The sequence below is a fragment of the Mesorhizobium sp. M0437 genome, assembly GCF_040321335.1.
GTDB lineage: Bacteria > Pseudomonadota > Alphaproteobacteria > Rhizobiales > Rhizobiaceae > Mesorhizobium.
The window spans coordinates 108,810-211,181 of sequence record NZ_JAMYRK010000003.1; the positions used below are offsets into that span (position 1 = coordinate 108,810).

General features: G+C 63.4%; 97 protein-coding genes and 1 riboswitch (1 of these 98 cut by a window edge). Of the genes, 43 read left to right on the plus strand and 54 right to left on the minus strand.

The window, feature by feature from the left end:
- The 5 genes in view from NKI72_RS03190 to NKI72_RS03210 are tightly spaced (each overlapping or abutting the next) and all read right to left on the minus strand, a layout consistent with a single transcriptional unit that may run on beyond the window.
- Window positions 1-941, minus strand: the 5' portion of a protein-coding gene (locus tag NKI72_RS03190) for an NAD(P)/FAD-dependent oxidoreductase (protein ID WP_352849894.1). Its footprint begins 352 nt before the window's first position; 941 of the gene's 1,293 nt are visible here — the first part of the coding sequence; its start codon is at window positions 939-941; the stop codon falls past the left edge of the window.
- Complete coding sequence (locus tag NKI72_RS03195; RefSeq protein ID WP_352503013.1) at window positions 938-1,915, minus strand: branched-chain amino acid ABC transporter permease; 978 nt, start codon at window positions 1,913-1,915, stop codon at window positions 938-940. Before NKI72_RS03195 ends, NKI72_RS03190 begins: the two co-directional genes overlap by 4 nt.
- A complete protein-coding gene (locus NKI72_RS03200; RefSeq protein WP_352849895.1) occupies window positions 1,912-2,820 on the minus strand; it encodes a branched-chain amino acid ABC transporter permease in 909 nt (302 codons plus the stop codon). Before NKI72_RS03200 ends, NKI72_RS03195 begins: the two co-directional genes overlap by 4 nt.
- Entirely contained in the window at window positions 2,817-3,566 is a 750-nt protein-coding gene (locus NKI72_RS03205; protein ID WP_352502973.1) for an ABC transporter ATP-binding protein, read from the minus strand. Before NKI72_RS03205 ends, NKI72_RS03200 begins: the two co-directional genes overlap by 4 nt.
- Entirely contained in the window at window positions 3,563-4,360 is a 798-nt protein-coding gene (locus NKI72_RS03210) for an ABC transporter ATP-binding protein (protein WP_352502974.1), read from the minus strand. Before NKI72_RS03210 ends, NKI72_RS03205 begins: the two co-directional genes overlap by 4 nt.
- 125 nt (window positions 4,361-4,485) lie before the next feature.
- Here NKI72_RS03210 and NKI72_RS03215 point away from each other — a divergent pair, with 125 nt between their 5' ends.
- From NKI72_RS03215 to NKI72_RS03240, 6 genes are read left to right on the plus strand one after another with little or no spacing between them, the layout of a single operon-like run.
- Window positions 4,486-5,223 carry a GntR family transcriptional regulator gene (locus NKI72_RS03215; RefSeq protein ID WP_352502975.1) on the plus strand — a complete coding sequence of 246 codons (738 nt, stop codon included), beginning with the start codon at window positions 4,486-4,488 and terminating at the stop codon, window positions 5,221-5,223.
- Complete coding sequence (locus NKI72_RS03220) at window positions 5,220-5,708, plus strand: DUF3830 family protein (protein ID WP_352849897.1); 489 nt, start codon at window positions 5,220-5,222, stop codon at window positions 5,706-5,708. Before NKI72_RS03215 ends, NKI72_RS03220 begins: the two co-directional genes overlap by 4 nt.
- Window positions 5,709-6,068, plus strand: coding sequence for a TIGR04076 family protein (locus NKI72_RS03225; RefSeq protein WP_352472221.1), 360 nt, complete (start codon window positions 5,709-5,711; stop codon window positions 6,066-6,068).
- Window positions 6,065-7,120, plus strand: a complete 1,056-nt coding sequence (locus NKI72_RS03230) for an aldo/keto reductase (RefSeq protein WP_352502977.1) — start codon at window positions 6,065-6,067, stop codon at window positions 7,118-7,120. Before NKI72_RS03225 ends, NKI72_RS03230 begins: the two co-directional genes overlap by 4 nt.
- An 8-nt stretch (window positions 7,121-7,128) precedes the next feature.
- Window positions 7,129-7,557 (plus strand): DUF4440 domain-containing protein, encoded by a 429-nt coding sequence (locus NKI72_RS03235; protein ID WP_352472224.1) that lies wholly within the window; start codon window positions 7,129-7,131, stop codon window positions 7,555-7,557.
- Between the two features lie 48 nt (window positions 7,558-7,605).
- Window positions 7,606-8,865: an ABC transporter substrate-binding protein gene (locus NKI72_RS03240; RefSeq protein ID WP_352472226.1), complete on the plus strand. Its 1,260-nt coding sequence runs from the start codon at window positions 7,606-7,608 to the stop codon at window positions 8,863-8,865.
- Here NKI72_RS03240 and NKI72_RS03245 read toward each other — a convergent pair.
- The gene (locus NKI72_RS03245; RefSeq protein WP_352503014.1) at window positions 8,859-9,122 is read right to left on the minus strand and encodes a sigma-70 region 4 domain-containing protein; all 264 of its coding nucleotides are present in this window, start codon (window positions 9,120-9,122) and stop codon (window positions 8,859-8,861) included. The two genes, NKI72_RS03240 and NKI72_RS03245, sit on opposite strands and share 7 nt — an antisense overlap.
- A 202-nt stretch (window positions 9,123-9,324) precedes the next feature.
- A complete protein-coding gene (locus NKI72_RS03250) occupies window positions 9,325-9,864 on the minus strand; it encodes an Lrp/AsnC family transcriptional regulator (protein WP_352452390.1) in 540 nt (179 codons plus the stop codon).
- Window positions 9,865-9,912: 48 nt separating this feature from the next.
- Here NKI72_RS03250 and NKI72_RS03255 point away from each other — a divergent pair, with 48 nt between their 5' ends.
- Both NKI72_RS03255 and NKI72_RS03260 read left to right on the plus strand, forming a co-directional pair.
- Complete coding sequence (locus NKI72_RS03255) at window positions 9,913-11,088, plus strand: MFS transporter (protein ID WP_352542250.1); 1,176 nt, start codon at window positions 9,913-9,915, stop codon at window positions 11,086-11,088.
- A 49-nt stretch (window positions 11,089-11,137) separates the two neighbouring features.
- The gene (locus tag NKI72_RS03260; protein WP_352502980.1) at window positions 11,138-11,569 is read left to right on the plus strand and encodes a GNAT family N-acetyltransferase; all 432 of its coding nucleotides are present in this window, start codon (window positions 11,138-11,140) and stop codon (window positions 11,567-11,569) included.
- Here NKI72_RS03260 and NKI72_RS03265 read toward each other — a convergent pair.
- The 9 genes from NKI72_RS03265 to murA form a co-directional block, all read right to left on the minus strand.
- Complete coding sequence (locus tag NKI72_RS03265) at window positions 11,566-12,696, minus strand: anhydro-N-acetylmuramic acid kinase (protein ID WP_352849898.1); 1,131 nt, start codon at window positions 12,694-12,696, stop codon at window positions 11,566-11,568. The two genes, NKI72_RS03260 and NKI72_RS03265, sit on opposite strands and share 4 nt — an antisense overlap.
- A 5-nt stretch (window positions 12,697-12,701) precedes the next feature.
- Complete coding sequence (locus NKI72_RS03270; protein WP_352849899.1) at window positions 12,702-13,703, minus strand: serine hydrolase domain-containing protein; 1,002 nt, start codon at window positions 13,701-13,703, stop codon at window positions 12,702-12,704.
- A gap of 68 nt (window positions 13,704-13,771) precedes the next feature.
- Entirely contained in the window at window positions 13,772-15,520 is a 1,749-nt protein-coding gene (locus NKI72_RS03275) for an ABC transporter ATP-binding protein (protein ID WP_352502983.1), read from the minus strand.
- The gene (locus tag NKI72_RS03280; RefSeq protein ID WP_352502984.1) at window positions 15,517-16,356 is read right to left on the minus strand and encodes an ABC transporter permease; all 840 of its coding nucleotides are present in this window, start codon (window positions 16,354-16,356) and stop codon (window positions 15,517-15,519) included. The genes NKI72_RS03275 and NKI72_RS03280 overlap by 4 nt, the downstream gene beginning before the upstream one ends.
- Entirely contained in the window at window positions 16,356-17,315 is a 960-nt protein-coding gene (locus tag NKI72_RS03285) for an ABC transporter permease (protein WP_352502985.1), read from the minus strand. The genes NKI72_RS03280 and NKI72_RS03285 overlap by 1 nt, the downstream gene beginning before the upstream one ends.
- A gap of 34 nt (window positions 17,316-17,349) precedes the next feature.
- On the minus strand, window positions 17,350-18,870 hold the full coding sequence (locus NKI72_RS03290; RefSeq protein WP_352849900.1) for an ABC transporter substrate-binding protein: 1,521 nt from the start codon (window positions 18,868-18,870) through the stop codon (window positions 17,350-17,352).
- A gap of 100 nt (window positions 18,871-18,970) precedes the next feature.
- The gene (gene murQ / locus NKI72_RS03295) at window positions 18,971-19,894 is read right to left on the minus strand and encodes an N-acetylmuramic acid 6-phosphate etherase (RefSeq protein ID WP_352819165.1); all 924 of its coding nucleotides are present in this window, start codon (window positions 19,892-19,894) and stop codon (window positions 18,971-18,973) included.
- Window positions 19,895-20,078: 184 nt separating this feature from the next.
- Window positions 20,079-20,969: a glucosamine kinase nucleotide-binding domain-containing protein gene (locus NKI72_RS03300; protein WP_352472242.1), complete on the minus strand. Its 891-nt coding sequence runs from the start codon at window positions 20,967-20,969 to the stop codon at window positions 20,079-20,081.
- Complete coding sequence (gene murA, locus NKI72_RS03305; protein WP_352502988.1) at window positions 20,966-22,222, minus strand: UDP-N-acetylglucosamine 1-carboxyvinyltransferase; 1,257 nt, start codon at window positions 22,220-22,222, stop codon at window positions 20,966-20,968. The genes NKI72_RS03300 and murA overlap by 4 nt, the downstream gene beginning before the upstream one ends.
- A 187-nt stretch (window positions 22,223-22,409) precedes the next feature.
- Between murA and NKI72_RS03310 the strand changes: the two genes are divergently transcribed.
- The 3 genes from NKI72_RS03310 (at window position 22,410) to NKI72_RS03320 (ending at window position 25,522) form a co-directional block, all read left to right on the plus strand.
- Window positions 22,410-23,258 carry a MurR/RpiR family transcriptional regulator gene (locus NKI72_RS03310; protein WP_352472245.1) on the plus strand — a complete coding sequence of 283 codons (849 nt, stop codon included), beginning with the start codon at window positions 22,410-22,412 and terminating at the stop codon, window positions 23,256-23,258.
- A gap of 212 nt (window positions 23,259-23,470) precedes the next feature.
- Entirely contained in the window at window positions 23,471-24,580 is a 1,110-nt protein-coding gene (locus tag NKI72_RS03315) for a carbohydrate kinase (protein WP_352502989.1), read from the plus strand.
- A 12-nt stretch (window positions 24,581-24,592) separates the two neighbouring features.
- Window positions 24,593-25,522 carry a pseudouridine-5'-phosphate glycosidase gene (locus tag NKI72_RS03320; RefSeq protein WP_352502990.1) on the plus strand — a complete coding sequence of 310 codons (930 nt, stop codon included), beginning with the start codon at window positions 24,593-24,595 and terminating at the stop codon, window positions 25,520-25,522.
- A 35-nt stretch (window positions 25,523-25,557) separates the two neighbouring features.
- Here NKI72_RS03320 and NKI72_RS03325 read toward each other — a convergent pair whose 3' ends face one another.
- The 7 genes from NKI72_RS03325 to NKI72_RS03355 form a co-directional block, all read right to left on the minus strand.
- Window positions 25,558-26,949, minus strand: a complete 1,392-nt coding sequence (locus NKI72_RS03325) for an FAD-binding oxidoreductase (protein ID WP_352502991.1) — start codon at window positions 26,947-26,949, stop codon at window positions 25,558-25,560.
- 606 nt (window positions 26,950-27,555) lie between these two features.
- The gene (locus NKI72_RS03330; RefSeq protein WP_352502992.1) at window positions 27,556-28,836 is read right to left on the minus strand and encodes an amylo-alpha-1,6-glucosidase; all 1,281 of its coding nucleotides are present in this window, start codon (window positions 28,834-28,836) and stop codon (window positions 27,556-27,558) included.
- 32 nt (window positions 28,837-28,868) lie between these two features.
- Window positions 28,869-29,909 (minus strand): ABC transporter ATP-binding protein, encoded by a 1,041-nt coding sequence (locus NKI72_RS03335; RefSeq protein WP_352455248.1) that lies wholly within the window; start codon window positions 29,907-29,909, stop codon window positions 28,869-28,871.
- 21 nt (window positions 29,910-29,930) lie between these two features.
- Window positions 29,931-30,773 carry a carbohydrate ABC transporter permease gene (locus tag NKI72_RS03340; RefSeq protein WP_352502993.1) on the minus strand — a complete coding sequence of 281 codons (843 nt, stop codon included), beginning with the start codon at window positions 30,771-30,773 and terminating at the stop codon, window positions 29,931-29,933.
- Window positions 30,770-31,615: a carbohydrate ABC transporter permease gene (locus tag NKI72_RS03345; RefSeq protein WP_352472253.1), complete on the minus strand. Its 846-nt coding sequence runs from the start codon at window positions 31,613-31,615 to the stop codon at window positions 30,770-30,772. The genes NKI72_RS03340 and NKI72_RS03345 overlap by 4 nt, the downstream gene beginning before the upstream one ends.
- Window positions 31,616-31,690: 75 nt before the next feature.
- Entirely contained in the window at window positions 31,691-32,959 is a 1,269-nt protein-coding gene (locus NKI72_RS03350) for an ABC transporter substrate-binding protein (RefSeq protein WP_352612236.1), read from the minus strand.
- Between the two features lie 36 nt (window positions 32,960-32,995).
- Window positions 32,996-34,039: a substrate-binding domain-containing protein gene (locus NKI72_RS03355; protein WP_352542235.1), complete on the minus strand. Its 1,044-nt coding sequence runs from the start codon at window positions 34,037-34,039 to the stop codon at window positions 32,996-32,998.
- A 226-nt stretch (window positions 34,040-34,265) separates the two neighbouring features.
- Here NKI72_RS03355 and NKI72_RS03360 point away from each other — a divergent pair, with 226 nt between their 5' ends.
- From NKI72_RS03360 to NKI72_RS03405, 10 genes are all read left to right on the plus strand, one after another.
- A complete protein-coding gene (locus NKI72_RS03360; RefSeq protein ID WP_023676028.1) occupies window positions 34,266-35,240 on the plus strand; it encodes a sugar-binding transcriptional regulator in 975 nt (324 codons plus the stop codon).
- Window positions 35,241-35,284: 44 nt separating this feature from the next.
- The gene (locus NKI72_RS03365) at window positions 35,285-36,730 is read left to right on the plus strand and encodes an ABC transporter substrate-binding protein (RefSeq protein ID WP_352455241.1); all 1,446 of its coding nucleotides are present in this window, start codon (window positions 35,285-35,287) and stop codon (window positions 36,728-36,730) included.
- Between the two features lie 152 nt (window positions 36,731-36,882).
- Window positions 36,883-37,806 (plus strand): carbohydrate ABC transporter permease, encoded by a 924-nt coding sequence (locus NKI72_RS03370; protein WP_352452414.1) that lies wholly within the window; start codon window positions 36,883-36,885, stop codon window positions 37,804-37,806.
- A gap of 9 nt (window positions 37,807-37,815) precedes the next feature.
- Complete coding sequence (locus NKI72_RS03375; RefSeq protein ID WP_023676025.1) at window positions 37,816-38,673, plus strand: carbohydrate ABC transporter permease; 858 nt, start codon at window positions 37,816-37,818, stop codon at window positions 38,671-38,673.
- Between the two features lie 4 nt (window positions 38,674-38,677).
- A complete protein-coding gene (locus NKI72_RS03380) occupies window positions 38,678-39,796 on the plus strand; it encodes an ABC transporter ATP-binding protein (RefSeq protein WP_352502996.1) in 1,119 nt (372 codons plus the stop codon).
- Window positions 39,793-40,917, plus strand: coding sequence for an ABC transporter ATP-binding protein (locus NKI72_RS03385; RefSeq protein WP_352502997.1), 1,125 nt, complete (start codon window positions 39,793-39,795; stop codon window positions 40,915-40,917). The genes NKI72_RS03380 and NKI72_RS03385 overlap by 4 nt, the downstream gene beginning before the upstream one ends.
- Window positions 40,917-42,479 (plus strand): FGGY-family carbohydrate kinase, encoded by a 1,563-nt coding sequence (locus tag NKI72_RS03390; RefSeq protein ID WP_352849901.1) that lies wholly within the window; start codon window positions 40,917-40,919, stop codon window positions 42,477-42,479. The genes NKI72_RS03385 and NKI72_RS03390 overlap by 1 nt, the downstream gene beginning before the upstream one ends.
- Window positions 42,480-42,486: 7 nt before the next feature.
- Window positions 42,487-43,527, plus strand: coding sequence for a 2-hydroxyacid dehydrogenase (locus tag NKI72_RS03395; protein ID WP_352502998.1), 1,041 nt, complete (start codon window positions 42,487-42,489; stop codon window positions 43,525-43,527).
- A 19-nt stretch (window positions 43,528-43,546) separates the two neighbouring features.
- On the plus strand, window positions 43,547-45,064 hold the full coding sequence (locus NKI72_RS03400) for a glycerol-3-phosphate dehydrogenase (protein WP_352542233.1): 1,518 nt from the start codon (window positions 43,547-43,549) through the stop codon (window positions 45,062-45,064).
- Window positions 45,064-46,002, plus strand: a complete 939-nt coding sequence (locus tag NKI72_RS03405; protein ID WP_352503000.1) for a sugar phosphate isomerase/epimerase family protein — start codon at window positions 45,064-45,066, stop codon at window positions 46,000-46,002. The genes NKI72_RS03400 and NKI72_RS03405 overlap by 1 nt, the downstream gene beginning before the upstream one ends.
- A gap of 47 nt (window positions 46,003-46,049) precedes the next feature.
- Here the strand turns inward: NKI72_RS03405 and fba are convergent, their stop codons facing one another.
- A complete protein-coding gene (gene fba, locus NKI72_RS03410; protein WP_352503001.1) occupies window positions 46,050-47,114 on the minus strand; it encodes a class II fructose-bisphosphate aldolase in 1,065 nt (354 codons plus the stop codon).
- 255 nt (window positions 47,115-47,369) lie between these two features.
- Between fba and NKI72_RS03415 the strand changes: the two genes are divergently transcribed.
- Genes NKI72_RS03415 through derI form a run of 3 tightly spaced genes read left to right on the plus strand, consistent with a single transcriptional unit; the run spans window position 47,370 to window position 49,373 of the window.
- On the plus strand, window positions 47,370-48,134 hold the full coding sequence (locus NKI72_RS03415) for a DeoR/GlpR family DNA-binding transcription regulator (RefSeq protein ID WP_023676017.1): 765 nt from the start codon (window positions 47,370-47,372) through the stop codon (window positions 48,132-48,134).
- Between the two features lie 10 nt (window positions 48,135-48,144).
- Window positions 48,145-48,903, plus strand: a complete 759-nt coding sequence (locus NKI72_RS03420) for a triose-phosphate isomerase (protein WP_352472271.1) — start codon at window positions 48,145-48,147, stop codon at window positions 48,901-48,903.
- Between the two features lie 26 nt (window positions 48,904-48,929).
- Window positions 48,930-49,373: a D-erythrulose-4-phosphate isomerase gene (gene derI, locus NKI72_RS03425; protein ID WP_023676015.1), complete on the plus strand. Its 444-nt coding sequence runs from the start codon at window positions 48,930-48,932 to the stop codon at window positions 49,371-49,373.
- Here derI and dhaL read toward each other — a convergent pair.
- The 10 genes from dhaL to mtnK all read right to left on the minus strand — a co-directional run bounded on the left by dhaL (window position 49,370) and on the right by mtnK (window position 60,067).
- Complete coding sequence (dhaL, locus tag NKI72_RS03430; protein WP_352503002.1) at window positions 49,370-50,008, minus strand: dihydroxyacetone kinase subunit DhaL; 639 nt, start codon at window positions 50,006-50,008, stop codon at window positions 49,370-49,372. The genes derI and dhaL overlap by 4 nt on opposite strands.
- Before the next feature lie 9 nt (window positions 50,009-50,017).
- Complete coding sequence (locus NKI72_RS03435) at window positions 50,018-51,025, minus strand: dihydroxyacetone kinase subunit DhaK (RefSeq protein ID WP_352503003.1); 1,008 nt, start codon at window positions 51,023-51,025, stop codon at window positions 50,018-50,020.
- A gap of 69 nt (window positions 51,026-51,094) precedes the next feature.
- Window positions 51,095-51,568, minus strand: coding sequence for a 6,7-dimethyl-8-ribityllumazine synthase (locus NKI72_RS03440; protein WP_352503004.1), 474 nt, complete (start codon window positions 51,566-51,568; stop codon window positions 51,095-51,097).
- A gap of 77 nt (window positions 51,569-51,645) precedes the next feature.
- Window positions 51,646-51,792, minus strand: a riboswitch (FMN riboswitch).
- Between the two features lie 116 nt (window positions 51,793-51,908).
- Window positions 51,909-54,218, minus strand: a complete 2,310-nt coding sequence (locus NKI72_RS03445; RefSeq protein WP_352503005.1) for a xanthine dehydrogenase family protein molybdopterin-binding subunit — start codon at window positions 54,216-54,218, stop codon at window positions 51,909-51,911.
- 98 nt (window positions 54,219-54,316) lie between these two features.
- Window positions 54,317-54,787 (minus strand): nuclear transport factor 2 family protein, encoded by a 471-nt coding sequence (locus NKI72_RS03450; RefSeq protein WP_352503006.1) that lies wholly within the window; start codon window positions 54,785-54,787, stop codon window positions 54,317-54,319.
- Window positions 54,788-54,858: 71 nt separating this feature from the next.
- Window positions 54,859-55,845 carry an FAD binding domain-containing protein gene (locus NKI72_RS03455; RefSeq protein ID WP_352503007.1) on the minus strand — a complete coding sequence of 329 codons (987 nt, stop codon included), beginning with the start codon at window positions 55,843-55,845 and terminating at the stop codon, window positions 54,859-54,861.
- 3 nt (window positions 55,846-55,848) lie between these two features.
- Window positions 55,849-56,508: a 2Fe-2S iron-sulfur cluster-binding protein gene (locus tag NKI72_RS03460; protein ID WP_352503008.1), complete on the minus strand. Its 660-nt coding sequence runs from the start codon at window positions 56,506-56,508 to the stop codon at window positions 55,849-55,851.
- Between the two features lie 130 nt (window positions 56,509-56,638).
- On the minus strand, window positions 56,639-57,523 hold the full coding sequence (locus NKI72_RS03465; protein ID WP_352503009.1) for a helix-turn-helix domain-containing protein: 885 nt from the start codon (window positions 57,521-57,523) through the stop codon (window positions 56,639-56,641).
- A gap of 181 nt (window positions 57,524-57,704) precedes the next feature.
- Window positions 57,705-58,799, minus strand: coding sequence for an S-methyl-5-thioribose-1-phosphate isomerase (gene mtnA / locus NKI72_RS03470; protein ID WP_352503010.1), 1,095 nt, complete (start codon window positions 58,797-58,799; stop codon window positions 57,705-57,707).
- Window positions 58,796-60,067: an S-methyl-5-thioribose kinase gene (gene mtnK, locus NKI72_RS03475; RefSeq protein ID WP_352472279.1), complete on the minus strand. Its 1,272-nt coding sequence runs from the start codon at window positions 60,065-60,067 to the stop codon at window positions 58,796-58,798. Before mtnK ends, mtnA begins: the two co-directional genes overlap by 4 nt.
- 135 nt (window positions 60,068-60,202) lie before the next feature.
- Here mtnK and NKI72_RS03480 point away from each other — a divergent pair, with 135 nt between their 5' ends.
- The 6 genes from NKI72_RS03480 (at window position 60,203) to NKI72_RS03505 (ending at window position 65,014) form a co-directional block, all read left to right on the plus strand.
- Window positions 60,203-61,714: a sugar ABC transporter ATP-binding protein gene (locus tag NKI72_RS03480; RefSeq protein ID WP_352472280.1), complete on the plus strand. Its 1,512-nt coding sequence runs from the start codon at window positions 60,203-60,205 to the stop codon at window positions 61,712-61,714.
- An 83-nt stretch (window positions 61,715-61,797) separates the two neighbouring features.
- The gene (locus NKI72_RS03485) at window positions 61,798-62,793 is read left to right on the plus strand and encodes an ABC transporter permease (RefSeq protein WP_352472281.1); all 996 of its coding nucleotides are present in this window, start codon (window positions 61,798-61,800) and stop codon (window positions 62,791-62,793) included.
- 46 nt (window positions 62,794-62,839) lie between these two features.
- Window positions 62,840-63,895, plus strand: a complete 1,056-nt coding sequence (locus tag NKI72_RS03490; protein WP_352472282.1) for a substrate-binding domain-containing protein — start codon at window positions 62,840-62,842, stop codon at window positions 63,893-63,895.
- A gap of 201 nt (window positions 63,896-64,096) precedes the next feature.
- A complete protein-coding gene (locus tag NKI72_RS03495; protein ID WP_352503011.1) occupies window positions 64,097-64,282 on the plus strand; it encodes a hypothetical protein in 186 nt (61 codons plus the stop codon).
- Window positions 64,283-64,292: 10 nt separating this feature from the next.
- Window positions 64,293-64,568 carry a DUF4440 domain-containing protein gene (locus NKI72_RS03500; RefSeq protein ID WP_352503012.1) on the plus strand — a complete coding sequence of 92 codons (276 nt, stop codon included), beginning with the start codon at window positions 64,293-64,295 and terminating at the stop codon, window positions 64,566-64,568.
- Complete coding sequence (locus NKI72_RS03505; RefSeq protein WP_352472283.1) at window positions 64,565-65,014, plus strand: GNAT family N-acetyltransferase; 450 nt, start codon at window positions 64,565-64,567, stop codon at window positions 65,012-65,014. Before NKI72_RS03500 ends, NKI72_RS03505 begins: the two co-directional genes overlap by 4 nt.
- A gap of 18 nt (window positions 65,015-65,032) precedes the next feature.
- Here NKI72_RS03505 and NKI72_RS03510 read toward each other — a convergent pair whose 3' ends face one another.
- From NKI72_RS03510 to NKI72_RS03525, 4 genes are all read right to left on the minus strand, one after another.
- Window positions 65,033-65,305 carry a type II toxin-antitoxin system YafQ family toxin gene (locus NKI72_RS03510; protein WP_352502059.1) on the minus strand — a complete coding sequence of 91 codons (273 nt, stop codon included), beginning with the start codon at window positions 65,303-65,305 and terminating at the stop codon, window positions 65,033-65,035.
- Between the two features lies 1 nt (window position 65,306).
- Window positions 65,307-65,564, minus strand: a complete 258-nt coding sequence (locus NKI72_RS03515; protein WP_352472285.1) for a type II toxin-antitoxin system RelB/DinJ family antitoxin — start codon at window positions 65,562-65,564, stop codon at window positions 65,307-65,309.
- Window positions 65,565-65,636: 72 nt separating this feature from the next.
- Window positions 65,637-67,691 carry a bifunctional aldolase/short-chain dehydrogenase gene (locus NKI72_RS03520; protein WP_352502058.1) on the minus strand — a complete coding sequence of 685 codons (2,055 nt, stop codon included), beginning with the start codon at window positions 67,689-67,691 and terminating at the stop codon, window positions 65,637-65,639.
- Window positions 67,692-67,772: 81 nt separating this feature from the next.
- A complete protein-coding gene (locus NKI72_RS03525; RefSeq protein WP_352472287.1) occupies window positions 67,773-68,738 on the minus strand; it encodes a sugar-binding transcriptional regulator in 966 nt (321 codons plus the stop codon).
- Window positions 68,739-68,884: 146 nt separating this feature from the next.
- Here NKI72_RS03525 and NKI72_RS03530 point away from each other — a divergent pair, with 146 nt between their 5' ends.
- From NKI72_RS03530 to msuE, 9 genes are all read left to right on the plus strand, one after another.
- Window positions 68,885-69,130, plus strand: coding sequence for a type II toxin-antitoxin system ParD family antitoxin (locus tag NKI72_RS03530; RefSeq protein ID WP_352453248.1), 246 nt, complete (start codon window positions 68,885-68,887; stop codon window positions 69,128-69,130).
- A gap of 105 nt (window positions 69,131-69,235) precedes the next feature.
- A complete protein-coding gene (locus tag NKI72_RS03535; RefSeq protein WP_352849918.1) occupies window positions 69,236-69,463 on the plus strand; it encodes a type II toxin-antitoxin system RelE/ParE family toxin in 228 nt (75 codons plus the stop codon).
- Window positions 69,464-69,509: 46 nt separating this feature from the next.
- Window positions 69,510-71,150: an acyl-CoA synthetase gene (locus tag NKI72_RS03540; RefSeq protein ID WP_352830828.1), complete on the plus strand. Its 1,641-nt coding sequence runs from the start codon at window positions 69,510-69,512 to the stop codon at window positions 71,148-71,150.
- 238 nt (window positions 71,151-71,388) lie between these two features.
- A complete protein-coding gene (locus tag NKI72_RS03545; protein WP_352502064.1) occupies window positions 71,389-71,997 on the plus strand; it encodes a TetR/AcrR family transcriptional regulator in 609 nt (202 codons plus the stop codon).
- Between the two features lie 61 nt (window positions 71,998-72,058).
- Complete coding sequence (locus NKI72_RS03550; protein WP_352849902.1) at window positions 72,059-73,207, plus strand: efflux RND transporter periplasmic adaptor subunit; 1,149 nt, start codon at window positions 72,059-72,061, stop codon at window positions 73,205-73,207.
- Window positions 73,208-73,415: 208 nt separating this feature from the next.
- The gene (locus tag NKI72_RS03555; RefSeq protein WP_352849903.1) at window positions 73,416-76,556 is read left to right on the plus strand and encodes an efflux RND transporter permease subunit; all 3,141 of its coding nucleotides are present in this window, start codon (window positions 73,416-73,418) and stop codon (window positions 76,554-76,556) included.
- 70 nt (window positions 76,557-76,626) lie between these two features.
- The gene (locus NKI72_RS03560) at window positions 76,627-78,120 is read left to right on the plus strand and encodes an aldehyde dehydrogenase family protein (RefSeq protein ID WP_352849904.1); all 1,494 of its coding nucleotides are present in this window, start codon (window positions 76,627-76,629) and stop codon (window positions 78,118-78,120) included.
- A 133-nt stretch (window positions 78,121-78,253) separates the two neighbouring features.
- Complete coding sequence (locus NKI72_RS03565) at window positions 78,254-79,609, plus strand: LLM class flavin-dependent oxidoreductase (RefSeq protein WP_352849905.1); 1,356 nt, start codon at window positions 78,254-78,256, stop codon at window positions 79,607-79,609.
- Between the two features lie 115 nt (window positions 79,610-79,724).
- Window positions 79,725-80,285, plus strand: a complete 561-nt coding sequence (msuE, locus tag NKI72_RS03570) for an FMN reductase (RefSeq protein WP_352849906.1) — start codon at window positions 79,725-79,727, stop codon at window positions 80,283-80,285.
- A 147-nt stretch (window positions 80,286-80,432) separates the two neighbouring features.
- Here the strand turns inward: msuE and NKI72_RS03575 are convergent, their stop codons facing one another.
- The 16 genes from NKI72_RS03575 to NKI72_RS03650 form a co-directional block, all read right to left on the minus strand.
- A complete protein-coding gene (locus tag NKI72_RS03575) occupies window positions 80,433-82,142 on the minus strand; it encodes a trimethylamine N-oxide permease (protein ID WP_352768481.1) in 1,710 nt (569 codons plus the stop codon).
- Window positions 82,143-82,513: 371 nt separating this feature from the next.
- Window positions 82,514-84,883, minus strand: a complete 2,370-nt coding sequence (locus NKI72_RS03580) for a trimethylamine N-oxide demethylase (protein ID WP_352849907.1) — start codon at window positions 84,881-84,883, stop codon at window positions 82,514-82,516.
- Between the two features lie 273 nt (window positions 84,884-85,156).
- A complete protein-coding gene (locus tag NKI72_RS03585; RefSeq protein WP_352849908.1) occupies window positions 85,157-85,786 on the minus strand; it encodes a sarcosine oxidase subunit gamma in 630 nt (209 codons plus the stop codon).
- Window positions 85,779-88,763, minus strand: coding sequence for a sarcosine oxidase subunit alpha (locus NKI72_RS03590; protein WP_352849909.1), 2,985 nt, complete (start codon window positions 88,761-88,763; stop codon window positions 85,779-85,781). The genes NKI72_RS03585 and NKI72_RS03590 overlap by 8 nt, the downstream gene beginning before the upstream one ends.
- On the minus strand, window positions 88,763-89,038 hold the full coding sequence (locus tag NKI72_RS03595) for a sarcosine oxidase subunit delta (RefSeq protein ID WP_352849910.1): 276 nt from the start codon (window positions 89,036-89,038) through the stop codon (window positions 88,763-88,765). Before NKI72_RS03595 ends, NKI72_RS03590 begins: the two co-directional genes overlap by 1 nt.
- 17 nt (window positions 89,039-89,055) lie before the next feature.
- Entirely contained in the window at window positions 89,056-90,309 is a 1,254-nt protein-coding gene (locus NKI72_RS03600; RefSeq protein ID WP_352542209.1) for a sarcosine oxidase subunit beta family protein, read from the minus strand.
- Window positions 90,310-90,345: 36 nt separating this feature from the next.
- Window positions 90,346-91,653 (minus strand): type III glutamate--ammonia ligase, encoded by a 1,308-nt coding sequence (glnT, locus tag NKI72_RS03605; RefSeq protein ID WP_352849911.1) that lies wholly within the window; start codon window positions 91,651-91,653, stop codon window positions 90,346-90,348.
- A gap of 33 nt (window positions 91,654-91,686) precedes the next feature.
- Window positions 91,687-93,015: an FMN-binding glutamate synthase family protein gene (locus NKI72_RS03610; RefSeq protein WP_023673984.1), complete on the minus strand. Its 1,329-nt coding sequence runs from the start codon at window positions 93,013-93,015 to the stop codon at window positions 91,687-91,689.
- Window positions 93,016-93,021: 6 nt separating this feature from the next.
- Window positions 93,022-93,756 carry a GltB/FmdC/FwdC-like GXGXG domain-containing protein gene (locus NKI72_RS03615; RefSeq protein WP_352453795.1) on the minus strand — a complete coding sequence of 245 codons (735 nt, stop codon included), beginning with the start codon at window positions 93,754-93,756 and terminating at the stop codon, window positions 93,022-93,024.
- Window positions 93,757-93,760: 4 nt separating this feature from the next.
- The gene (locus tag NKI72_RS03620; RefSeq protein ID WP_352612295.1) at window positions 93,761-94,654 is read right to left on the minus strand and encodes a class II glutamine amidotransferase; all 894 of its coding nucleotides are present in this window, start codon (window positions 94,652-94,654) and stop codon (window positions 93,761-93,763) included.
- Between the two features lie 84 nt (window positions 94,655-94,738).
- Window positions 94,739-95,071: a hypothetical protein gene (locus NKI72_RS03625; protein ID WP_352814679.1), complete on the minus strand. Its 333-nt coding sequence runs from the start codon at window positions 95,069-95,071 to the stop codon at window positions 94,739-94,741.
- Entirely contained in the window at window positions 95,068-95,748 is a 681-nt protein-coding gene (locus NKI72_RS03630; protein WP_352849912.1) for a hypothetical protein, read from the minus strand. Before NKI72_RS03630 ends, NKI72_RS03625 begins: the two co-directional genes overlap by 4 nt.
- Window positions 95,749-95,794: 46 nt before the next feature.
- The gene (locus NKI72_RS03635; protein WP_352472309.1) at window positions 95,795-97,195 is read right to left on the minus strand and encodes an APC family permease; all 1,401 of its coding nucleotides are present in this window, start codon (window positions 97,193-97,195) and stop codon (window positions 95,795-95,797) included.
- A 15-nt stretch (window positions 97,196-97,210) separates the two neighbouring features.
- Window positions 97,211-97,372 carry a hypothetical protein gene (locus tag NKI72_RS03640; protein ID WP_023673991.1) on the minus strand — a complete coding sequence of 54 codons (162 nt, stop codon included), beginning with the start codon at window positions 97,370-97,372 and terminating at the stop codon, window positions 97,211-97,213.
- Between the two features lie 15 nt (window positions 97,373-97,387).
- Window positions 97,388-97,765 carry a hypothetical protein gene (locus tag NKI72_RS03645; protein WP_023673992.1) on the minus strand — a complete coding sequence of 126 codons (378 nt, stop codon included), beginning with the start codon at window positions 97,763-97,765 and terminating at the stop codon, window positions 97,388-97,390.
- An 11-nt stretch (window positions 97,766-97,776) separates the two neighbouring features.
- Window positions 97,777-98,064 (minus strand): hypothetical protein, encoded by a 288-nt coding sequence (locus tag NKI72_RS03650; RefSeq protein ID WP_023673993.1) that lies wholly within the window; start codon window positions 98,062-98,064, stop codon window positions 97,777-97,779.
- Between the two features lie 287 nt (window positions 98,065-98,351).
- Between NKI72_RS03650 and NKI72_RS03655 the strand changes: the two genes are divergently transcribed.
- Genes NKI72_RS03655 through NKI72_RS03670 form a run of 4 tightly spaced genes read left to right on the plus strand, consistent with a single transcriptional unit; the run spans window position 98,352 to window position 102,108 of the window.
- Window positions 98,352-99,485: an aminomethyl transferase family protein gene (locus NKI72_RS03655; protein WP_352849913.1), complete on the plus strand. Its 1,134-nt coding sequence runs from the start codon at window positions 98,352-98,354 to the stop codon at window positions 99,483-99,485.
- A gap of 14 nt (window positions 99,486-99,499) precedes the next feature.
- Window positions 99,500-100,096, plus strand: a complete 597-nt coding sequence (locus NKI72_RS03660; protein WP_352849914.1) for a dimethylamine monooxygenase subunit DmmA family protein — start codon at window positions 99,500-99,502, stop codon at window positions 100,094-100,096.
- Entirely contained in the window at window positions 100,093-101,058 is a 966-nt protein-coding gene (locus tag NKI72_RS03665; RefSeq protein WP_352849915.1) for a PDR/VanB family oxidoreductase, read from the plus strand. Before NKI72_RS03660 ends, NKI72_RS03665 begins: the two co-directional genes overlap by 4 nt.
- Before the next feature lie 9 nt (window positions 101,059-101,067).
- Window positions 101,068-102,108: a heme-dependent oxidative N-demethylase family protein gene (locus NKI72_RS03670; protein WP_352849916.1), complete on the plus strand. Its 1,041-nt coding sequence runs from the start codon at window positions 101,068-101,070 to the stop codon at window positions 102,106-102,108.
- Window positions 102,109-102,372 lie beyond the last annotated feature (264 nt).

The window sequence follows — 102,372 nt, forward strand, 5'->3', positions numbered from 1 at the left end:
TCGGCACCGGGGCCAAAAACATGCATGCCGCCGGTGATCAGCCTGTTTCCGCCGTCGAAGCGGAAGGTGAAGAGATTGCGTCTTGTGTCGCCGACGCCTTGCCCGCCAGGAAGCAGGCGAGTGCGTATTTCGCGCGGCAGCGGCGCTGTCGCGATCTGGAAGATTTTCAGCGGGAAATAGGTTCGCCGCAGCGCCCGATCCAGCGGCCCGCCATAGGCGTTGGTGGCGACCAGCACCTTTCCTGCGCGTACCGAACCGGAGGCCGTCTTCAAAGCCCAACCATCGCCTATGTGATCGATCGACGCGACACGCGTATTCTCGAAGATGCGCGCTCCGGCCTTTTCCGCCGCGTCGGCCAATCCGCGCGCATATTCGACCGGATTGAGGACGCCATCCGATCTGTCGATCCAGCCGCCGAGATAACCGCGAACGCCGGTCAGCTCTTCGACCGCCTGTCCGTCCAGCGCAACAGCCGGCCTTCCGCGCCTTGCCCATTGTTCGGCGCGCGATCTGGTCTTTTGCAAAGCGGCCGGTGAATGGGCTGGTTGTATCCAGCCGCTCTGGACAGAATCGCATTCGATGGCATGCCGCCTGATCAGGTCGAAGACGAGGTCGGCGCTGCCGGCGGCGAAATCGACAAGGCGTTCACCGCGTTCGGGGCCGAGCTGGGCAATGATATTGTCGGGGTCTCTTTTCGCGAAATTCGGCACGACGAAGCCGGCATTCCTGCCGGTTGCCCCCCAGGCGATGATTTCCGCCTCGAGGACGGCAACCGAGTTGCCTTTCTCGGCACTGTGCAGCGCGGTGGAAAGGCCTAAAAAACCGCCGCCGACAATTGCCAGATCGACATCGAGTGCGCCTTCGAGGGTGGGCCGGTCGCGGCGACTGCGGCTGACGGCATGCCAAAGGGAAACGCCGTGCGGCCCGGTCACGCCGTTCATGAGCCGCTCTCGCTCGGGGCCACGCGTCGACGTTTGCCGAACCTTGGACGCCGCGGCCTGTCGCCAAACAGGCCGTTCGGCCTGACCAGAAGGATGACGCACAGCATCACGCCGATGGCGACGATCTGCAGCGAAGCGGCGCGGGCCTGCTGTTCCGGCGAGAACAACATACTGGTCAAGGCTCCCGATCCGGCCCATATCGCCCAGACCAGGATGCTGCCGATGACGGCGCCGATGTTGCTGCCCGAGCCACCGACGATCAGCATCACCCAGACCTGGAAAGTCAGTGCCGGCAAATAATTGTCCGGGGCGATGAAGCCGGTGAAATGCGCCTGCAGCGCACCGGCAAGCGCCATGATGGCGCCACCGACGGCAAAGGCCTGGACGCGGTAGAACCGTGCGCTTTTGCCTAGGGATATCGCGGCCCGCTCATCCTCGCGAAGCGCCTTCAACACGCGCCCCCACGGGCTGCGCGACAGATGCTCCAGCGCGAGATAGACGATCAGCGTCACCACCGAGACGATCGCAAGGTTCGAAAGGTTGAACAGCAACGGCGTTTCGGCAAGGCCGCCGAACGGACGCGGAATAAAGCCGATGCCGAACGGCCCGCCGGTCAGCTTCTGGGCATCGAGCGCTACCAGTTGCACGACGACGGCGACGCCGAAAGTAGTGATCGCCAGATAGTCCGATCTCAAGCGTAGCGTGGCAATGCCGGTGATGGCGGCGGTGACGCCGCCCAATAGCATGGCGCCAAGCCAGCCGATAAGGATCGGCAGGTCGAAGCCGCCCAGGCGCGCGGCATCGTCGGGCGTGGTCAGCAGCGCCGAGGTGTAGGCGCCGATGGCAACGAAGCCGGCGACCCCGACATTGAAAAGCCCGGTCAGCCCCCATTGCAGATTGAGCCCGAGCGTGATGAGCGAAAAGATCAGCGCGGTGGTCAGGAAGAAGGCGCCGTAGCCGAGCAGATCCATCAGCGTTCCCTCACTCCGAAAAGGCCGATGGGCCGCACGAACAGCACCGCTATCAGGATGATGAACGAGACGGCTGCCCGCCATTCGGCGCCGATCAAATGCACGGCAGCCGCTTCGGCCATGCCGATGATCAGGCCGCCGAGAACGGCGCCAGGCACGCTGCCGATGCCGCCGAGGATGGCGGCCGCGAACATCGGCAGCAGCATCTCGAAACCCATGAACGGGCGGATCTGGATGAGAATGCCGATCATGACGCCGGCGACGCAGGCCAGCGCGCCGCCGATGATCCAGGTGACGCGCACCACCCTGGCGACGTCGATGCCGACGATGCGGGCAAGTGCCGCGTTCTGACTCAATGCCTGCATCGAGCGGCCGGTCTGGGTCCGCGTCATCAGGAGATGCACGCCGAGCACCAGCACGGCGGTCAGCAGCAGCAGCGCGATCTGGTCCGGGGTGATGCGGATGCCGAAACCTATCGGCATGGCGATCTGGATCGCCCGGCTGAAATAGGTCGGACGCGAGGTGAAGATGAATTCGAGCAGGCTTCTCAGCGCCATCGAGGCGCCGAAGCTGGCCATCACCACGATGATCGCCTGGCCCTTGGCCCGCAGCCGCGCGAACAGCACCATGTCGAGCACCAGCGCCAGCAGGCCGGTGGCCGCCATGCCGATGATGAGCGCGACGATCAGCGGCCAACCGAAGGAGAGGGGCGCGATCGGCGCGATCTTGCCGAAAATCGCGCCAATGGCGCCAACCACGGCGAGCGTCGCATAGGCGCCCCAGGCCATGAAGTCGCCATGGGCGAAGTTCGAGAAGCGCAGGATCGAATAGGTGAGTGTCACGCCGATGGCGCCGAGGCCGATCATCGAGCCTGCCAGCAGTCCGTCGACGACGAATTGCAGGTTCATGCCGCGCTTCCTTGTCCAAGATCGAGGCGGCGCTGGCCAAGATAGAGTTCAGCCACGACCGGGTCGCTCCAGAGCTCGGAGGCGACGCCTTGGTGCCGCTCCTTGCCCTCAACCAGCACATAGGCGCGGTCTCCAATGGCAAGCGCTGCCTTGGCGTTCTGTTCGACCAGCAGAATGGTGACGCCGGACTTTCGGATGCCGGCCAGCATCTCGAACACCATCGCCACGAATTTCGGCGACAGGCCGGCCGACGGCTCGTCGAGCACCAGCACCTTGGGATGGACGATCAACGCCCGGGCGACGGCCAGCATCTGCCGCTGTCCACCCGACAGATTGCCCGCGGCCGTTCTGCGCTGACGGGCGAGATCGGGAAAGGCCGCATACATTTCCTCGATGCGGGCTGGGACCTCGCGCGGCCTCAGGATGCCGCAGGCGACCCTGAGATTGTCCTCGACCGACATCAGCGGGAAGATGTTCTCTGTCTGTGGCACGAAGGCAAGGCCACGGCGGACCATGATGTGAGCGGGCGACGCCGTGATATCCTTGCCGTCCAGCAGCACCGTGCCGCCGGTGATCGGGACAAGGCCGGCGATGGCCTTGATAAGGCTCGACTTGCCGGCGCCGTTGGGACCGAGAACGACGACGATCTCGCCCTGGTCGACGGTGATCGAAGCGCCGCGCACGATCGGAACGCCAGGCTCGTAGCCGGCTTCGAGATCGCGGACATCGAGTACCTTTTGGCTCATGCCGTGCCTCCGAGGTAGGCCTCGATGACGCGCGGGTCGCGCGCCACCTCCTCCGGGGTGCCTTCGCACAGAAGCTGGCCGCTTGCCATGACCAGGACGCGGTGGCAAAGCCGCGTCACCATTTCGATATTGTGCTCGATCAGCAGGAAGGTGATGCCGCGCGCATTGATGTCGCGGATGCGATCGATAATGATCTCGAGCAGGGTTGCGTTGACCCCGGCCGCCGGCTCGTCGAGCAGGATGATCGCCGGGTCGGCCATCATCACGCGGGCCAACTCGAGCAGCTTGCGCTGGCCGCCTGAAAGCACGCGCGCAGGTTCGTGCGCGAGGTGAGCGATCGTGACGAGCTCGAGCAGTTCGACGGCTCTTGTCTCGGCAGCCCTTTCTTCGGCAGCGACTCGCCGGGGCGTCAGGAAATTGGCGAGCAGTTTTTCTCCAGTCTGTCCTTGCGCGGCCAGCATGACGTTTTCGATCAGCGTCAGGTTAGGCAAGGGCCGGGGGATCTGGAACGTGCGGCCAAGGCCGCGGCCGATGCGGCGATGGGCTGCTTCCCCCGACACCGATACGCCATTGAGGAGGATTTCGCCGCTGGTCGGCAGAATGCTGCCGGCGAGCAGGTCGAACATCGTGGTCTTGCCGGCGCCGTTCGGGCCGATGAGGCCGAGTATTTCACCCGGCCGGACGTCAAACGAGACATTGTTGACCGCGACGAGGCCGCCGAAGCGCTTGACGACGTTCCTGGCCGTCAGAACCGGCGTGCGGATCTCCTCCTGCCGTTCCGTCGTGTCGCCCATGAATCCCTCAGGCCGAAAGCGATCTTCGCCGCCTATGATTTGATTTGTGATCACACTTGCTTTGATCACGCTATTCGGCTTTAATTTCTTCCGCAAGCCGAAAACGGCCAAGACCGGGATTGCCCATGCAGAAGGCCGCCATCGAAAAGAACAATGAGGTGATCGCAGCCCAGCTTACGCCGGTCGGCCGCGAGACCGTGCAGGATCGCGTCTATTCGGAGCTGCGCCGCGCCTTGATCGGCGGCCTTTTCGAGCCGAGCCAGGTGCTAACCATCCGCGGCCTCGCCGACGCGCTGGTCACAAGCACCATGCCGGTGCGCGAGGCGCTCGGACGGCTGATCACCGAGAAGGCGCTGGAGGCGCTTCCCAACCGTTCGGTGCGCGTGCCGCCGATCACGCTGGAGCGCATCGACGACCTCTTGCGCGCCCGCTCCCTGATCGAGGGCGAAGCGATCGCCCTGGCCGCCACGCGCATGAACGCGCGCCAGATTGCTTCGGTCGAGGCCATGCTCGGCGAATGGGACGAGATGCGGGCGCTGAAGCACAAGAAGGATATCGACCGCGAGGCCACGCTCAACCAGAGCTTCCACTTCGAGATCTACCGTTGCTGCGGTTCCGCCGTGCTGATCCCGATGATCGAGAGCCTGTGGTTGCAATCCGGGCCTTGCATCCGCGTTGCCATCTACGCCTTCTCCGACGCCGGCGAGGTCGATACGGCCCACTACCACCGCAGCATCGTCGCAGCGCTTGCGAGGCAGGATGCGCAAGCGGCGCGCGAGGCGCTGGTGGCCGATATCAGCCGGCCCTTCGCCTTTCTGCGCGACAAGCTCCAATCCACAAGCAAGGAAGGATTGAGGGCATGACGGCGCCTGGCATCAGCATCACCGAGCCACGCTCGAAGCTTTCCGTGACCGCGCTTCTGTTGCCTGAAAAGGCGCCCGACAACGCCGCCTTCCTGCTGGCGTATCTCGAGCAGCCGCGCGTCGTTTCCGGCATCCATGCTATGTGGACGGGGCCGGAAATCTCCTGCCCGGTTCCATCAGCCGAACTTGAGGGCCAAACCTATGCCAGGCCCTTGCCGGCGGAGAACGCAACGCTGACGCCGCAGCCGGGCGACATCGTGTTGTCCTACGTGCCGCCGCGCATGTGGGGCGGCAACCCGAATGCCATCTTTGACGTCGGCCTGTTCTACGGAGCGGGTGCACGCCTGCTGTTCCCGATCGGCTGGCTTGCCGGAAGCGTCGTCGCGCAGGTGGTGCCTGAGGATCGCGACAAATTCGCAGCTGCTTGTGGCGGGATCCGCCGCAACGGTGCCTGCGACATCACCTTCACCCGGGTGGAGATCTGAATGGCTGAGACCGACGACAGTTTTGAGCTCTTCGACCTTCGCGTCGAGGCGGTTATCCCCGAGGGCAAGCCGATCTATTGCGGCGCCAAGCCCGGCGACTATTTCGAGTTGAAGGGCGAGATGCTGTCGATGCCAGCGGGGCAAGGTTTCTCGATCTATTCCATTGCGGCAGTGTTGCCGCTTCTGGCCGCAAAGCAGCGCCCGACCCACAGGAACGACTGGATGACGTCGGACGCCGAGATCGCTTGTCCGGATCCCAATTGTGCCAGCCGGCTGAGGATCGTCAGGACCGGCAAGCGGCGGTTCAGCCATGCCGAAACGACGGCGGTGCCGCTGCCGAAGGAGAATGACCGGAGATGACCGCCAAGGCTTTCGAGCTCAGCCCCGGCTATACGATCTCGCGCGTTATTCGCGGCGGCTGGCAGCTTGCCGGCGGGCACGGCGCGATCGACCGCCAACAGGCGGTAACCGACCTGATCGCCACCTTCGACGCCGGCATCAGGACCTATGATTGCGCCGATATCTATACCGGTGTCGAGGAGCTGATCGGCGCGGCACGCCTGCGCCTTGCCAATGAGCGTGGCCTTGATGCTGCCGCCAAGATGAAGGTGCACACCAAGCTAGTGCCTGACCTCGAACGGCTTTCCACGATCAGCCGCGACTACATCAGCAGCATCGTCGAGCAGTCGCTGCGGCGGCTGAAGACCGAGCGGCTCGATCTCGTGCAGTTCCACTGGTGGGACTATGCGCTGCCCGGCTATGTCGAAGCGATGGGCTGGCTCAACGAAATCCGCGGGGAAGGCAAGGTGCGCAACATCGGCACCACGAACTTCGACACGCCGCGGTTGGCCGAGATCCTGGCCGCCGGTGTGCCGCTGGTCAGCCAGCAATTGCAATACTCGGTGCTCGACCAGCGGCCAGCCAACAGCCTTGCAGCGCTCGCCAGCCGGCACGGCGTCAGTTTCCTCTGCTACGGTTCGGTGGCGGGCGGCTTCCTCAGCGAAAAATGGCTTGGCGCTGCCGAGCCGCAGACGCCGCTCGAAAACCGATCGCTGGTCAAATACAAGCTGATCATTGACGACTTTGGTGGCTGGGAGCTTTTCCAGGAGTTGCTTCGCACACTGAAGGCCGTCGCCGACCGCCACGGCGTCGATATCGCCACCATCGCCAGCGCCTGGGTGCTGGAGCAGCCGCAAGTGGCGGCCGTCATCGTCGGCGCTCGCAACCAGGCGCACGCCCTTGCCAATGCCAGAATCATGGACGTCGCGCTCGATGCCGACGACTGGGCGAGGATCGCTGCCGTGATCGCGCAAAGCCGTGGGCCGCTGGGCGACGTCTACACTTTGGAACGCGACCGTCACGGCCGCCACGGCTCGATCATGCATTACAATTTGAATGCAGGCAGGAAATGAACGCGGCCATGGACGAAAAGCCCTCCTTGCTTTCCCGCGCCAGCGCCGAGGTGGTCGATCTCCACCGCTTCTTCGTCGACTGGTTCAATGCGGCGAGTGCGGACAATTCAGATTTCAGGCGCTTCGAACGCGTCATGGGCGAAGGCTTCCGCATGGTTGTGCCGGATGGCCAGGTCCTCGATCGTGACGCGGTGCTCGACCATGTCAGGGCAAGCCGCGCCACTTGTGACGGCAATTTCACCATCTCGATCGAGGAAATCCGGGCCGGCTGGCAACAAGGCGACACGATCGTCGTCAGCTACATCGAAGCGCAGCAGCGCGCCGGCAAACATAGCCGCCGCCGCTCAAGTGCCGTTTTCACCACCAGTTCATCGGCGCCCAACGGCGTCGAATGGCGACATCTGCATGAAACCTGGCTGCAGATGCCGGAAGGCTGAACAGGCTCAAGACATCAATGAGAGTCGTGTAACGAAAGGGGAACAACAATGAAAAAGACCATACTTCAGATCACCACCGCGCTCGCACTGCTGACAGCGGCCGGCGCAGCGCAAGCCGCCGATTGCAAGATCACCGTCGGCCTCGTCATGGAACTGACAGGCCCGGCCGGCGAGTACGGCCAGGCCGGCGCCAAATCGGTCGAGATGGCCTTCCGCGACATCAACGATGCGGGTGGCGTCCGCGGCTGCGATCTCGCAACCGACACGCGCGACAGCCAGAGCCAGGGCAACATTGCGGTCGACGCCGCGACGCAGCTCGTGCAGGTCAAGAAGGTGCCAGTGATCATCGGCGGCATCATCTCCTCGGTGTCGATCCCGATCCTGACCTCGGTCACCGCTCCGGCCAAGATAGTCCAGGTGTCGCCTGCTTCCTCGTCGCCGACGCTGACGGCGCTCGGGCGCGACGGCAAGACCAACGGCATCTTCTTCCGCACCATCACATCTGATGCGCTGCAGGGCGTCGCCGCCGCCAAATATGCCATCGACAAAGGCTTCAAGAAGCTGGCGGTCATCCACGTCAACAACGACTTCGGCGTCAACATGGTGGCGGAATTTTCGCGCGCCTATAAGGCACTCGGCGGCACCATCGTCTCCGACACGCCCTACAATGAAAAGCAGTCGAGCTATGCCTCGGAAGTGACGGCGGCGATGGCCGGCGAGCCCGACGGGCTTTATCTCGTCAGCACGCCTGTCGACGGCGCAACCATCGCCCGCACTTGGATTTCGCAGGGCGGTGTCCAGAAATTCCTGCTCAATGACGGCATGAACAGCCCGGACTTCATCGAATCCGTTGGCGCGGATTATCTGAAGGATGCGTACGGCACTTCCTCCGGCACCAGCCCGACCGCATCGACCGAGTATTTCACCAAGAACTATAAGGAATTTTCGGGCATCGAACCGTCGAACCCGGCGGCCGACCGGTCGTATGATGCCGGCGCCATCGTCGGCCTGGCCATCGCCATTGCGGGCTCCGAGGATCCGGCCAAGATCAAGGAGGCGATGTACAAGGCGGTCGACCCGGCCGGCACGCCGATCTATGCCGGCAAGGATGAGTTCGCCAAGGCGCTCGGCCTGATCAAGGATGGCAAGCCGATCCGCTACGAAGGCGTCATCGGCCCGGTCGCCTTCGACAAATACGGCGACATCACCGGCCCGTTCCGCCTCTGGAAGATCGTCGACGGCAAGGTGACGACCGACGGCGAAATGACGACGGATGACGTCAACGCCCTGCAGGCGAAGCTTCAGTAAGCCGCCCATGTCTTGTCCGGCATCGATCCCATTCCATTGAGGTTGATGCCGGACACTTGCATGTCCTGTTGCTGGTCAGGCCGGCCTGGAAACGACCACCGCACCAGCCCAGAGCGGCCTCGGTTCAACGCAGCTTTGACACCACCCACGGTCGAGCCGACGAGATCGGCAATCTCTTCCAGCGAATAGTCGAAGACATCCTTGAGCAGGACGCAGGCGCGCTCCTTGGGCGGCAGATGGATCACCAGCCGCTCGATGGCGCGATCCGCGCCCTGGCCCGCCGTCCAGCGAAATGAAGCTGCCCACGATCAATTTTCTCATCGCGTGTCTCCGGTTGCGCAACAGGCATCCAGTCGGATCCAAGAACCGGCGCAAACGAACCGGCCCGACGGATGACCACAGGATGCTTGCCTGAGACGTTTCCGGTTCGACTTTGGATACGCGTGAGGACCGTTTGAGCTAATAAAGCGGCTTGGCCATGTGCCGGGGGGTCGGCCATTCCGTCGTTATCCCCGGCTGCACCGGCCGCTCGAGATAGGTCGACAGGACCACATAGCTTCGGGTCGAGGTGACGCCGGGTGTTTCGTAGAGGCGCGACAGCAGGCCCTCGAGCGCCCGCGTGTCCTCGGTGCGGACCTTGATCAGCATGCATGTGTCGCCGGCCACCGAATGGATCTCCTCGACTTCGGGGTGTTCGGAGATTGCCATCAGCTCCGGCGTCTTTCCCCACCCCTTTGTGTCGATATGGACGAAGGCAAGCAGCGGCTTGTGCACCGCCTTGGGATCGATGATGACCGCGGTGTTGCGGATGGCGCCGCTGCGCCGGAGGCGCTTGACGCGTTCATGGGCTGCCGGCGGTGAAAGGCCGACGCGGTCGCCGAGCTCGGCATAGCTGATCGTGGCGTCGTCGACCAGAACGCCTAATATTTTTCGGTCGGTTGCATCGATATCGCGGGCGGCGGGCCTGTTCTGCGGAATGCCATCTGTTTCTTCATCCATATTAAAATTCCCGATTGATGCAGAATTTAATACGGCCATTATTGCCATATGTCGAACACTGATCAAGTCGCAACATTTACAGCAAGGCCGCCTATCCCGGCCCTCGCTTACCTCCTCACCGGATGCATTGCCGTGATCGGCTCGAACTCGCTGGTGCTCGGTCCGATCGCACCGGCGGTGGCCGCGTCCTTCGGCACAAGCGTGCCGGCGGTTATGATCGCGTCCGCCGCGTTCGGGCTCGGTACGTCGGCGAGCGCCTTGTTCCTGGCGCGCTATATCGATCGGCTTGGCGCCCGTCGCATGCTGCAAGGGGCGTTGCTGCTGCTGGCGATAGCGCTCGTCGCCAGCGCCGCTGCGCCGACCGTGACGACGCTGGTCGCGGCCCAGCTTCTCGCCGGCATCGCTGCAGGTGTCGCCATGCCGGCAATCTATGCCAGCTCCGCCGCGATTGCGCCGCCCGGTCGTGAAAGCGGCACCATAGGCGTCGTGCTGACCGGCTGGACGCTGAGCATGGTCGCCGGCGTTTCGCTGTCGGCCGTACTTGCCGATCTGGTGCATTGGCGCGCCGTTTTCGCGGCGGTCGCGGTGCTCGCAGCACTCGCATTGGCAAGCCTGGCGCTGACGTCGCTGAGCGATGTCAGGAAGAGCGGTCCGGCACCGACGCCGCTGGGTGCGTTGGCCGTTCCGGGCATAGTGCCGCTGCTGGTCGCCTGCGCCGCCTTCATGACCGCGTTCTACGGCATCTACGGCTATCTTGGCGATCACCTTCACAACGGCTTGGGACGGCCGGTCAGCGCGAACGGGCTGGCCGCGCTCGCCTATGGTGTCGGCTTTGGCGCGGCGGCGCTCCTTGACGGCGTTATCGATCGCCTGGGTGCGCGGCGTGTCATGCCGTTTGCCTACCTGCTCGTCGCGGTCGTCTATGTCGCGATTGCCGCGGCAAGCAGTAGTTTTCATCTGACCATAGCGGTGATAGCCGTCTGGGGCCTTGCCAATCATTTCGGGCTGAACGTGCTGGTGATGCGCCTGTCGGCGCTCGACCCTGCGCGCCGCGGCACGATCATGGGTTTGAACAGCGCGGTGACCTATCTTGCGGTGTTCGTCGGCACCACGGCGTTCGGACCGCTCTATTCCACGTTCGGTTTTGCGGCATCGGCGGTGGTTGCAGCCTTGCTCATGCTAATCGCTGCTGCGGCAGCGGCGTGGCGTTCGCCGAAGCTATAGCACAGCAAGGCTTGCGTCTCGGTCCCGTCCTTCGATAGATGCTTGGTGGATGGACAATACAACGCTTGAGACAACCGCCGACCCCTTGCCGCACGAGCTGGCTTTTCTCGGAGAGCGGCTTGCGGCGTTCAACGACAGTGATGTCGGCGCCTCCTGCAGGAAGGCATTGGCCGTGTTCGTGCGCGATGAGCACGGCGCTATTGTCGCCGGCATCTCGGGATACACCGCCTGGGGCTGGCTCTATGTGCAATGGCTCTGGGTCAATGAAAAACTGCGCGGTCACCGCATGGCCGGCAGGATGCTCGAGGCGGCCGAGAGGGAGGCGATCGCGCGCGACTGTCGCGGCGCCTGGATCGACACGTTCAATCCCAAGGCCGCCAAGGCCTATGAGCGCCAGGGCTATCAGCCCTTCGGCGTGCTTGCCGATTTTCCCGTCGGCCGCAGCCGCATCTTCCTGCAGAAGAGGCTGAAGCCTGACTAGCCGGCAAGGCGTCCGCCGCACATCGGCTTTGGCACGCCGGTCGTACTGGGGAAGCTGATCGGCAAGCCCCTGAGCACGCGCACTGCCAGGAACGCAAAACACTCCGCCTCCACCGCATCGCCCTTCCAGCCAAGCGCCTCGGCCGGAACCGCTTCGACGCCAGCGCGGCTGGCAAGCATGGCCATGATCGTTGGGTTGTGTCGACCGCCACCGCTGACCACCAGCCGCTTCGGCCGGCGCGGCAGAAGATCGAGCGCCTTGCCGACGGCGGCCGCGGTGAAGGCCGTCAGCAGGGCTGCGCCGTCCTCGGCGTTCATTCCGTCCGCCATTGAGGCGCCGAAATCGAAACGGTCCAGCGATTTCGGGTAGGGTTTGGTCAAATACGGATGCTGCAGGAGCTTGGCCAGCCGCGCTTCGTCGACCGTGCCGGCGCGGGCAAGGGCGCCGTCGCGGTCCATTTCGCCGAGCCCCTTCGATTTGATGAAATCGTTCAGCGGTGCGTTGGCGGGCCCGGTGTCGAAGGCAACAACATTGTCCGTGCCATCCCACCAGGTGATGTTGGCGACGCCGCCGAGATTGAGCACCGCCGTGTCGCCGGTGGCGTCGGCTTCGCGCAGCAGCGCGGCGTGATAGGCGGCCGACAGCGGCGCGCCCTGGCCGCCGGCGCGCATGTCGGCCGAGCGGAAGTCATAGGCGACCCTGGTGCCAAGGATGGCATGCATCAGCTCGCCGTCGCCAAGCTGGCGGGTCTGGCCCAGTCGGTCCACTTGCGGGGCACGGTGCAGCACGGTCTGGCCGTGGAAGCCGACGACCCCTATATCGGCCATCGTCAGCCCGTGGCTTTCGACCAGATCCTTGACTGCCGCGGACTGGGCGCGCGTCAGCGCTTCCTCTGCCTCGTCGAAGATTGCCGGTTCCGGCCCTGTGAAATTCCAGCTCCTTGCCTGCCGCAGCGTCTCTTCCAGCAAGGTCCGGATCGACTGCGGGTAGGGGGCAAGCGTGTAGATGCCGAAGTCGTCAATCCGTTCGCCGTCGGTCTTGATCAGCGCGACATCGATATTGCCGTCCAGCACGGTGCCGGTCATCAGGCCGACGGCCCACATGGGTTCGCCATTTTTCGGATTCATGGTTGTCAGGCTCCGTTGGCGAGATCGCCGACCGCTTGGCGAAGCGCTACGATCCCGCTGTTGAAATGACGTGTCGGATGGATCCGGTTGGTGAGCAAGGTCCAGGCTCTGCCTTTGTCGAAGTCGACCCACAGCCCGACACCGGTAAAGCCGGTATGCCCGATGGTTTCGGGGCTGCATAACCGGCCGCCGGACCAGCCTTCGTAGGGTCGCTCCCAGCCATGGGTGCGGGTTGCCGACAAGGGCGTGCGCATTAGCGCGATCGAACGCTGCGACGCGCCGGTCCCGTCCAGCAGCCCTTGCGCAAAGTCGAGGACCGAAGCCGCCGTTCCGAACAGGCCGGCGTGACCGGCACCTTGCAAGGCCGAGCAATTGTCGTCGTGGACTTCGCCGCAGAGCACGCGATGACGCCATGTGCAGTCTTCGGTCGCCGCCGCTTGATCTGGTTCGGCGGAGAACGCGAAGCCCGGACCGGGATCCATCTCGCGAATGGTCTTGCCAGACAGGCGCTCTAGGACGAAGCCGAGCAGGATGAAGTTGATATCAGAATAGACCGGCTCGCCAGCCTGCCATTCGCGCTGCAGGATGAAGGCGCGCAGCAGGTCCGAATCGTGGCCATAGGTGTAGATCGGCGCGACGGCGGGAAACGGTGTCTGATGGCCGAGACACTGGCGAAACGTTACGTTCCGTTCCCAGGCTTTTTCGTCATATTGGCGAAGGTCGGACAGGACGGAAATCAGCGGCGCGTCGAGGTCGATGACGCCTTCTTCCGCCAGTGCCAGGATACGCGACGTGGTGAAGATGACTTTGGTCAGGGAGGCCAGGTCGAACCATGTCCCGACATGCATCGGCCGTATCTTGGGCACGACTTGGGCTGAGCCGATTGCCCGGACGATGCGTTCGCCGTCCCCGTCAACTATGCCGAGCACGCAGCCCGGAATGCGCGATGCGGCCACGGCCGCTTCGAGCGGGGCGAATGCGCGGGAGAAGAAATCATGGTCGATCAACTACGCCTCCGTTTGGAAGGCAGCGAGGGGCTGTCCGTCTGACTCTGCATGCTTTCGAGCGACAATCATCACGCTTCCACCCGTGCCCTATGATCCGGCCCGAATTGCTGCCAATTGGCCGGCCCCGGCTCAAACCCCAGCGGACGCACGAGCGAGGGGACCTGGCGCGTGTCCAGCTCGAAACGTTCATGCCGCCGGTCTATAGTAGGAACGGCCGCGATAAGCTGTTTGGTATAGGAGTGCTTCGGCTCCGAGAGCACCGATCTGGCATCGCCGATCTCGACGATCTGGCCGGCATAGATGACCGCGATGCGATGGGCGATCCGCTCGACGACAGCCATGTCATGCGAGATGAACAGATAGGCCAGCCCGAATTCACGCTGCAGCTCGATCAAAAGCTCCAACACCCTGGCCTGCACCGACACATCGAGCGCCGAAACCGCTTCGTCGAGGACGACAACCGAAGGATTGAGCATCAGCGCGCGAGCGATGCACAGGCGTTGCCGCTGGCCGCCGGAGAATTCGTGCGGATAGCGCTGCAGGCTGTTTTCCGGAAGGCCGACGCGTTTCAGCAGCGCGGCCATTTTCGCCCGCGTTTCAGCAGTTATCCGTCCGCCGGTAGCGATCACAGGCTCTGCGAGGATGCTTTGGATGGTGAGTCTGGGATTGAGCGAGCCATAGGGATTCTGGAACACCATCTGCATGGGAAGGGCGCTCTGCCCGGTGACGGGCTTGCGCGCGCTGGCCGAGATCGTGCCGCGCGTCGAGCGCACCAGCCCCAGAATCGCGCGGGCGGTGGTGGACTTTCCGGAACCGCTCTCGCCGACGACCGCCAATGTCTCGCCCGGCATTAGCTCGAAATCCACACCGTCCACGGCATGGACGGCACCGCTGGTACGGCTGAAAAACCCAGCCTTGACCGGAAACCGCACTACGAGGCCATCGACCTTCAGCGCCGGCTCGGCAGCTTTTTGCGTTTCGCGTTGCACGTCCTTGCGTGCGGCACTGCCGCCGGCGAAATGCGGCACCGCATGAAGCAGATGCCGCGTATAGGGATGCCGCGGATCGTCCAATATCTGGTTCAATGCGCCCTGCTCGACAGCTTCTCCGCCTTGCATCACCATCACCTTGTCGGCGATGCCTGCAACCAGACCGATGTCGTGGGTGATGAAGATCATCGACATCCCGGTTTCCTGCTTCAACTCGGCGAGCAGCGCCATGATCTGCGCCTGCACCGTAACATCCAGCGCCGTCGTTGGCTCGTCGGCAATGAGCAGGCGCGGGTTGCACGCAATCGCCATGGCGATCATCACCCGCTGCAGCATGCCGCCCGAAAGCTGGTTGGGCGTGTATTTCAGCCGCCGTGCAGCGTCGGGAATACGCACGCGGTCGAGCGCGTCCTTGGCCGCCGCCGTCGCTCGCCGGCCGGTCAGGCCGCGATGCAGGCGAAACGATTCCTCGATCTGCCTGCCGATGGTCAGCACCGGATTGAGCGAGGTCATCGGCTCCTGGAAGATCATGCCGATTTCGCCGCCGCGGATCTTCGTCAATTGCGGCTCGGCTGCGGCTGTCAGGTCGAAGGTGCTGCCGTCGGCCCGCCTCAGCTTGATCGACCCGCCGGTGATGCGGCCGCCGCCATAATCGACGAGGCGATTGATCGACAGCGCCGTGACCGACTTGCCCGAGCCGCTTTCGCCGACGATGGCCAGCGTTTCGCCGTCGGCGAGATCGAAGCTGACGCCGCGCACGACCTCATTGGCTTGCGGGTTGCGACCGAAGCCGACGCGCAATCCGCTGACGGACAGCAGCGGGATCATGCGATCGATCTCCGCATCTTCGGGTCGAGGACATCGCGCAACGCATCGCCGAGCAGGTTGAAACCGAGGATGCCGATCATGATCGCCACGCCCGGGAAGATCATCAGCCAGGGAGCTGTCTCCATCAGATTGCGGCTGTCGCTCAGCATCAGGCCGAGCGACGCGGCGGGCGGCTGCGTGCCGAGCCCGAGGAAGCTTAAGCCGGCTTCGGTCAGCAGTGCCCAGGCCAGCGCCAGCGTCACCTGAACCGTCAGTGGCGCCACCAGATTGAGCAGCAGATGCCGTGTTACGATATAGCCCGCACTGCTGCCGAACGTGCGGGCCGCGTCGACGAACTCGCGCGCCTTGAGCGACAGAGCCGGACCTCGCACGACGCGCGTGAAGATCGGTGTGTAGACGACGGCGATGGCAATGACGCTGGTCGAGGTTCCCGGTCCCGCAACCGCGACGATCAGCAGCGCCAGCAGGATCGCCGGGAACGCCAGCACAACGTCCATGATGCGCATCACCATGCCGTCCCAGCGGCGCCCGAACCAGGCTGCCGCCAGCCCGAGCACGGTGCCGGCCAGTGTCGCAAAGGCGACCGAAAAGAAGGCCACGATGAAGGACTGGTCGATCCCGGTCATCAGCCGACTTGCGACATCGCGGCCGAACAGGTCCGTGCCCATCCAGTAGATGCCGTCAGGCGCATGCAGTCGCTCGACCCGGTGCTGCGTCAACGGATTGTGCGGCGTCAGCCCCAGCATGCCAAGCACGGCAAGCAGCAGATAAAGCGCAACGATGGCACCGCCGATCCGGCCGCTGGGATGCGCAAATATAGCCCGCAATGTCGCCATCAGTGCTCGCTTAGCCGGATACGCGGGTCGAGCGCGACATAGGCGAGGTCGACGAGGAGATTGACGATCATGAAGTTGAAGGCGATGAATAGCACGCTTCCCTGCACCAGCGCGTAGTCGCGCTGCAGGATGGCATCCAGCACCATGCGGCCGAGACCGGGCAGCGCATAGATCTGCTCGACGATGACAGCTCCGCCCAGGAGGTAGCCGAACTCTATGCCGCTCAGCGTCACGACCGGGATGAGCGCGTTGGGCAAAGCATGCCGCCAGATGACGCCGCGCGCCGAAACGCCCTTGCTGCGCGCCGTCCTGACATAGTCGTCGCTGAGCACATCGAGCATCGCCGAACGCGATATGCGGGTCACCGAAGCCGCGAAGGCAAATCCAAGCGTGACCGCAGGCAGCAACAGCTGGCCGAGATTGCGCAGCGGATCCTGCCACAGCGGCGAAAACTCGCCCATCGCCGGCAAAACGCCAAACCCCGCCGACAGCGTGTAGATGATCAGCAGGGCAAGGACGAAGTTCGGCGTCGACTGCCCGATCATTGCGACAACGCGCACGCCGAGGTCGGATAGCTTTTCATTATGGGTGGCGGCAAAAATCCCGGCCGGCATGCCGACAACCAGGGCGATGATCATCGACAGCAAGGCGAGTTCCAGCGTTAGCGGGAAACGCTCGAGGATGACGTCGAGCACCGGCCTGCCATAGGTGGACGAAATGCCGAGATTACCTTGGAAAAGACCAAGCAGCCAGCGCCAGTATTGGATGAACCAGGGCTGGTCGATGCCGAAATAAGCTGCAAGCGCATCGCGCTGCTGCGGCGTCAGCAGGCCGGCTTCGGTCCCCAGCATTGCCGTGATCGAATCGCCCGGAACCATCCTGATCGCCAGGAACACCACGATGGACACGCCAAGCAGGACGAGAGGGAAGGTCGCCAGTCGCCGCATCAGATAGTTCACGCGAAGAATATCCTCTCGTCCGGCATCAAAGCAGCTACTGGATCGTCACCTTGGCGAGGCTGAACAGCGAACCTGTCGGCACCGGTTCGAATCCTGCGATATTCTTCTGCTGTGCCGTGTAGCTGTAGGACGTGTAGAGCCAGATCCAGGGCGACATCTCAGTGATGTGCTTCTCGAAGTCGGCGAAGATCGCTTTGCGCGCTGCCGGGTCGGTCTCGGTGCGGCCCTTCTGCATAAGACTGTCCAGCGTGTCGTCGATATAGTTCGCCACCTTCTGCAGATTGCCCGTCTTGGTCCAGTAGCGGTTGTACATAGTGTAGGGATCGGCCCTGCCGCCGTTCAGCGCGACGGCCATGTCGAAATCGCCCTTCAGCCAGGCGTCGACATAGACGTTGAGCTCCATCATCTTGATGTCGAGCTTGACGCCGATTTCTGCGAGTTGCGACTGGATCACCTGGGCTTCCGCCGCTGCCGTCGGCGGCTCGCCGGTGGCGCCGATCACGGTCGCCGAAAAGCCGTCGGCATAGCCGGCTTGGACCATCAACTGCTTGGCCTTCCCAATGTCGCGCTTATAGCAGAACAACTGCTTCGGATCGGTCGCCAGTGCCGGGATGGTCAGCGGGCCGGTGACCTTGCCTTCGCCGAGCGAGGCGGTGTCCAGCACTTCCTGCCGGTCGATGGCGCAGGAAATCGCCTGACGCACCTTGAGTTCGGTCATCGGCTTGCGGGAGGGATTGAGCTGCAGCACGTGATAGGCAAGCACCGGCACGCGGTTCAACTGCAGGCTGGCTTCCTTGGGCACCAGCGTGGCGACAAGCGGATCGTTGAGCAGGGCAAAATCGATCTGCTTGGTGCGCATCGCCGCCAGGATTGCCGTCTCGTCCGGCAGCACGCTGATATCGATGCCGTCGACGCCGGTCGCGCCGCCTGCCCAGTCCTTGTTGGCGACAAGCACTTCCTTGGAATTCGGATCCCATTTTTCGAGCTTGAACGGACCCGAGCCGATCGTTGTCGTGCCGATCGAGCCGGCCGCGATTTCGCTTGCCGGGACGATCGCCGCATTGACGTCGCTCATCGCCGTCAGGATCGGCACGTCCGGCTGCGAGAGGTGGAACACGACGGTGGCTGGATCGGGCGTGTCGATGCTGGCGATCGAGAGAAAGTTGGCGCGCGCCGCAGCACCCGTCTTCTCGTCGAGTATGCGCTCGAACGATGCCTTGACGTCGGCCGAGGTCACGGCGGCGCCGTTCTGGAATTTTGCTTTCGGATTGAGCTTGAAGCTCAGCTCCTTGCCGTCCGGCGAGAACTGCCATGAATCGGCAATCGCGGGCGTGATTTGCAGGTTTGCGTCGAGCCGCACCAGCGGTTCGTAGATCAGCTCCAGCAGCCGCAGTGAGGAGAATGCCGTCTGCTTGTGCGGATCAAGACCGGTGGCGTCCTGCGACCACGCCATATGCAGCGTCGCCGCACTCGCCTGCACCGGTAGCGCGGCGATGCCAACCATTGCCGCGAGCGTCATGCCGGAAAGCAGTTTCTTGCCAATGTGCCGTACCATTGTCGTTCTCCCATTATTGTTAAACCAGATGCCTTGCAGTTCCCCGGACCGCTTCAAAGGGACACACGCCCCGGAACATCGGCCCAGTATCCATGCGGTCTTACACCGTCTTTTCGCCTATCGCCTTGCGCAGGAAACCTCCCGCGTTGGCAAGCGCCTTACGTGCTTCTTCGACACCCATGCCGGTGATCGTCACCAGGATTGCCAGTTTTACATCATTGCCGGTCTGGTCGAGTGCCTGTCGTGCCTGCTGTGCCGCGCAGCCGGTCGTCTGCATCACGATCCTGACCGCCCTTGCTACAAGCTTCTTGTTGCTTGGATTGAGGTCAACCATCAGGTTCTGATAGCTCTTGCCGATGCGGATCATGCTGGCGGTGGACAGCATATTGAGCACCAGCTTTTGCGCGGTTCCCGATTTCAGCCGGGTCGAGCCGGTGAGGACCTCCGGGCCAACCACCGGAGAGATGCCAATATCGGCAATGCCGGCAATGGTCGATCGAGGATTGCAGGACAACGCCACGGTGGTGGCTCCCACTTCCTTGGCATAGGTCAGGCCGCCGATGACATAAGGTGTGCGTCCGCTGACAGCGATGCCGACCACCACGTCGTCGGCGGTCAGCTTGATGTCCTGCAGCGCCTTTATTCCCTGTTTCGGATCGTCCTCGGCGCCTTCCGCAGAGTGCACCAGCGCGTCGACGCCGCCGGCGATCAGGCCCACCACCATGTCCTCGGGTACGCCAAAGGTCGGCGGACATTCCGAGGCGTCGAGGACGCCGAGCCGGCCGCTGGTGCCAGCCCCCATATAGACAAGGCGTGCACCGTTCTGGAACGCGCTCACGATCCGGTCCACAGCCGCAGCAATGTCGGGGATGACCTTCTCGACGGCTGCCGCAACGCCTTTGTCCTCGTCATTGATCTTGCGCAGCACCTCGAGGGTCGGCAACAGATCGATATCCATGGTTTTCGGGTTCCGGTCCTCGGAAACCAGCCGCTCCAGCTCCGACATCAACCCTTGTTCGACCACTTCGCTTACTTTCAAGTGCGACTGCGAGCAGGACTGTGATGCCCGCAGCAAGCGGCGTCCAGTGCCTGCACCTGGCCGTCGGCTCCGTACCGGCTGCGCCGGTTCTGTTTCATTAACTTCTTAGAATTCGATATTCCCTGTGTCAACGGAAAGTAGGAATATTATATTCCTTGCGAGCAAGGCATCACTGGCGGCAGAGGGATTTTCTGGCCAGGATTATGGCTCCCGAAACCGCGTCGCCGTCGGCCGGCTTCAGCCGTCGGCGGACGTCGGGAGCGAGCCATGGCTCAAGCGGGCTGGACAACCCTCCGAGCAGCGTAACCCGCGGCGCGCCTTTTTCGAACAGCACCCGCACGAAGGTGTCGATCTGCTCGGCAGCGCCTTGCACGATCCGCCGACCGGCCGGATCGCCCTGATCGGCATGGCGGATCACCATCGGCGCCAGGGCGGCATAGTCCGTCGCACTGGCGCGGTCCATCCAGGCCACCGCCTCGAACGGATCGTCCTTGAAGCGCTGCATCACCTCGGCCAGCAGCGCCGTCCGCTCATGCCGACCGTCATGGGCTCGCAAGGCAAGCTGCACTGCCTTCAGTCCGAGATCGGCGCCGCTGCCCTCGTCGGAAATCGGAAAACCGTAGCCGCCGACGCGCAGGTCGCGCCCTTCGACAAAGCCGAGCCCGATCGAACCGGTCCCGGCTATGACGATGGCGCCGTCTTGACCCGAATGCGCGCCAAGGCAAGCCGCGACGCCGTCGCTGACGAAGTCGATGCTCGCAAAGGGTTGTTCGATGCCATGAAACGCCTCGAGCGCACCCTTACGGCCGATGCCGGCAACACCGATACCCGCGCGGATCCTGGCGATTTCCGCCGCCGTGAACCCTCCCTCTTCGATCGCCGCGCCAAAGGCTTTGGCAATCGAGGCCCAGGCCACCTCTATACCGAGTCGCGTTGTCGCCGGGCCCGACAGGCCTTGCCCGAGCACGGTTCCTGCCTCGTCTTCGATACGCGCCCGGCAGCCGGTTCCGCCGCCATCGACGCCCAGGAAATAATGCGGAGACGCCCGACCGGCACTCATTGCCTTATTCGTTCGATCTGGGCGCCGCACAGCCGGAGCTTGCGGTCCAACTGCTCGTACCCGCGGTCGAGATGATAGACGCGATTGATCGTCGTCTCGCCCTCCGACACCAGCGCTGCTAGCACCAGCGAGACGGAGGCGCGCAGGTCGGTCGCCATCACTTGCGCGCCCTTCAGCTTCTCGCCTCCGCGCACCAGCGCCATGGTGCCTTGCAGCTTGATATTGGCGCCGAGCCGCATTAGTTCAGGCACATGCATGAAGCGGTTCTCGAAGATCGTCTCGCGCAACAGCGAAGCGCCCTCGGCACAGCACATCAACGCCATGAACTGCGCCTGGAGATCGGTCGGAAAGCCCGGATAGGGCTCCGTCGTCACGTCGACCGCCTTGAGCGGCCCGTCTCTCGATACGATCAGCCCGCGGTCGCCCGGCCATATTTTCACACCGGCTGCTTCGAGCAGCTGGACGACGGATGCCATGTGCTCGAGCCGCGCGTGGGTCAGCTCGAGCTGACCGCCGGTGACGGCCGCTGCGACGGCATAGGTGCCAGCCTCTATCCGGTCCGGAATGATGTCGTGCGTGGCGGCGCGCCAGTCTGTGCTGCCCCCGATCAGGATGCGGTGCGTGCCGGCGCCCTCGATCCGCGCGCCCATGTCGTTCAGGCAGGCGGCAAGATCGGCCACCTCCGGCTCGCGGGCCGCGTTGAGGATCTCGGTCTCGCCGTTTGCCGTCGTCGCCGCCATCATCGCCGTTTCGGTCGCGCCGACCGACGGCGAGCTCAAAACGATGCGCGCGCCTTTCAGTCCGCCCGGCGCAGACGCGACGATCAGTCCGTTTTCGATCGCGATATCGGCGCCAAGTGCGGCAAGTGCGGCGACATGCATGTCGACCGGCCGTGCGCCGATCGCGCAGCCGCCAGGCAGCGAGACCCGGGCATGGCCGAAGCGGGCAAGCAGTGGACCGAGAACCAGCACCGTCGCGCGCATGCGCCTGACGGTATCGTAGCTTGTCTCCCTGGAAGCGGCAGCACTGGTATCGATTGTGGCGGCATGCGCCGATCTGGTGACTTCGGCCCCATGAAGGCCGACGACGCCAAGCATGTTGTCGATATCCGTCACCTCAGGCAGGTTGGTCAGCTGCAGCGGATAGGGGCTGAGCAACGCCGCCGCTATTTGCGGCAAGGCCGCGTTCTTGGCGCCGGAGATCGTCACCGCGCCCTCAAGCCTGTGCCCGCCGACGATCCGCAATTTGTCCATGGCTCTGACCTAATCCCGAGCTGTCGGCGAGTCTACGATCTTTTCATGTCCGAATCGTCGACATGCCCGAAGGCTGGGCCGCAACCGCACCAGTCGAGATTTGATGGTTCATTCTTGGCTGTCAATCAGAGGCGGAATAATTTATTCCTTGGCTTGGCGTTGTCTATGACAGGCAATGGGGGAACGCATGTCCGTCCTGAAGAAGATCGAGGCCAAGCTCGAAGTCATGGCGCCCGGCGACCGCGAGATCGGTCAGTATATCGTCGATAATCCCGACCAGATGCTCCGCCTGTCGACGGCGGCGCTTGCCGCCGAGATCGGCCGCAGCCAGTCGAGCGTCGTCAAGTTCAGCCAGAAGCTCGGCTATTCCAGCTATCAGGAGCTTAAGCTCGCCGTCAGCGAGGCCAAGTCGCAGGAATGGCACGTGCCGGCCGGCATGATCCACGGTTCGATCGAGGTCGGCGACAGCTATCTGGTCATCCTGCGCAAGCTGATCGGCAGCAAGCTTTTGTCGATGCAGCAGACCGTCGCGGCCAACACCGAGCAGGAAATCGGCAAGGCCCTCGAAGCATTGAATGGTGCGCGCCGCATTCATTTGGCCGGCGTCGGCGCATCCTCGCTGGTGGCGCGCGATTTTTCCTACAAGCTGATGAAACTCGGCCGCAACGTGCTGCACGACAGCGACAGCCATGTGCAGATGGCCAATGTCTCGACGCTTGGAAGAGGTGACGTGCTGTTCGCGCTCTCCTATTCCGGGGCGAGCATCGAAACCCTGCGGATAGCTGAACTTGCCCGCAAACGTGGCACCACCGTGATCGCCGTCACCGGACTTCGCGACAATCCGCTGAGCCGGGTTGCCGACATTCGCCTCCACACGATCGCCGATGAAGAGCGCGCGCGCTCGTCATCGATAACTGCGCGTGATGCACAACTGACGCTGACCGACCTGCTGTTCATCCTGCTCGTGCAGAAGCAGCCTGACGCCAACGAATACGTCCACAACAGCGAATTGGCCGTCTCGGTGCTGAAGGCTTAGTGGTGTTCGCAGTCTCGCGTTAAGGCTCCCTGTTCTCGGAGAAATGCCCGCGCCGTAGGGCCTTCAGCGCGAGCGCGTCCGATAGGTCGACACAAGTGGCCTGACCAAAATGTGGGCACCCGACCGGAAATGCCCAGGTCCAAACAACTGTTGACAACAGCATCTGTTGTTATATCAACATTCAGCCTCGAATTCGACGGCCGGGTGAGACAATGGACGACCTTGGAGCACAGGAACAAGCGGTTCTCGACCTCATTGCCGCGAACCCATTCGCCGGCCAGCAGGACATAGCAACGGTGCTCGGCATCGCCCGCTCGACGGTTGCGGCCCACATCGTGCAACTCGTCAACAAGGGATACATTCTCGGCCGTGGTTACGTCTTGCCGACGTCCAAGCGCATGGTCTGCGTCGGCGGCGCGGTGCTCGACCGCAAATACCACGCCAAGAAGGATCTGATTTTCGAGACGTCGAACCCGGTCGACGGCTATCGCAGCTTCGGCGGGGTTGCCCGCAACGTCGCCGAAAACCTTGCCCGCCTCGGCGTCGACATAAGCTTCGTCTCGATCGTCGGCGACGATGAAACCGGCCGCTCACTGGTCCGGCATCTGCGCGACCTCGGCGCCGATGTCAGCCAGATCATCACCACCACGGAACGGCCGACGGCGGAATACGCGGCCATCCTCGACCGCAACAACGACCTCGTGCTCGGCATTGCCGACATGGAGATCTTCGATCTGTTTTCGTCGTCCTATCTCGACCGCTTCTGGCCGCATCTGGCTTCGGCGACATGGGTGTTCATCGACTGCAATCTGCCGGCCGCGACCCTCGCGGCACTGATGTCGCGCAAGCAGGGTGCGCGCTTCAAGCTCGCCGTCGACACGGTATCGGCGCCGAAATCAGCGCGCCTGCCGAAGGACCTGACCGGCATCGATCTTCTGTTCACCAATCATGACGAGGCCAATACGATGCTCGGCATGACGGATGCCGACAGGCGGCTGACGCCGGAGGAAGCAGCGGCAGCGCTGCGCGCGGCCGGCGCCGGCGAGGTGATCGTGACCGTGGGCGCGCATGGATTTGCCGTTGCGACTGAGAGCGGTGTGACGACCATGCACTCCGTCCCGGCGCAGCCCGTCGATATCACCGGCGCCGGTGACGCGATGATCGCCGGCACACTGTACAAGGTGCTTTCGGGTGAGCCGGTCGCTCATGCCGTGCGCACCGGCGCGCTGCTTGCCACACTGACCACCGAGAGCGAAGCCAGCGTCCATCCCGATCTGTCGCCGCGCTTCCTTGCCGCCGGCATGTACCGCATTCCTGCCTGAAAGCGAGATGATATGAAACCTTTCCTTGTCCACCTGAACGATGAAGTCGCTGCTGCGCTTGATGAAGGCCGCGCGGTGGTGGCATTGGAATCGACGATCATCACCCACGGCATGCCCTATCCGGCCAATCTGGAAACTGCCCGTGGTGTCGAGACCGTGGTGCGTGAAAACGGCGCCGTGCCCGCCACGATCGCAGTGGTCGCCGGCAAGATCAAGGTTGGCCTCGACGACCGTGAGCTGGAAGAGCTGGCAGCGGCAAAGGGCGTGGTCAAGGCTTCCGGGCGCGATCTCGCCGCCATCATGGTGCGCGGCGGCTCGGCCGGAACCACCGTCTCGGCGACAATGCGGATCGCCGCTTTAGCCGGGATCGGCATTTTTGCGACCGGGGGCGTGGGCGGCGTGCATCGCGGCGCCGAAGCCACTTTCGATATCTCCGCCGACCTGACCGAACTCGGCCAAACCGGCACGACCGTCGTCTGCGCCGGAGTTAAGTCGATCCTCGATATTGCGAAGACGCTGGAATATCTGGAAACTCAGCGCGTGCCGGTGATCGCCTATGGGAGCGATGATTTTCCGGCTTTCTACACCCGCTCCAGCGGGCTCAAGGCCGATCATCGCCTCGACACGCCCGATGAGATCGCGCGAGCCATGCTGCTGCATGACGAGATGGAATCCGGCACCGGCATTCTCGTCGCCAACCCTATTCCCGAAGCGGACGCGCTCGATCCGGCGTTCATCGACGGCACGATCGCAGCGGCCGTGGCTGAGGCCGAGAAGCGCGGCATCGGGCGCAAGGAACTGACGCCGTTTCTGCTCGCACGCATCAATGAGCTTTCGCAAGGCCGCAGCCTGAAGGCCAACATCGCGCTGGTCCGCAACAACGCCGCGCTTGCTGCCCGCATCGCGGTTGCGCATGCGGAATTGAAGGGCGCGACCAGATAGAGACAGCGCCCGGCCAGCGCTACGCACCTTCGATTTCAGCCCGGCGCGAGGTCGAAGATGCGCCCGGCATTGAGGATGTTGTTCGGGTCGAAGGCTGCTTTCAGGCGCCGCATGGCCGCGATCTCGGCGTCGCTGCGCACAAGGTGCAGCCATTCCTTCTTGTCCAGGCCGATGCCATGCTCGGCCGAGACGCCGCCGCCAGCCGCGGCCACGCGCCGGTAGACGATGTCGTATGCGGCCGCCGGATCCCCGGTGCGAACCTGATAATGCAGATTGCCATCGCCGAGATGGCCGAAGACGTAGATGTCGGCGCCAGGGTCGACGGCCCTGATGACGGCTTCTGTTTCGCCCAGGAAAGTCGCCATTCTCGCCAGTGGGATGCTGATATCGACGCCGATCAGGCCTGCCATCGAAAACAGGAAACGGTTGGCCTCCTCGCGCACCGCCCAGAGCGCCCGGAATTCGCGCGGCGATTGCGAGACGACCACGTCGTCGATCACGCCATCTTCAACCGCCTGCATCAGCACCGCGGCAAAACGTTCGCGGTCGCGGTCGGGCTCGCTGCCCTGTATCTCGGCAAGCACATAGACGGGCGAGCCGACCGGCAGCGGCGCCGGCGCCTCCATGCCGGCGATCATGGCGCCATAGAGCGGTGCGAAATTCACCTCATAGGCCGATAGCAAGGGCCCGAGCTTCCGCCTGAGCAGCGCAAGCAACGTGATCGCCGCGTCCAGCGAAGCAAGCGCGCAGAAGGCATTGATCTCGGTGGCCGGCTTCGGATGCAGCCGCAGGCATGCGCGCGTGACCACGCCGAGCGTGCCTTCGCTGCCGATGAACAATTGGCTGAGGTCGTAGCCGGAGTTGTCCTTCGCCAAACCCTTGAGCGAGGTCAGGATACTGCCGTCGGCAAGCACCGCTTCCAGCCCAAGCACCTGCGCCCGGTACATGCCGTAGCGCAGCACACGGATGCCGCCGGCATTGGTGGCGACATTGCCGCCGACGGTGGCCGTGCCGCGCGCTCCGATGTCGACGCCGAACAGCAAGCCGGCCGCATCGGCGGCTTCCTGCACCGCTTGCAGCGGCGCGCCGGCCTCGGCGATGATGGTCGCCGCCTCGCGGTCGATAGCCTCAACGGAAGTCATGCGCTCCAGCGACAGCACCGCTTCGCCGCGCTGGATGCGCGCCGCGCCCGCAAGACCGGTGCGGCCACCCTGGACGACGAGCCTTTGCCCGACCTCGTTGCACAGGCGCAGAATGTCCGACACCTCGCCGGTCGTGCGTGGACGCAAGACGATCGCCGGCGGCGCGCCGTCCTTGCCGTCGGGGTCTTCCCGGTAGCGTGGTCCGGCCTCCTCAGCCGAGACAATCGCTGACCTGTCCAGCCGCTTTTCCAGCCGCGACAGAAGCTCGGTAATTTTCTGCGACATGTGGCTCAAGGACATGAACGGCCCGGGCGCATCGACGCGGCCGGGAGAGGGAAGGGCGAGGGCTGTGAAAGCGGCCGTGGCTGATTTCTACTGTTCAGCAAATGTGCGGAAAACCCGCCAAGAATACAGCCGGTTGTCTTCGCCATGCGTCGCTCCTGTAACAGGTCGACCATAGGCGCGGCCGGCTATTTGTCAAACCTTTGACCGCAAGCGCTTACCTGCGGGCGGCCCAGTATTCTGGACCGAGGCAAAACGCTCACTCACGCGTCCCAGGCGCCTCAGCCTCGGCGCAAATGAGCTTGATGTCGGCTCCCGCCGCCCAGGCGCCGATATCCTCCCGCCGCAGTGCCGCCGCCATCATGTCCGGAAACAGATCCGGGGTGCAGGCGAAGACCGGAATGCCAAGTGCCGCGAGCCGCGCTTCTCCCCGCCCCGACGCAGTATAGATAGCGGTTTGTGAAGAATTATTATAGCTCTGGCATGGTGAAGATTGGCATGCCTTGGCCCTGTTTTGATGGGCCAGGACATGCCTCAGACGCAAATGGGGTCGACTGTTATTCGGCAGACAGAACGGGCTTTGGTAGCCGGCGGCCTAGGCGGAAGCGTTCAGGCTCTGCCCTTCAGGAACTCGATCACCATTGCCGCGGTCCAGGTGAAGCGATTGCCGCCGAGCGGCTCGCCGCTGAGGGGATCGTAATATTCGGCAAAACCGCTCTCGGCGATCAGCTCGAGACTGGATTGCGTGATGCGTTGTGCGATTTGGCTGTGGCCGGCGGCGGCAAGGCCGTCGGCGATCATGTAGTTGACCACCAGCCAGACCGGGCCGCGCCAGTAGCGCTTTGGGTCGAAGCGCCCATCCTCAGGATCGTGCGACGGGACGATGTAACGCGTTTTGCCGGCGATGCGCTCGATCGTTGCAGCGATGGTCGCTGCCCGGCTTTCCGGGATGGCCGAAAATACCGACAGAATGCCGCCGACCGACGCGCTGTCAACATGCTTTCCGGCCACTCGGTCGAAACAAATGTACTGGCCATGCGCGTCGCTCCACAGCCGTTCCATTGCCGAAAGCCCCTTTTCGGCACGGGCGCGATTGGCTTCTGCGATTTCGGTTTCGCCAAGTGCCTCGGCGAGATCGGCAAGGTCGGCGGCGGAACGGATCAGGATGGCGTTGAAGCCGGGATCGACGACCTGGAATGGCGAGGCATCGTGCAGCCGGGCATTATCCCAGCCAAGCCCGCGGAAATGCTGCAACAGCCAGACATAGCGGTCATACTGTGCCTTGGTTGGACGATGCGCCGGATCGGCGTGCAGGATGTCGCGGCGGGTGTAGGGCTCGACGCCTTCGGTCGGCACGCGCTCGAACGCCTCGTCCCAGTCGATCGAGTTGTCGCGGCCGGACTCCCATGGGTGGATTATGGCGACCAGCCCTTCGCCGTCCGGGTCGCGATTTTCGTAGAACCAGCGGTGCCAGGCGTCGATTTTCGGCAACAGCGCGCGGGCGCGCTCGGCCGCCAGGGTGTTGTCCTTGGCCTGGTCGAACAAGCGGCGCACGGCAAAGCCGGCGACCGCCGGCTGGGTGATGCCGGAGGTGGCAGTCGGGCGATTGGTTCGCCAGACCTCCGGCCCGGGGAAATAGCCGTCGCTCCAGACATGGAAGACGATGTGCGGCACCATGCCGTCTGGCCATTGGTGGGCGAACAGCGTGTCGATCTCGGTCCAGGCGCGCGCCTCGTCATAGTGGGCAAGGCCGAGCGCGGTCAGGCAGGAATCCCAGTTCCACTGAAACGGGTAGAGGCCCTTGGTCGGTATGGTGTAGGTGCCTTGGTCATTTTCCCTGAGCACCTCGACGGCGCGGGCGATGGTTTCGTCGACAGCAAGAGATATCATCGGGGCGTTCGTACTTTCAGAATCGAAGGGGATCAAAGGGCGTTGGTGGTTTCGGGATCGAACCAGCGGATGCGATCGGGTTTGGGCGAAAGCCGCAAGTGATCGCCGACGGCGACCGTGGCATTCGATTCGAGGATGGCGCGGAACAGGCCGCCCTCGACGTCGCAGGTGACCAGCGTGTGCGGTCCGAGCGGCTCGACAACGCGCACGGTGGCGTTAATACCTTCGTTGCCGGCGTCCACATCCTCGGGGCGAATGGCGAATTCTATCGTCTGCTTGTCCGATTTGGGGCCGGGCAGCGTCAGCCCGGCGACGGTCCAACTGCCGTCGGCCGTCTTCGTCGCCGGGATGAAATTCATCGGCGGGTTGCCGATGAAGGAGCCGACGAAGCGGGCCGCCGGATTGCGGTAGACCTCTACCGGCGAGGCGGCCTGGACGATACGGCCCTGATGCATGACGGCGATGCGGTCGGCAAGGCTCATCGCCTCGACCTGGTCGTGGGTAACGTAGATGGTGGTGGTCTTGGACGCCGCGAGCACACCTTTGAGCTCGGCGCGCATTTCGAGCCGCAGCAGCGCGTCTAGGTTGGACAGCGGCTCGTCCATCAAGATCACGTCAGGCTCCATCGCCAGGGCCCGGGCCACAGCCACGCGTTGGCGCTGACCGCCGGAAAGCTGGCCCGAATAGCGCTTCAAAAGCTGTTCGATATGCATGAGCTCGGCGGTGCGGTTGACGCGCCCGTCGACCTCCTGCTGCGGCAGCTTCTTCATGCGCAGGCCGAAGGCGATATTCTCGAATACCGTCAGGTGCGGAAACACGGCGTAATTCTGGAACACCATAGCGATGCCGCGTTCGCGCGGCGGCAGATGGTCTACGCGGCGCCCCCCGATCCAGACTTCGCCCTGGCTTGGCGTTTCCAGGCCGGCGACGATCCTCAGCAGCGTGGTCTTGCCGCAACCTGAGGCGCCGAGCAGCACCATGAATTCCTGGTCGGCGATGGTCAGGTCAATCGAATGCAGCGCGGTGAAGCCGCCGAAACGTTTTGCCACCTGCTTGATGACGATCTCAGCCATCGGCGTTCTCTTTTGTGCGCGTCATCGATTGGCGATCCCCCACATGGCGAACAAATATTTGCGGACGGCAAAAATGAAGATCAGTGCCGGGATAACCAAGGCAGCACCGCCGGTGAATTTGAGGTAGAGCGGCGATTCGCCAAGGCTCTGCAGCAGGAAGGCGGTCAGCGTCCGGTTCTCGATGGTGAGCACGGCGGCGGCAAACACCTCGTTCCAGGAGATGGTGAAGGCAAACACCGCGGACGCCGCGATGCCCGGCAGCGCCAGCGGCAGAATGACTTTTCGGAATGCCTGCAATCTCGTGCAGCCGAGCGTCCAGGCCGCCTCCTCCAGCTCGACGGGAATGCCGGAGAACAGCGAGAAGGTGATCAGCACCGCAAACGGCAGCGCCAGCGTGGTGTGGACCAGCGCCAGCCCGATCGCGGTGTCGTCGAGGCCGGTGCGGATGAACATCACCGCCAGGGGCAGAGCCAGCAGCGGCAGCGGGAAGGCGCGGGTCATCAGCACGAGGAAACGGAACGTTTCCTTGCCTGGGAAATCGAAGCGCGACAGTGCGTAGCCCGCGGGTGCGCCGAAGCCGATCGAGAGGAGCATCGTCAGCGTGGCGACGAGAACGGAGTTCCACAGCGCCTTGGCGACGCCGGCGAAATTGATGAAGAAAGAAAGGCTGCCGAAATCGAATGACGGGAAGAAGCGCTTGGGGAAGGCGGTCACCTCTTCCGGCGACGACAGCGCGTTGACGATCAGCAGATAGATCGGCAGCAGCACCCAGACGCAAAGCAGGATGACCGTTGCGACCAGCAGCCAGTTGCCGGCTTTGCGGGCCGCAGGCGCGGCGATCGACAGCTCCGCGACGGTGCTCATATCCGCGCCTCCTTCGGCACACGCAGCACACGCAGGAAGAACAGTGTGAAACCGATCGAGATGGCGAGGATGAACAGCGCCATGGCGGCGGCGACATTGTGGTCCTGCAGCGTGAACTGCCAATTGTAGGTCTCGCCCATCAGCACCGGCAGATTGGTGCCGCCGAGTGCTGCAACCACGGCAAAGACCTCAAAGGCAAGGATGACGCGCAGGATGATCGCCGTCTGCAGGCTTGGGCGCAGCAGAGGCAGCGTGATCTTGATGAAGCGCTTCCACGGGCTAGCGCCAAAAACCTCCGCCGCCTCGTAGTATTCCCGGGGGATCAGCCCCATGCCGGCGACCAGAATGACCATCATGATGGCGGTCGCGCGCCAGATCTCGGCCAGCGCCACGGCGATGAAGATCGTCAGCTTGCTCTGGTAGCCGAGGAACATGACCGGGCTGTCGATGACGCCGAGATTGGAGAGCAAGGTGTTCAGGAAGCCGGACTGGTCGAAGATGGCGAGCCAGATCAGCCCGGCAGCGAGATCGGAGATGCCGAGCGGAATGGCGAAGATATAAAGCGCGGCGCTGCGTCCCGTTTCGAGCCGCGACACCGCGGTTGCCATCAGCAGTGCCATGACCAACTGAATCGGCACGACGACGACGCTCAGCAGTAGCGTATTGCGGACAGTGACCGGAAACTTCCAGCTGCCCGCCATGGTGCGGAAATTGTCGAGCGTAAAGCCGCCGTCGCGGGTGAACGCCTCGAAGGCGACCAACACGAACGGGTAGAGGAAGAAGACGCAGAGGAACAGCGTCGCCGGTGTCAGCAGCAGATAGGGCAGGGCCTTGCTGTGCATGGAGCGCTCTCTATTCGAAGCTTCAAAAGGGGTGGGCGCCCGGCGCGCTGGAAATCCGGACGCCCGGGAGGATTCTTAATCGACCGGGCAGGCGCCTTGCGAGGGCTTGTCGGGCGCCCAGCACGGCGCCTTCGCCTGTTCGATGATCGCTTTCAGCGCCGTCGCCTGTTCGTCGAGCACGCCGTGCACATCCTCGCCGCCGAGCACGATGCGCTCGAAGCTGTCGGTGTAGATCTGATTGAACTTGCCGCCGAGGCCGCCAAGTCCCATCGGCAGCAGCGCCGGCAACGCATCGGGAGCTCCGGTCATGGTGGCGATCACTGGGCTGAAGGCCTTCACCGAGGCCGGCATGTCGTCGGGCAGCTTGACGTCGACGATCGGGAAGAAGTTTGTCGCCTTCAGCGTCGCGATCTGGGTTTCCGGTTTCAGCATATAGGCGACCAGCGCCTTGGCCTTGTCCATGTCAGGCGAGGTCTTCGGGATAGCGACGCCGGCCACCACCGGCATGTAGCCGCGGCCTGACGGGCCAGCCGGCGCCGGGAAGGCGACGAAGTCATCGGGTTTCTGGTTGAAGGCGTCGGCGAGGCGCGCCACGTGATCGAATGCCACCCAGACTTCGCCGGTCAGCAGCGGCTCCTGCATGAAGGCATAGTTGGTCGAATTCGGGTTGGTGTATTGCCACAATTCCTTGAACTTGTTCCACGCCGTCTCGGCCTCCGCCGAGCGGAACTTCGTCACCATCGAGCCGGTATACGATGGAAGGAGAAAACCCTCGAAGAAACGGTGCTTCAGCCCTTTCGGGCCGGCCGGAAAACCGAATTTGGGCGAACCAGTCTTTTCAGCGATGTTTTTCGCCCACTCGATCAGTTGGTCATAAGTGATGGTGTTGAGATCGGTGCCGGCCGGCAGATATTGCAGCGCCTGTTTGTTGGCCGCCATCAGAAAGGTGGCCTGCATCCATGGCAGGTACTTCTGCTCGCCGGTGCCGAGCATGCCGAGCTTCTTGTAGGTCTCGTTGACCTTGACACCACCGAGATCGACGCCAGAGAGATCGACAAGGTTCGCGCCGACGGTGGAGAAGTCTCCGTGCAGGCCGCCGAGCACGCCTATGGTGCCGGCGCCGGCCTGCAGTTCGGCCTGAAGGCGGGTGAGCCAGGGCCCGTCCTCGGCGACCTGATAGTCGACCTGGCCGTCAAACCCCTTCAGCACTTCGCTGCGCATCTTCTGTGTCTCTTCCACTGGTCGCGCCTGTGTCGACCAGAACAACACCTGCTGGGCTTGTGCTGCGCCGGCAGCAAGCGACAACGCCAGCACCGCACCTGCCAATGTCCTCAACGCATTCATCGTCGTCTTCCTCCCTGGTTGTGCGCCGCTAAGGCGTCAGTTCCGTCCTGCGGGTGCCGGGCCATGACTTGCCCGCGAGACAAGTGTCGGCCGGACCAGCCGCGTCAGTGGCGCGTCCGGCCTGTCGCCGATGACGGTCAGCAGCATCTCGCCGATCTCGCGCGCGCACTGGCGGATCGAGGCGTCGAAAGTGGTCAGCCCCGGCGGCGCATAGGCGGAGGCGGCTATGTTGTCGAAGCCGATCACCGAAAGGTCGCGAGGAATGGCAAGTCCGGCGCGCCCCGCCTCTTCCATCACAGTCAGCGCCAGCTCGTCGAACAGTGCGACAATCGCCGTCGGCCGCTCGGTGGCGTGCAGAAGCCGGTTGATTGCCTGGATGCGGGCACCGCGATCGAAACGCGGCGCCGTCGCCACATCGAGGCTGACAGACGGATCGCCCCGGCGGGCGATCGCGGCGGCGAGCCCGTCCTGCCTGAGATGGCGAAATGTCATCGGCTCGGAAATCGTCACCAGGCCGAAATGGCGGTGTCCGAGATCGTAGAGCATGTCGAAGGCCTCGCCGAATGCGTGCGCGCCATCGGTATCGAGCCAATGGTAGGCAAAGTCGCCGTCGAGCAGCCGGCCATGCGCGACGAACGGGAAATTGCGCTGGCGCAGATAGGCAAGCCGCTCGTCGATCTCGGCGATGCGGGTGACGACGACCCCGTCGGCGCGGCCCGATTCGACGACATGGCGAAGCACGGAAAGTTCCGACTGGCCTTGCGCTGCTGCGGCCAGGATCAGGTCGGAGCCGTGCGAAACCAGCCCTTCGCCGAGCCCTGTGACGAATTCACCGAGGAAGGAGTCAACCAGATTGGGGCCGCGGATCGGAAGCACCATGCCGACAAAGCCGCTGCGGCCGGAGACCAGCGTGCGGGCTGCGGTGTTCGGCACATAGCCGGCCTGATGCGCAGCCTCGGCGACACGTTGGCGCGTTTTCAAGGCGATCTGCACGTGGCCGGCAAGGGCGCGCGAAACGGTGGTAATCGACAGGCCGAGCTGCGCAGCAAGTTCCTTGAGGGTGGTAACGCGGGCCGGCATCGTTTCTCCCGAACGAAGTTTGAAACGTTTGTAATGCGTCCAATCCAAATTGCAAACGTTTTAAACGCGCATGGTCGGTGTTGTTTCTTGCCCGTTGGTTAGCGCGGCCCAATTCGGCCCCGGCCGGCAAGCTCCTGGCCGGAGATTTAAACGCAGCGGTTGCTTGACTCGGGCGACGCCTTGTGAAAAATTTTGCAGCAACTGATAAAAATATCAAAGGGCGGAAATGGTTGGTTTTGGCAACGGCCTGCTGCGCGATGATGAGACAGGCATGGCAGCCCGTGCCGCCTGGCTTCACTATGCCGGCGGCCTGACCCAGTCGGAGGTCGCCAAGCGGCTCGGCCTGACCAGTCTCAAGGCGCATCGCCTGATCACCAAGGCCAATCAGGAAGGCCTGGTCAAAGTCTACATCGACGGCGAAGTCTCAGAATGCGTGGAGCTTGAGGATGAGTTGTCCGGCCGGTACGGCCTCGACTACTGCGAGGTGGTTCCGGACTTCGATGCCGAAGACCTGCCGCTCAAGGCGCTCGGCATTGCCGGCGCGCAGTTTCTCAAGCGCGAGATCGAACGCGGCGAAGAGGCGCTGATCGGCGTCGGCCACGGCCGCACGCTTGCCGCCTGCGTGGAATATCTGCCGCGCATATCGGCCGGCAGGATCCGTTTCGTCTCGCTGCTTGGCGGCCTGACGCGCAAGTTCTCGGCCAACCCCCATGACGTCATCCACCGCGTCGCCGAACGCACCGGTGCGGAGGCCTATGTGATGCCCGTACCGATGTTCGCCAACACGGTCGAGGATCGAACAGTATTGCTCGGGCAGAAAGGCGTCAGCGATGTCTTCGACCTCGCCAAGTCCGCCGACTTGCTCATCGCCGGCATCGGCACCGCCGAACGTGAGGCCTCGCTTGTCGCCACCGGTATGATCGAGAAGGGCGAGATGGAGGAGATCCGCCGCAACGGCGGTGTCGGCGAACTGCTCGGCCATTTCTTCGACGATGCCGGAAAGGCCGTTGCGACGACGCTTTCCGACCGGGCGCTGGCACTGGCGCGCGAAGACATCAGCAACCGCAGGATTGTCGCCGTCGCCGGCGGCAAGGTGAAGGTTCGCGCCATCAAGTCAGTGCTGGAGGGCCGTTATCTCAAAGGCTTGATAACCGACGAGCGGACGGCGCGATCGCTCGTGGAACAGACGCCGGTCGGGTAGCCGGCAACCATTTCGTTGAAACTACCCTGTGGAGGAGAAGAGAAATGCATGAGAAAGAGAAAGACCTCATCGACGCATTCCTGCGTGGACAAGTCGACCGCCGTGGGCTGATCAAGGGCCTCGGTGCAATGGGCCTTGCCGCCAGCACCGCCGGCACACTGCTCAATTTCGGGCAGACCCGCGCCCTGGCGGCTGATTTCGACTGGCAGGCGCATAAGGGCAAAACCATCAAGCTGTTGCTCAACAAGCATCCTTACGCCGATGCGATGATCGCCAACCTCGACAATTTCAAGAAGCTGACCGGCATGGAAGTCGTCTATGACGTGTTCCCCGAAGACGTCTATTTCGACAAGGTTACCGCCGCGCTGTCGGCCAGCTCGCCCGAATACGATGCCTTCATGACCGGCGCCTACATGACCTGGACCTACGGTCCGGCCGGCTGGATCACCGACCTCAACGAATGGATCAAGGATCCGGCCAAGACCAACCCGAAATATGCCTGGGACGACTTCCTGCCCGGCGTCAAGAACTCCTGCGCCTGGAACGGCCAGCCGGGCGGCGCCCTCGGTTCGGCGGACGCCAAGCAATGGTGCATTCCGTGGGGCTTCGAGCAGAACAACATCACCTACAACAAGGGCATGTTCGACAAGGTCGGCGTCAGCGTTCCCGGCAATATGGATGAGATGGTCGCTACGGCGGCGAAGCTCACCAAGGACGTCGGCGGTGGCGTCTACGGCATCGGCGTGCGCGGCTCGCGCTCTTGGGCGACGATCCACCCGGGATTCCTGTCGGCTTACGCCAATTTCGACCAGAAGGACCTGAACGTCTCGGCTGACGGCAAGCTGTCGGCCGCGATGAGCACCGCCGAATCCAAGGCTTTCCACAAGCAGTGGGTCCAGATGATCCAGGAGAGCGGCCCGAAGGACTGGTCGACCTACACTTGGTACCAGGTCGGCACCGATCTCGGTGCAGGTGCTTCGGCGATGATTTACGACGCCGACATCCTTGGCTACTTCATGAATGGCGGCGACAACAAGATGGCCGGCAAGCTCGCCTTTTCGGCATTCAAGGCCAATCCTGCCGCCAAGGCGCCGACGCCCAATATCTGGATCTGGTCGCTGTCGATGTCCAACTTCTCCAAGGACAAGGACGCCACCTGGTACTTCATGCAATGGGCATCCGGACCCGAGCATGCATTGTTCGGTGCGACCAAGATGGACTTCGTCAATCCGGTTCGTCAGTCGGTCTGGAACGACGAGATGTTCCGCGAGAAGCTGAACAAGAGCTATCCGGGTTATGTCGAGATGTTCGACGTCTCGGCGCCGGGCGCCAGCATCAAGTTCACCCCGCAGCCGCTGTTCTTTGATCTCACCACCGAATGGGCGGCGACGCTGCAGAAGATGGTGGCCAAGGAAGTGCCGGTCGACGAGGGCCTCGACAAGCTGGCCGAGAGCATCAACAGCCAGCTCAAGGAAGCCGGGCTTGGCTAAGCCGCGGCCAAGGCTGGCCCGTCCGCGGGCCAGCCTTTGAGATGTGATACGTTTGCGACGCGGTCCCGAAAGGTGCCGCCTGCTCGCCCGACCGGCCGCCTTGCTCCCTTGGGCGGCCGGGACGGCGAAGCAACAGGATGACGGAGCAGCCGATGACTGCGGCGACAATACAAAGAAACAGGCCGTCGGGCTTCAGGATCAGCAAGCGGGTGCTGCCCTATCTCCTCAGCCTGCCGGCTCTGCTGGTCTGCATCGGCATCCTGATCCCGTTCCTGACGTCGGTGGTCTATTCGTTCCAGCGCTACCGGTTGAGCCAACCCTGGGCGCGGCAGTTCAACTGGGGCGACAACTATATCTCCTTCTTCACCGACCCGAAGTTCTGGAACACGCTGGAGATCTCGCTGCTCTACGCCGGCATCACCGTTGTGCTTGAACTGCTTCTCGGTCTCGGCATCGCCATGCTGCTGCAAAAGCGCTCGACGCTGAACAACTTCATCTCGATCATGCTGCTGATGCCGCTGATGACGGCGCCGGCGCTCGCCGCGCTGATGTGGAAGCTGATGACCAATCCCGGTTTCGGCGTGCTCAGCTATCTCGCCAGCCTGATCGGGTTGCAGGATTTCCGCTGGGCCTCGTCTCCGTCGACGGCGCTGCTCACCGTCGTGCTCGTCGACATTTGGGTCTACACGCCCTTCATCATGATCCTGCTGCTTGCAGGTCTGCGCAGCCTGCCGACGCAGCCCTTCGAGGCGGCAGCACTCGACGGCGTGCCACGCAGCTTCGTCTTCTTCCGCATCACACTGCCGATGCTGACCCCCTACATCCTGACGGCGACCCTGTTCCGCCTGCTTGATTCCATCCAGCAGTTCGACATCATTTACGCCATGACGCAGGGCGGTCCGGGCGACACACTGACCGTGTTCCAGGTCGAGGCGTATCTCAATTTCTTCCAGTCGACCAATGTCGGCCGCTCGGCGGCACTGATGATCATCCTGTGGGCGATCACCTATTTCCTCTCGAACATTTTCATCAAGAACTGGCTGCGGCTGCGCGAACGCGCCCGCGGCCAGGCATAGGAGGCTGGCGTGGAACACACCTCGCTTCTCGAACGCATCCTGCGCGGCATTGCCCTGGCGCTGGTCGTGATCTTCTTCATGTTCCCGATCGTCTGGATTCTGATGATGTCGTTCCAGACCAACGAGACAATCCTGCGGATTCCGCCGCAGCTTGTCTTCGAGCCGACGCTCGCCAACTACACTGCCTTGATCACCGGCAAGCTGATGACGGCGGCCGGCACGCTCGACATCGCCTTCATGCGCAACCTCTGGAATTCCGTCTTCCTGTCGGTCACCTCGGTTGCCGTCGCGTTGCTGCTCGGCGTTCCGGCGGCCTACGCCTTTGCGCGGCACAAATTCCGCGGCTCGGAGGACATTGCCTTTACGCTGCTGTCGTTCCGGTTTGCGCCGGCGCTGCTGGTGCTCCTGCCGCTCACCCTCTATTTCCAGAAGCTCGGGCTGGCCAACACCTATATCGGGCTGATCTGGGTCTATCAGCTGATCTGCCTGCCGTTGATCCTGTGGATCGTGCGCGGCTATTTCGAGGACATTCCCGCCGACATCGAATACGCCTACCGCATTGCCGGACATTCCTGGTTTGCCACCTTCCGCAAGATCGCGCTGCCGCTCGCCGGCCCAGGCATTGCCGCTGCCGGTCTGCTCGCGTTCATCTTTGCCTGGAACAATTTCGTTTTTGCGCTGGTGCTCGCCTCGGCCGACAAGCAGCCGGTGACGGTCGGCGCGCTCGCCTTCATCACCTCCTCGGGCATCCAGTATGGCCAGATCTCGGCGGCGATCGTGCTGTCGATCACGCCAACGCTGGCGCTCGCGCTCTATGCGCAACGCTATCTCGTCGAAGGCCTGTCGCTTGGCGCGGTGAAAGGATAGTCCGATGGCAAGCCTCGAACTGCGAAACATCGTCAAGCGCTATAAAAGCCAGACTGTTCTCGACAATCTGTCGCTGACCGTCGCCGACGGCGAAACGCTGGTCCTGTTCGGGCCGTCCGGCGCCGGCAAGACCGTGCTGCTGCGGCTGGTGGCCGGCGTGATCGACCCCGACGAGGGAAAGATACTCATCGGCGGCGAGGACATGACCGATCTCGACGCCGAGTTCCGCGGCGTCGGCATGGCATTTCAGAACTTCGCGCTGTTCCCGCATATGACGGCGTTCGATAACATTGCGACGCCGCTGCAGGCGAAGCACTCATCGCAAGGCACGATAAAGACCGGCGTCGAGAGCGTCGCCAAGCTGTTGAAAATCGGCCATGTGCTCAGCCACAAGCCGCGGGCGCTGTCCAATGGCCAGAAGCAACGCACCGCGCTTGCCCGCGCCCTGGTCGGCTCGCCGCCGCTGCTGCTGCTCGATGATCCCTTGCGCAACGTCGATGCCAAATTGCGCTTCGAAATGCGGCTGGAACTGCCAAGACTGCTGGCGGATCGTGGCGCGACCGTTATCTACGTCACCCAGGACTACAAGGAAGCGATGGCGCTCGGCGACCGCATCGCGGTGATGTCGCAGGGCGTCGTCAAACAGCTCGGCACGCCCGAGCAGATCTATCGCGAGCCGGCCAATGTCGAGATTGCCCGGCTGTTCGGCGACCCGACCATCAACCTTCTGGACGTCAAGCCGGCGCGGGACGCCAAGGGCATCTATGTCGGCCTGTCCAACGTCCAGGTCCATCTTGCCGGCGCTCATGAGGCGGCGGTCGGCCGCGACTGCGTGATCGGTTTGCGGCCGGAGGCGCTGGCGTTTGTCGATGAACGCACGCTCGGCGCCATCCCGGTGACGGTCGAGGCTGAGACGCCGCTCAACGAGAAGATCGTCACGCTGGTGCGCACCGTGCGCGGCCGTGAAATTCTGGTTTCGCGTCCTTCCGGGACACCGGGCCAATCCGAGGGCAAGGTCTACATTGCCGTCGACAGTAAAAGCGCCCTTTTGTTCGATCGCACAAGCGGCGAGCGCATCGGCTCGAAAAACGTCGTCAATTTGCGTAGCGGAGAAGCGGCATGAGCCCGACCGCAATCACCATTTCGGGCGTCGACAAGTTCTACGGTCCGATCGACCGTGGCGTACACGCCGTCAAGAACCTGACGATGGAAATCGTCAAGGGCGAGATCGTGGCGCTGCTCGGCTCGTCCGGCTGCGGCAAGACCTCGACATTGCGCATGATCGCAGGCTTCGAAGAGGTCTCGCGGGGTAGCATCTCGGTTGCCGGCCGCAAGGTGCACACGTTGCCGCCGGTCAGGCGCAACGTCGCAATGGCCTTCGAGGGCTATTCGCTCTACCCGCCGCTGACCGTGCGCGAGAACATGGCCTTCGCCCTCAAGGCCGCCAGGCTGGCGAAGAGTGCGGTCGATGCAAAGGTTGCCAACATCGCCAAGCTGCTCGAGATCGAGGACATTCTCGAGCGCTATCCGAGCTCGATCTCCGGCGGCCAGCAGCAGCGCGCCAGCCTCGGCCGGGCGCTGATCCGCGAGGCCGACCTGCATCTGCTGGACGAGCCGATGGGCCAGCTCGAGCCGCAGCTTCGCGCCGTGCTGCGCGGCCGCATCAAGCATTTCATCAAGGAGCGTGGCCTGACCGCGATCCTTGTCACCCACGACCAGACCGAGGCCAATGCTCTGGCCGATCGCATCGCTGTCATGGAGGGCGGCGTGCTGCAGCAGTTCGATACGCCTGACAGGCTCAAGGAGCGGCCGGCAAACCTGTTCACCGGCACCTTCGTTGGCGAGCCGCCGATGAATGTCTTCGAGGCCTATGTCGGCACAGCTGCCGGCAAGATCAGTCTCAAGCTGCCCGACGGGCTTTCGCTCGAATACGACAAGGATGCGTTCAGCGGCCCGGTTCGCGACGAATTGCTCAACCGGCAGCGCGTCGTCATCGGCGTCAGGCCCTATGCGGTCCGCCGCTCGAAAGATGGTGTGCCGGCGACGGTTTCGGCCAATCAATGGCTCGGCGACCAGACCCATATCGCCGCCGATTTCGCCGGCGGTTCGCTGGTCCTGGTCGAACATGACCGAACCCGCTTGGAGCTTGGCGCGCCGATCAAGATCAGCATCGATCCGAAAAACCTTCACGTCTTCGATCAGGCGAGCGGCAATGCCATTTCGCACGGCACGGAGCTGGCTTGATGCAGGATGTGCTGATCGGCATCGACGCCGGCACGTCTGTCATAAAATCCGTCGCCTTTGACACGGCGGGCAGGCAGATCGCGTCCGCCGCGCTGCCCAATAAATACGAGACACTGCCGGGCGGCGGCGCCGAGCAGGACCTGACACGCACCTGGGCCGATACCGCGACGACCTTGTGCGAGCTTGCCGACAAGGTGCCGGATCTCGCCAGCCGGACCATTGCCATCGCCGTGACCGGGCAGGGCGACGGTACCTGGCTGATCGACAAGGATGGCGAGCCGGTTGCCAAGGGCTGGCTGTGGCTCGACGCGCGCGCTGCCGCGGTCGTCGAGGAGATCCGCGCGCGGCCGGAGGACCGGCTGCGCTTCGAAAAGACCGGCAGCGGGCTCGCTGCCTGCCAGCAGGGATCGCAGTTCGTGTTCATGAAGCGCCACATGCCCGCGATGCTTGCCAATGCAGCGACGGCGTTCCACTGCAAGGACTGGCTCTATTTCAAGCTGACCGGCCACCGCGCCACCGACCCGTCCGAGGGCACCTTCACCTTCGGCGACTTCCGCACGCGCGGCTATTGCGATGATGTGCTCGAGGTACTCGGCGTCACCGATCTCCGGCATCTGTTGCCGCCCATCGTCGATGGCACCAGGCAAAGCACCTCGCTGTCGGCGGCAGCAGCCGATGCGACCGGCCTGCTCGCCGGCACACCGGTCGTTCTGGCCTATGTCGATGTCGCCTGCACGGCGCTCGGCGCCGGCCTGTTCGATCGCGAACGCAAGCCGGGATGCTCGATCATCGGCTCCACCGGAATGCATATGCGGCTTGCCGAAACGCCGGACCAGGTTCTGCTCAACGAGGCTGCAACCGGCTACACGATGACGATGCCGGCACCCGGCGTCTTTGCGCAGATGCAGTCGAACATGGCGGCAACGCTCAATATCGACTGGGTCCTTGGCCTCGCCTCCGGCATTCTCGCCTCGCAAGGTATTACGCGGACCAATGGCGAGATGATCGCGCTGGTCGACCAGTGGATATCGTCGTCCGAGCCAGGCGCGCTGCTCTACCAGCCCTATGTCTCGGAGGCCGGCGAGCGCGGGCCGTTCGTCGATGCCAATGCCAGGGCCGGCTTCATCGGCATTTCGTCCAGGCACGGCTATGCCGACATAGTCCGCGCGGTGTTCGAGGGGCTGGCTTTCGCGGCGCGCGATTGCTACGCCGCCATGGGGCCCCTGCCCAAGGAAATCCGCCTGACCGGCGGAGCGGCCAGGAGCCCGGCTCTGCGCAAGATCCTGGGTGCTGCGGTCGGCGCCGACATTCGCACCAGCGAGCGCGAGGAGGCCGGTGCTGCGGGCGCCGCAATGATTGCTGCGGTCTGCGTCGGCCAATACGCATCGATGGACGATTGCGTCAGCGAATGGGTCACGCCTTTGCTCCATACGGCCGAACCCAGCGATCGGAAACTTGCCGCTGCCTATGAGGCGATGGCTCCGTCCTACACATTGGCGCATGAGGCGCTGCGGCCGGTCTGGCGCTCGATGGCCGCGTCCAGGCAAACCGACGTGAATTGAGAAGAGCATGCCCAAGAAAATTGCGATCATCGGCGACCGCTTCATGCTTCCGGAAGTGTTTCGCGAGAAAATCGAGGCGGCCTGCGGCGACAATCTCGACATCCGCAGCATTGAGACCGCTTGGCCCGACGAGCCGATGCAATTCGGCAATGCCGCGCTTGGTCTGGACAAGGTCAAGGAGTATTTCGGCGATCCCGACGAGGTGGTGGATTTCATCGGCGACGCCGAAATCTTCGTCACCCAGCTTGCGCCGCTCTCCGAAAGCATGATGCAGCGCCTGCCCACGCTCAAGCTGGTTGCGGTCTCGCGCGGCGGACCGATCAACATCGACATGGCCGCCGCCAAGGCCCACGGCATCACCGTGGTCAATGTGCCCGGCCGCAACGCCAGCGCCGTGGCCGAGTTCACCATCGGCGCCATTCTCGCTGAAACGCGGCTGATCCGCGTCGGTCACGAAGCCTTGCGCAAGGGCGAATGGCGCGGCGATCTCTACCGCGCCGATCGCACCGGCCGCGAGCTCAACGAAATGACCGTCGGCGTCATCGGCTACGGCAATATCGGCACCAGGCTGGTTCGCCTGCTGCGCGCCTTCGGCTGCCGCATCTTGGTTTGCGATCCCTATGTGCAATTGAGCGCCGAGGACCGCAATGCCGGCGTCGAACTGGTTGCGCTGGACGATCTGCTGTCGCGCTCCGATGTGGTCACGCTGCATTCCCGGGTCACCGAGGAGACGCGCGGCCTGATCGGCAAGAACGCCATCGCCCGGATGAAACCCGGCGTAATCTTCGTCAATACCGCGCGCGGACCGCTGGTCGACTACGATGCGCTCTACGATGCGCTCGTCTCGGGGCAGATCGGCAGCGCTATGCTGGAGACGTTCGCCATCGAGCCGGTGCCTGCCGACTGGCCGCTGTTGCAACTGCCGAACGTGACGCTGACGCCGCATATCGCCGGCGCGTCGGTACGCACCGTGACCTACGCGGCCGAGCAGGCGGCCCAGGAAGTGCGCCGCTACATCGCCGGGCTGCCTCCGGTCAATCCATGCTGACGACAGGGCATAGAGCGAGATGAACGGTGAAACCGAAATCGTCGACCTCTTCGTCATCGGCGGCGGTGTCAATGGCGCCGGAATCGCGCGCGATGCGGCGGGCCGGGGTCTGTCGGTCATTCTTTGCGAAAAGGACGATCTTGCCGAGGGCACCAGTTCGCGATCGGGAAAGCTCGTTCATGGCGGTTTGCGCTATCTCGAATATTACGAGTTCCGCCTGGTGCGGGAGGCGCTGATCGAGCGCGAGGTGCTGCTCGAATCCGCGCCGCACATCATCTGGCCGATGCGCTTCGTGCTGCCACACAGCCCCGATGATCGGCCGGCCTGGCTGGTGCGGCTCGGCCTGTTCCTCTACGACCATCTTGGCGGCCGCAAGCGACTGCCGGCCACCCGCACGCTCGACCTGCGCACCGCGCCAGAAGGCGCGCCGATCAAGGACAGCTTCAAGCGCGGCTTCGAATATTCCGACTGCTGGGTCGACGACGCCCGCCTGGTCGTCATCAATGCGCTCGACGCCGCGGAGCGTGGGGCCAGGATATTCACCCGCACTGCCTGCACCGCTGCCCGCCGCGAAAACGGCCTGTGGTCGGTGGAGATGCGCGACGGTCGAACCGGCGTCAGGACCACAGTCCGGGCACGGGCGCTGATCAACGCCGCCGGACCCTGGGTCAACGACGTCATCAACCGCGTCGGCGGCCAGAATTCCAGGCGCAACGTGCGCCTGGTCAAGGGCAGCCACATCGTTGTGCCGAAATTCTGGGAAGGGCGGCAGGCCTATCTCGTTCAGAACAGCGACAAGCGGGTGATCTTCATCAATCCCTATCAGGACGATCTGGCGCTGATCGGCACCACTGACATTCCCTATGAAGGGCGGCCGGAGGACGTGACCGCCGATGCGAGCGAGATCGATTACCTGATCAAGGCAGTCAATCGCTACTTCAAGCGCCAGCTCGCACGAAGCGACGTCGTCTACTCGTTTTCCGGCGTCAGGCCGCTCTATGACGACAATGCCGACAATCCGAGCGCGGTGACCCGCGATTACATATTCGAACTCGACGCACCGGCTGGGCAGGCGCCGCTGCTTTCGGTCTTCGGCGGCAAGATCACCACCTTCCGCAAATTGGCCGAGCACGCGCTCGACCGTATCGCCCCGTTCTTTCCGAAAATGGGCAAGCCGTGGACCTCGAAAGGGCACCTGCCGGGCGGCGATATCGCCAATGCCGATTTCGAGCAGTTCCTCGGCGACCTCGGCCATGAATTTCCCTGGATGCCGGCATCGCTGGTCAAGCATTACGGCAGGCTCTTCGGCACAAGGACGCGCGATCTGGTCGGCGCGGCCACCTCGCTCGCCGAACTGGGCCGGCGCTTCGGCAAGGATTTTTTCGAGCGCGAAGCCAATTACCTGTTCGAGCATGAATGGGCCGAGACCGCCGCCGATATTCTCGAAAGGCGCACCAAGCACGGCCTGCATCTGTCCGCCGCGGAAAGAACCGCCTTCGAGGACTGGTGCTCGAGCCGGCTGGCAAAGGCCGGCTGATGGCCTTTACGCTTTCGCTCAACACCAATCCGCTGGTCAACCGCTTTGCGGAGCCGGACGACCTGATCGACGCGATCGCCTATCAGATCGGTATCAGGGACGTCCAACTCACCCATGAATTCGTCAATCCCGGCTGGCCGGCGGCGACGATCGCCAAATTCGTCCGCCTGTTCCGCTCCGCGCTCGACCGCACCGGTGTGCGCGTGACCTCCGCGATGACCGGCCCTTACGGCCGGCTCAATCATTTCGGCCATCCCGATGCCGACGTGCGGCGCTACTACGTCGACTGGTTCAAGACCTTTTCAGAAGTTTCGGCCGAGCTCGGCGCCGCAGGCATGGGCACGCAATTCGCGATCTTCACTCGCCGGGATTACGACAATCCTGAACGTCGCGCGCGGCTTTTCGACATCGCGCTGGAATGCTGGCGCGAGGTCGCCGAGCATGCCAAAGCAGCCGGCTTGACCTACCTGTTCTGGGAGCCGATGTCGGTCGGCCGCGAATTCGGCCATACGATCGAAAGCTGCCGGGCACTGCAGCGCGAGATCGAAGCGGCCGGCATGGCCGTCCCGTTCAAGATGATGGTCGACATCGACCATGGCGACGTGACCTCGAGCAATCCGGCGGACACCGACCCTTATGCCTGGGCCGAAGCCTTTCCCAGGCAATCGCCGATCATCCACGTCAAGCAGTCGTCGATGAACAAGGGTGGTCACTGGCCGTTCATTGCCGCTCACAACAAGGACGGCCGCATCACGCCGGAAAAGCTGCTGGAGACGGTTCGCCGTGGCGGCGGCGTCGACAACGAGATCTGCCTCGAATTGTCGTTCCGCGAGCGCGAGCCCGTCGACCACCAGGTCATCGCCATGATCCGCGAGTCGGTCGACTACTGGGCACCCTTTATCGAGACCGGCCGGGCCGATCTCTTGCCGCGAGCATGATCGGATGAGCAGGAGCTGAGGCAGCTCCTGCTCAGAGCCGGAATACGTCAGCCAAATTTCGGATCGAGGCTTCCGGACTTGTAGCGCTTGGCCATTTCCGACAGCGGCAGCGGCTTGATCTTCGGTGCGTTGCCGGCGGTGCCGAATTGCTCGAAGCGCTCCTTGCACAGCTTCCGCATCGCGGCCATTGCCGGCGTCAGATATTTGCGCGGATCGAATTCGCTCGGGTTCTCGGTCAGCACCTTGCGGATTGCGCCGGTCAGCGCCATGCGGTTGTCGGTATCGATATTGATCTTGCGCACCCCGTGCTTGATGCCGCGCTGGATCTCTTCGACCGGCACGCCCCATGTCGGCTTCATCTGGCCGCCATATTTGTTGATGATCTCCTGCAACTCCTCCGGCACCGAGGACGAGCCGTGCATGACGAGATGCATACTCGGCAGACGGCGGTGGATTTCCTCGATGACGTTCATGGCCAGTACAGCGCCGTCCGGCTTGCGGCTGAACTTGTAGGCGCCGTGGCTGGTGCCCATGGCGACTGCCAGCGCATCGACACGGGTGTCGCGCACGAACTGTTCGGCCTGCACGGGATCGGTCAGCAGCTGGTCGTGGCTGATGACGCCCTCGACGCCATGGCCGTCCTCCTGCTCGCCGCCGCCCATCTCCAGCGATCCGAGAACGCCGATCTCGCCTTCCACCGAGACGCCGCCCCAATGCGCCATGTCGACGACGCGGTGGGTGATGCCGGAATTATAGGCGTAGTCGGCCGGCGTCTTGCCGTCTTCCTTCAGCGATCCGTCCATCATCACCGAAGTGAAGCCGTGCTGGATCGCGGTGACGCAGGTCGCTTCGTTGTTGCCATGGTCGAGATGCATGCAGACCGGGATATCGGGATGGATTTCGACCAGCGCTTCGATCAGCTTGGCCAGCACCACATCATTGGCGTAGGCTCGTGCGCCGCGGCTCGCCTGCAGGATAACCGGCGATTTGGTCTCCTCGGCTGCCTCCATGATGGCGAGGCCCTGTTCCATATTGTTCATGTTGAAGGCAGGCACGCCATAGCCGTATTCGGCGGCATGATCGAGCAATTGTCTCAGTGTGATGCGAGCCACTCAGTAGTCTCCCGTATCCGGTTTCGAGCCAGTGTTTGCGGGCCGTTCGGTTGTCGACGAGCCCCTGATGCTTCTGGCCGGATTTCCGCGGCACCGCAACCGCTGGGCGCTCGGCCGGCAGCAATTCTTGTTACAGGACGCGACCAGAAGCGTCATGATATCCCAAAGAGATATAACATTATCACAAAAATTTGGTGGCTTGTGCGACGTTTGCTGTTATATCTCGGAACCGGATTGCACAAGGATGCCGCGGAAATGAAGAGCGACGGCCGCCGGCAAGGCATCATGGATTTTCTGATGGACATCGGCACCGCCAGTGTCGACGATCTTGCCTCACGCTTCGGCGTGTCAAAGATGACTGTCCACCGCGACCTCGACGAGCTCGAGGAAAGCGGCTTCCTGCGCAAGGTGCGCGGCGGCGCCTCGATCCAGCCGAGCAGCCTTTTCGAGAGCGATTTCCGCTACCGCCAGCGGCTGGCCGGCGACGAGAAGAAGCGCATCGCCGCCGCTGCCGTGACGATGATCGAACCGGGTCAGACGGTGATCATCGACGATGGCTCAACCGCGGGCGGCGTTGCTCGGCATCTTGCCGATCTGCGTCCGCTGACGGTGATCTCGAACAATCTGGCCGTCATCCAGGATTTGGCGGGCGTTGCCGGCATCAACCTGATTGCGCTCGGCGGCCAATACAACAAGAAGTTTCACGGCTTCTTCGGCCTGCTCGCCGAGGACACGCTGAAATCATTGCGCGCCGATGTCGCGTTCCTGTCGTCATCGGCCATCCATGGTGCCTCTGCCTTTCACCAGGATCAGGAAGTGGTCCAGACCAAACGGCTGATGATGGCCGCAGCAGCGCGCAAATATCTGCTGGTCGATCATGGGAAATTCGGCCGCACTGCCTTGCACTTCCTGACAGATCTCAAGGCCTTTGACACGGTCTTCACCGGCCGCGAGCCGCAGCCGCAGATGCGCGCCGCGCTGGATGGTGCCGGCGTTTCGCTGACAGTGATCGCAGAATAGGAGGGCACGTATGGTTTATTGGGTCGGCACCAGCTGGAAAATGAACAAGACGCTCGCCGAGGCGATGGCTTTCGCCGAGGCGCTGGCGGAGTTCGTCCCCGGTTTCGACGAGCGCATCCAGCCTTTCGTCATCCCGCCCTTCACGGCGATCCGCGAGGTCAAGAAAGCGCTGTCGCCGACGCGCATCAAGGTCGGCGCGCAGAACATGCATTGGGCCGACGCCGGCGCCTGGACCGGCGAGATCTCGCCGGTCATGCTGAAAGACTGCGGCCTCGACATGGTCGAGCTCGGCCACAGCGAACGGCGCGAGCATTTCGGCGAGACCGACAACGCCGTCGGTCTGAAGACTGCGGCGGCGGTGAAGCATGGTCTCGTGCCACTCATCTGCGTCGGCGAGACCCTGGCTCAACGCGACAGCGGGCAGGCCGCTGCGGTGCTGGCCTTGCAGGTGCACGGCGCGCTGCAGTTTCTCGAAGGCGCGGCGAAGGCGGCGACGATCCTGTTTGCCTATGAGCCCGTCTGGGCGATCGGCGACAAGGGCGTGCCGGCCAGTTCGGACTATGCCGACAGGCAGCAGGCGCTAATCAAGAAAATCGCACGCGACCTGCTGCCGGTGGTGCCGCCGGTGCTTTATGGCGGCAGCGTCAATCCGCAAAATGCCGCCGAACTGGTCGGCCAGCCCAACATCGACGGCTTGTTCATCGGCCGCTCGGCCTGGCAGGCGGACGGCTATATCGACATCCTCAAGCGCGCCTCGGCGGCGATCTGAATCACCAAACAGGAAGGAAACGGAACATGAAAATTGCCATTGGAGCTGATAGCGCCGGTAAGCCGCTGCTCGACGTCATTGCCGCTCACCTCGCTACCAAGCCCGGCCTCACGGTTAGCGACCTCAGCCAGTCGGGCTACTATGCCGACCTGTCACAGAAGCTCGCCCAGACCATCCTGGACGGCGAAAACGATCGCGGCATCCTGTTTTGCGGCACCGGCATCGGCGTATCCATATCCGCCAACAAGGTGCCCGGCATTCGCGCCGCACTCACCCACGACACCTATTCGGCCGAGCGCGCGGCAAAATCCAACAACGCCCAGATCATCACCATGGGCGCCCGCGTCATCGGCCCGGAACTGGCCAAGTCGATCGTCGATGCATGGCTTGCATCGGAATTCGATGAGAAGGGACCGTCGGCCGGCAATGTCCAGGCGATCGACAGGCTCGACGCGGCGAAGCGGGGTTAAGCCAGACTGTTCCACATCGCTCTGATAATCGTCACGGCCGATGCGGCGCCGGGGTCCATATGCCCGAGCGAGCGCTCGCCGAGCCGCGATGAGCGGCCCTTGGCGGCGATCATGCCCTTGGTCGCCTCGGCACCTCGTTCGGCCGCTGCAAGTGCAGCCTCCAGGCTCTCGGACAGGCTCTTGCCGGCTTCCTGCGCGGCACCCGCTGCTTGCGCAGCCGGCAGCCAGGCGTCGACCATGGTCTTTTCGCCGAGCTCGGCCTTGCCGCGATCCTGGATGCCTTGCGCCATCGCCCGGAGCATGGCGATGGTGTCAGCGTCCTCCAGAATTGCCTTGCCTTTGACGGCGGCGGCACCGCGCATGAAGGCGGTCGCATAGAGCGGGCCTGACGAGGCGCCGACCGCGTTGAGGAAGGATTTCGCCGCAGTGTTGAGCAGCGCCGTCGGCTCGGTCGCCGCGAGGTCGAGTTGCGCTAGTGCATCGCGCGCAGCTGTGAAGCCTAGTGCCATGGCGATGCCATGGTCGGCGTCGCCGATGACGCCGTCGAGTTGGCTGAGCCTGTCCTTGTCGGCGTCGATCGCCGCCGCGATCTCATCGAACATTCTTTTCAAGCCGACTGAATCGATCGAGGTCATGATGCTTTCTCAGCCGGCGCGGAACATGGCGCCGTCGCAAGGATGGTCGAGCATCGCCTGCAACTCGCCGTCGAGATGCATCAGCGTCACCGAGGCGCCGGCCATTTCGAGCGAGGTGCAGTAATTGCCGACCCAGGTCGCGTGGACGGAAATACCGACGTCATCCAGCCTCTGCTTGACGCGTCGGTTCATGATGTAGAGCTCCATCAACGGCGTTGAGCCGAGCGAATTGACCAGAACGGCGACCTTATCGCCGCGCGCCGGCGCCATCTCGTCGAGGACCTTGTCCAGCATTTCGTCGGTGATCTCGTCGGCCGTTTTCAACTTTCCGCGCGCGATGCCTGGCTCGCCATGGATGCCCATGCCAATCTCCATCTCGTCCGGTCCGATCTCGAAATTGGGCCGGCGGGTCTGCGGCAGCGAGCAGGGCGACAGCGCCACGCCCATGGTGAAGGTGTGATCGTTGGCCTTCCTGGCGATACGCTCGCATTCATCGAATGACAGCATCTGGTCGCATGCGGCACCGGCGGCCTTGAAGATGAAGAAATTGCCGGCGACGCCGCGCCGCTTCTGCCTCTGGTCGCGCGGCGCCGAGGCGACATCGTCGGTGGTCAGCACGGTGCGCACCTCGATGTCGTCCATTGCCGCCATTTCGGCGGCCATGTCGAAGTTCATCACGTCGCCGGCATAGTTGCCGTACATGAACAGCACGCCGGCGCCACCGCTGGCCGCCTTGGCGCATTCGAGGATCGGGTCCGGCGGCGGCGAGGCGAAGACATTGCCGATCGCGGCGGCGTCGGCCAGCCCCTTGCCGACGAAGCCGAGGAAGGTCGGCTCGTGGCCCGAGCCGCCACCGATGACGAGACCGACCTTGCCTGGGCGCGGTCCGTCGCGGGCGATAATGGCGCGCGGACTGCCGTCCGCGCTTCTGAGATGGCGCGGATGCGCGGCCAGGATGCCCTCCAGCATCTCGTCGACGGAGCGGTTACCGTCATTGATGATCTTCTTGGTCTGCACCGGCATCCTCCCTGGTTTTCGTGAGATACTACAGCGCCTTACCGGGATTTCCACCCGGCGGTGGAGGTTTCACGCCGCGATGTGTTCGCGTGCCGCCAGCAGTTGCACGCAGGCACTGGCCGCCTCTTTGCCTTTGACCCTGAAATGCTCGAAGAAGAAGCGGTGATGGTCCGCGCTGTCATGGTAGTTGTGTGGCGTCAGCACCGCCGAAAGCACCGGCACGCCAGTCGACAATTGCACATTCATCATACCGTCGATGACCACGCTTGCAACAAACTCGTGCCGGTAGATGCCGCCATTGACGACGAACGCGGCGCCGAGGATAGCGGCATAGCGGCCGGTCACGGCAAGCGTCTTTGCATGCAGGGGAATCTCATAAGCGCCAGGCACATCGAAGACATCGACGGCAAAGCGTTTCTCTCCGAGAACCGCCAGTTCCGCCTCGAATGCTTCAACGCATTGGTCGACGATATCGGCATGCCAACGCGCGCGAATGACGGCAACGCGGATCGCTTCATAGTCGTTGTGGGAATGCTGATTCATGGGTCCATCCTTCCGTTTCGAACCAGAATCAGGACGCACGATACGGAGTCCGAACCGCGAAAGCGGACCGTCTTCCATTTCGTTCTCTTCCATCCGGACTGTGACCGTCGGCTCCGGAATCACACCGGATCTGCTGACCTCTCCGGCTAACCGGAAAGCGCTCGCGGGCTTGGGCCGAGACCCTTACCGCCGGTGGGGACTTTCACCCCGCCCTGAGAACATTGACGGCGTTTGTATGGAAGGGTCGGAAAGCGCTGTCAACCACCGGCGTCGTCGTCGATGGCGCAGAAATAGCGATCCGTTTCGACCTGGTCACCGTTGAGGGCGAGGGAGGAGAGCGTCAAATAGCGATCACAGGTAAGGCAGGCAGCACCTTGTCCAAGGTGATGGGAAATTCACGCACTCGCACGCCGGCCGCGTTGTAAACGGCGTTGGCGACAGCAGCCCCCGCACCGCACACGCCGAGCTCGCCGAGACCCTTTGCGCCAAGCGGGTTGGCCTTGTCGTCGTCTTCCTCGAGGAAGGCGACCTCCATATCGGGGACATCGCCATTGACCGGCACATGATACTCGGCAAGATCGTGATTGACGAAGTGGCCGTAGCGCGGGTCGAGCACCGTCTGCTCCATCAGCGCTGCACCGATCCCCCAGGTCATGCCGCCGATGATTTGCGAGCGCGCGGTCTTGGCGTTGAGGATACGGCCCGCGCCGATCACAGCCAGCATCCGGCGCATGCGGATTTCACCGGTATCGCAATCGACAGCGACCTCTGCGAAATGCGCGCCATAGGAATGCTGCGAATAGGTCTTGTATGACTGGGTGGTGGCGCCCGCGGCTACGGAGCCTTCGGCTTCGAGTCCATCGGGAGAGATCCCTCGGATAAGATCGGTCAGGCTCGCCGATCGCTGGCCGACCCTGACCTCGCCGTCGGCAAAGCTTGCCTCGGTGGCGTTCGCGCCGCGCAACGGCGAGGCTTCGTTCGACTGCGCCGCCTCCAGGATCCGTTCCTTGAGGACGTTGCACGCATTATACAAGGCCGAACCCGCGCTTGCTGCGCCCCAGGACCCGCCGGAGCCGGCGGTACGCGGGAAGCGGCTGTCACCGAGCTCCACCTTGACGGACGAGATCGGCAGGCCGAGGCTCTCGGCGGCAATCTGGGTCAGGATCGTATAGGTGCCGGTCCCAATATCGGTCATGTCGAGCCGCGCCGTCACCCGACCGTCCCGGTCGATCGCAACCCGCGCCGTCGCCGCGCCGATATAGTTCGGACGGATCGCCGCCGCCATGCCGTGGCCGATAAGCTTGCGGCCCTCCCGAGTTCGGCCCGGTGTCGGGTTTCTCCGCTCCCAGCCGAAACGGCGGGCGCCTTCCTCCATGCAGGCGACGAGATTGCGGGTGGAGAACGGCACGCCGCGCTCGGGATCCTGTGCCGGTTCGTTGCGGATCCTGAGTTCGATCGGGTCCAGACCGGCGCGCTCGGCGAGCTCATCCATGGCGCATTCGAAAGCCAGCATGCCGGGCGCTTCGCCGGGCGAGCGCATCCATTCGCCGCGGTTGATGTCCAGCGGAACCAGGCGATGGCGGGTGAGACGGTTCGGCGCCGCGTAGAGCGAGCGCGCAAAAACTGCCGTTTGTTCGCAGTACTCCTCGAAGCTGGACGTTGCCGACCAGACATCGTGTGCGATCCCGGTGAGCCGCCCGTCAGTGTCCGCGCCGAGACGTACCTGTTGGACCATCTCCGCGCGATGACCGGCATTGGCGAACATCTGTTGTCGCGTCAGCGCGATCTTCACGGGGCGCTGCAGCACCTGCGCTGCAAGTGCGGCCAGGATCGTGTCGGCATGGGCAATCAGCTTGGAGCCGAAGCCTCCGCCGATGAAGGGACTGACGATGCGCACTCGCTCGAGCGGGATGCGAAGCGTGCTGGCGACCCCGGCCCGGAAGTTCGCGAGGGTCTGCGCCGATGTACGGATCGTCAGCTCGTTGCCTGACCAGGCAGCAAGCGTCGCATGCGGCTCCATCGGATTGTGATGTTCGAAGGGGGTCCCGTAAGTGGAATCGATCTTGATCGGCGCCGTCGCAAAGGCGCGCTCGAAGTCGCCGACCACGCTGTCGGTCTCGAAGCCGGCATTGGTCCGCTTTGGCGCGTAGGCGTCGGCGATATGTCCCGGTAGATCGTAGAGGCCCGGCTCCTCGTCGTAACGTACTCTGATGAGGCCCGCAGCAGCGCGCGCCGCCTCGAACGTCTCCGCAACGACCAGCGCGACCGGCTCGTCGTAATACCGTACCTGATCGCTGTTGAGCGCGGGCCGGGGGCGCGTGAAGACCTCCGGCACCGTTGGCGTGACCGTTGGGCCGAAATCCGGCTGGGCCGGCGCATTGCGGTGCGTCATGACGAGCAGCACTGCCGGCGCCCGTTCGGCTTCGGTCGTGTCGATCTCGGCGATGCGGCCCTTGGCGACGGAGGCGCCGAGAATGTAGCCATAGGCTGTACCATCCAGCTCATTCTCGTAAGCGTATGTGGCGCCGCCCGTCACTTTGAGCGGACCGTCGATGCGGTCGATCGGCCGCCCGATGATGCCAGCATCGGCACGAGGTTTCACCCTTGAATGGGTGGCGGAGCCGGGCAGTCCGGGTATGGTCTCGTTCATAAGTCACCTAAAGATTTTTCATCTGGAGTTCGGAGGCATCGAGGCCGCGACGACGCCGCTTCCTCGCACCTTTATGTTCGTCGCGCGGCGGCCGGAGCTCACGCGGCGATCTCGCCGAAATACTCGCGAAACTCGACCAGCCTCCCTGTTGGGCCGGCTCGCATGAAGATCGCATGCAGGCCAGTGTAGGGCGCGCCACCGATTGTCCCGCTCCCGCGATCGCAGACGATGACCCAGTCGGCGGCGAAGAGCTTGAGATCGACGGTCGATTTCGTGATCCTGTTCCCCTGCGCTTGATGCGCGGCGGTCCAGGCTGCGAGTGCCCGTTTGCCCTCTGGCGGTCCGTGTCGGCCTCGTTGCTCGCCGACAGGGAATTGGAAGGTCATCGTCTCATCGCAACAGTCAAGGAATGCCGTCCAGTCGCCAGAGGCCCAGCCGGCAAAGAAGGCGTCTACGGCGGCCTCGAGCCCGTGACGAGCTCCCGGGTCGGATGTGGCGCCCCAGGCTGTGGCGGCAGAGACGAGAAGGCCGCCACCCGCGGCGGCAACGGCGCGTCGCGTGAGTTTCATATCGATCTCCTGCTCGGCGCCGGCATCTGGGAACAGCGGTTCGGGGTCGTCGTCTCTGTCATCGCATCGCCTCATGCACTCTCGGCGGCAGCAGCCAGCGTGTGCCGTATCGTCCGTTTCGCCAGCGGGATCTTGAAACCATTGGCGCCATGACCGACGGCTCCGGCGAGCGCGGCTTCGGCCGCGTCGCTAAAGGCACCGTCGGATGCCGCCGCGCCTGCCAGCGCGCGCTCCGCCTCCGTCGCGCGCCAGGGTTTCGCTGCCACGCCGCCCATGGCGATCCGAGTGCTTCGGATACGGTCGCCGCTTTTCTCGACGATTGCTGCCACCGACACCAGCGCGAAGGCGTAGGAAGCACGGTCGCGCACCTTGCGGTAAACCTGTCGGCCGGGTGGCGGCGGCGGCAGGGCAACCGAGACGACTATTTCGCCGTGGCCGAGCACGGTCTCCAGCTGGGGCGTCGCCTCGGGCAACCGATGGAAATCGCCGATCGGGATCGTGCGGGTCTCGCCGCCGGGCGAGACGGTCTCAATCCTGGCGTCGAGCCCGGACATGGCGACCGCCATGTCGGAGGGATGGACCGCAATGCAGGCTTCGCTCGCGCCGAGTACGGCGTGCATGCGATTGAAGCCCTGAAGTGCCGCGCAGCCCGAACCCGGCTGGCGCTTGTTGCAGGGCATGTTGCGGTCGTAGAAATAGGGACAGCGCGTGCGCTGCAGGAGATTGCCGCTGGTCGAGGCCTTGTTGCGTATCTGTCCGGACGCTCCCGCCAGCAGCGCTTGCGTGAGCATCGGATAGCGCGACCTTACCCGCGGGTCGGCGGCAAGATCGCTATTGCGGACCTGGGCACCGATCCGAAGCCCGCCTTCCGCCGTCTCCTCGATCCGATCAAGCGGCAGCCGGCTGATGTCGACGAGATGCGCTGGGCGCTCGATCTCGAGCTTCATCAGGTCGAGCAGGTTGGTGCCGCCGCTGATGAACTTGGCGTCCGGCCGGGCCGCAACCGCGGCCGCCGCCTGCTCAGCACTCGCCGCACGTTCATAAGTGAAGGACTGCATTGCTCATGCCTCCTCTGCCGCGTCGCGGATTGCGGCGACAATGTTCGGATAGGCGGCGCAACGGCAGATGTTGCCGCTCATCCGCTCGCGGATCTCGGCATCGGTGAGAGCGACGGAAGCCGCTGCCACGTCGGCGCTCGCATGGCTTGGCCAACCGGCCCGCGCCTCGCCCAGCATGCCAACCGCCGAGCAGATCTGGCCTGGCGTACAGTAGCCGCACTGGAAACCATCGCGGGCGACGAAGGCGGCCTGGACCGGATGCAGCCGGTCACCCTCGGCAAGGCCCTCGACCGTGGTGATCTCGTCGCCTTCATGCATTGCGGCAAGCGTCAGGCAGGAATTGATCCGGCGCCCATCGACGAGCACCGTGCATGCGCCGCACTGGCCGTGGTCGCAGCCCTTCTTCGAGCCGGTGAGGCCGAGATGGTTGCGCAGGGCGTCGAGCAGCGTCGTCCGCGGGTCGAGCTCGACGGCAAGATCCTTCGCGTTGATCCGTAACGACATCGTCATCGTCGGTAGCGGCGAGGACGATGCAGCCGCCGTGACGGTCTCGGCCGGCTCGGCGTCAACCGGTAGTCCGGTAGCCAGGAGCACCCCGGTCGCAACACCGCCTTCCAATACCATCCGACGCGTCGGCCCGCTCCTGTTGTCCGTTTTGGCCATGCATGATCTCCCAGTCGCAATGAAGCGCAGACGGCAACTTGACCCGAGCGAACCCTCGAGTTCTGTCACCCAACGACACTGGAGGTGGGAGTGCGGGCGGCGGCTTTCTTTCAAGAAACCGGCGGCACTATCAGGATTCTGGAGAAGAATTCACCCGATAGGCACGAGGCGTCATGCCCCTCAGACGTCGGAAGGTCGTGGTGAAGTGGCTCTGGCTTGAGAAGCCGAGCCGAAAGGCAATGACACCGATCGACAAACCCGTTTCGCGCAGCAGCGCCTCCGCTCGCCGCACCCGTTCCTCGATCACATAGGCGTAGGGTGCAAGGCCGGTCGTCGCCTTGAAGCGACGCGCAAAACTGTCGACGGCCATGCCCGCGGCGGCTGCCAGCTCGCTTAGCGAAATGTCGGAATTCATATGCGCATCGATGTAATCCCGAACGCGACCAAGCGCCCGGCGGCTGAGACAGCCGTGACGTACAAACCGCGGTTGCTCCCCGCTCAGGTTGGCCACGCGGAGACTGACGAGGGCGACCAGATGCTCGACATAGGCAGTGTCTGGCTTGTGGCCGAGTGCCATCTCGTCACGAAGCGAACTCAAGAGCGTGGCGACGACCGCGTCTTTCTTGTTTACCAGTATAGGCAGGTTCTTCAGGCGTTCGCATCCGGGAAGCCCGATATCGGGATCGATCCACAGGGCTGAATAGGAGAGGTTTACATCGCGATAGAAGCCCTGTCGTTCCGCGCCTGCCGGGACGAAGGTGAGGGCTCCGGGACGGTCCATTCCGTCGTAAAGGGATCGTGCCTCGTGCCGGATGGATGTATGGGACGTGCCGCCTTCTTCGGTCAGCACGATCAGATGATGAGGGGCTGTCCAGCGGAGCTCCGCCTCCCGGCACGCCCACCGCCGGTTGTCGAAGACGATCGAGGAGCTGACCCATGACGCGGTTTGCAGGGGCTCCGACTTCTCGTCCTGGCTCCGAACCCGTCCGTCACCAAGCAACGGTCTGAATGACATCGCGGTATCCCGCTGGTTCACTCGCCGAGCCGTGGGCAGCCCCGGCTTCGAGCGTTGGGCGCCGCCCCGCCGCTACGCATACGGCCGTCCATGTGGGACCGGCAACGGGCGTTTTTAACCGTGCCGTGTTCAAGAAATCGTGAGATCAGGCAAATCCGGAGCACCCTCCCGGAAAAGCCGATCATCCGCGCTCGGGAAACATCACCCTCAGGCCTTCGCGCGAGGCCGTAGCGACACCGCGTTCGGTGATCAAGCCGGTGACCAGCCGCGCCGGCGTCACGTCGAAGGCCGGATTGGCCGCCGGCGTGCCTTCCGGGGATACGCGGACCTGGGCGATCTCGCCGGAAGCGGTCTTGCCCCAGACCAGTGAGACCTCGTCGGGCGAGCGCTGTTCGATCGGGATGTCGGCCAGCCCGTCGCCCACGGTCCAGTCGATCGTCGGCGACGGCAGCGCGACATAGAACGGCACGTCGTTGTCGGCGGCCGCCAGTGCCTTGAGATAGGTACCGATCTTGTTGCACACATCGCCGTCGGCGGTGGTCCTGTCGGTGCCGACGACGACCATGTCGATCTGGCCGCGCTGCATCAGATGGCCGCCGGCGTTGTCGACGATCAGCGTATGCGGCACGCCGTGGCCGGCCATCTCCCAGGCGGTCAATTGGGCACCCTGGTTGCGGGGTCGCGTTTCGTCGACATAGACATGGACTGGAATACCGGCTTCCGTCGCCAGATAGATCGGCGCGGTGGCAGTGCCGTAGTCAACGGTGGCCAGCCAGCCGGCATTGCAGTGGGTCAGGATATTGACTGGTTCGCCCGGCTGCTTGCGCGCCGCGATCGCCTTGATGATTTCGAGCCCATGGGCGCCGATGGCGCGGTTGAGGCCGACATCCTCGTCGGCGATCTCGCCGGCACGCCGATAGGCAGCCGCGGCACGTTCTGCCAGCGGAAGCGTCAGCAGGAAGCGCTGCATTTCGTTCAGCGCCCAGCGCAAATTGATCGCCGTCGGGCGCGTTTCGTGCAAGGTTGCCCAGACGGCGTCGAGTGCTGCGTCCGACGGATCGTCGGCCATCTGCATGGCGACGCCATAGGCCGCGGTGACGCCGATCAGCGGCGCCCCGCGCACCCACATGTCGCGGATTGCCGTGGCGATGCCGACGACGGTATCGATCTTTTCGATACGGAAATCATGCGGCAGCCAGCGCTGGTCGATGATCTCCACCGAACGCCCGTCGTCACTCGGCCAGATGGTGCGGTAGTGGCGGTCGCCGACGTTCAAATCCTGCTCTCCCGTTCGATCAGCGCGGCCAACCGGTTGACCTCGTCGATGCTGTGGATCTGGCGCCGGTTGACGGCGAGATGACGGCCGAATTTCAGCGCCTTTGCCTCACATCTGGCGCGCAGATCCGGATCGGCAATGGTCTCGAAATCGGCATTGTGGGCAAGGCCGAGAATTCGCCGGTGAACCTCGACGCCGGCAAAGCCGAGCAGATCGGTCCAGATCGAATGCAGCATGTGGTCTAGCGCCTGCTCGGCGCCAAGCCTGTCGCCCTGATCTTCGAACAGGCTCTTCTGGTAGAGCATGCCGGTACGCTCGGTTCGCCACAGATGCGAGAACTCGGCGCGAAACACCGACCATGTCTCGACCGTAACGCCGATCAGATAGTCACGCATGGCGTCGCGGCTTCCGTCCTGTTCATGGCCGCGCTGCGAGAAGAACGCCATCCAGAAGTTGGCGAGCAGCATGCCGACGTCGAAGGCGATCGGCCCGTAGAAGGCGAATTCGGGGTCGATCATCCTCGTTTCGGTGTCGGTGACCATGATCGAGCCGGAATGCAGGTCGCCATGCAGCAGCGTCTCGGCATTGGCAGCGAAGATGTGCTTCATGCGCTGCGCCTCGACCTTGAGGTCGCGGTCGGCGCGCAGCTCGGCGACAATGCCGTCGAGCTGCGGGCTGGTGTGCCGGTTCATCTTGGCATCGAAATACGGATCCGAGAAAACCAGGTTCTCGGTGATGTCGCAGAGTTCGACATTGTCGGCGAACAGCGCCAGATCGGCCTTGCGGTCCTTGGTCGCCATATGCAGGTCGGAGCCGCGAAACAGCGTGCGGGCCATGAACAAGCCGATGTCTGTCGCGATGTTGGGCAATTGCCGGCCTTCGATCAGCGCCCGCCGCAGGATAATGTGCGGCGACAGATACTCCATGATGATCAGCGCCTGGCCTTCGTCGAAGTGATAGATATAGGGCACCGAACCCGGCGCCCGCGCCTGTTGCCGCGTCAGCGCATGGTATTCGAAGAAGGAGCGTTTTAGCGGCAGCGGCCAGCTGTCGCCGACCAGCCGGACGTAGGGCAGGGCCTGCTTGACGACGGCCGCACCCTCAGCACCCTCGACGATGAACACCAGGTTCAGATTGCCGTCGCCGACTTCACGAACCTTCCACTGGCTCGTATCCTTGCCGATCTGCGAACACAGGGCCTCGTTGGCACCGAGACGGCCCGCCAGTGTCTCGACCGACAGTGCTTCGAACGGCGATTTCCCAGTCATCCTCACCTCCCGCTCATGTGCTCCGATGATAGCGGAGCCAACGCGGTCGGGCCAAGCTAGGAAGCCTGCTGGCAATTGTCAATCGTGTTGACAATTGCCGATATAGCCCATAGCGTCATGTTCAGGGAGGAACGAATGGGCAATGATGCCGTGTTCCGCGTCGACGGCCTGAGGAAATCCTTTGGCCATATCGAGGTGCTTGGCGGCGTCTCGCTCGAATTGCGTGCCGGCGAAGTGACCGTGCTGATGGGCGCCAACGGCGCCGGCAAATCCACCCTCGTCAAGATCATCAGTGGTGTCTACGACCATGGCGGCGGCACGATGTCGCTTGCCGGTCACGTGTTCGACCCGAAAACGCCGGCGGAGGCGATCCGCGCCGGCGTCGTTACCGTCCACCAGAACATCAATGACGGTGTCGTCGCCGACCTCGACGTCGCCACCAACCTTACCCTCGACAGGTTGAGCGGCAGCGGCGTGCCGACCCTGTTCAATCCAGGCCGGGTGCGTCGCGAGGCAAAGGCGGTGGCCCACCGCATGGGACTGGCCATCGACCTCAAGGCCCGGATCAGCGATCTCTCTCTGGCCGACCGCCAGATGGTGGCGATCGCCCGCGCCATGGCGCATCGGCCGAAAGTGCTGATCCTCGACGAGCCGACCTCCTCGCTGTCCAGCGCCGAAGCCGACCGGCTATTCGCGCTGCTCGACCGGCTTCGCCAGCAAGGCGTGGCCATCCTCTACATCTCGCACCGTATGTCGGATATCAGACGGCTTGCCGATCGCATCATTTCGATGCGCGATGGGGTTATCTCAGGTATCTTCGACAAGAAGCCGCTGGATTACGAAGGTGCGGTCAACGCCATGCTCGGCCGCAAGATCCAGCTCGAGCGGATCGTCGCCAGGAATTCGGCCAAAGCAATTTTCACTGCCGACGCGCTGCGGATTGCTGAAGGCGCCAGGCCGATCTCGCTGACCCTCGGCGATGGCGAGGTCGTTGCCATCACCGGCCTTGTCGGTGTCGGCAAGACCGTGCTCGCCGAGACGCTGTTCGGCCTGCGCCAGCCGCTGGCCGGGACCATGGTGCTGAACGGGAAACCTTATGCTCCGGCATCGACCGGCGAAGCGATTGCCGCCGGTGTGTTTCTCGTCGCCAAGGACCGGGGCGAAAACGGCATCGTCGGCGACTTCAACATCCAGGAGAATATCAGCCTGCCGTTCCACAGCCGCATGTCGCGTCTCGGTGTTCTCAAACGCCGTATCGAACGCGCCATTGCCCGCCAGCAGATCCAGGAGCTCGGCATCGTCTGCCGCTCGGAGAGGGACGAGATGGCGTCGCTTTCCGGCGGCAATCAGCAGAAGGTGATGGTCGCCCGCTGGATGTCGCAGGCGGCAAGGCTTTTCATCCTCGACGAGCCCTTTCAGGGCGTCGACATTTCGGCTAGGCGCGACATCGCCGCCAAGCTGCGGGCCAGCGCCCACGGCCGCGCGACGCTGCTGTTCGTCACCGAACTCGACGAAGCCCTGGAGACGGCCGATCGCATCCTGGTGATGTCGGAGCAGACGATCGTCGGCGAGCACCGCAATACCGATGTCGATCTCGAGCGTCTGCTGGCCGAAGTGGCGGGCGGGCCGTTGCACAGCGCAGCCTGACGGCGGGATGACGATGAGAATTGGAATGGAGAGGGCATGAATTCGGGTTGGATAAAGACGGTGCCGGCGTGCGGGAGCGCTGAATGATCCTGCGCGACAATGCTATTCGCTACGGCTTCATCGTTCTGTTGTTCGGGCTGATCGGCTATTTCGCCGTCGCTGCCGATGGTTTCGTCTCGCCGCAAAGTGCTGTCTTCATCTTCCAGTCGGTCGCCATCACCGGCGTTCTGGCGCTCGGCGTCACCGCCACGCTGGTCGTCGGCGGCTTCGACCTGTCGATCGGCTCTGTCGCCACCAGCGCCATGATGGCGGCTGCCTATGTCATGGTGGTGCTGGGGCAGAACGCCGTCGTGGCGGTCGTCGTCTGTCTTGTGATCGGCGCCGTCGTCGGCCTGATCAATGGCTGGCTGATCGTCTATATGCGGGTTCCGGACCTTTTGGCGACGCTCGGCATGATGTTCCTGCTTGTCGGCCTGCAGCGCATCCCGACCGAAGGCCGTTCGATCGCCACCGGCATGACCATGCCCGACGGCTCGGTCGCCAACGGCAGCTTCGGCGCCGCGTTCCTGGCGCTTGGCCGCCATCGCTTCGATTTCTTCATCCCGAACCTCATTCCGGTGTCGGTCGTCGTTCTGCTCGTGCTGGCGGTGCTGATCTGGTTTTTTCTCGAATACACGCGTTTCGGGCGCATGATGTATGCGGTCGGCAGCAACGAACGCGCCGCAGAACTCGCCGGCGCGCCTGTCAAGGCATACAAAATCTGGGCCTACGTTATTTCGGGAGTTTTTGCCTCGATCGGCGGCATTTTGCTCGCTGCCCGGCTTGGACGCGGCGACATCGCCTCGGGTAATAATCTGTTGCTCGACGCGGTGGCTGCGGCACTCATCGGTTACGCGGTTCTCGGCGCCGCCAAGCCGAACGCCTTCGGCACGGCTGTCGGCGCGGTGTTTGTCGGCGTGCTGCTGCAAGGCCTGACGATGATGAACGCGCCTTACTACACGCAGGATTTCGTCAAGGGCGTGGTTCTCGTGGTCGCCCTTGTCTTTACCTTCGCCCTTTCCGGCAGGGGCAGGAGATAGGGTTCGACCGGGTCATATTTTGGGTTCAACAAGTGGAGGAAACGACGTGAACATCACAAGAAGGCTTTTGGGGAAGGCAGCGCTCGGGCTTGCCGGCGCAACATTGCTGATGCAGATGCCGGCAATAGCGCAGGACAGGCCGGCGCCGTTCGACAAGCCGGGTGCCGTCAAGATAGCGCTGGTCCGCTATCTCTCGACCGGCGACTTCTTCCAGGCCTACCTTTCCGGCGTCGAGGCGCAGGCCAAGGCGCTCGGTGTCGACCTGCGCGTGCTCGATAGCCGCCAGGACGCGGCGCTTCAGGCGGACATGGTCGACCAGGCTATCGCGCTCGGCGTCCAGGGCATCATCATCCAGCACGGACTGACGGAATCGATGAAGGACGCCGCCCAGCGTGCGGTCGACGCCGGCATCAAGGTTGTCGCCTTCGACGTCAATGTCGAAAACCCCAAGATCCCGCAGATCGAACAGTCCGACCGCGACCTCGCGCGCCTGGCGCTCGAACAGGCGGTCAAGGACAATGGCGAGAGCTGGAAGGCCGGCTATGTCTATGTCGCCGGCATCGCGCCGCTCGACCGCCGCAACGAGACCTGGGTCGAATTCAAGAAGAAATATTCGGGCATCAACGAAGCCGCCATGTTCGGCACGCTCGACAATCCGATCGCCAATTCGGTCGCCAACCAGGCCCGTTCGGTGCTATCGGCCCATCCCGACATCAAGGTGATGTTCGCGCCCTATGACGAATTCGCCAAGGGCGTGAAGATCGCGGTCGACGAGGCCGGGCTGAACAAGGACATCAAGATCTATTCGGCCGACATCTCGACCTCGGATATCGCCGCGATGCGCGAGCCGGACAGCGCCTGGGCGGCAACCGCCGCCACCAACCCGGCCGTCGTCGGCCAGGTCTCGGTGCGTGCGCTGGCGCAGCTCCTGGCCGGCGAGGATCCCGGCCACAACGTCATCGTGCCGCCGACGCTGATCACCCAGAAGGATCTGCTCGACAAGGACATCAAGAACATGGAGGACCTCTCGGCCAAGCTGCCGCAATTCGCCCATGCCGATGTCGCGATGCCGACCTGGATGCCGAACCCGAACGCGAAGTAGCGTTTCAAGCAAAAGGAAAGAGCGGACAATGCTATAAGCCTTTGGCGGACATGTGGAACTAGACGCGTACTCGGAACCAAGAGCCGCCTGCTGCAGGGTGTTGCAGGCGGCTCTTCTTGTCTTGCGGAAGATGTTTTCACCGCGGGTTTGCCGGATTTAATTGTCGCCAGTTCCGATTTTGCAACGTTGCAAAAATCATGCGTGAAAGTATCGGTTTATCGGGAGTTTTGCGAAAGGCTGATGATGTCAGCGAATGAGATTGATGTTGAAGTCTTTAAGCAGATCGAACAGCAATTGCACTGGCCAGAGGTTCGTTCTTCCCGGGACGCCGTCTCCCCATTTTTGGGGGAAATTTCTTGGATTTTGGCAGTTCTGGCGGGTTTATGACAAAGCTGTAGTGATTGATTCTCTGTTCCAAGAAACGCACTCGGGCAGACCCACTCTACCTGAAATCCGTGATTTCGCCGTCAAGCCCATCGCGGCGGATGCTGTCTTGGTTCTATATCGTAGTATCCGCCGATCAGATGGGGGGACGCCTGAGAGGAGGACTCTTCGGAGTTCGATCTGGAAGCTTTTTGATGGGCGATGGCAGATGCTCTTCCATCAAGGAACGATTGTTCCGTATGTGTCGTCAGTTTCGGATATTTGCGAACCTCGGAGAGGTAGCTTGTGAAGATTGAGGTTTTGACAGAGGCAACTCCGACCGTGACGGAAGCGATCTCCCAATTGGTGTCTCAACTATCAACGACGGCAGCCACCCCAACATTCGACAGCATCACTAGGGTCGTAAAATCGCCTGCTACTATTCTTCTCGTAGCCCGTTCGGAAGAGGGTGCCTACGTTGGCATGTTGACGCTCGTGCTCTTCGAAATCCCTACGGGGATCAGGGCTATAATTGAAGATGTCGTTGTTGACGCTGGTCATCGAGGTCAGGGCTTCGCGGAAGCCCTGACACGAGAAGCGCTGAGGCAGGCACAAGAGGCTGGCGCAAGAACAGTGGACTTAACTTCCCGCCCGTCGCGAAAGGCTGCCAACGCCTTATATCAGAAACTTGGTTTCGAGCGGCGGGAGAGCAACGTGTATCGCTTCTCGTTCCCTTTCCAGTCGCAGAATTCCTAAGTTTCGCGACAGCTTCGGCTATTCGTTGAACAGATCGGAATGGGAGCCGGTGCGAGCTAGCTGGAGTTCATCGCCGGCAACTCGGTAGATCAAGAGCCAGTCCGGTTCTATGTGAGCGTCACGAAAGCCTTTCCAATCGCCTTTCAGCGAGTGGTCCTTATAGCTCGCCGGTAGCTCATCTCCGGCGAGCAGGAGGCCTAGCAGTTCGCGCAACTTGCCAAGATCTTTGCCCCGCTTCTCCGCACGTTTCACGTCGCGACGGAATTGCCCAGAGCGAACGGGCGTCAGCACGTCACATTCCCAAATCCTTGAACAACTCATCGGCCGAGGCGAAAGGCTTGCCCTTGCCACGTTCCAATTCGGTCATGGCCTTTCGAGTCGTTGCGTTCGGCACTTTCACCGGGAAGGGAAATTCCTTGTCGGCGGCGACGCGGACCAGCAGCAGGCGAATGGCGTCGGAAACGGACAATCCCATTGCCGCCAAGGCCTCCGTTGCCTGATCCTTTGTCGCCGTATCGATCCGAGCGCGGACCACGGTATCCGTTGCCATGTTGTGACTCCTTAAGAGAGCCACAATGTAGCTACAAAATACCAATTACGCAAGTGTGATCCCCGATCGCGCCTACCTCAACGCCGCCGCGATGTTGCCGCCATCGACCGTCGTCACATCGGCGGTGGTCCGCTCGGCCAGCGCCTGATGCAGGAAGGCCTGGGCCACGTCTTCTGCCGTCACTTCCTGCCCGAGCAGGTTGCCCGACATGTACTCCTTCTCCGACACGCCGCGCGCGCCCGAGCGGCTGGCGATCATGGCGTCGGTCAACAGCCCCGAACGGATGCGGTCGGCGTTGACGGCATTGGAGCGGATGCCATGCGCGCCGTAGTCGAGGGCATATTGCCTGGACAAAAACAGCGTTGCCGCCTTGGGAATGCCATAGGCGCCGAATTTCGGCCCCGGATTGACCGCCTGCTTGGAGGTATTGAACAACAGCACGCCGCCGGTGCCCTGTTCCAGCATGATGCGCACGGCATTCTGCGCCGCCGACTGGTGGGCGAAGAAATTGAGTTCGAAACTCTTGCGCAAAGTGGCGTCGTCGAGCTCGCCGATCCGGCCCTCCCAGGCAGCACCGGCATTGGAGACGAGAATGTCGAGGCCGCCGTAGACGTCGACCGCTTTGTCGAAGGCGGCGCGCATCTGCACCGGATCGGTGATGTCGGCGCCAATGCCGATCGAATTGTTACCGGCCTTTTTTGCCGCCTCGGCAGCCCTTGACCCATCGAGATCGACGACGACGGCATGGGCACCGTTGTCGGCGAACAGCTTTGCCGTGGCAGCACCGATCGCGCCGGCGCCGCCGGTGACCAGCATCACCTGGCCGGTCAGCGGCTTCGGCTTGTTGGCGGCAAGCTTGGCCTGTTCGAGCGACCAGTATTCGAGCGGGAACAGGTCGGCTTTGGAGAGCGGGCGGAAATCGCCTACGGCTTCGGCGCCGCGTACCGCCTCGATCCACATTTCGCCGACGTCGGAGGCGATCTTCGCATCCTTGAGCGTGCGGCCGTGGCCGAACATGCCGAGGCCGGGCACCAGCGTCAGCCGCGGCATCGGGTCGAGCATGGTGCGCTTCACGCCGTCGAGCGCATCATTGGTTTCGAAATAGGCGCGATAGTCCTTGGCGAATTTCTCGACATGCTGGCGGATGACGGATTTGTAGTCGCCGACCTTGTCCGCGTCGGGCGCCGGCAGTGCCATCGGTCCGGTCTTGATGCGGATCGACAGGTCGGGTGTCGACACACCGCGGCCGGCATAGTCGGCAATTTTTGCCGAATTGATGAAATCGACGATCGCATCCGAGGTGCGGAAATCGCTGATCATCCGATCGAAGCGGCCTTCGCCGCGTGCCACCGCCACCGCGCCGCGCAGCATCGGCGCAATCTCCGCGGGCTTCGCCAGCCTGGCCGGCAGTGCCACCTTTTCGGTGCGCGGCTTGCCGTTCCCGGCGATGAAATCCTCGGCTACGTTCACATAATGGATCATCCGGTCATAGGCCTGCCTGGCATCGTCGCCGAAGGTGAAGATGCCGTGCTTGTCTAGGATCAGGCCTTCGACCGTCGGATCGGCGTCGAATACATCGGCGGCCGCCTTGGCCAGATCGAAGCCCGGCATGATGTAAGGCACGAATCCCATTTTCGCGCCGAACACCTTCCGGCTCAGCGCTTCGCTGTCCTCCTGGTCGACGATGGCCAGGATCGCCGTCGAATGCGTGTGGTCGACGAATTTGTGCGGCAGGAAGGCGTGCAGCAGCGTCTCGACCGAAGGGTTGGGCGAGGACGGATCGATGAGGTTCGCCCGCTGCAGCGCGACCATGTCCTCGTCGAAGAGCTTCTTGAGCGACCGCGCCTTCAACAGCGCGCCGAGCTTGACCGCCGGCAGGCCCTGCGGCTCGATGACGCCCATGTCCCAGCCGCTGCCCTTGACGCAGAGCACGTCCCATTCGTCGCCGACGAGATCAATGGCCTTGGTCTTGCACGATGTGTTGCCGCCGCCGTGGAGGACGAGCCGCGGCTCGCCGCCCAGCAGCCTGGTCGTATAGACGCGCAGCGCCAGGTCGCGGGCCACACCGTTCTTTGCATAGTCGGCGACCAGCTTCTCCGCCTCGCCGTCATTCCACAGGTTCTTCATGTCAGCTTCGTCCGATTTCTCTTTTGTTGTGAACAGGAATACCGCGACGCCTTGATGACAATGCGTCGGCGGCTCTAGGTATCAGGCGACCTCTTTTGCTGCTGCTCCGGCATGGTCGAGCAGCCGTCGCGCCATGCGCGCGCCTACGACCAGATGGGTGCAGAGCCCGCCGGCGATCGCCGCGACGAGCGGTTCGAACTTGCTGTCCTCCTGCACCACCACAAGGCGCTTTTCGATGCTGCGCAGCGATGACAGCTCTGCCGAAATCAGCCGGCGGTTGTAGCTGCAGTCGAGCGCCTGGCCTCGGGCGTCGATGATCTGCCCGGCAATGACGCCGGCCGCACCCGCCTTGCGCAATGCAGCCATTTCGCTCTCGGTCAGCGCGCCGCATTTGACCAGATGGCTGTCGGTGTCCACCGAGCCGACCGAATACAGCGCCAGGTCGCACTCACCGATGCCCGACAATTGCTCGCGGATCACCGGCTCGGCGCGCAGGCCGCGTGCCAGTTCTTCCGTCGTCAGCACCAGCGGCGCGTAGAAATTCAGCCCCTTGGCATTGAGCCGGCGCGCGATTTCCATCGTGCATTGGTCCGGCCGGTACGAATAGGGGGCGCCCAGATTGCCGCAGAGCTGCACCACGGTGACGTCCTGCAGATCGGCATAGGACATGATGTCGGCGATGGTGTAGATGGTCCGCCCCCAGGCGACGCCGATGCGGTCGCCCTTCCTGACCAGCTCGAGAAAGACGCTTGCCGCCAGCACCGCGATGTCAGTGGACGGGTCGGCGACATAGCCGTTTTCCGGCGCTATCCAGACGGCGTCGAGTTGCAGTGCGTCTTCGAGCTTGCGCGCCAGCACGTCGTCGGTGAAAAGCTGGGTCGAGGTCGAGATGTTGACGATGCCGGTCTCGCGCGCCTTGCGCAGATACATCGCCACCGAGGCACGGGAAATCTTGAGCTGACTGGCTACCTGGTCCTGGCGCAGGCCGTGTGCATAGTAAAGCCAGGCGGCCTTGTGGATAAGCTGTTCTGCCGGTCGGATCGCCATGCCATCTCCTTGCTGACATCATTCACGGCTCTCGACAAAAGTCAAACCTTAGGCTGCGCACCTGATCCGACACTTGGCATCCCGGATGTCAGTAATTGCGCATTTATTGTTATCTCGGTACAATAAACCGATCAGGAGGTCCGACAATGAACGTATCACTGGGAGAGCGTTGGGAAACCTTTGTTTCCAACATCGTCAAGCGCGGCCGCTACGGTTCTGCCAGCGAAGTCGTGCGCGAGGGCCTGCGCCTTGTCGAAGAGCGCGAGGAAAAGCTGAAGGCGCTCCGTGCCATGGTGGACAAGTCGTTTGCTGAAGGCGGCGAAGCCACCGAGCAGGATATTGACGCCGCCTTGGAAGCCAAGGCCAAGCAACTCGCAAGGGAAGGCTTTTAGGAGTGCCACGGCTGCGCATGCTGCCGTCGGCACAAGCAGATTTGGTCAATATCCTTGAATACCTCACTCGTGAAAGCGGCAGCCTGTTGATTGGCGGGCGTTTTTGTGGATGCTCTGCGCCAGAAATGCCGTGATCTGGCGAGCTTGCCGGCGACGATTGGTCGTGCTCGTCCCGAACTCCGGCCGGACGTCCGAAGTTTCGCTTTCAGGGGATACGTGATTTTCTTCCGCTATAATGGCGACTTTTTCGAAGTGGCGAATATCGTGGAAGGGCATCGGGACATCGACGCTTTGTGGCCGGAGGGTGAGGGCGGGGAGGGGCGTCCCAAGTAATGGGCGAAGGTGGTAAGAAGGCTCGACCAGACATTCGGAGGACGGGATGGGCAATCCCTACGAACAGGATCTCGACAGGAACCCGGCCAACCACCAGCCGCTGACGCCGCTGACCTATTTCGAGCGGGCGGCAAAAACCTTTCCCGACCGGACTGCCATCATCCATGGCCGCCAGCGCACGACCTATCGCGATTTCTGGAAGCGCTCGCTGAGGCTTGCCTCGGCGCTGGCGAAGCGCGGCGTCGGCAAGGGCGACACCGTCACCGTCATGCTGTCCAACACACCGCCGATGCTGGAAGCGCATTTCGGCGTGCCGATGACCAGGGCGGTGCTCCATTCGCTCAACACCCGCCTCGACGCCGCCGTCATTGCCTTCCAGCTTGATCACGCCGAAAGCAAGGTGTTGATCGTCGACCGCGAATTCGCCGGCGTGGTCCGGCAAGCGCTGGCGCTGGCCAAGGTCAGGCCGCTGCTGATCGATTACGACGATCCCGACTATGCCGCCGATGCGCCCTATGCCAAGGGGGAGCGGATCGGCACGCTCGACTACGAGGCGTTTGTCGCCGACGGTGACGAGGATTTCGCCTGGTCGATGCCGAACGACGAATGGGATGCCATTTCGCTCAACTACACCTCCGGCACGACAGGCAATCCGAAGGGCGTCGTCTGCCATCACCGCGGCGCGGCACTGATGGCCTATGCAAACACCATCCATGCCGGCATGGGCAAGCACCCGGTCTATCTGTGGACGCTGCCGATGTTCCACTGCAACGGCTGGTGCTTTCCCTGGACGCTTGCCGTGCAGGCTGGCACCCATGTCTGCCTGCGCTGGGTGCGGCCGAAGCCGATCTACGACGCCATCGCCGATCACGGCGTCACCCATCTGTGCGGTGCACCCATCGTCATGTCGGTGCTGATCAACGCCAGGGACGAGGACAAGCGGCAGTTCCCGCAGACCGTCACCTTCAACACCGCCGCGGCGCCGCCGCCCGAGGCGGTGCTGTCGGGCATGGCCGATGCGGGCTTTGCCGTCACCCATCTCTACGGCCTGACCGAAACCTATGGCCCGGCCGTCGTCAACGAATGGCATGGCGAGTGGGACCGGCTGGAGAAAGGGGCGAGGGCGGCGAAGAAGGCCAGGCAAGGCGTACGTTATGCCGCGCTCGAAGGCCTGACGGTGATGGACCCGCAGACGATGCAAGAGACGCCGGCTGACGGCGAGACGATCGGCGAGGTGATGTTCCGCGGCAACATCGTCATGAAGGGCTATCTCAGGAACCGCAAGGCGAGCGATGAGGCCTTTGCCGGCGGCTGGTTCCATTCGGGCGACCTCGGCGTCATGCACCCGGACGGCTACATCCAGCTCAAGGACCGTTCCAAGGACATCATCATCTCCGGCGGCGAAAACATCTCCTCGATCGAGGTCGAGGAGGCGCTGTACAAGAATCCCGCCGTCGCTTCTTGCGGCGTTGTCGCCCGATCCGACGACAAATGGGGCGAGGTGCCGGTCGCCTATGTCGAGCTGAAGCCGGGCAAGGCGGCGACCGAGGCGGAGGTAATCGAGCACTGCCGCGCGCTGCTCGCCCGCTTCAAGGTGCCGAAAGCGGTGATCTTCGCGGAAATCCCGAAGACTTCGACGGGCAAGATCCAGAAGTTCCGGCTGCGGGAGATGGCAAAGCAGCCTTAGGGCCTGATCCGAAAACGGAACCGATTTCGGAAAGCATCTTTTCAAGATCCTTCGCAAAAAAACACGGGGCGGCGTTGCAGGCGCGCCCGGCGGAAACCACATGCGTTTCGTGGGCCAACTCCGTCCGGGGATGTCACCATCTGTCACTAGTAGCCAAAATGGTGCCTTGACAGGTGATGGTTTTCAATTTACGAGTGACGAAATTCTAAATTCGTCAGTCGTAAATTTGGCCAACGAGATGCTTGAAACCCTGGACACCACCGCCGATTCCGCCCGCCAGGAAAATGTCACGCGCATCCTGGATTGCGCGGAGCGATTGTTCCGCCACTACGGCTACGGCAAGACCAACGTCGCCGACATTGCGCGCGAACTCGGCATGTCGACTGCCAACATCTACCGCTTCTTCGCCTCCAAGGTGGAAATCCATCAGGCGGTTTGCGGCCGTATGCTCGAGACCTGCTACCGGTTGAGCTACGAAGCCTGCCATGGTTCCGGCACCGCCAGCGAAAAGCTCCGCCGCTACGTGCATACGCACTATCAGTGGACGCTGGAAACCATGATCGACCAGGAGAAGGTGCACGAGATGGTCATCGTCGCCATCGAGCGCGACTGGCACGTCATCGAAAAGCACATCGACAGCATCCATGAACTGGTCGCGGAAGTGATCCGCGAGGGAATCGCTACCGGCGAGTTCATCGATCAGGATCCGGTGATCGCTTCCCGGTGTTTCGGCGCTGCCATTATCAGCCTCTCTCATCCGCAGATAATGGCCCAGTGCCTCGCCAAGAAGAACCGGGCGACGCCGGACGAGCTTACCGAGTTTGCCATCAGAGCCTTGAAGAAATGACCATTGCCGCCCGTCGGGCGGTGATGTCGGCAATTCATCTCCACAGTTCGGGAGTACAAAAGTGTCTTTGTCCAAGTCCATCACCTACAGGCGACCGGCCGCCGGCCTGGCACTGATTGTCGTTGCCGCTCTCGGCCTCGCCGGCTGCTCGCAAGAGAAAGCCGAGGTCACCGAGATCATCCGCCCGGTCAAGGTGGTCGAGATCACTAAGGCGAGCGATACCCGTCAGCTTTCCTATTCCGGATCGGTGCGTGCCCGCACCGAGATGAATCTCGGTTTTCGCATCAACGGCAAGATCACCGAGCGCCTTGTCGACATGGGTGACCGCGTCAAACCGGGCGACGTTCTCGCCCGCATCGATCCCACCGACTACGAGCTTTCGGTGAGAAGCGCTCAGGCCAGCCTCGATGCTGCCGACCGTCAGGTCGAGACAGTCGAGCTTACGCGCAAGCGGGCCGAACAGCTCTACGCCAAGAATTTCGCGCCGAAGTCGCAGCTCGAGCAGGCGACGCTCGCCTATAATCAGGCGGTCGCCACGCGAGACTCCGCCCGCTCGCAGCTTGCCCAGGCACAGAACCAGGTCCGCTATACCGATCTCAAGGCGGACAAGAACGGCATCGTCACTGCCGTTGCCGCCGATGTCGGCCAAGTGGTCGGCTCCGGCACGCCGGTGGTGACCGTTGCCATCGACGGCGAGAAGGAAGTCCTGATCGCTGTTCCGGAAACCGATATCGCCGAATTCAAGCCGGGCAAGACCGTCAAGGCTGGCTTCTGGTCCGATGAGGCGCTGACGCTCGACGGCAAGGTCCGCGAAGTCGCCGGCAGCGCCGATCCGCAGTCGCGCACCTTTGCCGTTCGCGTCAGCCTGCCCAACGATCCTCGCGTGCTGCTAGGCATGACCGCCTCCATCGAAGCCGCGGCGGACAACCGGCAGCAACTGGTGTCGATCCCGCTGGCCGCGTTGGCGCAAAAGGACAGCCAATCGATCGTCTGGACAGTCGACCGCAACGGCGGGACCGTCCATGCGCATCCGGTCAAGGTCGCCGCCTTCACCCCCGACGGCGTCAGTGTCGCCGATGGGCTGAAGCCGGGTGACGTCGTCGTCGCCGCCGGCACGCAGTTCATGACCGAGAATCTGAAAGTCAAGCTGACCGGTGATGCAGCGCAACAGTCGGCGTCGGCCGATGACGCTGCAAGGCGCTTGCGCTGACGGCCAGGCAATTCACGGTTTCCGGGCGGCAGGCGCCCCCGATTTTCGAGATCTCAGGTCGATGTAACCCCCACGTCGATCCTCGCGTCCCACCGCGATGTAGATCTCTCAACTCGGAAAGCCACGCCGCCCGGAAGCCCACATCGGAAGTTCCTTGGGCATGCGAAAGCGCGTGCTCTGTTGATCAAATTGAAACGGACTGACGCCGATGACCATCGACACCAATGAAAAGCGGTCTTTCAATCTTTCGCGTTGGGCAATCGGCCATCCGAGCATTGCCCGCTTCCTGTTCGGGCTGATCATCGTCGCCGGTGCACTCGGCCTGATGCGCATGGGCCAGAAGGAAGACCCCGATTTCACCTTCCGCGTGATGGTCGTCCAGGCGATCTGGCCAGGCTCCTCGATCAAGGAGATGGAGGACCAGGTGGTCAACAAGATCGAGCGCAAGCTGCAGGAAACGCCGCACCTCGATTTCGTTCGCTCCTACACCCGCGCCGGCAGCGCCATCATCACCTTGCAGGTCAAGGGCGACACCAATCCAGCGCAGGTCGCCGATGCTTTCTATCAGGTGCGCAAGAAGGTCGGCGATATCGCCAATGAGCTGCCACAGGGGCTGCTCGGGCCTTACTTCAATGACGAATTCGGCGACACGTTCATCACCCTGCATTCGATCAGCGGCGACGGCTACAGCTATCCCGAGCTGAAGAAATTCGCCATCCAGGCGCGTGACATGCTGCTGACGACGCCCGGTGTCGAGAAGGCCGTGATCATCGGCGACCAGCCGGAAAAGCTCTACATCGACGTTTCATCCAAGGTGCTTGCCGAACGCGGCCTGACGTTGACCGACCTGCAGAATGCGATCCAAGGCCAGAACAATGTCGACCCGGCAGGTTCGGTCGACACCGGCCAGCGTTCGGTGCGCATTTCGGTCGAGGGCGATGTCACCAGGGCGGCCGACATCCGCGAGCTTCGCCTGCGCGCCGGCAACCAGGTGACGCGCCTCGGCGACATCGCCACCGTGACCTCCGGCCTCGAGGATCCGTACCAGCGCAAATACCGTTTCAACGGTCACGACAGCGTCCAGCTCGGCGTCGTAATGGCCAAGGGCTTCAACGTCACCGACGTCGGCAAGGACGTCGAAGCGACCTATAAGCGCTTCGAAGAGGCGCTGCCCTATGGCGTTTCGGTCGATCAGATTTCCGACCAGCCGCATGTCGTGAAGGAGGCTGTGAGCGAGTTCATGGAAGCGCTCGGCGAAGCGCTGCTGATCGTGCTTTTCGTATCGTTCCTGTCGATCGGCTGGCGCTCGGGCCTGGTGATCGCGATCGTCATTCCGCTGGTCCTGGCCGCCACGTTCGCCATCATGTACGAGCTCGGCATCGACCTGCAGCGCATTTCGCTCGGCGCGCTGATCATCGCCCTTGGCCTCCTGGTCGACGACGCGATGATCGTCGTCGAAATGATGGAGCGAAAGCTCGAGGAAGGCTTGGTCAAGGTCGAGGCGGCGAGCTTCGCCTATTCCTCGACCGCCTTCCCGATGCTGACCGGCACGCTGATCACCACGGCCGGCTTCATCCCCGTCGGTTTCGCGGCCTCGACGGCCGGCGAATATGTGCGCACCCTGTTTTACGTCGTCGGCATCGCGCTGGTCGTGTCCTGGTTCGCGGCGGTCTATTTCACGCCGTGGCTCGGCCACATGATCCTGAAGCAGCGCAAGCACGCCGGCAACCATCACGATGTCTTCGACACGCGCTTCTACCGCCGTCTTCGCTCGACCGTTGCATGGGCGGTGCGCCACCGCATCATCGTCCTGGTGATGACGCTGATGACGTTTGCCACCAGCCTGTGGGCGTTCCAGTTCATCCCGCAGAATTTCTTCCCGCAATCGTCGCGCCCGGAAATCCTTGTCGACCTCTGGCTGCCGGAAGGCACCAGCATCAAGGAAGTCGAGACCCAGGCCAAGGCGCTCGAAGCCAGGATGATGGACGACAAGGACAAGCGCTTCATCGCCACCTATGTCGGCGAAGGCGCGCCGCGCTTCTTCCTGCCGCTCGACCAGCAGCTTCGCAACCCGAATTTCGCCCAGCTTCTGGTGATGGCCAATGACGAACCGGCCCGCGAGCGGCTGATTGTCAAGCTGCGCACCATCCTGGCCAATGATTTCCCATCGATCCGCGCCAAGGTCGACCGCCTGTTCCTTGGTCCGCCGACCGGCTGGCCGGTGCAGATGCGCGTCATGGGTCCGGATCGCCAGGAGGTGCGCCGCATCGCCGACGAGGTGAAGGCGAAGTTCCAGGCAAATCCGCTGCTCGGCGCCATCCACGACGACTGGCTGGAGCCGGTGCCGGCGATGAAGCTGGTGATCGACCAGGATCGCGCCCGTGCGCTCGGCGTCACCTCGCAGCGCATCCGCCAGACGCTGCAGGCGGCCATGTCGGGAGCGCCGCTCGATGACTTCCGCGACGGCGAGGAGACGGTTTCGATCGTCGCCCGTGAGCCGGAGGCAAGCCGTCACCTGCTGTCGGCGGTCGACTCCGTCTACATCCCGACCGATTTCGGCGGCTCCGTGCCGCTGTCGCAGGTCGCCAAGGTGGTCCCGGTGCTGGAGCAAGGCGTCGAATGGCGGCGCGACCGCTTGCCGACCATCAGCGTACGCGCCACGCTTCCGGACGGCGTGCAGCCGAACGATGTCGCCATGAAGATGTACAGCGACATGCAGGGCCTGCGCGCCAGCCTCGCACCCGGCTACAAGATCGAGATCCAGGGCGGCGCCGAGGATGCGGCCGAAAGCCAGGCCTCGATTGCGGCGAAAGCGCCGATCATGCTGGCCGTCATCGTCGTGCTGCTGATGATCCAGCTGCAGCATTTCGGCAAGGCCATGCTGGTGCTGGCGACCGGTCCGCTCGGCATCATCGGCGCGGCGGCGGCACTTTTGATCAGCGGCGCGCCGTTCGGCTTCGTCGCCATCCTCGGTGTCATCGCCCTGCTCGGCATCATCATGCGCAACTCGATCATCCTGGTCGATCAGATCGACCAGGACATCGCCGCCGGCGTGGAGCGTTCCGAGGCCATCATCGGCTCGGCGGTGCGCCGGTTCCGGCCGATCGTGCTGACGGCGCTGACGGCGGTGCTGGCGCTGATCCCGATCTCGCGTGGCGTCTTCTGGGGGCCGCTCGCCTACGCCATGATGGGCGGCATTCTCGTCGCCACGGTGCTGACCATCCTTGTCCTGCCGGCAGCCTATGCGCTGTTCTTCGGCAGGGAGCCCAAGAAGGTGGTGGCAACGGAAGAGGCGGCCAAGGTGGCAGAAGAAAGCGAAAGGCCGCAACTGGCCCTGGCGGCCGAATAGAGCTGTTGGCAAATGTGACCTCCGGCGGTTTAATCCGCCCACCAGGCGTAGGCGCCGGAGGAGGACAGTCATGACCATAGCTCAGACAAAGGCACCGCTGCGGCTGCCGATCGACGGGCGCCATCGCCGGATGTTCATCGGCGGCGGCTGGGTCGATGCCCGCTCCGGTCGGACCACGGAGAGCCGCAATCCCGCCACCGGCGCGGTCATCGCCACGGTGCCGCGCGCCGACCGCCAGGACATCGACTTGGCGGTGACTGCTGCGCGCAAGGCGTTCGAGGGCCCGTGGAGCCGGTTCAAGCCTTACGAGCGGCAGGTGCTGCTGCTGAGGATCGCCGACCTCTTCGAAAAGCACTGGGAAGAGATCAGCCGCTCCGACACCACCGACATGGGCATGCCGATCATACGCACCCGCGCCAATCGCAACCGGGTCATCGGCATGCTGCGCTACTATGCCGGCATGGCGACGGCGCTGCACGGCGAGACGATCGACAACTCGCTGCCCGGCGAAATCGTCTCGTTCACCCACAAGGAGCCGGTCGGCGTCGTCGGCGCCATCATTCCCTGGAACGCGCCAACGGCGGCGTCGATCTGGAAGATCGGCCCGGCGCTGGCGACCGGCTGCACCATCGTGCTGAAACCATCGGAAGAGGCGCCGCTGACGCCGCTTTTGATCGCCGACATCATGAACGAGGCCGGCGTTCCGGAAGGCGTCGTCAACATCGTCACCGGCACCGGCACCGAGGCAGGTGCCGCACTCGCGGAGCATATGGGCGTCGACAAGATCGTCTTCACCGGCTCGACGGCGACCGGCCAGTCGATCGTGCGGGCCTCGGCCGGCAACCTCAAGCGCGTCTCGCTGGAGCTCGGCGGCAAGTCGCCGGTCATCGTCTGCGCCGCTGCCGATCTCGACAAGGCGGTGCCGGTGGCGGCGATGTCGGTGTTCGCCAATTCCGGCCAGATCTGCATCGCCGGTTCGCGCCTTTTCGTCGAACGGCCCGTCCATGACGAGTTCGTCGAGCGGCTCGCGGCATACGCCAAGGGTCTCAGGGTCGGCGACGGCATCGACCCGGCGACCGAGATCGGTCCGCTCGTCTCCGAAAAGCAGCTGCAACGGGTCACCGGTTACCTCGAGGCCGGCACCGCGGAAGGGGCGAAACTCGTCACCGGAGGCACCCGGCTTGTGGAAGGCGCGCTTGCCGCCGGCAATTTCGTCGCGCCGACCGTCTTTGCCGGCGTCTCGGACGACATGAAGATCGCCCGTGAGGAGATCTTCGGGCCGGTGATTTCAGCCTTGCCGTTCGATACGCTGGACGAGGCGGTCGAGCGGGCCAACAACACGCCTTACGGCCTGGCTGCAGGGGTCTTCACCCAAAATCTCGCCACCGCCCACCAGCTGTCGCGCAAGATCCGCGCCGGCTCGGTCTGGGTCAATACCTATCACGCCATCGATCCGGCCGTGCCCTTCGGCGGCTACAAGATGAGCGGCTACGGCCGCGAGGGCGGCGCCGAGCACCTCGCCGAATATCTTAACACCAAGGGCGTGTTCATCAAGATCGATTGATCGGTCCGCCGCCCGCACAAAAAATGCTCCCCGACGCCGGTTTTGCAAAACAGAATTCCTTCCCATGGCCGCAAAGCCATCCCATGCTCGAGCAATTGGAGCGTTACGCTCGTCGTCATCGGTGCGTTTTTCCATGGCAGAAAATCGACAATTGCGGCTTGGCGCTTTCATGCGGCCCGTCAGCCTTCATACCGGCGCCTGGCGCTACCCGGGCGCCTATCCCGACGCCAACTTCAATTTCGCGCATGTCAAGCACTTCGCGCAAAGGCTGGAAGCGGCGAAGTTCGACGCCTTCTTCATGGCCGACCACCTGGCCGTGCTCAACATGCCGATCGAGGCGCTGCGGCGCAGCCACACGGTCACGTCCTTCGAGCCGTTCACGCTGTTGTCGGCGCTTGCTGCCGTCACCGATCGTATCGGGCTGATCGCAACCGCCTCGACGACGTTCGACGCCCCGTACCACATCGCCCGTCGTTTCGCCTCTCTCGACCATATCAGCGGCGGGCGCGCCGGCTGGAATATCGTCACCACATCCAATCCCGACGCCGCGCTGAATTTCGGCCTCGACGAGCATGTCGAGCACGACGAGCGTTATCGCCGGGCGCGGGAGTTTTACGATGTCGTCACCGGCCTGTGGGACAGTTTTGCCGACGATGCCTTCATCCGCGACGCCGAAAGCGGGCTCTATTTCGATCCGGCGAAGCTGCATGTGCTCGACCACAAGGGCGAATATCTTTCGGTGCGGGGACCGCTCAATATCGCGCGGCCGGTGCAGGGCTGGCCGGTCATCGTGCAGGCCGGCGCGTCGGAGGCCGGACGGCAGCTCGCGGCGGAAACGGCCGAGGTGATCTTCGCCGCCCATGCCGATCTCGCCTCGGGGCAGCGCTTCTTTGCCGACGTCAAGGGACGTGCGCAAAAACTTGGCCGGTCGCGCGACGACATCAAGATCCTGCCCGGCGCCTTCGTCATTGTCGGCGAGACTGTCGAGGAGGCGCAGACGAAGCGGGCCAAGCTCGACAGCCTCGTCTACTACGAGAGCGGCGTCGCCTCGCTGTCGATCGCGCTCGGCCACGACGCGTCGCGGTTCGATCCGGATTCAGTCTTGCCCGAAATCCCGGAAAGCAACGCCAGCAAGAGCGGCCGCGAGCGCGTCATCGAACTGGCGCGCAAGGAAAACCTGACCGTCAGGCAGCTTGCGCAGCGGCTGGGCGGATATTCCGGTCTTGCCTTCGTCGGCACTTCGAAAACCATCGCCGACAAGATGGAGGAATGGCTGGTCACCGAAGGCTCGGACGGGTTCAACGTCATGTTCCCCTATCTTCCCGCCGGATTGGATGATTTCGTCGAGAAAATCGTGCCCGAATTGCAGCGGCGCGGCATTTTCAGAAGCGAATACGAAGGATCGACCCTGCGCGAAAATCTTGGCCTGAAGCGGCCGCCAAACCGGTTCTTCCAACCTGAGACGGCAGCGATCCGCAAAGCTGGTTAGAACCGGCAATGATTTTAGACCGTGGCAAGCATCCGTTCTTTTCGTTCGGCCCGAATGTCCATGGGGTCATGAGCAGCGGGCTGGCAGCCCGAAATCATCGCGAGGGCTTTGCATCATGACCAATCCGGCCGTTGTCGGTTTCTCAGGCAATTTCACCCGGCCGTCCAAGACGCGCGGCTTCGTCGATCGTATCGTGAACGAGGTAGCCGGCAGATATGGCCTGGCCGCCAGCACGCATGACGTCGTCGACCTCGGCCCCAGCCTCAGTGGCGCCAAATGGGCGCGTGAACTGGATGCGCAAGCGGGCGATATCCTCAAGCGCGTCGTCGCGGCGGACGTGCTCGTCGTCGGCTCGCCCACCTACAAGGGCAGCTATACCGGCCTGTTCAAGCACTTCTTCGATCTTGTCGACCCAACGGCGCTCAGGGGCAAGCCGGTGGTGCTGCTGGCGACCGGCGGCGGTGACCGGCATGCGCTGATCATCGAGCACCAGCTGAGGCCGCTGTTCGGCTTCTTCGAGGCCTTTACGCTGCCGACCGCGATCTACGCTTCGGACAGGGATTTCATCGACGGCGTGCTTGCGTCCGAGACGATCCAGGCGCGCGTCGGACAGGTGCTCGAGGATATCGGTGCAGCGCTTGGCGGTCGCTCCCGCGCCGGCACCGCTGCCGAATAGCCCCTAAAAAGAAAAACCCGCCTCGGCGGCGGGTCTCGGGGCGAATCAGCACCATACCGAAATTAGTAGCATAGCTGCCGGCACAAAGCAAGAACAAAATGCAGGGACCGAGCGCGCCTTGCGCGCCCGATCCCTCAAGGCAAGCCGTCAGATGACGAACAGCCAGTTGGCGAGCAGCATCACCACGACGCCGGCGACGAGCGTCAGATAGGGCAGCATCCCCGCCTTTTTCACCGCAAGGTCGGACGAGCTCATGCCGAGATCGGCCAGCATGTGGTCGGGGAATTTGCCCTTGTCCTGGATGTAATGCCGGAAGCAGAACACCGGGATGATCAAGGCTGCCGTGATCAGCCCGGCCCACAATGCCATCGGGTTCCAGACCTTGGCTCCGGCGCCCATGAAGACCGCGTTGACGTAGGCAAAGATCGCGCCGAGGCCGAGCAGCCAGCTCGGCGCCTTCCATGGCCGCGCGATGTGGCCATTGTCGATGCGGTGAATCCAGCCGGCATTGAGATTGAGGAAGTTGAAGATGATGTAGCCGCAATTCGACACGGCGAGGATGAAGAAGAAGCTCGTCGCGTCGGCCGAGGCGATGGCCAGCACGATCAGGTTGAAGATCAGGTCGGTCCACATCGCCCGCGTCGGGGCGCCGTGCTCGTTGACATGGCTGAGATAGCGCGGCAGCCAGCCGTCGACCGAACCTTGATAGAGCGTGCGCGAGGAGCCGGCCATCGCCGTCATGATGCATAGCACCAGGGCTAGGATCATCAGCATCACCAGCAGGCTGTGGATCAGCTGTCCGCCGCCGACCATGCCGGCCAGCGCATCGGCAACGCCGGAGCCATCGACGATCGGCGTCGCCAGCATGCCGTTCAAGCCGAGCACGCCCTGGAAGGTGAACGGCACCAGGATGAACAGCAGCATACACAGCAGGCCGGAATAGAAGATCGCCTTGAAGGTATCGGTGCCCGGGTTCTTGAACTCGGAGGTGTAGCAGACCGCGGTCTCGAAGCCGTAGGTCGACCATGCCGCGATGAACATGCCGCCGAGCACCAGCGTCCAGCCGGCGATGTTCCATGCGCCGGGCTCCGGCGCATAGGCTGCGGCGAGCGGCACCAGCGGCGAAAAATTTGCCCAGTTGATCTGGCCGGTGACGATCGGCACCACGCCGACGATGAGCATCGGGATGATGACCAGCAGGCCGATATATTTCTGCACGTTGGCCGTGCCCAGGATGCCGCGATGCTGAATCGAGAAGATGATCAGCATCAGCACCGCGCCGATGAAGAAGGTGGCGTTGAAGGTGAAGGAAACCGGGCCAAGCGTGTGACCGTAGAGCGTCCAGTTGCGGATCGCCGGCGTCGCCGCCGCGGTGACCGCGGTGATGGCGTCGGCGGCGCTGGTTCCGGCATGGGCCGCGATATAGGCGGCGACCTCGGGCGAAGTGTCGGTGAACAGCGGCACCGGTGCCAGCGCGTTGAGGATATAGGCGGCGGCGATCGAGCAGCCGAGCGACAGCACCGGTGACCAGGCGAACCAGTTGCACCACACCGAAAGCGGCGCGATGAATTTCGAATAGCGCAGCCACGCGGTGGCGCCGTAGACCGAGGCGCCGCCGGATTTGTTCGGGAACAGCCCGGCGATTTCCGCATAGGTGAAGGACTGCAGGAAGCCCATGACCATGGATACGGCCCAGATCAGGAAGGCCAGTGTTCCGGTGGTGCCGGCGATGCCGCCGATCGAAAACAGGACAAGGGCCGGAACGCCGCTTGCCACCCAGAAGGCGCCGCGCCAGTCGATGTTCCGGTGCAGCTGCCCTTCGGCAGGCGGCACCAAGGTGGTGACTATCGTGCTCATTTACGTGGATTCCCCATTTTTGATGTTCCCCATCGGCAACAGCCGCAATCTCGCGAGGCGTCATCGACGCTCACGTTGAACGGCCCCAGGCGTTTTCCGCTCAGTAGTATTTTTTTCTTAGCAGTGAAGATTGACCCAACGCGCTTTCACGTCAAGCGCTTTGTGACGCTGTGCACATTGCGCTTGTGAAACAGTCGAGCTTCGCTGGCGCTGCCAACGGGTGCGGTCTTTCCTTCTCCCCTTGTTGTGGGAGAAGGTGGCCGAGCGAAGCTCGGTCGGATGAGGGGCGTTCCAGATTGGCAACCGTCTTGGCGCTGCGTGCCAATCCACCTTCTCCCACAAGGGAGAAGGGAAGAACCAGGCAGCGTCGGTCAGGAGCGCGGCCTGGTCTTTTGCGGGTCGTAATGGGCGAAGGCGACGACGCGCGCCGGCAGCCGCTTGCTGTGACCATCGAGCTTGCCTATCTCGACCTCGGTGCCGATCGCCGAATGCGTGACGTCGAGCCTGGCCAACGCGATGGTCTTGTTCAGCACCGGCGAACGCATGCCGGAGGTGACGACGCCGATCTGCGCCCGGCCGATATGCACGCAATCGCCGTGGCCGACGGCGACATTGGCGTCGACGTCGAGGCCGACCAGCTTCTTCTGCGGGTTTTCCTTGCGCCGGATCAGTGCCTCGCGGCCGATGAAATCGTCGCTCTTGGTCTTCAGCGGTACGGTGAAGCCGATGCCGGCCTCGAACGGATCCGTCTGGTCGGAAAACTCGTGAGCAGCAAAGATCAGCCCGGCCTCGATGCGCACCATATCGAGCGCCTGCAGCCCCATCGGCTTCAGGCCGTGCGGTTGGCCGGCCTGCCAGATCGCGTCGAACACCTTTTCGGCGTCGCGCGGATGGCACCAGATCTCGTAGCCGAGCTCGCCGGTGTAACCGGTGCGCGAGACAACGACCGGAATGCCGTTGCCGCCGCCGATGCGGGCGACGGCGAAACGGAACCATTCGAGTTCGTCGATCGACGGCTGCAGCGGCGAGGTCCAGATGATCTGCCGCAGGACGTCGCGGCTTTTCGGTCCCTGCACGGCAACATTGTGCATCTGGTCGGTCGAGGAGCGCACCAGCACGGTGAGGCCGAGTTTTTGCGCCGTTTCCCGCAGCCATTGGCCGGATAGATCGTCGCCGCCGACCCAGCGGAAATTATCCTTGCCGAGCCTGAGCAGCGTGCCGTCGTCGATCATGCCGCCATGCTCGTAGCACATGGCGGAATAGACGACCTGGCCGACGCCGAGCTTCTTGATGTCGCGGGTCAGCGTGTATTGCAGCAGCGCCTCGGAGTCCGGCCCGGTGACCTCGAACTTGCGCAGCGGCGACAGGTCCATGATCACGGCGTCCTGCCGGCAGGCCCAGTATTCATCGATCGGGCCTTGCTTGGCGAAGGAATTGGCCAGCCAATAGCCCTTGTACTCGACGAAGTTGCGGGTGTGCTTGGCAAAGCTCGAATGAAAGGCGGTCTCGCGGGTCATTTTCGGTTCCGAATCGGGCGTCATGCGTCTGGCGATCGCTCGCGAGAATTTGTGCTGGCCGGGATAGGTTCGCACATGGATGTCGGTCAGGTTCCAGCCATTGGCCGGCGTCGTATCGTCGGGGCAGGCGGACGAGACGCAGACGATGTCCGTGAGCGCCTTGAGTAGCACATAGTCGCCCGGCCGCGACCACGGCTCGTCCGATACCACGACGCCATGCGCGTCGATGGCCGTGTTGAAGAAGAAGTTGATCGCCATCCAGCCGGCGCGAGGCGTGACACCCTTGTCGGCCAGCGCGCGGTTGAAATTCTCCGAGCAGTTGGGATGGCCGGGATAACCGATGTCGTCGTAATATTTGGCCGCGCAGGCGAGCGCGAATGCATCGTGGCGGCCGCAAGTGTCCTGCACAACCTCGACCAGCGGCTCCATGTCCTGGTCGTAGTATTTTGAGTGCAGACCGGGCATCGGATAGCTCGAACCCATCAGCGTGCGCGTCGTCGTCACGTCGAGCGGATGATCGCGGCCCTTGTCCAGCTTGCGCGCCGAAAAGCACTGGAAGTCGGTGCATTGGCGCCCGTCGACATCGATGATCTGCAGATAGTCGCCCGCCTTGACGAAGTAGGCCTCCGCCGTCGCCGAATGGACGCGCAGGTCGAGCACGGGATCGGCCAGCGGGTCGGCAAGCCTGGATTTCGCTGCCGGGCGGATGGTGGCGCGGCGGACGATGACGCTAAGCGGCGTCGCCGTATCGTGGCCGTCGACCAGCATCGGCCCGCCGGGCGCGGCAATCAGCATCGACCCATCGCGGGCGACGGTAAAAGCCTGTTCGGTACCGGCAGGGGTGGCGCCGCCGAAAACGCGAACCGCCTTCGCCTGGTCGAGCTGCACCTGGCGCCGGTCGAGCCCCCGGCGCAAGGATGCGAGGCTGTGGTCGCCTTCGGCCAGCAGCGCCTTGATGCCGGCGGCATTGCTGTTCGATTTCTCGCCGAGAATGCCGGGATCGGCCGCCTCGCTGCTGTCCCATGCCAGCAGCTCGCAGGCCTGCCCGCCCTCGACATCGCGCACGGTGACAATGTCGCCGGCCTCGACCTCGATCAGCACCGCGCCATTGCCCTGAACCGTGTAGCGCTCCATTCCGGCCGGCAGCGTAATCTGGCCTGGCCGCAGGATCAGGCTCGGCCGGGGCGGTCCGGCGACGACGGCGGGGTAGGGCGACTGGCTCATCTCAACCTTGGTTTCGAGAAACAAGTTTGCCTGTGTGTGAAATTATTTTAGCGGGAAGAATAGGATAGAAGAGCCGGAGTTGGCAAGTGAAGGCGAGGCGCGCGCCTCTTCCTTCTCCCCTTGTGGGAGAAGGTGGATCGGCGCGCAGCGCCGAGACGGTTGAGGGGTGTTGGACGGAGTGCCGTCATAGCCAAGCTGGAGCACCCCTCATCCGACCGAGCTTCGCTCGGCCACCTTCTCCCACAAGGGGAGAAGGGAAGGTGGCGCACAATCCTACCCCCATTCCTCGGAATGCCCGATCTCGACGCCATACTCGGCGGCAGCGTCCAGTATCGTATGCGACAGGCTTTCGGCGAAGGTGGCGAACACCAGAAGATTGAACACCGCCTGTCCGTCCGGCCGGTCATTGCCGCGCCAGAGATTGATGCTGGTGTGATCGACCGAGGTCGCCGCAGCGGTGCCGGCCGGGAACACCGCGGGGTGCAGGTCTAGCGACGACAGTTTGGCCAGCATCGCGCGCGCCTTTTCTCCGGAAACGCTGATCAGCGCGCGAGCATGCGACTGGTCGGACAACGAGGCGGATTGCGCAAACGTCTGGCTCAGCGGTTCGCTCGCGTGCTTGCCGCCATTGGACAGGACCAGGAACTGATCCGGTCCCGACCAGATTAGCGTAGCGTCGGGAGTTCGGGTCGCCTTGGGCGTTTCCGGGGCGGCAACGCCGAAGCGGGTTTCGGCGGCCTTCGCCAGTTCTGCCGCTTTGCCGCGCCGCGCCATCACCTGGATCAGGTCGAAATTGCGGATCTCGGCGAGCGATACGCCGGCCGCCGTGCCACGCGCGCCATAGGCGCCGACAACAAGCGCTTTCTCCAGCGGACTGCGGGCAATCCAGGAAAACTCAGCCACGCTGGCGCCCTCCATCCGGATCGTAGAAGACCGGGCTGCACAGCTCGACGTCATAGTCTTCGCCGCGCAGCGGGTCATGCGCATGGACGATCTCGCCAATGCGCTCGCGGCCACGCTCAACAAGCGCCAGCCCGATCCACTGGTCGAGCATGGGCGAGAAGCAGACCGAAGTGACGTAGCCCTGGTCGTTATCGGGACCGGGCGTCTCGCCCTTCGGGATGATATGCGCGCCGGAACGCAGGCGGCGCGTCTTGTCGACCGGCTTGATGCCGACCACGACCTGGCGGTCCGGCGCAATCAGCGCCTCGCGCCCGGCCATGACGCGGCCGATGAAATCTTTCTTGCTGGACATCATCTTGCCCAACCCGAGGTCGGCGGCGGTCGTCGTGCCGTTCAGCTCCGGGCCGGCGACATGGCCCTTTTCGATGCGCATGACGCCGAGCGCCTCGGTGCCGTAGGGCGTAACGCCGAACGGCTTGCCGGCCAGCATCAAATTGCGCACCAGCGCCTCGCCATAGCGGGCGGGAACCGAAATCTCGAACGCCATTTCGCCCGAAAACGAGATGCGGAACAGCCGCGCCTTGATGCCACCGCGAAGCGCGACTTCCCGCGCCCCCATGAAGGGAAAGCCCTCGTTCGACAAATCCTCCGCCGGATCGACCATTTCCCGAAGCAGGTCCCGGGTCTTCGGCCCGGCGATCGAGAACTGTGCCCATTGATCGGAGACGGATGTCAGCTGCACGTCGAATTCGGGGAACAGCACCTGCCGGCAGAATTCGAGATGCTGCATCACCAGCCCGGCCTTGGCGGTGGTGGTGGTCAGGAAATAATGGTCTTCGGCCAGCCGCGACGTCGTGCCGTCGTCATAGACGATGCCGTCCTCGCGCAGCATCAGCCCGTAGCGGGCTTTGCCGACGGCGAGACTGGAGAAGGTGTTGATGTAGACGCGGTCGAGAAAGGCGCCGGCATCCGGGCCGTGCACGTCGATCTTGCCGAGCGTCGAGACATCGCAGAAGCCGACGCCGGAGCGCACCGCCTTGACCTCGCGGGCGACCGATTCCAGCCAGTCCTTTTCGCCGGCGCGCGGATACCATTGCGCGCGCTTCCACAGGCCGGTGTCGACGAACACCGCGCCCTGTTCGGCTGCCCAGTGATGCGACGGCGTCAGTCGTGTCGCATGAAAATTCTCGTCGCGATGATGGCCGGCGAAAGCGCCGATGGCGACCGGCACATAGGGCGGGCGGTAGATCGTCGTGCCGGTTTCGGGGATCGATTTGCCGCTGATTGCCGCCATGATGGCGAGACCGGCGACGTTCGAGGTCTTGCCCTGGTCGGTGGCCATGCCGAGCGTCGTATAGCGCTTGAGATGCTCGACCGATTCGAAACCTTCGCGCTGCGCCAGCTCGATGTCGGACGCGGTCACGTCATGCTGGTAATCGACGAAGGCTTTCCCTTTGCCGGCCACATACCAAAGCGGCGTCAGCGAAAACGCCTCGCTGTCGGCGACCGGCGATGTGCCGGCATTGCCGCCGCGTCCAGCACTCTGCGCTGCCGCAGCACCCGCGGCAAAGCCCTGGCGCAGGCAGTCGCCCAGCCCGAAGGCGCCGTTGGCGGCGCCGACGGCCATCATGCCGGGCGGCGCACCATCCGGCACGAAGGCTGCGATATCGTCCTGCCATTTCGGCCGGCCGCGATGATAGGAGGTCAGCCCGACCGCCGGATTCCAGCCGCCGGACACGGCAAGCCCGTCGGCTTCGACTTCCGCCCGTGCGCTGCCGGTCAGCGCCACCACGATTTTCCGGACCCCGTCCTTGCCGCCTTCGACCCCGCTGACCGAGCCGTTTAGCACGGCAAAGCCGCCCTTGGCGGCAAGCGCGCGATGCGCGGCGGAGACGTCCGGGCGCGCATCGACGACCGCCGCGATCTGCAAACCGGCGCCAAGCGCGGTCTCGACCGTGCGCCAGCCATCCTCATTGTTGGTGAACAGCGCGATCCTTCTGGCAGGGGTAACCGCGTAGCGCGCGACATAGGTCCGCATCGCCGAAGCCATCATCACGCCCGGCGTGTCGTTACCGGCAAAGACGATCGGTCGCTCGATGGCGCCGGCGGCGACGACGCAGCGCTTGGCCACGATCCGCCACAACCGCTGGCGCACCTGGTGCTCGGGCGGCGAGGGCAGGTGGTCGTTGACCCGCTCGATGGCGCCATAGGTGCCGCCATCATAAACGCCGAACAATGTCGTGCGGGTCATGACGCGGACATCGGGCAGTGCGGCGAGTTCGGCCAGCGTGCGCGTAATCCATTCGGCCGCCGGCGCGCCGTCGATCATGCCGCCGTCGGCGAGCAGACGGCCGCCAAGCGCAAAATCTTCCTCGCATAGGATGACGCGGGCGCCGCCGCGCCCGGCCGCCAGTGCCGCAGCCAGCCCGGCCGGGCCGGACCCGGCAATCAGCACGTCGCAATGCGCCCACGCCTTGTCGTAATGGTCGGGATCGGCGACGCCTGCAGCGCGGCCGAGGCCGGCGGCGCGGCGAATCGTTGGCTCGTAGATCGTTTCCCAGAATTTCGCCGGCCACATGAAGGTCTTGTAGTAAAAGCCGGCGACGAAGATCGGCGCGAACAGCTGATTGACCGCCATCAGGTCGTGGCGCAGCGACGGCCAGCGGTTCTGGCTGGCGGCTTCGAGCCCGTCATAGAGTTCGGCCGTGGTCGCCTTGGTGTTCGGCTCGCGCCGCGCTCCGCTGCGCAGTTCGACCAGCGCGTTGGGCTCCTCCGAACCAGCGGTCAGGATGCCGCGCGGCCGATGGTATTTGAACGAGCGGCCGACCAGCTTGACGCCATTGGCGATCAGCGCCGAGGCCAGCGTGTCGCCTTGGAAGCCGGCAAAGCTCTTGCCGTCGAAGCGGAAGGCCAGCGGCGCGGCGCGATCGATGAGACCGCCGCTCTCCAGCCGGTGTATCTGCGCGGGGCCAACCATCAGGCGCCAACCTCGGCAGCACCAACGCCTGCAGCCGGTTCGACCGCCGAAATCTCGTGCGTCAGCGTGTTGCGGGCGACCTTCAGCCAGGCCCGGCAGCCGCCGCCATGGTACCAGTATTCGCTCATCGGCCCGGCGATGTTGTCGCGCAGATAGACGTAGTCGAAGACCTCGTCGTCGGTGGCGCCGGCCGCCGGACGCACCGGCTTGGCGTCGCCCAGATAGGTGAACTCCCCGAGTTCGCGTTCGCCGCAGAAGGGACAGACAATGCGCATGCTTCTTCAGCCAGCCTTTAATGCAGGTTCGGTTGGGCGCCTTGGCCCTTTTCGTCGATCATCGCACCTCGCCGGAAGCGGTCGAGACGAAAGCGGGCAGCCTCCTTGTGCGGCTCGTCGCGCGCCAGCAGATGGGCAAAGACCAGGCCGGAGCCGGGCGTCGCCTTGAAGCCGCCATAGCACCAGCCGGCGTTGAGATAGAGCCCGTTGACCGGTGTTTTGTCGATGATCGGCGAGCCGTCCATCGACATGTCCATGATGCCGCCCCACTGACGCAGCAGCCGTATCCGGCCGATCATCGGCATCAGCGCCATTCCGCCCTCGCACACGTCTTCCATGACAGGCAGATTACCGCGCTGGGCATAGGAATTGTAACCGTCTATGTCGCCGCCGAAGACCAGGCCGCCCTTGTCGGACTGGCTGACGTAGAAATGCCCGGCGCCGAACGTCATGACGTTGGGGATCAGCGGCTTGATCGCCTCGGAGACGAAGGCCTGCAGCACATGGCTTTCGATCGGCAGCCGCATGCCGGCCATCGCCGCGACGCGCGACGAGGAGCCGGCGACCGCCATGCCGACCTTGGCCGCGCCGATCCTGCCGCGGCTCGTCTCGACGCCGGTCACCTTGCCGCTGCCATCGCGGACAAAACCGGTCACCTCGCAGTTCTGGATGATGTCGACGCCGAGCGCGCTCGCCGCATGCGCATAGCCCCAGACCACGGCGTCGTGCCGCGCCGTGCCGCCGCGCCGCTGCAAAAGCCCGCCCTGCACCGGGAAACGTGCGTTGTCGAAGTTCAGGAACGGCATCATCTTCCTGACCGCCGTCAGATCGAGCAGTTCGGCATCGATGCCGTTGATGCGCATGGTGTTGCCGCGCCGCGCATAGGCATCGCGCTGCGCGTCGGAATGGTAGAGGTTGATGACACCGCGCTGGCTGACCATGGTGTTGTAGTTGAGGTCCTGCTCCATCCGCTCCCACAGCTTCATCGACAGCTCGTAGAAGCCGGTATTGCCGGGCAGCCCGTAATTGGAGCGAATGATGGTTGTGTTGCGGCCGGCATTGCCGGAGCCGATCCAGCCTTTTTCCAGCACGGCGACATTCCTGATGCCGTATTCGCTGGCGAGGAACCATGCCGTCGCCAGGCCATGGCCGCCGCCGCCGATGATCACCACGTCGTAGTGGCTCTTCGGGCTGGCGTCGCGCCAGGTGCGCTGCCAGTTCTTATGGCCGGAAAATGCCGCCCGGGCGAGGGAGAAGATCGAGTATTTCATGAACCTGTTTCGCGCCGGGCGTGCAACAATTCCGGATCAGATGTCGAGCGTGTGGTCGCGCTCCCACTGGGTGAAGTGGGAAGCATAGGAATTCCATTCCTGCTGCTTCAGCTTTAGATAGGCCGACGAGAATTCCTCACCCAGCGCCGCCTTGAGCGATTTGTCGTTGTCAAACTCGCGCAACGCGTCGAGCAGGTTGAGCGGCAGCTTCGGCGCGCCCTCGACCGTATGGCCGAACTGGTACATGTCGATATCGTAGCGCCGGCCGGGGTCGGCCTTCGAGCGGACGCCGTCAAGGCCGGCGGCGATGATGACGGCCTGCAGCAGATAGGGGTTTGCCGCGCCGTCCGGCAGGCGCAGCTCGAAGCGGCCTGGCCCAGGCACGCGCACCATGTGGGTGCGGTTGTTGCCGGTCCAGGTCACCGTGTTCGGCGCCCAGGTGGCGCCGGAGATGGTGCGCGGTGCGTTGATGCGCTTGTAGGAATTGACCGTCGGGTTGGTGATGGCGGCAAGCGCGGACGCATGTTTCATGATGCCGCCGAGGAAATTCCTGCCCTTGGCCGACAGGCCGAGCTCCATCGCATTATCGGCAAAGACATTGGTCTTGCCATCTTTGTCCCACACCGAGATATGCGCATGGCAGCCATTGCCGGTCAGGCCCTGGAAGGGTTTAGGCATGAAGGTTGCGCGCAGGCCGTGCTTCTCGGCGACCGATTTCACCATGAATTTGAAGAAGGAATGCTTGTCGGCGGTCGCCAGCGCATCGTCGAAGGCCCAGTTCATCTCGAACTGGCCGTTGGCGTCCTCGTGGTCGTTCTGGTAGGCGCCCCAGCCGAGCGCCAGCATGTGGTCGCAGATCTCGGCGATCACGTCGTAGCGGCGCATCACCGCCTGCTGGTCGTAGCAGGGTTTCGACGCCGTGTCATATTCGTCGGAAATCGTCTTGCCATCCGGCGAGATCAGGAAGAATTCGGCCTCGACGCCGGTCTTGATGTGCATGCCGTCGCCAGTAGCGTCCGCGATCAACCGCTTCAGCGTGTTGCGCGGCGCCTGCTCGACCGATTTGTCGTCCATGATGCAGTTGGCGGCGACCCAGGCGACCTCCGGCTTCCAAGGCAACTGGATCACCGAGGCCGGATCCGGCACCGCCAGCATGTCGGGATGCGCCGGCGTCAGATCGAGCCAGGTGGCAAAGCCGGCAAAGCCGGCACCGTCCCGCTGCATGTCGGCGATCGCCTGCGCCGGCACCAGCTTGGCGCGTTGTCCACCGAACAGGTCGGTGTAGGATATCATGAAATATTTGACGCCCTTTTCCTTGGCGAAGGCGGCGAGATCGTTCCCCATTATAGTTCCTCGCTTACTGGCATTTGGTTTGTCTTAGAAGCCGTTCTTGCCCGGTATCCAGTTGGTGCCGGCCAGCGGCACGCCGGCCATGGCGGCGGCTTCGATCGTCAAGGCCACAAGATCCTCGGGCTCGAGATTGTGCAGGCTGTTCTTGCCGCAGGCGCGGGCGATTGTCTGAGCCTCAAGTGTCATCACCTTAAGATAATTCGCCAGCCGTCGGCCGGCCGCAATCGGATCGACCCGTTTCATTAGCTCGGGATCCTGCGTGGTGATGCCGGCCGGGTCGCGACCCTCATGCCAGTCGTCATAGGCGCCGGCGGTGGTGCCGAGCTCGTTGTATTCCGCCTCCCAGCGCGGGTCGTTGTCGCCGAGCGCGACAAGCGCTGCCGTGCCGATCGACACCGCATCGACGCCGAGCGCCAGCGCCTTGGCGACGTCGGCGCCGTTGCGGATACCGCCGGAGACGATCAGCTGCACCTTGCGGTGCATGCCGAGATCCTGCAGCGCCTGCACGGCCGGCCTGATGCAGGCAAGCGTAGGCTGGCCGACATTTTCAATGAACACTTCCTGGGTCGCCGCAGTGCCGCCCTGCATGCCGTCGACGACGACGACATCGGCGCCCGATTTCACCGCAAGCGCGGTGTCGTAATACGGCCGCGCGCCGCCGACCTTGACGTAGATCGGCTTTTCCCAGTCGGTGATTTCGCGCAGTTCGAGGATCTTGATCTCGAGGTCGTCCGGCCCGGTCCAGTCGGGGTGGCGCGAGGCCGAGCGCTGGTCGATGCCTTTCGGCAGCGTGCGCATTTCGGCGACGCGGTCGGAGATCTTCTGGCCGAGCAGCATGCCGCCGCCGCCTGGCTTGGCGCCCTGGCCGACGACAACCTCGATCGCGTCGGCACGGCGCAGGTCGCGCGGGTTCATGCCGTAGCGCGACGGCAGATACTGGTAGACCAGCGTCTTCGAATGGCCGCGCTCTTCCTCGGTCATGCCGCCGTCGCCGGTGGTCGTCGAGGTGCCGGACAGCGTCGCGCCGCGGCCGAGCGCTTCCTTCGCCGGGCCGGACAGCGAGCCGAAGCTCATGCCGGCAATGGTGATCGGGATTTTCAATTCGATCGGTTTTTTCGCATAGCGCGAGCCGAGCACGACGCTGGTGTCGCAGCGCTCGCGATAGCCTTCGAGCGGGTAGCGCGAGATCGAGGCACCGAGGAACAGAAGGTCGTCGAAATGCGGCAACTTGCGCTTGGCGCCGGCGCCGCGGATGTCATAGATGCCGGTCGCCGCGGCGCGGCGGATCTCGGAAAGCGTGTAGTCGTCGAAGGTCGCGGATTTGCGCGGCGTCGTCGGCGGGTTGCGATAGGTCATTGAGCCTCAATACGCGTCGGCGTTGTCGATATTGAAATTGTAGAGGGTACGAGCCGAGCCATAACGCTTGAACTCCGCCGCCTTGACGCCGGTCACACCGGCGCGGTCGAGCAAGCCTTGCAGCAATTCGAGATGCTCGGGCCGCATCTCCTTGGCGATGCAGTCGGCGCCGAGGCTTTCGACCTTGCCGCGCACGAAAAGCCGCGCCTCGTAGATGGAATCGCCGAGCGCATCGCCGGCGTCGCCCAGCACCACGAGGTTGCCGGACTGCGCCATGAAGGCCGACATGTGGCCGATATTACCATGGACGACGATGTCGATGCCTTTCATCGAGATGCCGCAGCGCGACGACGCGTTGCCTTCGATGACGAGCAACCCGCCCCGGCCGGTGGCGCCGGCATACTGGCTGGCATCGCCTTTGACGACGATCTGGCCGGACATCATGTTCTCGCCGACGCCGGGCCCGGCCGAGCCATGCACGGTGATGGTGCCGCCGTCGTTCATGCCGCCGCAGTAATAGCCGACGCTGCCGCGCACATCGATGGCGACCGGCTGGTCGACGCCGACGGCGACCGAATGGCTGCCTCGCGGGTGGAGCACCTCCCAGGCGGTCTCGTTCGAACCGGGCGCCAGATCGTGCAGCGCCTGGTTGAGCTCGCGCAGCGACATTTCGGCCAGGTCGAAGACCCGTGACGCATGGCCCGGCTCGCGAGCCGCCTTGGAGAGGTTAATTGCCGGCATTGGTTCAATGCTCCCAGAAATAGACGGTTGCGGGCTCGGGTTCCCAGACCTTCGCATTGTCTATGCCGGGCAGTTTGGTGAGCGCACGATATTCCGAGCCGAAGGCGACATACTGGTCGGTTTCGGCCATTACGGCGGGCTTGCAGGCGATCGGATCGCGCACCACGCCGAAGCCGTTCTTGGTGCCGACGACGAAGGTGAAAAACCCGTCGAGATCACTCAGCGTGCCTTCCAGCGCCTCGCCCAGATTCTTGCCATGCGCCATCTGCGAGGAGAGATAGGCGGCAGCGACCTCGGTGTCGTTCTCGGTCTCGAATGTCATGCCTTCGCGGATCAGCTCGCGGCGGACATTGTTGTGGTTGGACAGCGAGCCATTATGCACCAGGCACTGGTCGGCGCCGGTCGAGAACGGATGCGCGCCCATCGTCGTCACCGCCGATTCGGTCGCCATGCGGGTATGGCCGATGCCGTGGGTGCCGGTCATCTCGCGGACGCCGAAACGGTCGACGACCGCTTCCGGCAGCCCGACTTCCTTGTAGATTTCGACGACGTCGCCGGCGCCCATGATGCGGATGTCGGGGCGCAGCGTCTGGATCGCCTCGCGCGCTTCGTCGATCTTGGCAGGCATCGTCCGGACCACGGCATGCGTCGACTTCGCAGCAATGCTCACCGGCGCGCCGATTGCCTTGGCAAGTTCGGCGTCGAGGCCGCGGAAATCGCGCTCCGGCTTGGCCGACTGGATGGTGATCTTGGCTTCATTGGAGGACGCGCCATAGATGGCGATGCCGGCGCTGTCGGGACCGCGATCGCTGAGCGAGATCAGCATCTCCGACAGCATCGCGCCAAGCTGGGGCTCGAGCGACTTGTCCTTCAAAAACAGTCCGACGATTCCGCACATGTCAGCCTCCGCGAGTTTGTTCCCTCCGAGATGTATCGAATGAGTCCCGGGAATTCAATTGGTATGAAAAAAATTTTCCTGTCGTTATATATCGGCTGAGGCGCCGCCGGCCGCACTATCGCTGCGCTGGCCGCCATTGTGAACCCATTTGGCATAGCGGATGCGGGCGATCTTGTAGGCATCCAGGATCGACAGGGCATAGATCAGGAAGCCGCCGGCATGGCGTCCGACGAAGCTGGCGTCGGGCGGCGCGATCTTGGCGGTGACCCAGGCAAGGATCACCATGAAGAACAGGAATTGCAGGCCGCGCACCGGCACGCCGAGCACGACATGCCCGCTTGCCGGCAAAACGATCGCAGCGCCCAGAACCAGATAGGGGCTCGGTGGTGTGGGGGAGGTGGTGATCTGGCTGGTCATGCCGCTTGCCGTTCGCTTTGATTGATGGCATCGCGCAGCGCCGAAGCCGACGACAGCAGCCTCTCGATCAGCACCGGATCGAGCCTGACCGTGCCGAATTCGGCTTGCCGGAATACGCCGTAGCGCGCCCGCTCGGCCTCGGCCCGCAGCCAGACGATGCGCACGCCGTTCGGCGTGATCAGCAATTCCTTGGCGCGCTCCTCGGCAAAGACATCGAGGTGGCCGGCGATGATGGCTTCGGGGAAGCGCACGCCCTTGCGGTCGCTCCGCAGCACCGCCTCGGCCGGAAACCCCGCCGCCTTCGGCAGCGGGTGGACGAGATGATCGAAATTGGAAAAAGTCGTCGGCGATCCCGGCCGCATCATCATATCGAAAGTGCCTGGTATCGCGACCTTTTCGGTGATCGAAACGCTAAGCCAGCGCGCCGGCAGCTTCCTGATCGCCAGCGTGTCGACGATGGTCCGCACCTGCACCCGCCGGCCGTTCCACGAGCCGGCGAAGGTGACGACGCCGGCAGTGCCGTCCGAGACGTTGGCCGCGTCGGGGACGACGACGCGGACGCCGGCTTCGTCGGCGGCAAGCCCGGTCGAAGCCTTGGCGCGGCTGGCCCGCGCAAGCCAGGCTATATGGAGGACGAGAGCCAGGGCAACCGCCCCGGCGAGCAATGCTGAGATCACCTAACGCACCTCGTCACGCAAATGCCCGCCCAGACCGGGCGCGCCGTCAGTAGCCCTGCGGCTTCGGCCACGGCATGGTGAACTGGGCACCACGGCGCACGAATTTGTAGCGGTAGAAGTGGAACCACAGCGAGATCAGGAAGTAGAAGGCGACCATGGCGATCAGCTGCGAGCCGAAGCCGAGGAAGATCGCAAAGAAGGTGACCACGCAAAGGCAGAACAAGACGATCGCCGGCAGCGGATGGAACGGATGGGTGTAGCCGCGGCGGATCGAGCCGAGCGGCCACTTTTTCCTGAACATGATGATGTTGATGCTCATGAAAGTGTATTGCAGCACGCCCGACAGGATCGAGAAGGTGATCGCCTGGTTGAGGTCGGCGATGAAGGCGAAGGCGAGCGCGATCGGCAGCAGAAACAGGATCGAGCGATAGGGCGTGCGGTATTTCGGATGCACCGCCGAGAACCAGGTCGGCAGATAGCGGTCGCGGCCGAGCGAAAACCAGGCGCGCGCGGCGTCGTTGATGCAGCCATTGGCGGAGGCGAGCGCGGCAAGCAGCGTCGCGATGAACAACAGGTTCTCCAGCAGCGCACTGCCGGTCAGTTTGCCTGCATCCCACAGCGGATAATAGGTGATGCCGAGATATTCCCAGGGCATCATCGAGGCGCAGACATACCAGGTCATGGCGGCGGCGATCAGAAGCGTGATCATACCGGCCATCGTGCCGTAGGGCAGCGAGCGCGCCGGCGAGCGCACTTCCTCGGCGGCCTGCGTGGTGCCCTCGATGCCGAGATAATACCAGATGCCGAACTGGAAGGCGGCGATGACGCCGATCCAGCCGTAGGGCAGGGCGTTGCCCGGGGTCACCAACTCGTTGAGCTTGAGCACGGCGCCTTGCGTCCACGGGCTGACCGAGAAGAACAGGATGACGATCGAGACATAGGCGATGGCGGTGATGACGAAGTTGACGTTGAGCGTCATCAGCACGCCGCGATAGTTCAGCCATGCCAGCACGACGATTGTCGCGGCGATGAAGGAATTGTGGTTGAGGCCCTCGACGCCGGCCTTGGCGACGATGGTGTCGCCGAGCAGGATCGCGTCCGACACTTCGAGCATGGTGTAGGCAAAGACCAGGAACAGCGCGACGTTGAAGGCCATCAGCGGCCCGACAATGTGCTTGGCCTGCGCATATTGGCCGCCGGCGGCGGCAACCGTCGAGGTCACTTCGGAATCGATCATCGCGACCGAGGTGTAGAGCAGGCCGACGATCCAGCAGACGATCAGCGCCGCCAGCGCGCCGCCCTTGTCCGCCGCGAAATTCCAGCCGGTGAATTCGCCGACCAGAACGATGCCGACGCCGAGCGCCCAGACATGGGCGGGGCCAAGCACCCTGAGCAGTGAAACCCTGTCGCCCTGCACTTGCACCGCTGGTTCGGCCGTGATCGTCATCGCTCAATCCCCCACTCAGATCCGGTGTTTTTCGGACACGGCTTCAAGTTCGCCTTCCCTGGACGAGGTCAGCATCTCTTCGGAATAGGTCGTGTCGATCTTGAACCAGTCGTAGAGCATCCACAGCGCGAGCACGATCGAGATGCCCCAGCATGCGTAAGAGAGTGCCACCCACATGACGATGCTTCCTATCTATTTGTCGCCGAACTTTTCGTCGATGACGTCGCGGTATTCGCGGTCCGATGCGCGGAACAGAAAGATGAAATAGCCGATCAGCACCGCCGCCATGATGATCAGCGTCGGCCAGTCGATGATGTAGTGGAACCGGTTCTGGATGATGTCGTGCGCGGTTTCCGGCGTGTAGCCGAGCTTTTCCCAGATCGAGGCCATGGTCGGGTTTTGTCCGAGCGCTTCCCACGTCTTGGCGTCGAGCGCGTCGATGGATTTTGCCGCCCCTGCCAGACCTAGTTTCAGCGGCAGCCATAGCGCAACGAAAATCGCGACCACGACGACGGCGATATCGAAAACCTGTCCGGCCTTGCTCTGTTCGGGCGGTGTATAGCGGGCCATGCGTCTCCCCCTCAGGACTTGCGGTTGCGGTAGGCGTCGGCGTTCTTGATGTCGAGGCCGTAGATGAAGTCCTTGTCTTCCTTGTAGTGGTTGACCATCGCCAGGATCGCGGCCGTGTTGAAGATCAGCACCGCGGCGGCGGCGACCGCGACGACGAGCTTGATGCCGGCGTCGGGGACGTATGGCCATGTCATGAACAGGACAAACAGGATCGTCGCCCACAGGCAGACGATCAGGAGCATGGATCCACGCACGTCGGAGCGGTACAACGCTTCCACGCGCTGTTGCAGGTCGGACATCGGCTTTCCCCTTTTTCAACGCCGGTCCGGATTGGCCGGTCATTGCCCTCTTTCAAGAGAGTGAAATTTTTTTCATAAAATCCGGCCGAATTCTGGAATTGTCAAGACGATTTTACGCGACGTTAACCGTTTGTTTTGGGCGCGCCGGATTTGCCTGACAATGAAATTATTTGCTTACGGGTATTGCAGGCTCCCGGCGTTTGCGGTCAATATTCAAGGCAAGGCTCCCGCCTGTGTGCAGGGAGCAGGGGAAAGCAAAAAAGTTTCTTTCTAACGGAGGACAGCGGATGACGGCATCCTGGAGATTTTCGACGCTTGCGGACCGCCATCGCGCGCTCGGCTCGAAGCTCGAGGACTGGAGCGGCATGGGCACCGCCTGGACCTACAACAAGGACGCCGACGAAGAGTATATCGCCATCCGCACCAAGGCCGGCCTGATGGACGTGTCCGGCTTGAAGAAGGTCCACATCACCGGGCCGCACGCCTCGCACCTGATCGATCTGGCGACGACGCGCGACGTCGAAAAGATCTATCCCGGCAAGTCGGCCTATGCCTGCATGCTCAACGAGGCCGGCAAGTTCACCGACGACTGCATCCTCTACCGCACCGGCCCGAATTCCTGGATGGTCGTGCATGGCTCGGGCACCGGCCATGAAGAGCTGCAGCGCGCTTCCGTCGGTCGCGACGTGTCGCTGCGCTTCGACGACAATCTGCACGACCTTTCGCTGCAGGGGCCGCTAGCCGTGGATTATCTGGCAAAGCATGTGCCCGGCATTCGCGACCTCAACTATTTCCACCACATGCAGACGCAGTTGTTCGGCTTTCCGGTGATGATCTCGCGCACCGGCTACACCGGCGAGCGCGGCTACGAGATTTTCTGCCGTGGCCAGGACGCCGGAACGATCTGGGACAGGATCCTCGACGAGGGCAAGAGCGCCGGCATCATCCCGTGCCGCTTCACCACGCTCGACATGCTGCGCGTCGAGAGCTACCTGCTGTTTTACCCCTACGACAATTCGCAGAAATACCCGTTCGAGAACGAAGGCCCCGGCGACACACTGTGGGAGCTTGGTCTCGACTTCACCGTCAGCCCCGGCAAGACGGGCTTTCGCGGCGCCGAGGAGCACTACCGCCTCAAGGGCAAGGAGCGCTTCAAGATCTTCGGCGTGCTGCTCGAAGGCAAGGAGCCGGCCGACGAGGGCGCGCCGGTCTATCGCGACGACAAAAAGGTCGGCGTGGTGACCTGCGCCATGTATTCGCCGTTGGTCAAAAAATCGATGGGCATTGCCCGGCTCGACGCCGACTGCGCGGTGCAGGGCACCAGGCTCGAGATCCGCAACAAGAGCGGCGCCATCAGCGCAACCGCCGAGCCGCTTCCTTTCGATGATCCGAAGAAGACCAAGCGCACGGCGAAAGGCTGAGGCATACTGCGGGTATGGCAGCGAAAAGCATCATCAGCCGCCCGGTCAATGGGACCCTGTCTCCGCAGCCCGGCAAGCATCATCTTTTCATAGCGGATGCAGAGGGAGCGCTGGCGATTGCCGATCTGGCCGCCAAGGCACCGGCGGATTTCTTCGGTGGCGCCCACATCATCTTCATTCCCGGACGCGATGGTAAATATGCCGATGCGCTCGAAGCCCTGAAGCCGGCACAGTTCTACCTCGGCCATTCCTTTGCCAGCGCCCTGCCGCGGCTGAAGCAGACGCTGGCCAACGCCCATATGGGCCTCAGGCTCTACCTTGCCGGCACCGAGGGGCTGATCGGCCAGGCCATGCAGGCGGCGCTCGAAGCCGGCATCGACCACACCTCGATCCAGACCGAGCATCGCGGCTCGCTGGCGCGCCGCATGCAATGCGTCCACTGCAAGGGCATCACCGAGAACGTGACGACGCAGCCGGCAGCCTGTTCGCATTGCGGCCTCTTGCTTCTGGTGCGCGACCACTATTCGCGGCGCCTCGCCGCCTTCCAGGGCGTCTGCATCAACGCCGAGGACCGCAGCGAAATTCCTCCGATCGAGGAGGTCTTTCGATGAGCACCGGCACCACCAAACTCGATGTCGTCGTCAGCGATGTCGTCCCGGTCAACGAGCTGGTGACGCGCTTTCATTTCCGCCGGCGCGACGGCGAGCTTTTGCCGACCTTTTCCGGCGGCGCCCATGTCGTCGTCGAGATGCGCGATGGCGAACGCACCAGGCTCAATCCCTATTCGCTGATGGGCTCGCCGCTCGACACCCGCGAATACACCATCTCGGTGCGCCGCGACGACGCCGGCCGCGGCGGCTCGCTGTTCATGCACAGGCAGGTCAGGCCGGGCACGGAGATGGTGGTGAGCTACCCCGTCAACCTGTTCTCGCTCGATCTGCGCGCCAGGAAGCATCTGATGCTGGCCGGCGGCATCGGCATCACCCCGTTCATGGCGCAGACCGCGCAACTGGCGGCGGAAGGCGGCAATTTCGAATTGCATTACACCTGCCGCACCGCCTCGCTAGGCACCTATGCCAACCTGCTCAGGGAGCGCTACGACCGCCGGGTCAGGCTCTATCACGACGACCGCGACGAGCGCGTCGATCTCGACCGGCTGCTGTCGTCGCAGCCGCTCGGCACGCATCTCTATGTCTGCGGCCCGTCCGGCATGATCGGCTGGGTGCGCGAGCGTGCCGCGGCCCTCGGCTGGCCTCCGGAGACCGTGCATTTCGAGCATTTCGCCGCACCCCAGCCCGGCGCGCCCTTCGACGTGACGCTGGCGCTCAGCGGCAAGACCATCCGTGTCGACGAGCAGCAGAGCCTGCTCGAGGCGATCGAGGCGGCCGGCGTCGATCCGCCCTATCTCTGCCGCGGTGGCGTCTGCGGCCAATGCGAGACCAACGTGATTTCGCATGACGGCAAATTCATCCACAACGACCACTGGCTGAGCGAGGAAGACCACCGTTCGGGCTGCAAGATCATGCCCTGCGTCTCGCGCTTCGAGGGCAGGTCGCTGGTGCTGGAAAGATAGGAGGCGAGCTTGGGCATCACCTTTCGCAAGGAAACGTTCCGCGACGACTTCACCTTCAGGAACAGCCCCGAGCACATCAGGCGGTTCCCGTTCCCGTTCCATGAAGACAGCTACATGTATGCCGTCAACATCGAGCCGCATGTCGTCGGGCCGAAGGGCAGCGTGCTGGAGAATTTGATCGACGTCGACGAGCACTATGTCGCCGAGATGCAGGACCGCGCTTTGGTGCTGGCCGAGGATCCGCTGCGCTGCCAGTCGCTGCCGCACATGACGCTGGCCGGCTGGGATCTGCTCGAGCTTTTGATGGAGCAGCAGGCGCTGGGCTATCCCGAGCATTTCACGCTGATCCGGGACGGCGATCGCTGGCGCTGGATCAACCGCCCGCTCGGCATCGACGACAGCTTCACCTTCGGCGACGTCTCGACGCTGCCCTATGGGCCGATGGAGTACATCACGCGCCAGAGCCAGGGCGATTTCTGCATTCTCGACCAGCGCGACGGCAATCTGTGGATGGATGCCGGCATGGTCACCACCCAGGCCGACTGGTCGCTCGATTTCGACATCGGCATGAACTTCTTCGAATGGCACGCGCCGGTGCCGCTGGCGCACGAGAAGGGAATCTTCGTCCGGGCGCTGAAGTTCCTCACCAATATCCAGCAGGGCAAGCCGGCACGGCGGCTGAACTGGACGATGACCATCAATCCGCGCCTCGATACCAGCCCGGAAAACTACCACAAATGGGGTCCGGACCGCGCCACGGTGACGCCCGAAAACGTCGGCGACAAGGTCCATCTGCGCGTCGAGCTGCAGAGCTTCTGGCGGCTGCCGCGCTCGAATGCGATCGTCTTCCCGATCCGCTGCTATCTGATCAAGATGGACGAGCTGGTGACGCAGCCGAAATGGGCACGGCGCCTGCACCGCGTCATCCGCGACCTTCCCGACGAACTCGCCAACTACAAGGGTCTGACGCGCTATCGCCCGACGCTGGTCGAATGGCTGTCGAAGCTGGATGACGGCAGTGCGACGTCGCCGGGCTTTGGGCCGGATTGAGGTTCTGTTTGCGAGGTTCGCGCTGCCCGTCAAGCTGCCAATCTCCCCCCAAGAGGGGGAGATGCCCGGCAGGGCAGAGGGGGGCGCCGTAGAGCGCCGGCCTTTAGCCCCCTTGCGACCAATCGAGGACGAGCTTGCCCTGCAGTTCAACGTAGCAGCGCGTGGAGTTACGGCATGATGGGGTGGACGGCGCCCGACGGCATCGGATGTGCCAGAATGAGTTCGTTGAGATCTCAAACAAGGGAGCCGTCCGTGGAACACCTT

Bases quoted from the DNA above. Each gene is read 5' to 3' on its own strand.
- NKI72_RS03200 (WP_352849895.1), bottom strand. From the start codon at position 2,820: ATGAACCTGCAATTCGTCGTCGACGGACTGCTGGCAGGCTCGATGATC.
- NKI72_RS03205 (WP_352502973.1), bottom strand. From the start codon at position 3,566: ATGAGCCAAAAGGTACTCGATGTCCGCGATCTCGAAGCCGGCTACGAG.
- NKI72_RS03210 (WP_352502974.1), bottom strand. From the start codon at position 4,360: ATGGGCGACACGACGGAACGGCAGGAGGAGATCCGCACGCCGGTTCTG.
- NKI72_RS03215 (WP_352502975.1), top strand. From the start codon at position 4,486: ATGCAGAAGGCCGCCATCGAAAAGAACAATGAGGTGATCGCAGCCCAG.
- NKI72_RS03220 (WP_352849897.1), top strand. From the start codon at position 5,220: ATGACGGCGCCTGGCATCAGCATCACCGAGCCACGCTCGAAGCTTTCC.
- NKI72_RS03225 (WP_352472221.1), top strand. From the start codon at position 5,709: ATGGCTGAGACCGACGACAGTTTTGAGCTCTTCGACCTTCGCGTCGAG.
- NKI72_RS03230 (WP_352502977.1), top strand. From the start codon at position 6,065: ATGACCGCCAAGGCTTTCGAGCTCAGCCCCGGCTATACGATCTCGCGC.
- NKI72_RS03235 (WP_352472224.1), top strand. From the start codon at position 7,129: ATGGACGAAAAGCCCTCCTTGCTTTCCCGCGCCAGCGCCGAGGTGGTC.
- NKI72_RS03240 (WP_352472226.1), top strand. From the start codon at position 7,606: ATGAAAAAGACCATACTTCAGATCACCACCGCGCTCGCACTGCTGACA.
- NKI72_RS03250 (WP_352452390.1), bottom strand. From the start codon at position 9,864: ATGGATGAAGAAACAGATGGCATTCCGCAGAACAGGCCCGCCGCCCGC.
- NKI72_RS03255 (WP_352542250.1), top strand. From the start codon at position 9,913: ATGTCGAACACTGATCAAGTCGCAACATTTACAGCAAGGCCGCCTATC.
- NKI72_RS03260 (WP_352502980.1), top strand. From the start codon at position 11,138: ATGGACAATACAACGCTTGAGACAACCGCCGACCCCTTGCCGCACGAG.
- NKI72_RS03265 (WP_352849898.1), bottom strand. From the start codon at position 12,696: ATGAATCCGAAAAATGGCGAACCCATGTGGGCCGTCGGCCTGATGACC.
- NKI72_RS03275 (WP_352502983.1), bottom strand. From the start codon at position 15,520: ATGATCCCGCTGCTGTCCGTCAGCGGATTGCGCGTCGGCTTCGGTCGC.
- NKI72_RS03280 (WP_352502984.1), bottom strand. From the start codon at position 16,356: ATGGCGACATTGCGGGCTATATTTGCGCATCCCAGCGGCCGGATCGGC.
- NKI72_RS03290 (WP_352849900.1), bottom strand. From the start codon at position 18,870: ATGGTACGGCACATTGGCAAGAAACTGCTTTCCGGCATGACGCTCGCG.
- NKI72_RS03300 (WP_352472242.1), bottom strand. From the start codon at position 20,969: ATGAGTGCCGGTCGGGCGTCTCCGCATTATTTCCTGGGCGTCGATGGC.
- murA (WP_352502988.1), bottom strand. From the start codon at position 22,222: ATGGACAAATTGCGGATCGTCGGCGGGCACAGGCTTGAGGGCGCGGTG.
- NKI72_RS03310 (WP_352472245.1), top strand. From the start codon at position 22,410: ATGTCCGTCCTGAAGAAGATCGAGGCCAAGCTCGAAGTCATGGCGCCC.
- NKI72_RS03315 (WP_352502989.1), top strand. From the start codon at position 23,471: ATGGACGACCTTGGAGCACAGGAACAAGCGGTTCTCGACCTCATTGCC.
- NKI72_RS03320 (WP_352502990.1), top strand. From the start codon at position 24,593: ATGAAACCTTTCCTTGTCCACCTGAACGATGAAGTCGCTGCTGCGCTT.
- NKI72_RS03325 (WP_352502991.1), bottom strand. From the start codon at position 26,949: ATGTCGCAGAAAATTACCGAGCTTCTGTCGCGGCTGGAAAAGCGGCTG.
- NKI72_RS03330 (WP_352502992.1), bottom strand. From the start codon at position 28,836: ATGATATCTCTTGCTGTCGACGAAACCATCGCCCGCGCCGTCGAGGTG.
- NKI72_RS03335 (WP_352455248.1), bottom strand. From the start codon at position 29,909: ATGGCTGAGATCGTCATCAAGCAGGTGGCAAAACGTTTCGGCGGCTTC.
- NKI72_RS03340 (WP_352502993.1), bottom strand. From the start codon at position 30,773: ATGAGCACCGTCGCGGAGCTGTCGATCGCCGCGCCTGCGGCCCGCAAA.
- NKI72_RS03345 (WP_352472253.1), bottom strand. From the start codon at position 31,615: ATGCACAGCAAGGCCCTGCCCTATCTGCTGCTGACACCGGCGACGCTG.
- NKI72_RS03350 (WP_352612236.1), bottom strand. From the start codon at position 32,959: ATGAATGCGTTGAGGACATTGGCAGGTGCGGTGCTGGCGTTGTCGCTT.
- NKI72_RS03355 (WP_352542235.1), bottom strand. From the start codon at position 34,039: ATGCCGGCCCGCGTTACCACCCTCAAGGAACTTGCTGCGCAGCTCGGC.
- NKI72_RS03360 (WP_023676028.1), top strand. From the start codon at position 34,266: ATGGTTGGTTTTGGCAACGGCCTGCTGCGCGATGATGAGACAGGCATG.
- NKI72_RS03365 (WP_352455241.1), top strand. From the start codon at position 35,285: ATGCATGAGAAAGAGAAAGACCTCATCGACGCATTCCTGCGTGGACAA.
- NKI72_RS03370 (WP_352452414.1), top strand. From the start codon at position 36,883: ATGACTGCGGCGACAATACAAAGAAACAGGCCGTCGGGCTTCAGGATC.
- NKI72_RS03380 (WP_352502996.1), top strand. From the start codon at position 38,678: ATGGCAAGCCTCGAACTGCGAAACATCGTCAAGCGCTATAAAAGCCAG.
- NKI72_RS03385 (WP_352502997.1), top strand. From the start codon at position 39,793: ATGAGCCCGACCGCAATCACCATTTCGGGCGTCGACAAGTTCTACGGT.
- NKI72_RS03390 (WP_352849901.1), top strand. From the start codon at position 40,917: ATGCAGGATGTGCTGATCGGCATCGACGCCGGCACGTCTGTCATAAAA.
- NKI72_RS03395 (WP_352502998.1), top strand. From the start codon at position 42,487: ATGCCCAAGAAAATTGCGATCATCGGCGACCGCTTCATGCTTCCGGAA.
- NKI72_RS03400 (WP_352542233.1), top strand. From the start codon at position 43,547: ATGAACGGTGAAACCGAAATCGTCGACCTCTTCGTCATCGGCGGCGGT.
- NKI72_RS03405 (WP_352503000.1), top strand. From the start codon at position 45,064: ATGGCCTTTACGCTTTCGCTCAACACCAATCCGCTGGTCAACCGCTTT.
- NKI72_RS03415 (WP_023676017.1), top strand. From the start codon at position 47,370: ATGAAGAGCGACGGCCGCCGGCAAGGCATCATGGATTTTCTGATGGAC.
- NKI72_RS03420 (WP_352472271.1), top strand. From the start codon at position 48,145: ATGGTTTATTGGGTCGGCACCAGCTGGAAAATGAACAAGACGCTCGCC.
- derI (WP_023676015.1), top strand. From the start codon at position 48,930: ATGAAAATTGCCATTGGAGCTGATAGCGCCGGTAAGCCGCTGCTCGAC.
- dhaL (WP_352503002.1), bottom strand. From the start codon at position 50,008: ATGACCTCGATCGATTCAGTCGGCTTGAAAAGAATGTTCGATGAGATC.
- NKI72_RS03440 (WP_352503004.1), bottom strand. From the start codon at position 51,568: ATGAATCAGCATTCCCACAACGACTATGAAGCGATCCGCGTTGCCGTC.
- NKI72_RS03445 (WP_352503005.1), bottom strand. From the start codon at position 54,218: ATGAACGAGACCATACCCGGACTGCCCGGCTCCGCCACCCATTCAAGG.
- NKI72_RS03450 (WP_352503006.1), bottom strand. From the start codon at position 54,787: ATGAAACTCACGCGACGCGCCGTTGCCGCCGCGGGTGGCGGCCTTCTC.
- NKI72_RS03455 (WP_352503007.1), bottom strand. From the start codon at position 55,845: ATGCAGTCCTTCACTTATGAACGTGCGGCGAGTGCTGAGCAGGCGGCG.
- NKI72_RS03460 (WP_352503008.1), bottom strand. From the start codon at position 56,508: ATGGCCAAAACGGACAACAGGAGCGGGCCGACGCGTCGGATGGTATTG.
- NKI72_RS03465 (WP_352503009.1), bottom strand. From the start codon at position 57,523: ATGTCATTCAGACCGTTGCTTGGTGACGGACGGGTTCGGAGCCAGGAC.
- mtnK (WP_352472279.1), bottom strand. From the start codon at position 60,067: ATGACTGGGAAATCGCCGTTCGAAGCACTGTCGGTCGAGACACTGGCG.
- NKI72_RS03480 (WP_352472280.1), top strand. From the start codon at position 60,203: ATGGGCAATGATGCCGTGTTCCGCGTCGACGGCCTGAGGAAATCCTTT.
- NKI72_RS03485 (WP_352472281.1), top strand. From the start codon at position 61,798: ATGATCCTGCGCGACAATGCTATTCGCTACGGCTTCATCGTTCTGTTG.
- NKI72_RS03515 (WP_352472285.1), bottom strand. From the start codon at position 65,564: ATGGCAACGGATACCGTGGTCCGCGCTCGGATCGATACGGCGACAAAG.
- NKI72_RS03520 (WP_352502058.1), bottom strand. From the start codon at position 67,691: ATGAAGAACCTGTGGAATGACGGCGAGGCGGAGAAGCTGGTCGCCGAC.
- NKI72_RS03525 (WP_352472287.1), bottom strand. From the start codon at position 68,738: ATGGCGATCCGACCGGCAGAACAGCTTATCCACAAGGCCGCCTGGCTT.
- NKI72_RS03530 (WP_352453248.1), top strand. From the start codon at position 68,885: ATGAACGTATCACTGGGAGAGCGTTGGGAAACCTTTGTTTCCAACATC.
- NKI72_RS03540 (WP_352830828.1), top strand. From the start codon at position 69,510: ATGGGCAATCCCTACGAACAGGATCTCGACAGGAACCCGGCCAACCAC.
- NKI72_RS03545 (WP_352502064.1), top strand. From the start codon at position 71,389: ATGCTTGAAACCCTGGACACCACCGCCGATTCCGCCCGCCAGGAAAAT.
- NKI72_RS03555 (WP_352849903.1), top strand. From the start codon at position 73,416: ATGACCATCGACACCAATGAAAAGCGGTCTTTCAATCTTTCGCGTTGG.
- NKI72_RS03560 (WP_352849904.1), top strand. From the start codon at position 76,627: ATGACCATAGCTCAGACAAAGGCACCGCTGCGGCTGCCGATCGACGGG.
- NKI72_RS03565 (WP_352849905.1), top strand. From the start codon at position 78,254: ATGGCAGAAAATCGACAATTGCGGCTTGGCGCTTTCATGCGGCCCGTC.
- msuE (WP_352849906.1), top strand. From the start codon at position 79,725: ATGACCAATCCGGCCGTTGTCGGTTTCTCAGGCAATTTCACCCGGCCG.
- NKI72_RS03575 (WP_352768481.1), bottom strand. From the start codon at position 82,142: ATGAGCACGATAGTCACCACCTTGGTGCCGCCTGCCGAAGGGCAGCTG.
- NKI72_RS03580 (WP_352849907.1), bottom strand. From the start codon at position 84,883: ATGAGCCAGTCGCCCTACCCCGCCGTCGTCGCCGGACCGCCCCGGCCG.
- NKI72_RS03590 (WP_352849909.1), bottom strand. From the start codon at position 88,763: ATGGTTGGCCCCGCGCAGATACACCGGCTGGAGAGCGGCGGTCTCATC.
- NKI72_RS03595 (WP_352849910.1), bottom strand. From the start codon at position 89,038: ATGCGCATTGTCTGTCCCTTCTGCGGCGAACGCGAACTCGGGGAGTTC.
- NKI72_RS03600 (WP_352542209.1), bottom strand. From the start codon at position 90,309: ATGAAATACTCGATCTTCTCCCTCGCCCGGGCGGCATTTTCCGGCCAT.
- glnT (WP_352849911.1), bottom strand. From the start codon at position 91,653: ATGGGGAACGATCTCGCCGCCTTCGCCAAGGAAAAGGGCGTCAAATAT.
- NKI72_RS03610 (WP_023673984.1), bottom strand. From the start codon at position 93,015: ATGACCTATCGCAACCCGCCGACGACGCCGCGCAAATCCGCGACCTTC.
- NKI72_RS03615 (WP_352453795.1), bottom strand. From the start codon at position 93,756: ATGCCGGCAATTAACCTCTCCAAGGCGGCTCGCGAGCCGGGCCATGCG.
- NKI72_RS03620 (WP_352612295.1), bottom strand. From the start codon at position 94,654: ATGTGCGGAATCGTCGGACTGTTTTTGAAGGACAAGTCGCTCGAGCCC.
- NKI72_RS03625 (WP_352814679.1), bottom strand. From the start codon at position 95,071: ATGACCAGCCAGATCACCACCTCCCCCACACCACCGAGCCCCTATCTG.
- NKI72_RS03635 (WP_352472309.1), bottom strand. From the start codon at position 97,195: ATGACGATCACGGCCGAACCAGCGGTGCAAGTGCAGGGCGACAGGGTT.
- NKI72_RS03640 (WP_023673991.1), bottom strand. From the start codon at position 97,372: ATGTGGGTGGCACTCTCTTACGCATGCTGGGGCATCTCGATCGTGCTC.
- NKI72_RS03645 (WP_023673992.1), bottom strand. From the start codon at position 97,765: ATGGCCCGCTATACACCGCCCGAACAGAGCAAGGCCGGACAGGTTTTC.
- NKI72_RS03650 (WP_023673993.1), bottom strand. From the start codon at position 98,064: ATGTCCGACCTGCAACAGCGCGTGGAAGCGTTGTACCGCTCCGACGTG.
- NKI72_RS03655 (WP_352849913.1), top strand. From the start codon at position 98,352: ATGACGGCATCCTGGAGATTTTCGACGCTTGCGGACCGCCATCGCGCG.
- NKI72_RS03660 (WP_352849914.1), top strand. From the start codon at position 99,500: ATGGCAGCGAAAAGCATCATCAGCCGCCCGGTCAATGGGACCCTGTCT.
- NKI72_RS03665 (WP_352849915.1), top strand. From the start codon at position 100,093: ATGAGCACCGGCACCACCAAACTCGATGTCGTCGTCAGCGATGTCGTC.